The organism is Yersinia mollaretii ATCC 43969 (assembly GCF_013282725.1).
In the GTDB taxonomy this organism is placed as follows: domain Bacteria; phylum Pseudomonadota; class Gammaproteobacteria; order Enterobacterales; family Enterobacteriaceae; genus Yersinia; species Yersinia mollaretii.
In genome coordinates, this window is record NZ_CP054043.1 from 1,095,760 (window position 1) to 1,211,102 (window position 115,343).

The following is a 115,343-nucleotide window of genomic DNA, read 5'->3' on the forward strand; positions in this document are numbered from 1 at the left end:
ATCAAACAACCCATCACCCATTTTTACCCCAAATAATATGAAGAATATACGTTACCCAAAGTCATTGGCGTCACAGCTAGGCGGCAAGTAAGAAAGGAATTACGCAAACTAATTGGCGTCGCAGCAAGGCGGCAAATGAGTGCATCCCGATGAGCTGGCATCAGTCAGTGATTCGGGTAAGCGAGTACAGCCAACACAGCTGTAGCATCAAAAACGAAAGATATTACCCAAAGTCATTGGCGTCACAGCTAGGCGGCAAGCGAATGAGTCCCGATGAGCTGACTCAAGTCAGTGATTCGGGTGAGTGAGTGAAGCCAACAACGCTGTGGCGTCAAGGACGCAGGGTAATTAGCTATCGATGGGATCGACGTCCAACGTCCACTTAACTTTTCGTGCTTGCGGCAACGTATTGATCAGTGGCTGAGAGCTTTTAATCAGCCGTTGCAGTAATTGCCTTGAGGGATGCTGCAACAAGAGTTGCCAGCGGAAGCGCCCACTCCGCTTGGCCTGTAGTGCGGGCACTGGCCCCATGATCCAGAGGGCATCATCTTTAAGCGGGCTAGCTTCTAATAAATTGCGCAATTGTTGCAGGAAGAGGGCTGACTGCTGATTATCGTGGTCTTCACTGCGCACGATAATATGGCTGGTGTAAGGGGGTAAAAATACACTTTTGCGCTCTGCCAAGGCTTGTTTGGCGAAAGCATCGTAGCCCTGTTGCAGCAGGATTTGCAGCAGTGGATGCTCAGGGTGATGCGTTTGTAAAATGACTTCACCTTGCTTACCGGCGCGGCCCGCACGACCTGACACTTGCGTATAAAGCTGGGCAAAGCGCTCCGCTGAGCGGAAATCCGCTGAGAACAGCGCACCATCGACATCCAGCAGTGCCACCAGCGTGACATCGGGGAAGTGATGCCCTTTCGCCAGCATTTGCGTGCCAATCAAAATACGCGCGCCGCCCTGATGAACGTCCGCCAAATGCTGTTCCAGCGAGCCTTTGCGGCTGGTGGTATCGCGATCAATTCGGGTGATTGGTGTGTCGGGGAACAGCGGGGCCAGCTCATTCTCCAACTGTTCAGTACCGACACCCACCGAGACCAGATGCGTCGTCCCGCATTTCGGGCATTGCTGAGGCACTGGCCGCTGGCTATCACAATGGTGGCAACGCAACTGGCGGTGATTCTGATGCAGAGTGTAATAGTGGTCGCAGCGCTGACACTCGGCAATCCAGCCGCACTCATGGCACAGTAAAGCGGGCGCATATCCTCGGCGATTCAGAAATAAAATCACCTGATTATCCGCCGCCAAGTGGGCCTTCATCCGTTTTAGCAGTGGCTGAGAAAGCCCCACTTTTAGCGGCAGCCCTTTGAGGTCCAGCAAGTGCTGCGCAGCGGGTTTGGCATTACCGGCTCGCTTCGACAATGTGAGCTGGCGATATTTGCCCATTTGCACATTATGCAAGGTTTCCAGCGCGGGGGTGGCGGTGCCCATCACGATAGGAATGCCCTCTTCACGAGCGCGGAATACCGCTAAATCCCTCGCATGATAGCGCCAACCCTCCTGCTGCTTATAGGAGCTATCGTGCTCCTCATCAATAATGATGACCCCCAGACGGGAGAAGGGCGTAAACAGTGCGGAGCGCGTACCAATCACAATGGCGGCTTCGCCATTACGCGCCCTTAGCCAGACCGATAAACGCTCACTGTCGTTTAAGCCAGAGTGCAGCACCTCAACCGGCGCGTTAAACCGCTCGCGAAAACGGGCAATGGTCTGTGGGGTCAAGCCAATCTCAGGCACCATCACCAGCGCCTGACGCCCCTGCGCCAAAATATTCTCCAGCACACTCAGATAAACTTCCGTTTTACCTGAACCGGTCACCCCCGCCAGTAACCAAGCCGCAAACTGGGTATCTTCGCTGCGGATCGCACCCACGGCGGTGGCCTGTTCGGTATTGAGCCGTAGGCGCTCACCCAGTACGGCGAAACCCTGACGCCAATCGGTAACGGCCACTTCCTGTGCTCGCAGATCAATCAACCCCTTGCTGCGCAAGGCTTGCAACGCGCTTTCGGTTAATGCCATTTCATTGACTTGATGGCGATAGACCGGTTTTTGCAATAATGCAGCAAGCGCCTGTTGCTGCTTGGGGGCGCGTTTTAAGCTTTCCGGCGGTGTCGCACGGCCCTGCTCGGTAGCAAACCATTGCCACAAAGGAGCCGATTGCGCGGGTTTCCCTTGCCGTAACAGTATAGGCAGAGCATGAAACAGCACTTCGCCAATCGGATAGTGGTAGTACTCGGTTGCCCAGCAGAGAATGCGCCACAAGCTGGGCGGGAATAAGCTGCGATCATCCAAAATGGCATCAATGGCTTTCAGCTGCTCAAGAGGGAATGCGCTGGTATCACTGATCCCCACCACAATGCCGATGGCTTTACGTTTCCCAAACGGCACACTGACGCGAGCACCCACCACCGGGCAGGCCATGGCGCTGTCTAATCGGTAATCAAAGGTGCGGGCGAGTGGTACGGGTAAAGCCACTTGAACAACGGGCATGTGTTGCCATCCTGAATAAAATGGACTCGAATAAATAATGATTGAACAGTTTACACTGCATGCCTCACAATGTGCGGATTCGATTGCGCGGCTTTGGCAAATTCTGTATGATTCGCCGCCTTTGGTATAATTCGATATCAAATCCTGTTAACAACCGTTGGTTACTTTATCAGCGATTGTTAGTTATCAATCGTGTGGTGTCTGGCGGAACAGGGCTGGATAGCGACACGGCCTAAATATAGAGGTTTCCATGAAACAAGGTATCCACCCTAAATACGATTTAGTTACTGCTTCTTGCTCTTGCGGTAACGTTATCAAGATCAACTCTACTGTTGGTCATGACCTGAATCTGGACGTGTGCGGCGAATGCCACCCGTTCTACACTGGCAAGCAGCGTGATGTTGCGACCGGTGGCCGTGTTGACCGCTTCAACAAGCGTTTCAGCGTGCCAGGTGCAGCTAAGAAGTAATGTCTGCCCGTCAGACGAAAAAGGCGCCTTAGGCGCCTTTTTTCATTTCTACTCCCCGCCCATATTCATTGATGAGCAGGGGAGTAGCTGGAAATATCATCGTTAGGAATCAATATTCCCAAGTATCGGGATCAACACCCAATTCACGCATTAAAATCTTCGCGGCTTCCGGGATTTCATCACTGCGCTCTTTACGCAGATCTTCGTCATTCGGCAGCGGCTGTCCAGTAAATGCATGTAAAAAAGCCTCACACAACAATTCACTGTTGGTGGCGTGGCGCAGGTTATTCACCTGACGGCGGGTCCGCTCATCGGTGAGGATTTTTAACACCTTCAGCGGAATGGATACCGTGATCTTTTTGACCTGTTCGCTTTTCTTGCCGTGTTCAGCGTAAGGGCTGACATACTCGCCGTTCCACTCAGCCATGGGACACCTTAAATTTATCGGAAAAATACTAAATTCTGAAAACGGGCCAATTATGCCCGATCTTCGCTGTTCTCACTAAATAAATGTCGATTTAACTAGACTAATGTCACTCATTTAATCATTTCCGCCATTTATTAATAGCCGATACCTTTCTCTGCCATCTTTGCGGTGAAACAAAACCTCACCGAAACCTGACTGACATCATTAAGATATCTAAAACCTCTATAATTTTAGCGGTTATTATTCCATTGCTCAATCTATACGCAAAGAAGTTTAGATGTCCAGATGTATTGACGTCCGTAATTTGTGCGTCTACTCTGGCGTAACATTTTCTCGATCCCGGCTGGTGGAAATCCATATGACGCGTAAACAGGCAACAATAGCAGTCCGTAGCGGGTTGAATGACGACGAGCAATACGGCTGCGTTGTCCCCCCGATTCACCTCTCCAGTACTTACAATTTTATCGATTTCAATCAGCCACGCGCACATGACTATTCACGTCGCGGTAACCCGACGCGTGATGTGGTGCAGCGGGCCTTGGCTGAACTGGAGGGGGGTGCCGGTGCGGTGATGACCAGCAGCGGGATGTCGGCGATTCATTTGGTTTGCACCACCTTTTTGCAGCCGGGCGATTTGCTGGTCGCGCCGCATGACTGCTATGGCGGCAGCTACCGCCTATTTGATAGCCTGAGCAAACGCGGAGCTTACCGAGTGCTGTTTGTTGATCAGGGTGATGAAGTGGCCCTGAGTCGCGCATTGGCTGAAAAACCTAAGCTGGTATTGATTGAAACGCCCAGTAATCCACTACTGCGGGTGGTGGATATTGCCGCCATCTGCAAAGCGGCCCATGCCGTCGGCGCGCTGACGGTTTGCGACAACACCTTCCTCAGTCCCGCCTTGCAGCAGCCGCTCTCTTTAGGTGCGGATCTGGTGGTTCACTCCTGCACCAAATATCTGAATGGTCACTCCGATGTGGTAGCTGGCGCGGTGATTGCCAAAGATCCTGAGCTAGCGGTTGAACTGGCTTGGTGGGCGAATAATATCGGCGTCACTGGTGCGGCCTTTGATAGCTACCTGTTATTACGCGGTTTGCGGACATTGTCGCCGCGTATGGCTCAACAGCAACGTAATGCCGATGAGATTGTTCGTTATTTACAGCAGCAGCCTTTGGTCAAAAAGCTGTATCATCCCTCTCTGCCACAACATCCCGGCCACGAAATTGCTTGCCGTCAGCAGTCAGGTTTTGGTGCGATGCTCAGTTTTGAGCTTGATGGTGATGAACAGCTATTACGCCGCTTCCTCTCTGCTCTTGAGCTGTTTACCTTGGCGGAGTCTTTGGGCGGCGTGGAGAGCCTGATCTCCCATGCCGCGACCATGACCCATGCCGGTATGGCGCCAGAAGCGCGCATTGCCGCAGGGATTACTGACAGCTTGTTGCGGATTTCCGTGGGTATTGAAGACAGCGAAGATTTGATTGCCGATTTGGAAAATGCCTTCCAGTTGGCGGGAACGAGGTAAGCATGAATGCAACAGCGGTAGCAGCGGCGGTCACTGGCCGTCAGCTGCATAAATTTGGTGGTAGTAGCCTTGCGGACGTGAAGTGTTACCTGCGGGTGGCCAATATTATGGCCAACTACAGTCGCCCCGGCGATCTGATGGTGGTGTCTGCGGCAGGGAGTACCACAAACCAGCTGATTAGCTGGTTAAAACTCAGTCAAAGTGATCGTCTTTCTGCTCATCAGGTGCAGCAGAGTCTGCGCCGTTATCAGCACGATCTGATCAGCGGTTTATTGTCACCCGAAATGGCTGAGCCGCTGATTAGCGAGTTTATCCATGATTTAGAGCGCTTGGCCGGTCTGCTGGATAACAAAGTTGACGATGCCATTTATGCCGAAGTGGTTGGGCATGGTGAGATTTGGTCCGCCCGCCTGATGGCTGCGGTGCTGAACAAGCTGGATATGAAAGCAAGCTGGCTGGATGCGCGCAGTTTCCTGCGGGCTGAACGGGCAGCACAACCCCAGATAGACGAAGGCCGCTCTTATCCGCTGTTGCAACAATTAATCGCGCAACACCCACACCAGCGTTTGGTGGTGACTGGCTTTATCTCGCGCAATAACGCCGGTGAAACCGTACTGTTAGGGCGTAATGGCAGTGACTACTCAGCGACACAAGTGGGTGCGCTGGCGGGGGTCGAGCGCGTCACCATTTGGAGTGACGTTGCCGGGGTCTACAGTGCTGACCCGCGCAAAGTGAAAGACGCCTGTCTGCTGCCCCTGCTGCGGTTGGATGAAGCCAGTGAACTGGCCCGTTTGGCAGCTCCAGTGCTGCACACCCGCACATTACAGCCAGTTTCAGGCAGCGATATCGATTTGCAGCTACGCTGTAGCTACCAGCCGGAGCAAGGTTCCACCCGCATTGAGCGCGTATTGGCCTCTGGCTCGGGGGCCAAAATTGTTACCAGCCATGATGATGTCTGCCTGATCGAATTGCAGATTGCAGGCCATCATGACTTCTCAATGGCGCAGAAAGAGATCGATTTGCTGCTAAAACGTGCGCAAATCAAGCCGCTGGCGACGGGTATTCACCCCGATCGCAACCTGCTGCAACTTTGCTACACCTCCGAAGTGGTGAACAGTGCGCTCCGCGTGCTGGAAGATGCCACCCTGCCGGGGAGATTATCCCTGCGCGAAGGGCTGGCACTGGTGGCGCTAGTTGGCGCAGGGGTGAGTAAGAACCCTCTGCACAGCCACCGCTTCTACCAACAGTTGAAAGATCAACCGGTTGAGTTTATCTGGCAAGCGGAAGATGGCATCAGTCTGGTGGCTGTTCTGCGCCTTGGGCCGACCGAGCACCTGATTCAGGGGCTGCATCAGTCACTGTTCCGCGCGGAAAAACGTATCGGCTTAGTGCTGTTCGGCAAAGGCAATATCGGCGCTCGCTGGCTGGAGCTATTTGCGCGTGAGCAAAAAAATATTTCAGCCCGCAGTGGCTTTGAGTTCGTGCTGGCAGGTGTGGTGGATAGCCGTCGCAGCTTGCTGAGCTATGACGGATTAGACGCCAGCCGGACATTGGCATTTTACGATGACGAAGCCAAAGAGCAGGATGAAGAGTCGCTGTTCTTGTGGATGCGGGCACATCCTTTTGACGATCTGGTGGTGCTGGATGTCACCGCCAGTGAGTCGCTAGCAGAGCAATATTTGGATTTCGCTAGCTACGGTTTCCACGTGATCAGTGCGAACAAGCTCGCCGGCGCATCCAGCAGCAATAACTATCGCCAAATTCGCGATGCGTTTGCCAAAACAGGCCGTCATTGGCTGTATAACGCCACGGTCGGCGCGGGTTTACCGGTTAATCACACGGTACGTGACCTGCGTGACAGCGGTGACAGTATTCTGGCGATCAGCGGCATTTTCTCCGGGACGCTCTCTTGGCTATTCCTGCAATTTGACGGCACCGTGCCCTTTACCGAGCTGGTCGATCAAGCTTGGCAGCAAGGGCTGACCGAGCCGGACCCGCGTGTGGATCTCTCCGGTCAGGATGTGATGCGCAAGTTGGTGATTCTGGCCCGTGAAGCGGGCTACGACATCGAACCCAATCAGGTACGAGTAGAGTCGCTGGTGCCTGCCGGTGCCGATGTTGGCTCAGTCGATCAGTTCTTTGAAAATGGTGAGGCATTGAATCAGCAAATGGTTCAGCGCTTAGAAGCCGCGAATGAAATGGGTCTGGTGTTACGTTATGTGGCCCGCTTTGATGCCAATGGTAAAGCGCGGGTGGGGGTTGAAGCGGTACGGGCTGACCATCCACTGGCCTCCTTGCTGCCGTGCGATAACGTCTTCGCCATTGAGAGCCGATGGTATCGCGATAACCCGCTGGTGATCCGTGGCCCAGGGGCTGGACGGGATGTCACTGCGGGGGCGATTCAGTCTGATTTAAACCGCCTGTCGCAATTGCTGTAATGTGATCTACATCTGAAATAAACAGACGCCCGAGGTGATGAGTCGGGCGTCTGTTACAAAAGGCGACATGGGATACGGTTCTTACTTGCCCGCTCTTGCTGAGATCTATTGGGTATAATGCTTATTTGCCAGAAAGCAGTAACATATCGGATAAATAGATATCATTATTTAGTACGGCATACTTATCTGGGGCAGAAAATAATAAGCGTACCCTGTCTCTGTGTTGAAATTCGGTATTGTAGCGAATCCATTCGGAGACGCGATCTCTATTCACATAGCTCAATCTTTGAATTTTTCTGGTCGGGTCAGGCGATATAATCGCTTCTCTTAGTACCTTTGATTTAGTGGTTGCAGCGATGATTGTTAGCAAAAATGCATATTCATCAGCTGCTTTTAAGTATTTCGCTACATCTTTATTATTTGAAATTTTATAGTTTTTATCATAAATCCCACCCAACAATTTCTCAGTAATATAATTCATCGTACATATAGCTTGTTCACCATGGAGTTTGAACTTCAGATCTTGCTGATCGGTATCTTTTGATATTCTGTCATCAACATCAATAAAGTTAATCTGTTTACCATCATAAGCTGTGTTTTCTGGCTTAATATCTCTTAGGTAACCATGTCTTCGATGAAGTGTTTTTAAATCATTGGCTGCATTTTTAAATGCACTATCAGGAATAGCATCCCCGTCATTGATACAATCAAAAACATTTTTCCCGGCATTGCGCGCAATGATCAGTTTTGTGCTAACGGCCAGTCCAGTCTTCATGCTACGTATGTCTTTTATATCATTGAAATTATTATCTGACTCAAATCTGTCACTTATATCGACTGGCTCCAACGCAACAAAACGGTCGTCTTTTCTGGTGACTATTTTAAAACTGCCATTTTCTACGCCAGAAGGTATTTCGCTAGGTTTATAGACGATAGGATAGTCTTTATTCCTGCTGTGATAATACTCTCTACCATGAATAGATTTATTATTACCCAAATAGGTTGTTTTTATAAATCCTTTATCAGTATAAAGGCCTTCGCTCTTCATTTTTTCCAGCTTTTCTAAGTGTCCCCTGAAACAATGCTTAATTTTATTTGCTGCAATGACCTCTTTTCTGTTTATGTTATTCTCTTTACTGAAATAGTTTTTTGGCGCATTCAATTCAAAATTATTTCTTGCTGAAATTTTAGTTATTTTTTCAGATAAAAGTAACGATTTTTTATAGATATTTCCTTGTACTCTATTTTTTTGATCGATTGCTGGTGAGGATTTTGTAAAGTTATTATGGAACTGAATACGCTCTCTAACGTTCATGAGTACTCCCTTTAAATATATCCAATAATCCGCAATAGTATTCCAGCATTACATATAGGTAATATTCGTGAATATAATAAAACGAGTATTGAGTGAACAATTAGCAGCAATAAAAGAGAAACCCGACCTCAACAGAAGAGTGATGTTAATCATAACGAATTGATAAATAAGCAGCTATGTTAAAGTAACCTGTACATGAATTTTCCGCGTGATGCATGTAAAGATTAATCATCAGCTAAACTTATTTAAACGTTGACTCTTTAGCCAACTTCCGGCACCTTCTATTTGGCCATCTAAACGTATAGACGCTCACGAAAGGGCGACAACAGATAACATAAGTCGTTATAGCGACAATGGAGTGACAGGGTATGAGTTTTTTTCACGCAAACCAGCGGGAAGCGCTAAATCAGAGTCTGGCAGAGCTGCAAGGCCAAATTAATGTTTCTTTTGAGTTTTTCCCGCCACGTACTAGCGAGATGGAAGAGACCCTATGGAGCTCGATTGACCGCCTAAGCACACTGAAACCCAAATTTGTTTCAGTGACCTATGGCGCAAACTCCGGCGAGCGCGATCGTACCCATAGCATCATCAAAGGCATTAAAGAGCGCACGGGTCTGGAAGCCGCGCCACACCTGACCTGTGTTGATGCCTCTCCGACTCAGTTGCGTGATATTGCGGCTGATTACTGGAATAGCGGTATTCGCCATATCGTGGCCCTGCGCGGTGATTTACCGCCGGATAGCGGCAAGCCTGAGATGTACGCCTCTGATTTGGTGACCTTGCTGAAAGACGTCGGCGATTTTGATATTTCGGTGGCGGCTTACCCGGAAGTTCACCCCGAAGCAAAGAGCGCGCAAGCGGACCTGATTAACCTGAAGCGCAAGATTGATGCGGGCGCTAACCGTGCCATTACGCAGTTCTTTTTTGATGTCGAGAGCTACCTGCGCTTTCGTGACCGCTGCGTGGCCACCGGTATTGATGTCGAAATCGTGCCAGGGATCTTACCCGTGTCCAACTTTAAGCAGCTTCAGCGCTTCGCCACCATGACCAATGTGCGGGTGCCTAACTGGATGACCACCATTTTTGAAGGGCTGGATAACGACCCTGAGACGCGTAAAATGGTCGGTGCTTCGGTGGCGATGGACATGGTGAAAATCTTAAGCCGCGAAGGCGTGAAAGATTTCCATTTCTATACCCTGAATCGGGCGGAGTTGAGTTATGCAATTTGCCATACATTGGGGGTCAGACCTTAGGCGACACACGTATTTGGCTAACAAATAACCAGCAAGGAGGGTTTAGCACCTGCCCCCTCCTTCACCTCCCCCAACCCCACTCGACCCTATACTTTATCTGCCAGAAACTTTACTGGCACGGCGGGCGGGCCAAAACGGTTATCACCGTCACTCCCCAGAAACGCGCCGCAATCAATAAACATCATGACAATAATCAGCGTGGGAATGAAGCGCCCGACCCCCCATTGCCAAATAGGGGCCAGCATTTGCCAATTACCGGCCATCAACATCCAAGCCAGCACCACCAAAAATGCCCACCAACCCGCTTTATTGCGATCATGCAAGCGTTTGACCACCACCGCCGCCGTTGGCCACAGTAAAAAAACGACCGCAAACGCAGCGGTTTGAATCGGCAACCAATCCTGCCCAGCCAGTGTAAAAATCACCAGCATCGCCATAAGCCACAGGCCGATCCAGATCCAAAAATCCCGCCGCCCGATGCGGCCTTTAAATGAAAAACACCACTGCTGTATTGTCATCGATGAACTGATCCATTTACTTAAAAATAGTTTATTAGTGCATGTACCCAATAGATTTCAAGGTGCAGGAAGGTGGCAAGCGAGAAAATCCCGATGAGCTTACACAAGTAAGTGATTCGGGTGACAAATCTGCCGGGAGCAGATTTGAACGCTGCTTGCAGCGGCCTCACAGAGGCGAGGCCCATGGACGGGCCGAGTAACAAGTGCTGCCAACACGCCTGCAATTTGAAAGATGACGGGTGTGCGAAGTGTAACTCAACCACACAACTAGCCCACAAACTTTGCAGTGAATTTTGACAATCACCCCTGATTACCGTTTTAATCCCCTCACACACTTCTAACGACGGCGTAAGTCATGAGAAAAGAAATTGCCGCAACGCTAACAATATTGCTGCTAATCGCAGCGGTTAGCCGCGCTCATGCCGATCCCGCAGACGACAGTGGTCAGCCAACGGAAGAGGCACAACCGACTGCACCTTATCTGCTTTCCGGCGCGCCAACCTTTGATTTAACGCTAGTTAAATTCCGTGAAAGTTATAACCGCGCCAACCCGACACTGCCCATCAGTGAGTTTCACGCCATCATCGTCAAGGGCGATGCGCCGCCACTGACCCGAGCAGCCAGTAAAATCAATGAAAATCTCTATGCTTCAACCGCACTGGAGAAAGGCACCGGTAAGATTAAAACCTTACAAATCACCTATTTGCCGATAAAAGGGAGCGAGGAGAAAACAGCCCGACTGGTGGCCGTCAATTACATGGCAGCCCTGATGCGGCAGTTTGAACCGGCGCTCACGCTACAGCAGAGTATTGATAACGTGCAGCAGCTATTGACCAAAGGTAAAGGGTCAACTTTCTACACTCATCCTGTCGGCGCAATTCGCTATGTTGTGGCAGATAATGGCGAAAAAGGGCTTACCTTCGCTGTTGAACCGATTAAGCTGTCACTATCTGAAGCATAATCTCACCGCAATTAATGACGAAAAGCAAAGCCATTGTCACTAATCATCTCTATACTGTTGGACAGGTAAACTGCCTGTCGGGCAGTCATTATTATTGACCCTCGTGTCCCTTTGTTGGAGGAAGAAACATGCGTCATCCATTAGTTATGGGTAACTGGAAGCTGAACGGTAGCACCCACATGGTTAACGAACTTATCGCTGGCCTGCGTAAAGAATTGAGCACTGTTGACGGTTGTGGTGTTGCTATTGCCCCACCCGCTATCTATCTGAATCAGGCTAAACATGAGCTGTCAGGTAGCCGTATCACTCTGGGTGCACAGAATGTTGACGTGAATCTGTCAGGCGCATTTACTGGCGAAACCTCTGCTGAAATGCTGAAAGATGTCGGTGCCCAATACATCATCATCGGTCATTCTGAGCGCCGCACTTATCACAAAGAGAGTGATGAGCTGATCGCGAAGAAATTCGGCGTACTGAAAGAGATTGGCCTGATCCCAGTATTGTGCATCGGTGAATCCGAAGCAGAAAATGAAGCGGGTCAAACTGAAGCCGTTTGCGCTAAACAACTGGATGCCGTGCTGAACACCTTAGGTGTAAAAGCATTCGAAGGCGCGGTTATCGCCTATGAGCCAATTTGGGCAATCGGTACGGGCAAATCAGCCACTCCAGCACAGGCTCAAGCCGTTCACAAATTCATCCGCGACCATATTGCTAAGCAAGATGCCGCCGTAGCAGAACAAGTGATCATTCAGTACGGTGGTTCTGTTAACGACAAAAACGCAGCAGAACTGTTCACCCAGCCTGATATCGATGGCGCGCTGGTTGGCGGTGCTTCACTGAAAGCCGATGCCTTCGCGGTTATCGTGAAAGCAGCAGCAAAAGCTAAAAAAGCCTAATTCCGCTTTTACGCTATGGGTTAAGCCGGAGCACAAAACACTCAGTTGGTTTACCCAATTAGGTGGATAAATATAACAAAACGCCCGTAAGCATCCACTTACGGGCGTTTTGTTAACGACAACCATCAGCACACTATTTTAGCGTTTAGTGATCTCATCAAACACACCGCCAGTAGCGAAATGTGTCTGCTGCGTTTTGGTCCAGCCACCAAAGACGTCATCAATAGTAAACAACTTCAGTTTCGGGAACTCATTGGCAAACTTGGCCGCCACTGCCGGATCACGTGGGCGGTAGTAATTCTTGGCCGCAATGGTCTGGCCTTCCGGTGAGTACAGATATTTCAAGTAAGCATCGGCGACTTCTCGGGTGCCGCGCTTATCAACCACTTTATCCACCACCGACACCGTCGGCTCTGCCAGAATCGACACACTCGGCGTGATGATATCGAACTTATCTTTACCCACTTCATTCACCGCCAGCAGGGCTTCATTTTCCCAAGCAATCAACACATCGCCAATGCCACGTTCAACGAAGGTATTGGTGGCACCACGTGCGCCAGAGTCCAACACTTCCACATTCTTATACAGGTTTTTGACAAACTCTTGCGCCTTAGCCTGATCGTTATTGTTATGCTCTAACGCATAACCCCAAGCGGCCAGATAGTTCCAGCGCGCCCCACCGGAGGTTTTCGGGTTAGGGGTGATCACTGAGATGCCCGGTTTGACCAGATCTGACCAATCATGAATCTGCTTAGGATTCCCTTTACGGACTAAAAATACGATGGTCGAGGTGTAAGGTGCAGAGTTGTCTGGCAGGCGCTTGATCCAGTTTTTATCAATGCGACCACGCTCAGCAATAGCATCGACGTCATAAGCCAGTGCCAGTGTCACCACATCGGCTTCAATACCATTAATTACCGAGGTCGCCTGCTTTCCTGAACCGCCGTGGGATTGGCGTACTGTTACTTTGTCGCCAGTCTGCTGTTCCCAGTGTTTACTGAACGCCTGATTATATTCCTGATAAAACTCGCGCGTCGGATCATAAGACACATTCAGTAATTGAATATCTTTCGCCATAGCACCTGATGCCAACAGCAGTAACGACAAACCCACACCCCATTTACGCATTGACCCACTCCCCAGAATAATGGTTATTAACCTAAATAGTTTTAACTTAAGTGATTATTCAACCCAATAGGTTGGCTTGATAGAGAGCGTGCCAGAAACTATCCATCCAATTAAAGAATAAAAAACTTCTGATTATATCAATACGAAATATACGATCGCTAAAATGCAAAAAGCCCCCGCAAGCGGAGGCTCTGTTATCGCGCGATAGACTGTTTTAGAACAGTTTTTTCGCGGTGTCGTACCAATCTTCTTTAAATTTACTTTTCTTATTCTCTGGTGCGATACAAACGGAGATTAATTCATGCACCATTTTCTCATTCTGGATGCCGACGCAGAAGCCGCCTTGGGTGAAATCATGATCCTGCAACAGCAGGTCAACAGCATAAGAACCCATACGGGAAGCCAGAATGCGATCATAAGCCACCGGAGCACCACCGCGCTGGATATGGCCCAACACCGTGCCACGAGTTTCACGGCCAGTTTCTTTCTCAATGTATTTAGCCAGAGAATCAATATCATCCAGCTTTTCGGTAATCGCCACGATAGCGTGCTTCTTACCTTTCGCAATGCCCGCTTTGATTTCAGCAACCAAGTCTTCACGTTTAAATTCCACTTCTGGGATAGCGATAAACTCGCAACCCCCAGCAATGGCCGCAGCCAAGGTCAAATCGCCGCAATAACGACCCATCACTTCCACGATAGAGATGCGCTGATGTGAAGAAGAGGTATCACGCAGGCGGTCAATCGCTTCGACCACAGTTTCCAGAGCGGTGAAGAAGCCGATGGTGTAGTCAGTCCCTGCCACATCGTTATCGATGGTGCCCGGTAAACCGACACAGTGAATGCCACCCTCTTTTGTCAGCAAATCAGCACCGGCATAAGAACCGTCGCCGCCGATAACCACCAAACCATCAATACCACGGTCAGCCATGTTCTTAAGGGCAACTTTACGCACTTCTGGGTCACGGAACTCAGGGAAACGGGCAGAACCGAGGAAAGTACCGCCACGGTTAATCATATCTGACACACTATAGCGGTCCAGTTTCCTCATGCGATTTTCATGCAAGCCAAGGTAGCCATCTTCAATACCGTAAACTTCCAATCCTGCTGACAAAGCAGCACGAACGACCCCACGGATGGCTGCGTTCATACCTGGCGCGTCACCGCCGCTTGTTAGTACACCGATTTTCTTGACCATGACTACCTCTGAACTTGTAGATGCGATTTTTTAAAATTCGTTGTCTGCTGATTTATGTCTTGCACAGGTGAAGAGTACAGAAAATCAGCTTTATGAGCTTAATATCGGATATTATAGCAAAAACACCAAGCTGAATTGATTCAAGTCATGCCATTTGGCGGTATTTTCTTCATGACCGAACCATAATGTAACCACAGTTTACTTATCGTTAATGAATCAATTATTTATTACGTAATTATAGTTCCCAATGCGCATGGCGCTCTTTTGGCACCACGGAGCAGGGATCTTGGTGGATAAGCACATCAGCACCGGGGAAGCGGTGCAGCAGTGCACGTTCAACTTGTTCAGCTAAAATATGCGCCTGCATTAACGGCAGCATATCTTCCATCTCAAGGTGCAGTTGAATAAAGCGTGTCGGTCCCGACTGACGGGTACGCAAATCATGAGCGCCAACCACCCCCGGCCATGACATCACAATGTCGATAATTTCCTGCCGCTCGGCATCAGGCAATGCACGATCCAGCAAGGCTTGCACCGCTTCATAGCCCATACGCAGCGCGCTATAGAGAATATAAACGCCGATCCCCAACGCGAACAGCGCATCTGCACGATGAAAACCGTACCAACTGAGTGCCAACGCAATAAGAATAGCACCATTCATCATGACGTCAGATTGATAGTGCAACATATCGGCGCGAATGGCCTGACTGTGGGTTTTTCGTACCACCCAACGCTGAAAAGTGACTAATATCAGGGTACTGAAGAGTGCGATTAACGTCACCCAGATACCGACACCCAGATCTTGCAATGGCTCCGGTGACGCTAAATGTTGGAAGCCGGTCAGGAACAGGAATAACGCCGAACCTGAAATGAACATACTTTGCGCCAACGCCGCCAGTGATTCAGCTTTGCCATGACCAAAAGTATGTTCTTCATCAGCGGGTTGTAGTGAATAGCGCACCACAAAAAGGTTTGTCAGCGAGGCCGCAAGATCCACCAGCGAGTCAACTAACGCGGCCAATAAACTCACTGATCCGGTATGCCACCAAGCAAAAATTTTAATAATCAGTAAGATTGAGGCCAACACCGTCGCACTGAGCGCAGCAGCTTTAACCAGTCGCGCATATTGCGGATCCATAACTCATTCCGAATAATATTCAGGGCTTATTAGTATATACCTTAAATAAATTGAGTTGGAGCGAGAGAGCAATTGGGGGGCGTGACAAAAAAAAAAGCCCCGCCATCATGGCGGGGAAAGACAGGGATGGTGTCTATGGCAAGGAAAACAGGGTATTACTTGGTACTACTTACTTCTGGGCAGAAGAGGGTTGTGCTGCTGGCGCCTGCTGCATTTTCTCAATGCGCTGCTGGTGCTTTTGATTCAGGGCAGCTTTTTGCTCTGGGGTGAGCAAGTTGTACATTTGGTTACGAACTTTGGCCATTTCGACCTGGCGTTCAATCTGGTCTTTGGACATCTTCTCGGCTTGCGCTCTTACCGCAGCTTCGTCGAACTTATCGGCGGTAACCAGCTTATGCATGGCTTCACGGTCAGCAACATCAAGGCGAGGTTGGCCTTGGCGCGACTGGCGCATCAGGTCACGCATTTGCTGACGCTGCTGCTCAGTCAGATTCACACCGTCAAACATGTTATGGTGACCACGACCGTCTTTCTTGTTCATCATCGCACCGTCACCGTTACCGTGGCACCAGCCATCTGCAGCTTCGGTCTTATCGGCGGCGAAGGCGGCTGAAGAGCCGAGAACTAACATTGACGCCATGATTAACGTTGTTAATTTAGTTACTTTACGCATCATTTAACTCCTGGTTTCTATCTGCTAAGCGATTTGCTGCTATGCGATTCATTGAGAAGCAGTCTATCGGCCCAGCTGCAAACATGCGTCAGCGGATGTAAAACTGGAGTCAGGGCATGTAAAGCTAAGTAAAGTCATGGAATACCGGCAATTGATAACGTATTTTGCGTCAAGAGGAGAAATAAACATGCATAAAATCCTATTAGTTGATGATGACCGTGAATTGACGTCGCTGTTGAAAGAGTTGCTAGAAATGGAAGGCTTTAATGTTGTTGTTGCCTATGATGGCGAACAGGCATTGAATCTGTTGGACAGTTCTATCGACTTGTTATTGCTTGATATTATGATGCCGCGTAAGAACGGTATCGAAACGCTGAAAGAACTGCGTCAACATCACCAGACACCGGTGATTATGCTGACTGCCCGTGGTAGTGAATTGGATCGGGTGCTTGGCCTTGAGTTAGGCGCGGATGATTATCTGGCAAAACCTTTTAATGACCGCGAGCTGGTGGCCCGTATCCGCGCCATTTTGCGCCGCTCTAACTGGAGCGAACAGCAGCAAAATGTCGATCAGGGTGCGCCAACACTGGAAGTTGATTGCCTGCAATTGAATCCGGGCCGTCAGGAGGCCAGCTTTGAAGGCCAGTCGCTGGAATTAACCGGTACCGAATTTACCTTACTCTACCTACTGGCACAGCATCTCGGTCAGGTCGTCTCACGCGAGCATCTGAGTCAAGAAGTGCTGGGTAAACGGTTGACGCCTTTTGACCGCGCCATTGATATGCACATTTCAAATCTGCGCCGTAAGTTGCCGGATCGTAAAGATGGTCTGCCGTGGTTTAAAACCCTGCGGGGACGTGGGTATCTGATGGTATCCGAAACATGATTAACAGTTTAACGACGCGAATTTTTGCTATTTTCTGGTTTACCTTAGCACTGGTATTGATGCTTGTGCTGATGGTGCCCAAGCTGGATTCGCGTCAAATGACCACCTTGCTCGAAAGTGAGGAGCGTCAAGGAACAATGCTGGAGCAGCATATTGAAGCTGAACTGGCCAGCGATCCGGCGAATGATCTCATGTGGTGGCGCAGGCTTTATCGCGCCATTGAGAAGTGGGCACCGCCAGGTCAGCATTTGGTGCTGGTAACCACCGAGGGGCGTGTCATTGGTGCCCAGCGCCACGAAATGCAAATGGTCCGTAATTTTATCGGCCAGTCAGATAACTCAGATCAGCCGAAAAAGAAAAAATATGGCCGCGTCGAGATGGTCGGCCCCTTCTCTATTCGTGATGGGGAAGATAACTATCAGCTCTACTTGCTGCGCCCTGCCAACAGCCCACAATCTGATTTTATTAATTTGATGTTTGACCGCCCGCTGCTGCTCTTGATTGCTACCATGTTGATCAGCTCGCCGTTGCTCTTGTGGCTGGCGTGGAGTTTGGCAAAGCCCGCGCGTAAGCTGAAAAATGCCGCCGATGATGTCGCACGGGGCAACCTGAAACAGCACCCTGAATTGGAATCCGGCCCGCAAGAATTCTTAGCAACTGGAGCCAGTTTCAATCAGATGATCAGTGCGCTCGATCGGATGGTCGTCGCCCAACAGCGGCTGATTTCGGATATCTCCCATGAATTACGCACTCCGCTGACCCGTTTGCAACTGGCGACTGCGCTGATGCGCCGCCGACATGGTGAAGGGAAAGAGTTGGAGCGCATCGAAATGGAAGCACAGCGGCTAGATAGCATGATCAATGATTTGCTGGTGCTATCTCGCAGTCAGCACAAAAATGAGCTGCATCGTGAACCGATTAAAGCGAATGATTTATGGTCTGAAGTGCTGGAAGATGCTCAATTCGAAGCGGACCAAATGGGTAAAACGCTGGAGGTAACATCACCTCCGGGGCCATGGACCCTATTTGGCAACCCTGCGGCTCTTGACAGTGCGCTGGAGAATATCGTGCGTAATGCGCTGCGTTATTCCCATCACCACATTGCGGTGGCATTCAGCTCGGATAATCATGGTGTCACTATCATTGTTGATGATGATGGCCCAGGCGTCAGCCCGGATGACCGTGAACAGATATTCCGGCCGTTTTATCGCACTGATGAGGCACGTGATCGCCAATCAGGCGGAACCGGTTTGGGGCTGGCGATTGTTGAAACTGCCGTTAATCAGCATCGCGGTTGGGTACGAGCAGAGGACAGCCCATTAGGTGGCCTGCGCTTGATACTTTGGCTGCCGCTACATCCTCTGAAAGCCTAATCAGTCCGTTGCACTTGAAATAACCTCTCTGCCCGATCATTTTGGATTGGGCAGAGAGTTGTCTGTCACCACCACACCCTCTTTTTCCAGTAGCCGCTTCTTACGGTCAATACCCCAACGATAGCCGGATAGTGAACCATCCTGCCGAATGACCCTATGGCAAGGAATAGCCACAGCCAACATATTGGCCGCACAAGCGCCCGCAACCGCGCGCATAGATTTGGGTGAACCGATCTTGGCGGCAATATCAGCGTAACTGGCAGTTTCACCTGTCGGGATCTCCCGAAGCGCCTGCCATACCCGCTGCTGAAAAGCGGTACCCTGAATATCCAGCGGCAGATCAAGGCCGAATTGGGGTGCCTCAACCAACCCCACCACCTGCGCGAACCACTGTTCGAACTCGACATCACCACCGATTAACTCCGCCTGCGGAAATTTATCCTGCAACTGCTGCACCAGTGGGCCGGGTGAGTCACCCAACAAAATAGCGCAGATGCCCAGCTCACTTTTCGCCATCAAAATCGCGCCAAGGGCGCTTTCACCGACGGCGAATCGCAGCGTGACATCGCGTCCGCCATTACGATAACGGGTCGGCGTCATTCCCAATAGCTGATTTGATTGAGCATAAAACCGCCCATTGGCGTTGTAACCAGCATCAAAAATAGCGTCAGTCACTGAGCCGCCCTCAGCCAGTTGAGTGCGAACTCGTGCACTTCGCATCGCATTGGCATACGCCTTCGGAGTCAGCCCAGTCATCGCTTTAAACAGCCGATGAAAATGAAAAGCGCTGAGATTCAATTCAGCCGCCAGTTCATCGAGCTTAAGTGGTGTTTCCGCCTGCTCAATTAAACGACATGCCCGACTGATTTTTTCTGCGTGCTGCTGCGCCAGTGGCAACTGAGTGGGCTGGCAACGTTTGCACGGCCGATAGCCCGCAAGCTCGGCAGCGTGATTATCGGCAAAGAATTCAATGTGTTCAGCTTTGGCTTGGCGGGATGGGCAAGAAGGTCGGCAATAGATACCGGTAGTTTTCACCGCATAAACGAACTGACCATCGGCGGCTTTATCGCGAGTCAGAACAGCGGCCCATCTTGGGTCCTGCGCACTGCCGCTCACTACTTTGGCTGATATCATGATGAATCCCCCATGAATACTGATTGTGGCGACCAGCATATAAAATAACCGCAGCTCGCACTCTCCGGTCCTTGCTTTTAAATTTTTGTTTTACAGCACCCGCATCGGCAACCGCTGCACTGAGAGGGGGATTCTGATATCCTGCGCCCCTCATTATTGGGGGACATATGCTTAATATCGTTTTATTTGAACCCGAAATCCCGCCCAATACCGGCAATATCATCCGGTTATGTGCGAATACCGGCTGCCAGCTCCATCTGATTAAACCTTTGGGTTTCACTTGGGATGACAAACGCTTACGCCGTGCGGGTCTTGATTATCATGAGTTTGCCAGCATCAAACATCACCATGATTACCAAGCCTTTTTGGACAGTGAAAAACTCGATGGTGCGCAATCCGCCGGAGCAACACCTGCCCGCTTATTTGCGTTGACGACCAAAGGGACACCCGCCCACAGCGCCGTCAGTTATCAGGCTAATGATTATTTGCTGTTTGGCCCTGAAACCCGTGGTTTACCCGCCACTGTTCTGGATGCGCTACCCGCTCAGCAGAAAATCAGGATTCCAATGCAAGCAGATAGCCGTAGCATGAATCTGTCAAATGCCGTATCAGTGGTGGTGTATGAAGCTTGGCGGCAGTTGGGTTATCCCGGCGCGCTACTGAAAGAGTAGTTGTGTTTGCCCAAATGTAGTTGTGTTTGCCCAAATGTAGCTGTGTTTGCCCAAATATAGCTGTGTTTGCCCAAATATAGCTGTGACCAGCTAATAACCCAATATAGAAAGGTGTACATCCAAAGTCTTGGAGTGGTAGCAAAGCCGCAAACAAACTCATCCCGATGAACTTACAGAAGTAAGCGACTCGGGTGACAAATCTGCCGGGAGCAGATTTGAACGCTGCTTGCAGCGGCCTCGTAGAGGTGAGGCCCATGGATGGGCCGAGTAACGAGTGCAGCTAACACAGCTACAGCTTTAAGTCCGAAGGATATGATCAGATGCCGTCGCCATACTCAAAACCATGACCCACCCCATTGAAATGCTGATCCATGTCCAGCGAGGGTTTGTCGCTTTCTGGTTTACCCACGATGCGAGCAGGTACGCCAGCGGCGGTGGTATGGGCGGGGACGGATTGTAACACCACAGATCCAGCACCAATTTTGGCACCACGCCCGACCTCAATATTCCCCAGAATTTTCGCACCAGCACCAATCATCACCCCTTCGCGAATCTTCGGATGGCGATCGCCGCTGGTTTTACCGGTACCGCCGAGGGTAACGGATTGCAGGATGGAAACATCATTCTCAACCACCGCGGTTTCACCAATAACAATACCGGTGGCGTGGTCTAGCATGATGCCACAACCAATGGTCGCGGCAGGGTGGATATCGACACCAAAAGCGACAGACACTTGATTTTGCAGATAAATTGCCAGCGCTTTACGATCCTGCGCCCACAACCAATGCCCAATACGGTATGCCTGTAACGCGTGGAAACCTTTGAGATACAGCAGCGGCGTGGAGTATTTATCAACGGCGGGGTCGCGCAAGCGGACAGCCAAAATATCGCGGGCGGCGGAGACAATCATCTGTTCATCCGCACGATAGGCATCCTCTACCACCTCACGAATGGCAATCGCAGGCATGATTGGATTAGCCAGTTTATTCGCCAGAATATAGCTCAGCGCACTGCCTAAATTCTCATGCTTCAATAATGTCGCGTGAAAAAAACTTGCCAGCATCGGTTCACACTCAGCCAGTGCTCTGGCTTCTGATTTAATGCTACTCCAGACCAGCTCTAACTCTTCTGACGACATTGCATACTCCTGCCCATAAACAGGTCACTTCGGGGAACGGCCGAAGCAACTGATATCCTAACTCACTGAGGCAACAGCCCCAGTGACGTTGGATATACCCGTCATCTTTCAAGTTACAGGGTTGTTGGCTGCCATCACTCACCCAAGTCATTGAGTTATCTCAATTCCCTGGGTTCATTCAGTTGCCGCCTACCTGCAACTTGAAATCTATTGGGTATATATTGTTATTATTTTATTTCAGCCCCGATTTTATTGCAGGCAAATAGCCTCATTAGCTAAATGCCGCTTTTTTCATCTTTTTTGGTCCGACCCAACAGAGTCAATGCCGCTTCTCGGGCATTTTTGTGGCAATACAACACCTGATAAATCTGTTCAGTTATTGGCATCTCGACACCATGACGCTGTGCCAGTGCCAGTGCCAGAACTTCCTTGGTGTTGCGGTAGCCTTCAACCACTTGACCAATTTTGTCCTGCGCTTCTTGCACCCCTAACCCCTGACCCAGCATGATGCCAAACCGACGATTACGGGATTGGTTATCAGTGCAGGTTAGCACCAAATCACCCAATCCTGCCATGCCCATAAAGGTGGAGGGATCAGCGCCCAATGCAGAACCCAGACGCGTCATCTCGGCCAAGCCCCGGGTGATCAGCGCAGTACGTGCATTGGCTCCAAAGCCAATACCATCGGACATCCCCGCGCCAATCGCAATCACGTTTTTAACCGCGCCACCCAGCTGCACCCCGATAAAATCAGGATTGCTGTAAACCCGGAAACTTTTGCCGCAATGCAGCAACTGTTGCAGGTCTTCGCTGAACTTCGCATCCGTTGAGGCCAGTGCGATAGCGGTCGGTAAACCGGCCGCCAGCTCTTTGGCAAAGGTGGGGCCAGAAACAACAGCCAGCGGGATGCTCTCACCCAACACTTCCCGCGCGACATCTTGTAGCAAGCGGCCTGTTTCGGCCTCAAGCCCTTTGGTTGCCCAGACAATACGTGCATCTTGGCGTAAATGGGGTTTCAACTGATGCAATACTGCCCCAAAAACATGGCTCGGCACGACGACCAACACATCACGGCTGGCCGCCAGCGCTCGTGCCAGATCGGTTTCCAGCAGCAAAGTGTCTGGGAAAGGGACATCGGGCAGGAAAGCTTGGTTACAACGATCTTGTTGCAGAAGTTGAATATGCTTAGGGTCATGACCCCATAACACAACTTGATGACCATTACGCGCTAGCGTAATGGCTAATGCGGTGCCGTAAGATCCGGCACCGATGACAGTCATTGAAGCATGGGTGGTGTTCATCAGGCATCCTGACGTTGTTCAGCACCTTCGCCTTCAGCCTGCTGTTGCAGATAGTTCATGAACAGGGCATCAAAGTTAACCGGTGCCAGATTCAGCTGTGGGAAAGTACCGCGAGAAACCAGACTGGTGATGCATTCGCGAGCATACGGGAACAGAATGTTCGGGCAGTATGCACCTAAGCAATGCGCCAGTTGGGTGCCGTCGATACCTGCGATGGAGAAGATGCCGCCTTGCTGAACTTCGCACAGGAATGCAGTTTCTTCGCCTAAAGAGGCAGTGACCGTAACACGCAGTACCACTTCATACACATCTTCAGCCAGCTGACTGGAAGCAGTATCAAGATCAAGTTTAACTTCTGGCTGCCAATCCTGCTGGAAAACCTGCGGAGCATTAGGTGCTTCGAAGGAGATATCCTTGGTGTAGATACGCTGGATCTGGAAAGCCATCTCGGTGTTGTTTTGTTCTGACATGTGTATAGATACCCTAAAGTTAGACGTCCTTATTAAACAGCACTTCCGCCGTGGGCTCTTTCAGTGAAAAACAGTGGCCCACTGACGAGTTAAAGCAGCGGATCTAGCCCACTGCGCGCATCCAGGGCGTGTAAATCATCACAGCCACCGATATGCTGCCCATCAATAAATACCTGAGGCACAGTCGTCCGCCCGCTACGAGCAATCATCTCTTCACGTTTGGCCGGATCACTATCAATCGCGATTTCATGGAACGCGGCACCTTTACTGTTCAGCAGTGCCTTGGCACGGTGGCAGAACGGGCAGGTTGCTTTGGTATAAATCTCAATCTTCGCCATGGATACACCCCAGTTAAATTTTCAATCTATTGATATAGCAAATTTAGTCATTACTTGCCGCGCGCCAGTGGCAGGTTCTCGCCACTCCAGCCGGAGATACCCTCTTTCAAGGTGTACACCCGCTCAAAACCGGCTTTATTTAGCAGCTCAGCAGAAGCACGGGAGGTCGTGCCTGTGGCACAAACTACAATAATAGGCTGTGCTTTGTGCTTTTCCAACTCAGCCAGATTGCCGTTTTTGATGTCAGTTGGCAGCAAATTAAGGGAACTGGCAATATGGCCTTTGCGATAGTCATCACGTGTGCGGATATCAACCACAACCGCATCTTCTTTGTTAATCAGACGCGTCGCTTCACCACGAGTGATCTCTTTCACTTTTGAGAGAGAACTTTTGAAGGTGGTGAAAATCACGGCGACGAGTAACGCCACCCAGGCCAGACTCAAAACTGGATGCTGGCTAATGAATTGCATAATCTCTTGCAACATGGGGGTAAAAACTCCCGTAAGTTAGGGGATAATATTCAAGGCCACAGAGTATACCTGCGCGATGCGGCAAATACAGCCAATATGCAAGCGCTATTGCAGAAACTGCGAGCAGTCTCGGGAACTTTTGTCGCCTAAATAGTAATATTTACGCACAACCCCGCACCAATGTTGATCTCTTTGGGCTATTTTTAACCGGTTTTATAGTAAATTACCGCCTTTCTACATATATCCCCAACTACATATATACCCAATAGAACAAGAAAGAGGTTATGCAATGTCGAGCACTAAAAAACCACTGGTTCTGACTATTCTGGATGGCTACGGTCACCGCGAAGAACAGCAGGATAATGCCATTCTGAATGCCAAGACGCCGGTTATGGATCGTTTATGGCAGCAACAACCTCACACCTTGATCGCCGCCTCAGGTCTGGATGTCGGCCTGCCCGATGGTCAGATGGGTAACTCTGAAGTCGGTCACGTCAATCTGGGTGCGGGCCGTATTGTTTATCAGGATTTGACCCGCCTCGACAAAGAGATCAAAGAGGGTGATTTTTTCACCAACCAGACCCTGACCGCCGCCATTGATAAAGCGGTTACAGCAGGTAAAGCGGTTCATATCATGGGTCTGCTCTCTGCCGGTGGCGTTCATAGCCACGAAGACCACATTCTCGCCATGATTGAGTTAGCCGCCCAACGCGGGGCAACTGCTATTTATCTGCACGCTTTCCTCGATGGCCGTGACACTCCGCCGCGCAGTGCTGAGCCGTCACTGAAACGATTCACTGAGAAGTTTGCAGAGTTGGGCAAAGGCCGCATCGCGTCGATTATTGGCCGTTACTACGCCATGGACCGCGATAACCGCTGGGATCGTGTGCAACTGGCCTACGATTTGATGACACAAGCCAAAGGCGAGTTCACCGCAGATAACGCCGTTGCTGGCCTGCAAGCGGCTTATGCCCGCAATGAAAATGATGAATTCGTTAAGCCGACCGTGATTCAAGCCGCAGGCGAAGCGGATGCCGCCATGAACGATGGCGATGCATTAATCTTCATGAATTTCCGTGCTGACCGCGCCCGTCAAATTACCCGCGCCTTTGTTAATGCCGATTTCGACGGTTTCAAACGCGATAAAGTGGTTAACTTCGGCGATTTCATCATGCTAACGGAGTATGCGGCGGATATCAAAGTCGCCTGCGCTTACCCACCGGCATCACTGGAGAATACCTTCGGTGAGTGGCTGATGAAGCATGACAAAACTCAGTTGCGCATTTCTGAAACTGAAAAATATGCTCACGTTACTTTCTTCTATAACGGCGGCGTTGAAGAGCCATTTAAAGGTGAAGACCGCATTTTGATTAATTCGCCGAAAGTGGCGACTTATGACCTGCAACCGGAAATGAGTTCAGCAGAACTGACTGAAAAGCTGGTCGCGGCTATCGCCAGCGGTAAATATGATGTGATCATTTGTAACTATCCTAATGGCGATATGGTCGGCCATACCGGCGATTATGATGCCGCAGTGAAAGCAGTAGAAACACTGGATAATTGCATTGAGCAAGTGGTTGCCGCAGTCAAAGCCGCTGATGGCCAATTGCTGATCACCGCTGACCACGGCAACGCAGAGCAGATGCGCGATCCGGCAACCGGTCAGGCGCACACCGCCCATACCAGCCTGCCTGTGCCACTGATTTACGTCGGCAATAAAGAGGTTAAAGCGGTTGAAGGCGGCAAACTTTCTGATATCGCGCCAACCATGCTGTCACTGATGGAAATGGAAATCCCGCAAGAGATGACTGGTAAGCCGCTGTTCATCGTGGAATAATCCTTCGTTATGAAGGAAAAAGCGACATTCACGATATCAATGGCTACGGCCGACATCACGACTGGCAGCAAAGAGTTTATCTCTCTGTTGCCAAATAAGGTTGTGCGTCATCCGTGGTTAGCACTCTACGCCAGCGTTTTTTGCGCTGGCGTATTGCTATTGCCATTATCCGTCAACGCCGCCGATACTCCTGCGACCACGAAAACAGCAGAGAACAAAAACCAGCTAAAAACACTTCAGCAGGATATCGCCGAAAAAGAGAAAAGTGTTCAGCAACAAAAACAGCAGCGCAGTTCATTGTTGGATCAGCTGAAACAGCAAGAGAATACCATTGCTCAGGCCAGTCGTAGCCTGCGAGAAACCCAAGGTACTCTGACCACGCTAGACAAGGAAATTTCAAGTCTTACCTCGTCCATTGCCAAACTGCAAAGCCAGCAATCTCAGCAGCAAAATATTCTGTCTAAACAACTTGATGCCGCCTTTAAGCAGGGCCAGCACAGTGGTTTACAGCTTATTTTAAGCGGAGAGGAGAGCCAGCGCAGTGAGCGTATTTTGGCCTATTTCAGTTATCTTAATGACGCCCGACAGCAATCCATTGAGGAGCTGAAACAGACCCGTACGAGCCTCTCTGCTGAGAAAAAAACGCTAGAACAGAAGCAAAATCAGCAAAAAGCGCTGTTAGATGGGCAGAAAAACCAGCAACAGAAGCTGGAGCAAGCGCGGACTGCGCGCAAGAAAACCCTGACATCGCTAGAAGCCTCGCTGGAAAAAGATCAGCAGGGTCTGGCGGAGTTAAAATTGAACGAATCACGTTTGCGCGACCAGATCGCCAAAGCAGAACGGGAAGCCAAAGCCCGTGCCGAGCGGGAAGCGAAAGAGGCAGCCCGTGTCCGTGAACAGGTGAAAGCCAAAGAGCAACAAGCCAAGAAAACCGGCTCCAGCTATAAGCCGAGTGAAAGTGAGCGCTCATTAATGGCGCGAACTGGTGGCCTCGGTCGCCCAGACGGTCAAGCGGTCTGGCCGGTACGCGGTAATGTGTCCCATCGCTTCGGTGAATCCTTGCAAGGAGAACTTCGCTGGAAAGGGATGGTTATCTCCGCACCAGAAGGCAGTGAAGTCAAAGCGATAGCGGATGGTCGCGTGTTACTGGCAGACTGGCTACAGGGCTATGGTCTGGTCGTGGTGATCGAACACGGTAAAGGGGACATGAGTTTATATGGCTACAACCAGAGTGCGCTGGTCAATGTCGGTGCTCAAGTAAAAGCCGGCCAGCCAATCGCGCTTGTTGGTACCAGCGGCGGTCAGGGTGAGCCATCACTCTATTTCGAAATCCGCCGTCAAGGACAAGCGGTTAACCCACAACCCTGGTTAGGAAGATAGGGAACAACGTAAGGGAACACGTATTGCGCTATTTCAACACACGCCGATTTATCATCGTAAGCACCCTACTGATCGCCAACGCCGCACAGGCGGGCAAACTTTCCATCGTTATTGATGACTTTGGTTATCGCCCTCAGAATGAAAACAAGGTGTTACAGATGCCGCTACCTATTTCGGTCGCCATTCTGCCTAATGCCCCTTATGCCCGAGAGATGGCGGTCAAAGCCCATAATCAGGGCCGTGAAATCCTGATTCATCTGCCAATGGCCCCCCTAAGCAAGCAGCCGTTGGAGCGCGATACATTGCAGCCGTCAATGAGTAGCGAAGAGATTCAGCGCATTATTCGCCAGGCGGTCAGTAACGTCCCTTATGCAAAAGGCATGAATAACCATATGGGTAGCGCGATGACCTCCAGTTTGCCGGGTATGCAGAAAGTGATGCAGGCGCTGGAGCACTATCAGCTCTATTTCCTCGACAGCGTGACCATCGGCAATAGCCAAGCGAGCAGAGCGGCTGAAGGGACTGGCGTCAAAGTGATTAAGCGTAAAGTCTTTTTGGATGACTCACAAAATGAAGCCGCGATCCGCCAGCAGTTTAACCGCGCAGTCGAACTGGCGCGTCGAAATGGCTCTGCCATTGCTATCGGGCACCCGCATCCGGCCACCATTAAAGTGCTGCAACAGATGCTGCCTCAGTTGCCGTCTGACATCGTATTAGTCCGGCCGAGTGCGCTGCTCAATGAGCCACAGCAAAATAACAGTGGCGCAGTCTCGCCGGGTAAATCAAAGCCACGTGAACCGGTTCGCCTGAAAGCCATCAAGCAATGTCATGCAAAAGCCAGTTATACACCAGAGAAAATCTATGCTGGCAGGATGTTTAGCGTTATTGGCGAGAGTCTGATGGAAAGCCCGGCGATGAACTTTATTCAGCGCTATTTTACGCCGTCAGCACCTGTAGAGCCGATTGATAAACTGAATATTGGTGAGCCGATTATTGATAAATCGACTATTGATAAACCGAAAATCGATGAACTGAAAATAGAGGCTCCAACAGCGGAAAAATCAAAAGTGGATAATCCATAATTGGCTTAAAAATAAGCGGGGCAACCCTTATCTGGCTGCCCCGCCTTCAATCCTGCCACATCAAGTCCGACGGGAGTTAGTCCCAGCTTAATATCACTTTGCCCGACTTCCCTGAGCGCATCGCATCAAAGCCTTCCTGAAACTCATCAATGGAGAAACGGTGAGTGATGATCGGGGTTAAATCCAAACCGGATTGAATCAGCGCCGCCATTTTGTACCACGTTTCGAACATCTCACGGCCATAAATCCCTTTGATAAACAGCCCCTTGAAGATCACCTGATTCCAATCGATGGACATATCAGAGGGTGGTATCCCCAGCATCGCAATACGCCCGCCGTGATTCATTGAGTTAAGCAATGAACGGAACGCAGGCGGTGCGCCTGACATTTCCAAGCCCACATCAAAACCTTCTGTCATGCCCAGCTCAGCCATCACGTCATTCAGGTTCTCTTTGCTGACGTTAACCGCCCGCGTGACACCCATCTTCCGTGCCAGATCCAAGCGGTACTCATTCACGTCGGTGATAACAACATGGCGAGCGCCGACGTGCTTACAGACAGCGGCAGCCATGATACCAATCGGGCCAGCGCCGGAAACTAAGACATCTTCCCCCACTAAATCAAAGGATAACGCGGTATGCACGGCATTGCCGAAGGGGTCAAAAATAGCGGCTAACTCATCGGAAATGTTGTCTGGGATCTTGAACGCATTAAAGGCAGGAATCACCAGAAACTCGGCAAAAGAGCCGGGGCGATTCACACCAACACCCACGGTATTGCGGCAAAGATGGGTACGCCCTCCACGGCAATTACGGCAATGTCCACAGGTGATATGGCCTTCCCCAGACACCCGGTCACCAATATTAAAGCCTTTCACTTCCTGACCAATGGCGACCACTTCACCCACATACTCATGGCCGACCACCATAGGGACGGGGATCGTTTTTTGCGACCACTCATCCCAGTTATAGATATGCACATCAGTACCACAGATAGCGGTTTTGCGAATTTTAATCATGATGTCGTTGTGGCCCAGCTCTGGCTGCGGCACATCGGTCATCCAAATACCTTCTTCTGCTTTCAGTTTGGACAGTGCTTTCATGACATTCCTTACGCAATAACGTTAAGTTGCTTACCAATACGTACAAAGGCTTCGATAGCCCGTTCGACCTGCTCTGTGGTGTGGTCTGCCGACATCTGAGTACGAATACGCGCCTGACCTTTTGGCACCACCGGATAGAAGAAGCCAGTGACGTAAATCCCCTCTTTCAGCAATGCATTGGCAAACTCTTGCGCCAATGTCGCATCACCCAACATGACAGGAATAATGGCATGGTCAGCACCGGCCAAGGTGAAACCAGCAGCACTCATTTTCTCACGGAATAAGCGAGCATTCGCCCATAGACGATCGCGCAGTTCAGCGCCATCTTCCAAGAGCGATAGCACTTCAATTGAAGCCGCAACGATTGCTGGGGCTAATGAGTTTGAGAACAGATAGGGCCGTGAGCGCTGACGCAGCCACTCGACCACCTCTTTGCGGCCAGCCGTATAACCCCCTGATGCTCCACCCAGCGCCTTACCCAAGGTGCCGGTGATAATATCAACACGATCCATTACTTCGCAGTATTCATGCGTACCCCGACCATTGGCCCCGACAAAGCCCACCGCATGAGAATCATCGACCATCACCAGTGCCTGATATTCATCGGCTAAATCACAGACGCCTTTCAGATTGGCGATAACACCGTCCATGGAGAACACGCCGTCGGTGGCGATCATAATATGGCGCGCGCCCTCGGCTTTAGCTTGTTTTAGCTGTGCCTCCAACTCGCTCATGTCATTGTTGGCATAGCGGTAGCGCTTGGCTTTACATAACCGCACGCCATCAATGATGGAGGCATGATTCAGCGCATCAGAAATAATGGCATCTTCTGGCCCAAGCAAGGTTTCGAACAAGCCGCCGTTGGCATCGAAGCAAGAGGAGTAAAGAATGGCATCTTCCATGCCGAGGAAACTGGCAAGTTTCTGCTCAAGCTCTTTATGTGTGTCTTGCGTGCCGCAGATAAAACGCACCGAGGCCATGCCAAAGCCATGGGTATCCATGCCCTTTTTAGCCGCCGCGATCAGTCGTGGGTGGTTGGCTAACCCCAAATAGTTATTGGCGCAGAAATTAATTACGCGGTTCCCATCAGCGACAGAAATATCGGCTTGTTGGGCAGAGGTGATGATCCGTTCGTTTTTATACAACCCTTCAGCACGGGTAGTTTTGAGTTGTTGTTCTAGTTGCTGATAAAACGGGTTTCTCTCAGAAGGCAGGGACATGCGGTTATCTCCAGAATGGGCTGTTTCGCCTTACATTTTACTGCCTGATAGGGGAACTGACGAGCAACCTTGTCTTATATTGCAAAAAATGCAGCACATATCACGGTGAACAATCCTAAAGCAGCATAGAAAACGAGAGATTAGCCCCCTTCCGGCTGTGCGCTATCCGATGAAATGTTATGATAATGCCAAATAGCGTGTCGGGTATTGTGCCCGACCAAGAAGATTAACAAGGGTGATCCTGATGATTATCGTCACTGGCGGCGCCGGCTTCATTGGCAGCAACATTGTTAAAGCACTGAATAATATAGGTTATAAAGATATTCTGGTCGTGGATAACCTGAAAGACGGCACTAAATTCGTCAATCTGGTGGATCTGGATATTGCGGATTACATGGATAAAGAAGATTTTGTTGCCAGTATCGTTGCCGGTGACGATATGGGTGATATTGACGCGATCTTCCACGAAGGTGCCTGCTCCTCCACCACCGAGTGGGATGGCAAGTACGTCATGGATAACAACTATCAGTACTCAAAAGATATCCTGCACTTCTGTCTGGATCGCGGTATTCCTTTCTTGTACGCCTCCTCTGCGGCCACTTATGGCGGACGCACTGATAACTTCATCGAAGATCGTCAGTACGAAAAACCACTTAACGTATATGGTTACTCCAAGTTTTTATTCGATCAGTATGTGCGTGAGATCCTGCCGCAAGCTGATTCGCAAATTTGTGGATTCCGCTACTTCAATGTTTATGGCCCACGCGAAGGCCACAAAGGCAGCATGGCGAGTGTGGCTTTCCACCTGAATAATCAGATTAATGCAGGTGAAAATCCTAAGCTGTTCTCCGGCAGTGAAAACTTCAAACGCGACTTCATCTATGTGGGTGATGTCGCTGACGTTAATTTGTGGTTCTGGCAAAACGGCGTCTCCGGTATTTTCAACTGCGGCACAGGTCGCGCGGAATCCTTCCAGGCTGTCGCCGATGCGGTGGTCGATTTCCACCAAAGCGGGCCAGTGGAATACATTGAATTCCCAGAAAAACTGAAAGGCCGTTATCAGGCATACACGCAAGCCGACCTCACTAATTTGCGTGCCGCTGGTTATGACAAGCCGTTCAAAACCGTCGCCGAAGGCGTCAAAGAGTATCTGGCGTGGCTCAATCGCCCGATCTAAATTACTTGCTGCAAGGAATTGATAAACGGTATGAAAATACTGGTCATCGGCCCTTCTTGGGTTGGCGATATGATGATGTCGCAAAGTCTTTACCGCACCCTGAAGGCCGAATATCCGGCAGCAGACATTGATGTGATGGCACCCGCGTGGTGCCGTCCGCTTTTGGCCAGAATGCCGGAAGTGCGCCACGCAATCCCAATGCCATTAGGGCATGGGGCTTTTGCTTTTGAGGAGCGTCGCCGTTTGGGTCTTGCCTTACGAGAAACAGGCTATGATCGTGCTTATGTTCTGCCAAACTCATTTAAATCAGCTCTGATACCTTATTTTTCAGGGATTAAGCAACGCATTGGCTGGCGTGGCGAGATGCGCTACTTCTTGCTCAATGATATGCGCATTCTGGATAAAGAAGCCTTCCCCATGATGGTCCAGCGCTATGTTGCTCTGGCCTATGATAAAGAACAAATTCATTCAGCAGCGGATTTACCGCAGCCATTACTCTGGCCGCAATTGCAGGTTCGCGACGAAGAGATCGCAGAGATCACGGCGTCATACAATCTGACGGATAACCGGCCCATTATTGGGTTCTGCCCCGGTGCCGAGTTTGGCCCAGCAAAACGCTGGCCACACTATCACTATGCCGTGCTGGCGCAGAAACTGATTGATGCTGGCTATCAGGTCGTCTTATTAGGTTCAGCAAAAGACAATGAAGCGGGCGAGGAGATTCGTCAGGCGCTGGGCGAAGAGTCGCGCGAATATTGCCTCAATCTGGCGGGTCAGACCTCGCTGGATCAAGCTGTTGTGCTGATTGCCGCCTGTCGTGCGGTGGTCAGTAATGACTCTGGTTTAATGCATGTTGCCGCCGCATTAAATAAGCCATTGGTCGCATTATACGGCCCAAGCAGCCCAGATTTCACCCCACCACTGTCTGACAAATCCACGGTTATTCGCCTGATTACCGGCTATCAAAAAGTGCGCAAAGGCGGTAGCGCACAGGGTTATCATCAGAGTTTGATTGATATCCAGCCAGAGCAAGTGATGGATGCGCTTGAGAAGCAGCTCGCCACACAAAAATGCTCAGCCAAAGAGGGTGATTAATGCACGTATTGATCGTTAAAACCTCTTCAATGGGCGACGTTTTACATACCTTGCCTGCGCTGACAGATGCCATGCACACCATTCCGGGCATTCGTTTTGATTGGGTGGTCGAAGAGGGCTTCAGTCAGATCCCCACATGGCATCCGGCAGTGGATAAAGTGATTCCGGTGGCTATCCGCCGTTGGCGCAAAAACTGGTTTGGCACCGACACTCGGCAAGAACGTTGTGATTTTAAACGTGTTGTGCAGCAGCGCAGTTATGATTTGGTGATCGATGCGCAGGGGCTAATTAAAAGTGCGGCGCTCATTACTCGCATCGCCAAGGGCGTCAAGCATGGCCCAGATTGCAAAAGCGCTCGCGAGCCATTTGCCAGTTGGTTCTATAATTGCCGCCACGAGATTGACCCCAAGCAACATGCGGTCGAGCGTATACGTCAGTTGTTTGCCAAAAGTCTGGGCTATGAAAAACCAGAAAGTTATGGTGATTACGCCATCGCGCCTCGCTTTTTAAGTCAGTTACCCGCTGATGCGGGTCAATATCTGGTTTTCCTGCACGCGACCACCCGCGACAGCAAGCACTGGCCTGAAAGCCACTGGCTGCAACTGATTGAACTGCTTGCCCCAACCGGGTTAAAAATCAAATTACCTTGGGGCGCAGAGCATGAGTATCAACGCGCTTTGCGGCTCGCGGAACAGGCTCCTCATGTTGAGGTATTACCTAAGCTCAGCCTCCAGCAGGTGGCAGAAGTTCTGGCCGGTGCAAAAGCGGTGGTGTCCGTCGATACGGGCCTAAGCCATCTCACCGCCGCGCTCAGTCGCCCCAACATTACGCTGTATGGCCCCACCGACCCGGGCTTAATTGGCGGCTACGGTGAAAATCAGATTGCCGTTATTTCCGAGCAAAAAAACATGGATACCATTTCCGCTGAAACCATTATGGCGCGACTGGAAACATTGATTTCATAAGTGATCATTTTTTATTTCCCGTAATGTGTTTTGCTGAAAATATCGCCAGTCACTATTTATCCTGTAATAACAATCGACTCTGCTAATTATCAGAGTCGATTGTTATCTGTTTTATGATTGTTAAACATGACTAATTGATTGTTGGGATAATTGAGTGAATCAAATAACTCAGGTATTACGAATAATCTCGCCTAGATTTTTCTGTTTAGGTAATTAATGCCGAAATATAATCCCAATAAAACGTCAATCTCATCAACCAACGATAACCCACTGAGTTACAGGCCAATAACAGCCAAAAAAACCACTAAAAAATTAACTGACAGCATCTACCGCCAAATCATTAATTACCCGCAGACACTAATGAAACCCATTCTCATTTTTGAACCTATTAAATCCAGTTTGTGGCCTTCGTTTACTGAAATTGTTAAAAATTTATATTCTTTTTTAGGAATAGCCTGATCCTATTCTGGCTATCAGCCAGACCCAGCCGAAAAGAGCCTTTCTTGCACAAATATGGTATTATTCTTAGCAATCCATATAAATGAAATTGATAGAATGTTGCTGCGTTTATATCAGGTACTACTCTACCTTATTCAACCTTTGATTTGGCTACGGTTGCTGTTGCGTAGTCGTAAAGCCCCCGCTTATCGCAAGCGCTGGGCAGAACGTTATGGTTTTTGTGCTGGTAAAGTTGTCGCTGGCGGCATCATGCTGCATTCAGTTTCAGTCGGTGAGACACTGGCCGCGATTCCGTTAGTTAGGGCATTGCGTCACCGCTACCCGTCACTGCCGATTACCGTGACCACTATGACCCCCACGGGTTCCGAGCGAGTCCAGTCCGCTTTTGGTAAAGACGTTCATCACGTCTATCTCCCCTATGATCTCCCCGGCTCTGTGAACCGCTTCTTGGATCAGGTCAATCCTAAGCTGGTCATTATCATGGAAACAGAGCTATGGCCAAACCTGATTAATGCACTGCATCGCCGCAAAATACCGCTGGTGATTGCCAATGCACGCCTCTCTGCCCGCTCGGCTGCGGGCTACAAAAAGATCGGCAGTTTTATCCGTAATATGCTGCAACGCATCACGCTGATCGCGGCACAAAATCAAGAAGATGGCGATCGTTTCATTGAGCTGGGTCTTCGGCGCTCACAACTGACGGTCACGGGTAGCCTGAAATTTGATATTTCTGTCACCCCTGAATTAGCCGCCAGAGCGGTGACTTTACGCCGCCAGTGGGCAGCACATCGTCCGGTGTGGATTGCGACCAGCACCCATGATGGCGAAGAGGCCATTTTGCTGGAGGCTCATCGCCAATTATTGCAGCGCTTCCCAACATTGCTGCTGATTTTGGTACCGCGTCACCCCGAGCGCTTCCCGAAAGCAGTCGAACTGACACAGAAAGCTGGGTTGAGTTACACATTACGCAGCAAAGGTGAAATTCCTTCAGCCAGTACACAAGTCGTGATTGGCGATACTATGGGCGAGTTGATGCTGCTGTACGGCATTGCTGATTTGGCCTTTGTGGGCGGCAGTCTGGTTGAGCGCGGTGGTCATAACCCGCTGGAGGCCGCTGCCCATGCCATCCCTGTGCTGATGGGACCACATACATTTAACTTTAAAGATATCTGTGCCAAGCTGGAACAGGCTGAAGGGCTGATTACCGTCACCGACACCTTATCGCTGGTGAAAGAGATTACCCTGCTGCTGACGGATGAAGATTGCCGCCTCTATTATGGCCGCCACGCCGTTGATGTGCTGCATGAAAATCAGGGCGCACTTCAACGGCTATTACACTTGCTGGAGCCTTATCTGCCGCAACGGAGCCACTAATGGGTGCTAAAAAACGTCTGTCAGTGGTGATGATCACCAAGAATGAAGCCTCACTGCTGGCAGATTGTCTGGCATCCGTTAGCTGGGCAGACGAAATAGTCATACTCGATTCTGGCAGTGAAGATGATACCGTCGCACTAGCCCTGCAATATGGCGCGAAAGTGCATAGCAATTCGGAATGGCCCGGTTATGGCAAGCAGCGGCAATTAGCCCAGCAATATGCCAGTGGCGATTATATTCTGATGCTGGATGCTGATGAGCGTGTTACCCCAGAGCTAAAAACCGCCATCGAAACCGTGCTATTGGCCCCAGAAGAGGGCGCAGTTTATAGCTGCGCACGGCGGAATCTGTTTTTAGGCCGCTTTATGCGCCATAGCGGTTGGTATCCCGATAGAGTCACGCGGCTATATCCGCACCACCAATTCCACTATAACGATGATTTAGTTCATGAATCACTCGCCAGTGGTTCTGCCAAAGTGATTCCGTTGGCAGGTGACTTGCTACATCTGACTTGTCGTGATTTCTTCGCTTTTCAGCGTAAACAGCTCAATTACGCTGAAGCTTGGGCGACTCAACGCCATCAACAAGGTAAAAGTTGCCGCTATTTTTCAATTCTTAGCCATACTCTCGGGGCATTCTGTAAGACATGGTTGCTCCGTGCCGGTTTCCTCGATGGTAAACAAGGGTTCTTGCTGGCGGTGGTCAATGCGCAATATACTTTTAACAAATATGCGGCTCTGTGGGCATTGAGCCATCAACATCAGAAAAGCGAGAACTCATGACCACCAAAGCCATCTATCCGGGGACATTTGACCCAATGACGAATGGGCATTTGGACTTAGTGACACGAGCCTCCGCGATGTTTAGTCATGTGATACTGGCTATCGCCGACAGCTCCAGCAAAAAACCGATGTTTACCCTCGACGAACGGGTCGCATTGGCAAAACAAGTAACGGCACCACTCAAGAATGTTGAAGTGCTGGGATTCAGTGAACTGATGGCGGAGTTTGCCAAAAAGAATAATGCGAATATTTTGGTGCGGGGTTTGCGTTCGGTTTCAGATTTCGAGTATGAATGGCAACTGGCAAATATGAACCGCCACTTGATGCCAAAGCTGGAGAGTGTGTTCCTGATGCCATCAGAAAAGTGGTCGTTTATCTCTTCCTCACTGGTGAAGGAAGTGGCGCGCCATGGTGGTGACATCACCCCCTTCCTTCCAGCTCCGGTGACTAAAGCACTATTGGCTAAGCTGGCTTAACGGGTCTCTAATGCAAAGCTATTAATGTTGGCAGTGGCGGCAAAAGAAGGTACTCCGCTGCCCATGCTTTGCAATTTCAATACGTTGTCCACAACGGCGACAAAGTTCACCCGCCCGGCCATACACCTGCAATTCTTGCGCAAAGTAACCCGGTTTACCGTCCGACTGCAAAAAGTCGCGTAATGTGGTGCCACCCTGCTCGATAGAGTGCAGCAATACCGCTTTTATCGTTGTGACCAACAGGGAGATTTCAGCTTGCGTCAATGAACCCGCAGCGCGTTCTGGCAAAATACCGGCAGCAAACAGAGATTCACTGGCGTAGATATTGCCCACCCCAACCACCACTTTGTTATCCATCAACCAAGGCTTAATCAACGTGCGTTTATGCCGTGATTTATCAAACAAGTATTGGGGGCTAAATTCGTCACTGAGCGGCTCTGGGCCTAAATGCGCCAGAACACTGCTGGTCTCAAGGTCTTTCGCCCATAACCAGGCACCAAAGCGGCGCGGGTCGGTATAACGCAATATTTTGCCGTTACTGATCACCAAATCAACATGATCATGCTTTTCTGCTGCGGTTTCTTCCGGCAGAACACGCAAACTACCCGACATCCCCAAATGTACGATAATCCAGCCAGTCGGTAGCTCTAGCAGTAAATACTTAGCCCGACGCTGAACACTCAGTACGGGTTGGTCACTAAGCGCCAAAATTTCATCGGACACCGGCCAGCGCAAACGAGCATTTCTGACCACGGCATATAAAATCGTCTGGCCGACAAGATAAGGTTCGATCCCACGTCGGCTGGTTTCAACTTCTGGTAATTCAGGCATCTCCCCTCCCTTCAAGGTATCTCACTGTACTTTATATAATAAAAAACCCGGCCGAGGCCGGGTTTTTCTTAATCCACTAAAATTATTTAATTTTAGCTTCTTTGTAGATCACGTGTTGACGGACAACTGGATCGAATTTCTTCAGTTCCAATTTTTCCGGCTTAGTACGCTTGTTCTTCGTAGTGGTATAGAAGTGACCAGTACCAGCAGAAGAAACCAGCTTGATCTTCTCGCGAACACCTTTAGCCATGATTCAGTTCCTTAATACTTCTCACCGCGGGTACGAAGTTCGGCCAAGACCGTTTCAATACCCTTCTTATCAATAACACGCATACCTTTAGCAGATACACGCAGAGTTACAAAGCGCTTCTCGCCCTCAACCCAAAAACGGTGAGAGTGAAGGTTCGGCAGAAAACGGCGTTTGGTCGCGTTCATTGCGTGGGAACGGTTGTTACCGCTCACCGGGCGCTTGCCAGTAACTTGGCAGACTCGGGACATGTCTATTCTCCAAAAATCAAATCAGCTCGAGCTTCGTATAGGATTTGGCCGCCTCGTCAGGCTTTAGAGCCCATCTCAGCAAACTCACTGAGAAGACTCACTGTCATCAGGTCAGAAACCCCTGTCACCAGGTTATAAACCTGCTGAGATAGGCTCTTCACGCCAAACCCAAGATTCTCAAAGGTGGCGTAGTATACGCTCTGAAGCGTAAGTGCTCAAGTCCCGAACAGCTAAAGATCCTAAAAGGATCAATTATTATTTCACTAAAGCCATCCGCGTTCAGCAAATGAGACACATTCACCCCGACCGACTACCAAATGATCGAGCACCCGAATATCTAATATTGAGCAGGCTTTTATCACCTGCGTCGTCATCAAACGGTCGGCTTGGCTCGGTTCAGCCTTACCCGAAGGGTGATTATGCGCCAGAATCAACGCGGCGGCATTCGCCTTCAGCGCTTCACGCACAATTTCTCTCGGATGAACCTCAACACTGCTGATGGTACCAGTAAACATCTCCTCATGGCGAATCACACGATGCTGATTATCCAAAAACATGACTAAAAAAATCTCACGCTCACGATGAGAAAGAATATTTTGCAGAAATTGTTGTGTGACCTTGGGATTGAGCAGGACACTCTCTTGCATCAGATGCGATGAAAAGCAGCGACTGGCCAGTTCTGCGATAGCCTGAATCTGACTGTATTTCGATGCACCAATCCCCTTTTGGGCACATAACGTCTGATAATCCGCAGACATCAGCCCATGTAACGAACCGAAGGTTTCAATCAAACACTCAGCCATCTTCATGACATGCATCCCCGGAATACCGGTGCGCAGAAAAAGCGCGAGTAACTCGGCATCTGACAGCACAGCAGCGCCATATTTTAGTAATTTTTCTCTTGGGGCGCTCTGCCCATACCACTCATCCATCCTTTGACTCCTGTAATCCCTGAACAGCGCGGAAAGCATGGCAGAAGGTTTTATGCCCCGCGAGCTGATGATTAACAGCATGCGTAACGCCTCGCAAATTTGACGATTGATGGCATCAGGAGATGGCCTGATAGCTAATCTGCTCAGCTGTTATGCTAAAATATCGGCTCTTACAGCTTTCATTCGGACAATCATGATGACGGGACTTTCCGGCAAACATATCGTGCTCGGGATTAGTGGGGGGATCGCCGCCTATAAATCACCTGAGCTGGTCCGCCGCTTGCGCGACAGAGGCGCGGATGTGCGCGTGGTGATGACCGACGCCGCCAAAGCGTTCATTACACCACTCACGTTGCAGGCAGTCTCGGGCTATCCCGTCTCTGATGATTTACTCGATCCTGCGGCAGAAGCGGCGATGGGCCATATTGAGCTAGGTAAATGGGCTGACTTAGTAATTATGGCCCCCGCCACCGCCGATTTGCTGGCCAGAGTCGCGGCAGGCATGGCTAATGACCTGCTGACCACGGTTTGTCTGGCAACTGCAGCACCTGTCGCAGCAGTGCCCGCCATGAATCAACAGATGTATCGTGCCGCTGCGACCCAAGCGAACTTACAGACACTCGCCAATCGCGGAGTATTATTGTGGGGGCCAGATAGCGGCAGTCAGGCTTGCGGTGATGTCGGGCCGGGTAGAATGCTAGACCCGCTGGAAATCGTCGCACTGGCGCATGATTATTTTTCTGCAAAACAAGACCTGCAACATTTGAGTGTCATGATTACCGCCGGGCCAACCCGTGAAGCACTTGATCCCGTACGCTTTATCAGCAACCAAAGTTCGGGCAAGATGGGGTTCGCTATCGCGCAAGCTGTCGCTGAAAGAGGGGCGAAGGTGACATTGGTCGCCGGGCCAGTGAATCTCCCGACACCTGCTGGTGTTGATCGTATTGATGTTGTCAGTGCGCTTGAGATGCAGCAAGCCGTTCAGAATTTAGCCGCTCAGCAGAATATTTTTATTTCTTGTGCTGCGGTAGCGGATTACCGCGCAGAGCAAATTTCGGACGAGAAAATTAAAAAACAGGGCGATGAAATTACCCTTAAGTTAGTGAAAAACCCAGACATTGTGGCTGGAGTGGCTTCAATGGCTAAAAATCGTCCATTTGTTGTTGGATTTGCTGCCGAAACCCAGAATGTGGAAGAATACGCGCGACAAAAACTAGCGCGAAAGAATCTGGACCTTATTTGCGCTAATGATGTTTCGCTCGCAGAGCATGGTTTTAACAGTGACACTAATGCCTTGCACCTTTTTTGGCCGACGGGAGAGAAACGTTTACCGCTCAGCGATAAGCACCTCCTTAGTCAGCATTTAATAGACGAGATTGTCAGCCGTTATGATGAAAAAAATCGACATTAAAATTCTGGACCCACGTGTTGGCAATGAATTCCCGCTACCAACCTACGCGACAGAAGGTTCTGCTGGGCTGGATTTACGCGCCTGTCTGGATAAGGCAGTGGATTTGCTGCCGGGTCAAACTACATTGTTACCGACAGGTTTAGCCATACATATTGGCGATAACGCACTGGCTGCCGTCATTTTGCCTCGCTCTGGGTTAGGGCATAAACACGGCGTAGTATTGGGCAATCTGGTTGGCCTGATTGACTCCGACTATCAAGGGCAGTTGATGGTGTCAGTCTGGAACCGTGGTCAACAGCCTTTCACTATCGAACCCGGCGAGCGTATCGCACAGATGGTGTTTGTTCCTGTGGTACAAGCAGAATTCAATCTGGTTGAAGATTTTGACCTGACTGAACGTGGTACCGGTGGTTTTGGTCATTCTGGACGCCAATAACCTACCCTAGACCTTGATACCGTAAAAAAGCTATCACATAAGCCGCCGGGGCTTGGTACCCAGTGCGGCCGGTATTTGGGTTTTTGTTATTAAGTCATTTTTAGCAAGGGTCTACTCGGACATGGCAGAAAAAGAGAATATTAAAAGGAACAGGCGCGAGGAAATTTTGCAGGCTTTAGCGCAAATGCTGGAATCCAGCGATGGCAGCCAACGCATTACTACCGCCAAACTCGCCGCCAATGTGGGGGTGTCTGAAGCCGCGCTTTATCGGCATTTTCCCAGTAAAACGAGGATGTTTGACAGCCTGATCGAGTTTATCGAAGATAGTTTGATGTCCCGCATCAATTTGATTCTGCAAGATGAAAAAGAGACGTTCAATCGCCTCCGTTTGATCCTGCTGCTGGTATTAGGATTTGCGGAGCGCAATCCTGGGCTAACCCGGATTATGACGGGGCATGCACTGATGTTTGAACAAGATCGTTTGCAAGGCCGGATTAACCAGCTATTTGAACGTATTGAAGTTCAGCTACGTCAGGTGCTGCGCGAGAAGAAACTGCGCGACGGGCAAGGCTTTATCCATGATGAGGCTCTGTTGGCAACCCAGTTGCTGGCGTTTTGTGAAGGGATGCTGTCGCGCTTTGTGCGTTCTGAGTTCCGCTATCGGCCGACACAAGAGTTTGATGCCCGTTGGCCCCTAATTGTGGCTCAGTTACAGTAATTCGGTTGTAGTGGGTGTGATTCAAGATGGGGGCTAGCGACAGCCCCCGAGGGGAAAAGCACCGAGCAGATAGACCCTGGGAAGCCATTGCTCGGCACTTTTATCAACAGCGACCCCAGCACGGGCCGCTGTCGGAACTATTTACGACCGTTCGGTTGCAGCTTCTCACCCACATTGAGTAAGAACAGTTCATTATCGCGGGTTGAAATCCGCGCAGAACCATCGTCCATTCGGTAAGCTCCCTCGGTAAAACCAGCGCCATTCAGGAAGGGTGCAACGGCTTGTGGCTTATTGCGCAGTGAAGCTTCCAGCGCCAGTAATGCATAAGGTTCGATAGCATCAACATCGGCATATTGGCGATCCGGCGAGGCCATAAAGAAGCCGTCGATATAGCGAGTTTTGATGATGTTATCGCCGATCTTCTCTGCTAATTGCCGATAATCAGCCACCTGACTAGCATTGTAGAGGTCCAGCAATGCAAACAGAGCATAGGGGTCACTGTTGGTGGTATCCAGTTTGACCTTCATCTCTTTACCCGGTGCGGTGCCGATATCACCCAGCCCCTGATCGTTTGCAATACCGCGAGCCACTTTCCACAGCAGCGGATCGTTATCAATGGCATAAGCGCGGGCATAGGAGATCAGGAATTCGTTGCCCGCTTTATACGGTTTAAGCACCGTCCCTTTTTTGCCGTAATAACCATCACGTGGCAGCGCGTAATTCGATAAGTCCTGCCCGTTGGCAATCATCGGGCGGAAAGTATTGTCCTGATCGTTATAAGCATATTTGGCGAACGCTTTCAGGCCATCCACAGTCCATTTCTGTAAATCCTGCCCTTGAGCCCCCAAATCCTTACCCAGTTGCAACTGCATCAGCGCATTTTCAGAGTAAAGCGTACTGGTGCGCCCTTTGAGCATCATATTGCCCTCCAGCGCGGCTGGGCCAAACTCTGGACCAAACTGGCGCTGTGCACGATCACCAAACTTGGAGTGCGTATCAGCATCATCCGTTGGCTCTTCGCGTTTCAACGCTTGGGTAAACTGATAGACGCCAAGGCCGGTTTTAGCATCGCGCGGCAATACATATTGATCGGCCAAACGCTTAGCCCACACTAATGCCCCTTGATCCTGCTGGTGCTTGTAGAGCAGCGAAGCTGAATAGATCAGGTCATTACCCGCATTGAGGAAACTCAGCCCTTTGGTGGCAAAGAAAGGCGGTTGTTGCTCAAATTTGCTCTCCCACAATGCGCCCATCTGCTTGCCATATTCACCGTGGCGGCTGGTTTCGAGGATACGCCAGTCATAAACATGGGCGTTCCAGAAGCCACGAATAAAGCGGGCAGTGGCATCGCTGTCGACACTGAACATCAGGTCATAGTAGGGATAGGCATTTTTCAGCTCATGCACTTTCTCTTTTTCGCTCGGTCCTTCGGGTTGCAGTGTTTTCAGGTCAACAAAACGGTGACCGCCCCAGTAGAGCAAGCCGCTTGGGTCCTGATAATTCTGGAAGTGGTAGCGGACGATATCTTCAGCGCGTTTTTGATAGCGATTATCGCCACTCAACTGGCTCAGGCCACTCATGACACGCATCAGGTTTTGTTGTGCAGAGAAGTTTGATAACACGGCCCGACGGCCATCGGGGAATATCCATTCCAGTTGCTGCCCGGTACGGGGGTCAACACCATCTGCCAGCAGCGGACTGGGCTTATCACCGTGATAAGTGTCCGATGCTTTGCTCAACACATTATCGACATACTGCTTCACCACCGTCAGGCGGTCGGCATCCGCTGCTTGTCCAGCGGGTATATACAGCGTTGCCAGCGCAGCCATACTCAAAAATAATGCTCTTTTTTTCATTACTTTTACCTGTCAAAAATCGTTATGGTGAGGTGTGACCCCAGAGGTCAGAATCTGATCATTTTAGTGATAAATCAGAAGCTGTATTTGACCCCTACACGATAACGGGTTTGGCGTTCATCCGTGGTTTTACTGCCGGAGACATTACCGACGGCCATATATGGCGACCAGTTTTTATCCCACTTATACGTTAATTTAAAATCGTGGGTCCAATCGTAATTTTCGTTATCTGACAGCACAACGCCGGCCTTATTGGCTTGTTTGTAATCCAACTCATAGTCTAATTGGAAATCTTTGTTAATTTTGTAGCTCAGGACACTCGTCAGATTATAACCATTTTCAGACGTGTCTTTTTTCGTATTAATATTGGCGCTGGTGCGTTTGTAATAAGGACGATAACGTAATGAAATAGAGAGATCGTCAACGATATTTGCCTTACCACGCAGATAAGGGCGATAGCTGTTAGCCGTCGAACTGGAATCTAATGAGAAGCCGGGTTCGATAGAGAATGTTTTATCAATTTTATAGACATAACTGGCAACCACTTCGGTGCCATTACTGACTGTTTCGTTAAATGCTTTATCTTTATCTTGAGCACCTTTCCACTTGCCCTCCAGAGATAACCCGAAGCCATTAGCAAAGCGGTGAGACATTAATAATCGGTCTTTATGAGTGTTGCCACTTTGGTCTTGCATTTCATGACGATAGTCAATAGTTACGGCCATTGCGCTGGTGCTGAGAAGTGATGCCACTGCCAGAGATAATAATTTAATATTCATTACAGTTACCTTATTTTAATAAAAACATACTTATCCCAAAAAATACAAAAAACAGTTATGGAACAGCATTCTATTTATTTTGATATAAAGTTCCGAGATCCATGGCTAATAGTTTGAAATTAATGACGCCAATGTCCATTTATGTGACAAAGTTCAAAGTAAATAGTTTTCACTAATGTCTAGCTACTGTCGTTTTTCTGTTATATCGCAGGTATGACAAGGGATTGACACTATTTCTGGCGGGATTATTGGTAAGGTAAATAGCCTTGACGTGACGGGTAATAATATTGTAGGTCCGCTCAAATTAGGACAAATAGATTCCAGTCCAATATTTTCTTATCGGTATTATTATCAGTTTTAAGTACTTTTATATAATGGCTATTATTTTCCTTATTTCGGAAGAAAATGGATGAGCTAATATATATCTCAACCCCCGCGCGAACAGCTATTTTCACTTAAATATAAATATTATTTAATATAGGAAAGGATAATATTTTGATATAAATCCATTAGACGAAAACACTGATAATTTACTTTATTGCAGTGATTTACAAAAAGATAACTCACAACAAGAAGAATTACCCCAAAGGCGCAGCAAGGGCGAAGGTTAAGTAGGATAGACGATACTCATCAAAACAACGCTGTAACGTCAAGGATGAAGAGGATACTCAAAGGCATTGGCGTTACAGCTAGGCAGCAAACGAGCGCATCCCGATGAGCTGACTCAAGTCAGTGATTCGGGTAAGCGAGTGCAGCTAACAACGCTGTGGCGTCAAGGACGAAGAGTATACCGAGACTCAAACACCTCGCGTGCTAACGGCTCCGAAAATAGGTAACCCTGCCCACACTGAATACCATGCTTCAGCAACCATTGGCGCTGCTCATCGGTCTCGACCCCTTCGGCCATCACTCGCAGCTTCAGCACCTCGGAAATGGCACTCACAATACGCGCCATGGCATCATCTTCTGGCAAGTGCTTCACAAAGCTCTTATCCAGCTTAATCATGTTTATTGGCAGCCCTTTCAGGTGGTTGAGATAGTGTAGGCTTGAATATCCCATACCAAAATCATCCAAAGCGATAGACAAACCCAGCCCTTGTAACTCGCGCAGTAAGGTCAGTGCTTCATCAAGATCCTGAATGCGGGCAGTCTCGGTAATCTCCAGCAACAGCTTGCGCGGGTCGATCTGATACTGATTAATGAGGCTTTGCAGATGTGGCAGAAATTGGTCACTTTGTACCTGCAAGCCGGAAATGTTAACCGCCAGTGACAAGGTAATCCCTTGGGTCTTCCAGTCGGCCAGAATGCGGCACGACTCCTCCAGCACCCAGTTACCCAGCGGCATCATCATTCCTCCCTCTTCCGCTCCCGGAACAAACTCAGAAGGCGATCGATAGCTGCCGTCGGGTTGACGCCAACGTAATAGGGCTTCAGCACCAATCACCCGCTTTTCTTGCATGTTCCATTGTGGCTGCAAAAAGAGCGTAAAATCGCGGTTCTCAATCGCCTGTAAAATATCGTTTTCGTGTGTCAGCCGCTTTTGGGTTTTCTCAGTCAAGTGCGGTTCAAACACGAAAATCTGGTTTCGCCCCTGATGATGGGCGGCCATCATTGCCGTGCTGGCATTTCGCATCAGGGATTCGGCGGTTTCACCTTGAGATTGGTAATCGGCAATCCCGATACTGGCACTGGGTCGCAGTTGGATATTGCCGAAAAGCAGTGGCTGGGTCATTTGCAGCATCATTTGCCGCGCCAGTTGCATGGCGGGGAAGGGGCGGCTGATGCCTCTGGCCAGTACCGCAAATTCGGTTTTACTCAGTTGCGCCAACAAGCTGTTTTCATCAATGCACTGCTCGAGGCGCTGCGCCATCGTCAACAGCAGTTGACGGTGTTGTTCTTCGCTCATCACGCCAGAAACCTCTTGCAAGGTTTCGATGCCAATCACCAGCAGGTGAAATTTTTCATTCCGCATCCCCCCGCTGATTTCCTGCTCAAGCAGATGCATAAACAGCGAGCGGTTAGGCAATTCTGTGACCGGGAAGCGAGTACTGATACGGCTCATGTCCGTGTAGGCTTCGGCCAATAGCTGTTGGTTACGATTATAATTGCGCACCAAAACCCCCAGCTCATCATCCTGATGGTGGGCGGGTAAGGTGAGTTGGTGATGCAGCACCCCCTGCTGACCAATGTTTTCCAGCTCTTTCGCCATCGCCCGTAGTGGGTGAATAATCAGCCGATTAATACACCAAGCGATTGAAACCGAAAGTACCAATGCAAGCAACAAATAGGTCGAGAGCATGGCTGATAGTGCGCTGAGAATAAATTGGTACATCCGATAGGAGTCTGCCCGCAACACTAAATGCGCCAGCGGTTGCGGATTGGCGGAGACTCGCTCCAGCGCATACAGCGGCAGGGTTATCTCGACAGGCAGGGAAAAAATGCGCTTGGCCCAGCGGGGCACAGGCCGCTCGGTAGGGAAGTTGGCGTGTAATACCTGAATTTGGTTCGGCAAAATCACTTCAGCGCGGCTGAGAATGCCAATCGGCAACAGATTATTGAGGATTTTTTTAGCTTGCGGGACATCAACACTTAATATGGCTTCGGACAAGGGTTGGCGAACGGAATAAGCGATACTCTCCAATTGCTTGGCGTAGTCATCCTTGCGCTGTTGCACAAAGTGGAATAACTGAAGGACGATAAAAATGCAGATGGTCACCAGTGCAACCACTGCGACTGCCGCCATTTGTTTAATCGTTAATGAACGCCTTACCCGCAAACTCGCTCTCCGCCAATGCCGACTGAATAAAAAAAGTGGTTGCCACATCATGGGGCTACCCGTCGATTCTGTCTGAGTATACTCGATCGCTTTCAGATTTTATCTTGTGATACTAAACCGGAGGGGAAGAATACCGTGGGTTTCGGTGTTTTCCTATCAGGATAACAACGCCAGAGTGCTATTTCTCACTCTGGCGTTGTTTTTTCATGTCAATCAATACCACGAATGATTTAAAGACCGCGTTAGGCATTCATTGATAAAAAAACGCCGGATAACCAGCGTTTTTATTATTAATATCACCTTACGATATTGCAGGATTAACTGGCTTTCTCCGCCTCATCCTGATCAACCGCAAAACAGGCCACCATTTGGTCACCATATTGCTTTAATTGCGGTTGCAACTGAGTGCAAGTGCCAAAAGCACGACGGCAGCGCGCATTGAATGCACAGCCCGGTGGTGGGTTCATTGGGCTAGGCAACTCACCCGTCAGCTTGATGCGCTCGCGGCGCATATCGGGATTCAGGCGCGGTGTCGCCGAAAGCAATGCCTGCGTATAGGGGTGGCGTGGATTGTTAAAAATGGCCTCTTTGCTACCCTTCTCAACACACCGACCCAGATACATCACCATCACTTCATCGGCGATATGCTCAACCACAGACAGGTCATGGGAGATAAAGACATAGGACAGCCCCAGCTCCTGCTGTAAATCCATCATCAGGTTCAATACCTGCGCCCGCACGGAGACATCCAGCGCCGAAACAGGTTCATCAGCAATCACCACATCCGGATTCAGCATCAAGCCGCGCGCAATGGCGATACGCTGGCGCTGACCACCGGAGAACATGTGAGGGTAGCGGTCGTAGTGCTCGGTTTTCAGGCCGACCTTCGCCATCATCGCCAAGGTTTTCTCGCGCCGCTCTTTGCTGTTGAGCTGGGTATTGATTTGCAGCGGCTCTTCCAGTATCTGCCCCACTTTCTTCCGTGGATTCAGGGAACCATAAGGGTTCTGGAACACTATCTGGATCTTCTGACGGCGCAGCTTTTCCGCACTCTCATCCGGCTTGAGTAAATCCTGCCCTTGGTAGTAAAGCTCCCCGCCAGTGGGGATCTCGATCATGGTTAGCAGACGGCCCAGTGTAGATTTCCCACAGCCAGACTCCCCTACCACCGCCAAGGTTTTGCCGCGCTCCAAGGTGAAGGAGACACCATCGAGTGCTTTAACCAAGCGCTCTGGAGCAAAGAACCCTTTTTTGACCGGATAGTATTTTTTCAGATCAATGGCCTGCAACAATGGCTTGTCGACTTGCGATTCTGGTTTCATGTCAGTGTTATTCTGGCTCATAGGGTCGGCCTCCCCGCATCATCGAGCGGTGTATGGCATTTAACCTGACGCCCCGCTGGCCCCAGCAGTTCAGGCTCTTCACGGCGGCAACGATCATTGGCATACGGGCAGCGCGGGTTAAGTAGGCAGCCCTCTGGGCGGTCATACTTGCCCGGCACGACACCCGGTAGTGATGCCAACCGCGCTTTATCCTGCGCAAACTCAGGTAAGGCTCGCAGCAGTGCCTGTGTGTAGGGATGGCGCGGTGCGCGGAAAATTTCCGACGATTTACCGGTTTCCACCACCTGACCGGCATACATCACAATAATATGATGGGCGGCCTCGGCCACCAGTGCCAAGTCATGGGTAATCAGCAACAGCGCCATATTTTCCCGCTGCTGTAACTCCAGCAGCAGCTCAATAATTTGCGCCTGAATAGTGACGTCCAGTGCGGTGGTCGGCTCATCAGCAATCAGCAGTTTGGGCCGACAGGCAATCGCCATGGCAATCATCACCCGCTGGCTCATGCCACCAGAGAGCTGGTGCGGGTAAACATCCAACCGCGAAGCGGGATCAGGAATCCCCACCAGTGTCAGCAGATCCACCGCCCGCTGATGGCGGGTTTTGCGGTTGCCGCCCTGATGCACCTTCAGCGCTTCCATAATCTGGAAACCGACGGTGTAGCAGGGGTTGAGGCTGGTCATTGGGTCTTGGAAGATCATCGCGACTTCCGAGCCCACCAACTGACGCCGCTCTTTTTCCGAAATCTTGGTCAGGTCGCGGCCATTAAATTCCAGCTTATCGGCCATCACTTTGCCGGGGTAATCAATCAGCCCCATGATAGCCAGCGAGCTGACTGATTTGCCGGAGCCGGACTCGCCGACAATCCCGACCACCTGCCCTTGCTCAATGCTGTAACTGATACGGTCTACGGCCTTGAACGGCGCGCCTTCGTCTCCGAAGTGCACCGACAATTTATCTACATTTAAAAGTGCCATCTCTCTCTACCTCTGTTACTGCTTGAGTTTGGGGTCGAGAGCATCACGCAGGCCGTCCCCCATCAGGTTAAACGCCAGAACCGTTAGCAGGATCGCCACACCGGGGAAGGTCACGACCCACCACGCGCTTTGGGCGAACTGCAACACGTCAGAGAGCATGGTGCCCCATTCCGGTGTTGGCGGTTGCGCACCCATGCCGAGGAAGCCGAGAGCCGCCATGTCCAGAATGGCGTTAGAGAAGCCGAGAGAGGCCTGCACGATTAAGGGCGCGAGGCAGTTTGGCAAGATATTGATAAACATTTGGCGTATCGGACCCGCCCCCGCCACTCTTGAAGCCGTGACGTAGTCGCGGTTGACCTCAACCAGCACTGCGGCGCGCGTTAAGCGCACATAGTGTGGCAAGGCCACAAAGGTGAGTGCCAACGAGGCATTGACAATGGATGGCCCGAAGACCGCCACCAACACCAGCGCCAGTAACAAGCTCGGCAGGGCCAGCATGATATCGACAATGCGCATGATGATGGCATCAACAATACCGCCAAAGTAACCGGCCAGTAAGCCGAAAACAACGCCCATCACCAGTGACAACACCACCACCAGACAGCCGACTAACAACGAGAGTCGTGCACCATACATCAGGCGGGATAAGACATCGCGGCCCACATCATCAGTACCCAGCAGGAATTTCCAGCTGCCGCCCTCTTCCCAGACCGGAGGTTTCAATAGTGCGTCGCGAAATTGCTCTGCTGGCCCGTGCGGGGCCAGCCAAGTGGCTCCGGCGGCAATCACCAACATGATAATGATGTAAAACAGGCCAATCACGGCCCCTTTGTTGCGCTTGAAATAGTGCCAAAACTCCTGCAAGGGAGTCATCGGCTTCGGCGCACTTTTTACTGTTGACTCAGTAAGTTGAGACATTCTGCGCCCCTTATTTCTTGTGACGAATACGCGGGTTAACTACGCCATAGAGCACATCTACCAGCAAGTTAACTAAAATAATCATGATCGCGACCAGCAACACGCCACCCTGTACCACCGGGTAGTCACGCCGTTGCAGTGCATCCATCAACCAGCGGCCTAACCCCGGCCAGGAGAAGATGGTTTCCGTCAAGATCGCCCCCGCCAGCATAGTGCCGACCTGCAAGCCGATCACCGTCACCACGGGCAGCAAGGCATTGCGCAAGGCATGAACCACAATCACGCGCATCCGGCTCAGACCCTTGGCCCGCGCAGTGCGGATATAATCCTCGCCCAACACTTCTAGCATGGAGGAGCGGGTCATGCGCACGATGACCGCCAGCGGGATGGTGCCCAAGACGATGGCCGGTAGAATCATATGCATCACGGCATCTTTAAAATCACCCGGTTCGCCCCAGATAAAGGTGTCAATCAGCATAAAACCGGTGAGCGGCAGGCTGTCATCTAAGAACACCGTATCACTGACCCGCCCGGAGACCGGGGTGAGGTTCCATTGCACCGAAACCAGCATGATCAGCATGATGCCCCACCAGAAGATAGGCATCGAGTAGCCGGTGAGGGAGATCCCCACGGCGGTATGATCGAATATTGAACCGCGTTTGACTGCCGCCAGCACCCCGACCGGTATCCCTACGGCGATAGCAAACAGCATCGCGCAGATCCCCAGTTCCAGCGTAGCTTTAAAGCGTGGGACAAACTCTTCCCAGACGGCAATACGGCTTTTCAGCGAGATGCCGAGGTCGCCATGTAATACGCCATTCACATAATGGAAGTATTGTTGATAGAGAGGCTTGTCCAGCCCCATTTCTGCCATGATTTGAGCATGACGCTCGGCGGAGATACCGCGTTCCCCGGCCATGATGGTCACCGGGTCGCCCGGGATCATATGTACAAAAGCGAAGGTCAGCAAAGTAATGCCGATAAACGTTGGGATAACTAACCCCAAACGTCGGAGTATGAACTGCAACATATCCCGAACTCTCTGTGTAGAATGCCGGGCTGCTCGTGGGCAACCCCGCTTATATGGCTCACATCTGTATCTGTCTTAACCTAAATAAGAAACCGGTGAACATGCAGTTTGCACCTTCACCGGCCATCTAACAGGTTAAAATTAATCCAGGGACACGTTCTCGAAATGGTGTTTACCCAACGGATCGACAACATAACCTTTCACTTCTTTACGCACTGGCTCGTACACGGTTGAGTGAGCAATAATCAGCGCTGGCGCTTGATCGTGCATCACAACCTGAGCTTGTTTGTAAAGGGCGACGCGTTTGTCATGGTCAGACTCAGCACGGGCTGGTTGGATCACGTCTTCGAACGGCTTATAGCACCACTTGGAGTAGTTGGAACCTTGTTTGGCTGCATCACAGCTGAACAGGGTGGCGAAGAAGTTGTCTGGGTCCCCATTGTCCCCGGTCCAACCCATCATCACAGTCTCATGCTCGCCATCTTTAGCCCGCTTGAGGTATTCGCCCCACTCGTAGGTCACAATTTTGGCTTTCACGCCCACTTTCGCCCAGTCGGACTGAATCATCTCAGCCATACGACGAGCATTTGGGTTATAAGGGCGCTGAACTGGCATGGCCCACAGGTCGATGGCGAAACCATCAGGTAAGCCCGCTTCTTTCAACAGCTCTTTCGCTTTAGCTGGGTCGTAAGCGTAATCTTTCACCTCATCGTTGTAGCCCCACATAGTCGGTGGGATCAGGTTCTTAGCCGCTTGGCCTGCACCCTGATAAACCGCCTCGATAATCGCTTCTTTGTTAACCGCCATGGTCAATGCTTGGCGAACCTTCACGTTATCCAGTGGTTTTTTCTCAATATTGAAGGAGAGGTAACCGACGTTCAGGCCCGGTTGCTCCATCAAGCTGATGGTTTTGTCTTCTTTCATGCGAGCAATGTCAGCCGGGTTAGGGTATGGCATAACCTGACACTCATTTTTCTGCAATTTTGCATAGCGCACTGATGCATCTGGAGTAATAGAGAAGACCAGACGATCAATTTTCGGTTTAGTCCCCCAGTAGCCGTCAAAAGCTTTGTACAGGATACGGGAGTCTTTTTGATACTGCTGCAACTGGAACGGACCAGTACCGATTGGATTCAAATCGACTTTTTCTGGCGTACCCGCTTTCAGCATATTGTTGGCATATTCAGCAGACAGAATAGAAGCAAAGTCCATCGCCAAGTCAGCCAAGAATGGCGATTCTGGGCGGGCCAGTTCGAAGCGAACGGTGTTGTCGTCAACTTTCACGATATTGGTGATCAAATCACCCATGCCCATACCTTGGAAGTACTCATAGCTGCCGCCAGAGACTTTATGGTACGGATGTTTATCATCTTTCTGACGCATGAAGGAGTAGATCACATCATCAGCGTTGAAATCGCGAGTCGGCTTGAACTCTTTATTATCTTGCCACTTCACACCTTTACGCAGGTGGAAAGTGTAGGTCTTACCATCTTCACTCACTTCCCACTTCTCAGCCAGACCGGGTTCAATTTCGGTGGTGCCGAGTTTGAATTCAACCAGACGGTTGTAGATAGGAACGGAGCTGGCGTCATAGGTCGTGCCCGAAGTAAAGAGCTGCGGGTTGAAACCTTCCGGAGAACCCTCAGAACAATAAACTAATGTTTTCGCTTGTACACTGGCCGCCACGGTCAGTGCAATCAGCCCAATACCGAATTTCAGTATCCCTGTTTTTCCCAAGGAAATCGTCATCGCTTGTGCTCCATTATGGTGATGTGTGTTGTGTGTACGGCCAGACCCTATAATTTTTTAGCCCGTGGTCTGTACCGTTTTGCCCAATAGTCGCAGGGATGCGGGATTGAGGTATCGGATAAAACTTATCGCGATAGCAATTTTGGACGCGTGAAATCACCCAAACTGCACTCGATTACTCCCCCTGAACTTACCAATTTGGCAACAGTTGGTGGCAACGTCAATACGGTCTGAAAGGATTTATCAAGACAATGAGAAACAGCATGCAAACATAAAAAAAACTTCTTGTTAACATTCATAGCATGAAAATTTATGCTATTAGTGATAAGCCAGCGTGATTAACTAGGTAATTTCAATAAAGCAGTGGTAACACCCAAAGACAAACAGAAAAACTTTGTTGCTAAATGATGCTTATCCGTTCAGATTTTTTTGTGATTTCGACAGAAAACAGGAGGAAATGCTGTTGTGACAGCCGATAAGTGACGTGAACGTTGTCACACTCAGCCATAATCTGATACATCTTGCGTGCCGTTAAAAAAGCCAAATCAAGTTGCCGTGCTCGCCATCACCCAACAGGCAACCCAGCACTCAAGGGAGCGCGCCCTAATGACGCCCCAAAATGGGGCAGGCTAGCTTAAGGTATTAAAAATTCGTCCATCCACGATGAGAGGTGGTGAGTAAGGGTTTAATGGTTCGATTAACCTCAAGGCCACCATGTATCACCCCACTCGTATCCGTAACTTTTTTATACGACAAATCGACTTGCCCGAAGATGCTGACGATCTTTCCTTGGTTATTCTTTAAGTGGCCAGTATTAATGGCGATATTGCTAGAGGTAATAATTTTACCCATAAAATTATTAACGGCTTTTGACTTAATACTGATATTCGCCGGTCCAGAAGTTGAGTTTGATTTAATAACACCTTGTACATTCCCCACAGTATCAGCAGATTGCATAGAGATGTTGCCACTGTTAGAATAAATACCCCCCTCTTTATTGAAGATGTTACGCCCAACCAGTCTAATCGCAAATTTCTCTTTTGCATTGACATGAGAAGGTAGATCTTGCCGTTGAGATTTTATTTGCCCCCGCCGATTATCAATAAGACCCAGACCTTTTAATCTCACTCTATGACTCGATATTATCCCATCATTATTTCTAATGGCGAAACTGGATAAAATATTCACCACCACATCGGCATCAATAATGCCTTTATTTACCACGCTTCCCCCACTGGTTTTAATAAAAATTCTATCAGAGTACATTCTGCCAAATTGACCCACATCAACATTGACCGCTTTTCTATAATCGCTCGAAAAACCACCTATAGATCGAATAGCCACAGTTTCATCACTTTTAGCAAAGCCGACTGCATGCTTACCAATAATAGCGATAATATCGCGACTTCTAATTTCACCATTCACTTTTAATGAACTAGCAAAGAGATCTAAAAAGGTATAGGGATCATCATTATGCTTCAGTCCATTTTTTTCAATATGGATCACACCGCGATTCACATCATAGCCCAGTAACGTACCGGCGTGGACCACGGGCACTCCTGTGGTTAAGGTCACATGGCCTGTATTGCTGAAACGACAGCCATCACAAGTGATTCCCGATGGATTGACAATAATCACATGTGCCGTTCTCCCAGCAACACTCAGCAAGCCATATAACTGACTCGGCTGATTAGAGGTGACCTCATTTAAAATGACCCTTGCGGGTTTATCCGTTAAGTGAGGATTGCCTGTTGCTTCGGGATTATCAGCCAGCGTATTATTTAATATAAGCTCGTTGTGCCCTTTACCTATGGCATTATTAAATCGCTTATACTTATTATGTGACACTCCATTTTCATCCGGTGCAACAATATTGACAGTCGTAAATGTTCCCCCCTGACAATGCGCATTTTGCACGCTACACATTTTCTTTTTCTCAAGATGTGCTGTGACTTTGGGCTGTTGATTCAGGGGAGCCGTATCATCAACAATGATATCGGCATGTGAACAGGATATGCTGGCAAAGTAAATACAGCCCATAAGACTATAAAATAGTATTGTGGTAATATATCTGCCATGACATTTTACATTTACATTTGAATTAGCCATTCGCACTCTCTATTAAATAGAAATTGAATTTTAAATAATTATGCTTTTAAGCAGCCAAGACTAATATTGCCAAGAAACGGCAAAGCCAAAGACGAATGGATTAACCGATGATTGGGTCGGTTTGACAACAGGAGTACCAATATTAAGATCATAACTGAACGAGCTATAATTGCCACGCAGCCCCACGACAGCACCGGCCAAACGTTCACCTAACAGCAACGAAGGGCCTTTCTCTCTCACTTCACCATAATCCATACCAAAATAGAGTTGCTGGCCAATTATCGGGCTATTCCAGGAAACATCATTTTTAAAATACCACCCTCGCGGCCCCACCACCGCGCAGCTCTCATTAAAACCCCGCACCGAATTGCGGCCACCAATCGAAAATCTATCCAGCACGGTAATATCTGAATAGGTATATTGCTGACTGAGAGCAGACTGATGCTGGAAACGCTGCGCCCCCAGAGTAAAAGGGATATCCAGTGAGGCGGTGGTTGCCAGCAGCCTCGCCGGTGCCCTATCCATTTTACCGGGAATGGGTTGAGCACCAAGCCATGACGCCCCCTGCTGATAGCGCACACTCCCTTTGAAAGTGGCCCACGGCATATAATACACATGCTCAAATCCCAGTTGCCAATCTGTCGTCTTGAGGCGTTGGACGCCCAGCTCATTGTCAGCAAGAAAACTGACCGATTTGCGGATCAATGCCCCAACATAACCCGTTGTTTTATAATTATCGCCCCGCGAGAGTAGCCGCTGAAGCTGCACATCCAACATATTCCAACGGGAGCGATATTGAAATGAGCTATCTGCAAGTAATAGCGCTTGATATCGGTGCCCTTGACTTCCCGTCATACTCAATAACCAATTGCCATAGGGGACGGAGTAATGAAGCGCATAGTTACTATAGCCTTTGTCATATTGGTTATCGGCATCACGGTTAACCGAGAAATAGAGCAAATCACTGAGTGATAGCGGATTATCAAGAGAGAGCATGAGACCGGTACGATAGCGGCCAATATCATCTGATCCAGCATCATCAAAATAGGTATTCGCACGCCAAAAACGTGATTGTTGGCGGTTGACCATAATCAGGCTACTTAAATCCTCCTTATTTAGCTCAATATCCATAGAGGCACTGACCGAAGGCAAGCGTTGCAGATTCTCTAACCCTTGCTCAATATCACGCAAATTAACCAACTCGCCGGGCTGACTGGGAAAAAGGGTATTGAGATAAACATGACCGGCACTCTCTTTATCGTGCTTGATACCTTCAATCCGACCAGGGATGAGCTTCAGATAGAGTGTGCCGTCGTTATAATACTCATCGGCGAGAGCCACCCGTGAGGTAATGTAACCGTCCTCCACTAATTGCGACTGCAATTTAGCCAGCAGTGATAACAGGCCTTGCTCCCCCAAACAAAGCCCATACACATCCGACGCCAACTCTTTTAAATTGGCCGCATTAGGAAAAGCATACAGATGGCTTAACTCGATATTATTAATTGTTACGCAGACAGGTTGATCATCGGAAGAGGTGTTAGTTGGTGGTACTATTTCAGCAAAAACTTTAAACGGGGACATCACAATAGCCATCAAATAAAAGAGCAAACACCCCAGATTAAGATGGCGGCTTTCAATTTTCCTCAGTCTCTTCACTCTTTTTATTATGTTAGATATCATGGTAGCTGGCCCTATTCAAATTAGAATAAACATGCGATGACTGACCACAACAAAGCGGCAATAGGGTCAACCTCATCTATTTATTTCCATGAGTGATATTCACTTTATTTTATCCCTCAAATAATATGATGGATGTTTATTAAAGCGGTTCATTTTCTGCGAATAATAGATATCAATTAGCAGCTCTTCATCACAGAAAGTCAACAAGACGAGGGGAATATAAAATATTAGAAGAATACTTTATATTTATGGACAAGAATTAATAAGAACAAACAAGAGTAGCCATAAGATGAAAATACTACTTATTAATTAATAATAAATAAAAATAGACTCTTATTGCATAAATTTTCATGGGGTATAAATCCAATCGTCTCAGTGAAAACAAGCACGAAAAAAAACCCTGACATTGCTGTCAGGGTTCTTAAATTTGGTCGGCGAGAGAGGATTCGAACCTCCGACCCACTGGTCCCAAACCAGTTGCGCTACCAAGCTGCGCTACTCGCCGAATTGGGGCGCATCTTACTGCTACGGTTATAGAGCGTCAATCAATTTTTAAGAACCCGCTGGCAACTGTTGTTAATATCACCACCAGCGGTCAAAACAGCATCAATTTATGCTTAAATCAGGCTTCCGCTGGCTTGAGCTGTGGCGATTGCGCCCGCAGGAATGGCAGCAAGAAGAAAGCAGATAAGCAGGCGGCAACAGAAATCACCACAAAGAAACCATTCCAGTGCCAAATCTCCATCACGCGAGCAATAGGGTAGCCAGATAAAGCTGCACCTAAGTATGCGAATAACCCAACAAAGCCGGTGGCGGCACCGGCGGCATCTTTATGTGAGCACTCAGCCGCCGCCATACCAATCAACATCTGCGGGCCAAAAATAAAGAAGCCAATAGCGAAGAAGCAGCCCGCCTGCAAGACATAACTGACTCCTGGCATAATCCACAATGACGCCACAGAGAGGAAAATACCAATGGCGAAAATCAAGTTCATCGGCCCACGGTTACCACGGAACCACTTATCCGAACCCCAACCTGCCACCAACGAGCCAATAAACCCACCCACTTCAAATAATGAAATCGCGGAGTTGGCGGTCATCAAAGAGTAGCCTTTCTCTTGCGTTAAATAGAGATTGCCCCAGTCATTGATGGCAGTACGAACGATATAAACCAGCACATAGGAAACCGCCAGCAACCAGATATATTTATTGGTTAACACATAGCGTTTCACTATCTCTTTATTCGACAGCCCTTGCCCTTCTGACTCCTGCACCAGCTCCATGGCATCATTGCGCCACTTACCCACACTGGGCAGCCCCATGGTGCTTGGCTTATCGCGCAAGCGCCAACACATCAGTAAGCCAATCACCACACCGATAATACCGGGGATAATCATGCCGTAGCGCCAGCTAAAGTGCAGGGAGATAAAACCGACTAACAGTGGGATTAATGCCCCGCCAAAATTATGGGAGGTATTCCAAACCGCCCACCAACCTCCGCGCTCTGAGCGCGAATACCAACTGGTAAGAATCTTGGAACATGGCGGCCAACCCCAACCTTGGAAAAACGCATTTAAGATCCACAGCGAACCAAATACCAACAGTGACGAACTCATGCCAAACAGGATATTGATGATCCCGGTCATCACCAGCCCAATCCCCATAAAATAGCGCGGGTTTGAGCGGTCGCTGATCATCCCAGAGATAAATTTAGAGCAGCCGTAGGTGATATAAAACAGCGTGCCTAAGATCCCCACATCCGACATCGTGAGGCCCAGATCGCTGAGCATGGCAGGCATGATGAAGGTGAAGCTCTTACGGGTAAAATAAAATGCAGCGTAGCCGATATACATCGTCCACATTAATTGAATGCGCCAATATTTATACGAGGAATCAATTTGCGCTTGATTCGTGACTGGCGGTACGTTATCGCGGCTTTTGAGGAAAGACCACATGTTGAACCTCAGGATATTGTGACAAGTACCATCATCATGATGCGCGCACGCACGAAACCCATTAGCGAAATTCCCGCTGCATCCGAGAATATTTCCTAGTTTTCATTCGCTGGCAAAGAAACTGTGGGAAGGATCACATTTAAGCAGGTGCCCTGATCGACACTCAGACTAAAACTGCCCCCCAACGCGCTCACTCTAGACTGCATACCACGTAGCCCATAACCGGGTGTTAATGTGGCTAAATCGATGCCTTTTCCGTTATCGCGAATCGTCAGATATATTTTCTGGCTATCCTGTCGCGCATCAATCTCAATCCGGCTGGCGGCCCCATGACGATAGGCGTTGGTCACGCCCTCCTGACAGATGCGATATAGCGTGATTTTCAGCGTCTCATCTATCGGGTGATCATCCAGTTGCCAATTCAGTACCCCCACCACGGATTGGTCTTGCGGAATCAGCTCGCGCATCAGTGCTGCGACCGCCGCGGATAATGGCAAGTTATTCAACGCCGCAGGCCATAATTTGGCTAACACATCATGGACGCCATCATAGACCCGCAGTGCCAGCGTCTCTATCATCTCGGCACTGGTCAGCACTGGCGGTTCCGCCGTTAAGCGTTTGATAATACTGGCTTGGGTACGAATCACGGTCACGGTCTGCCCCACTTCATCGTGCAGCTCTCGCGCCACATCACGGCGGGCATGTTCTTCAGCCACCACTAATGCTTTAGCCAACTCACGATTTTCATTTAAGCGGAGTTGCAGTTGTTGGTTTAGCTCCCGCTGGCGCTGAATACCCGCTCCTAGCAATAAGCCGGTCAAACTCTGCGCCAGCAATGACAGTAGCAGGTCGCGATGGGAGTCCAATTGCGCTGGCGTATTGATCAGTAACACCACGCCATTGAGCAGTGTCGCCACCGCCCCCCCTTGCCAGCCATAGCGATAAGACATAAAGACAATCGGAATCGCCAGACAGAATGGCGCAAACAGATGTAGGTCCGTTTCGGTGACCTCATACTGCAACCAGATGCTCAGCGCGAAGAGCAGCAGATACCACATAATATGCTGCAAACGCAGATTAATCGGTTTATGAATCAGCCCCGGCTCTAGGGGCAACCAAATCTGTCGTGCAAAATAGTGCCATAATAACAAGCAGGTAGGTGCAATGGTAAAGCCTCCAACCAGCCCCAACAACAACGCCATGGCTCCCTGTTGACTGGCCATTTGCCACCCCAATGCCTGTATCAAGGCAGCAGCAAGAATCACCGCGCCTTGCATCAACGGCCATTGCCATTCACTGCTATTTTTCTGATGGCGCAACAGCCAAGGGGAAGCAAAAACGGCCAATAAGGTGGTCGCCAGCAAAAGGGGAATCGCGTACCACAACAGATCGACGTAGCCAAACTGATCCGTTAGCAGCCACCACAATAGTGCGTCACCCAGCAGAATACCCGGCCAATACTGACGTGGGCTTTGCAATAAAAGGCCCATACGCAGGCCAAAGGGGAATAACAGCAGGGCTTGTAAGGGCCGATCAACCAGTTGAGTCCCAATTGACCATAAACAGAAAGCCGCAGTGGTATAGATAAACAGCAGCGCGACTGACATGATCAAGCGCTGCATCATAGGTTCAGAACCTGCTTCGCCAGCTCCACATTATTGCTGACACCCAACTTGGAAAAGAGGTTAGCTCGATGGACATGGACGGTTTTGGGTGACAGGCCGAGTGACTCTGCAATCTCGCGCACTTCCATCCCCTGCGCCAGTAACACGGCAACTTCACGCTCACGGCGGGTCAAGGGATCGACAGCAATACGGGCCAATTGTTGGGCAATTTCGGGCATCAGATAGACGCCACCACTGCCGACGGTGCGGACGGCTGAAACCAGATCTTCCGGTTTACAACGTTTGGAGAGAAACCCCCGTGCGCCGCGCTCCAAAGCCATCTCGACCAGCGCTGGGCTGTCATGCATCGACAACATAATGACGGCCAGCCCTGACGGCAGAGACTGCAATAGATCTAGGCCGCTTTCATCCGGCATCGAGATATCACAAATACAGATGTTAGCCTGTAAACTGGGTAATCCGGCACGAGCCTGCTTTGCTGAGTTGAACTCCCCCACCACCTGAATATCCTCTTCCAGAGAGAGTAACTGGGCAAACCCTGAGCGCACAATGTCGTGATCATCAATAAAGACAACACGGTAAGTCATGGAGGCCTCCAGCCGATGAGAGATCGAGGCTGGAGTATACCGCAAGCTGAATCTATCGATGGAGATTGTCGTCAAAAATCAGGCCATAAGTAAATTATATCAATGCTAACGACTTAGATTATTGGCTGAGAAGGCTTCGCAGGAGCCTGACACCAGTTATTTTGCTCATTAATCCCCCCATCGGGTGAGGTGTAACCTAAGCAGCCCAAAATGGAATCAAACAGTTCAACATGGCGGTGAGTTTTGCCCACACGCTGCTCTTTTTGCAGTTGCTCAAAAGCAGCAAGATGCTCAGGTTGTGACAAAAATTTGTCTGAAGCCCACACCATCAATGGCACGCGGAATTGTTCCGGCGGTGCCATTTCGCGCGGGGTGCCATGGAAGTGAGAGTTGTCGTCAATGGACTCACCATGGTCAGAGGCATAGAACACCAGCGCTTTCTTATCGCGCATTTGGTCAATCACATTGGCGATAAATGAATCGGTGTACAACACACTGTTATCAAAAGAATTTATCAACTGTTGCTTGCTGCAAAAATCATCCACGCCCATACATTCTGGTTGATAGCGGGCATAGCTGCGGGGGTAGCGCTGGGAGTAAAGATAGTGCGAACCTTTGGTGTGCAGAATCACCAGATGTTTACCCTCGGGATAGCGCCCAAGTGACTCTTTCAACTCCTCGACCAGCAGCATGTCATCGACCGGCTTATCATCATTCCGTTTCTCCGAGGCGATCAACTCTCGGAACGAATAATTATCGGTATTCGCATTGTTGTAGAACCACATTTCGCTCTGCATGGCGAACAGTTCTGAGGTAAACCCCAATGATTTCATCACGGCGAACACATTTTGCTCTTTCAGTGTGCGCTGCGGATTATCTTCCGCGCCACCTTCGCGCACAAACATACAGCGCAGCGAGAGTTTGGTGGAGGTATCGCAGGAAGTGCCACGGAAAGCGACCAGATTCTTCTCTTTACTTAAACGCGGGGTGGTATCACGTGAATACCCCAGCAGCCCCATATGATCCCAACGGGTGGTTTCGCCAATGATAAACACCACATAGGTCTCATCAATACCGGCGGGCGCGACATAAGTATGATGCTCAGCCGGGTTGTAGAGTGTCACCGCATCATATTTTTCATTGTATTGCGTATATGCGTATAAACCCAATGCCGCCAACCAGTTAGAGGGCAGATAGGAGTGGGCAACCACCCCACCATAGCTCGGCAAATCCACGGTTCTCAACTGCTCATTGGTCGTTTGCACATTATCCAGATAACGAAGCGGCAACCAAACCAGCGCGACCGCCGCCATCATCAATAAAATAGGTTTAATGCGCTGACCGGGGGTTTTAAATTGCTCAAGCAGGGTTAGTCGTAGGGAGTTTTTCCAGATAAGGATCAGCGGCAAAGCACTGACCAGCACCATCCAGATCACAAAATGTAGCCCGATAACTTCTTTCGACAGATCGGTATCCGTGGTTAATACTGAAATCACGATGCCATAACCAATCACTACATTGAAAAAAGTCATGTAATAGCTGGCAGCAACAGAAATAAGCACTAATAAGCTCGCGACCACACGATAAAACCATCGGCCACCGAGTGATATCACCCGCATAACAAAGAAGGTAAAGAGAATAATAGCCATCACTTCGATGATAGCGGTCAATACTTTTATGCCTTGGATACCTTGGCTGAAGGAGTCAAAACGACGATAAAAGACAGAAATATTCAGGAAAATTCCAATATAAACAGCCAACAACAAAGAAATACTTTGCTGTGATAAAGATTTCACTCTGTCCATAAAACGCCAGGTCTCCAAAGACACTATTTGCAGCTTGAATCAATCAGACAGTGAACCCCCTTTCAGGTTCAGTGTGATATCAATAAGCGGACTATTGATTTTTGAACTGAGAATTATCTTAGCGGCTATTAATGAACCAGTCCGCGAGCTAACGCAAACTCTTAGTCGCCTATCTAGGCGTAACTGTGCATAAATAGTACAAAAAATGCGCTGGAGGGAGTTAAATGGCACAGCCCACCGAGATTTCCCGTGGGCTTTGGAGGCAGGTATTGGCTTATTTGATATTCAACGTGACATCAATATTGCCACGAGTGGCATTGGAGTAAGGGCAGACAACATGCGCTTTTTTCACTAAATCTTCAGCAACACTGCGCTCAATCCCCGGCAAACTAATATCCAGTTGCACTTCAATGCCAAAGCCAGTAGGAATGGCACCAATACCGACAGTGCCCTCGATGCTGGCATCGTCAGGGATCTTGACCTTCTCTTTTGATGCCACGAATTTCAGTGCGCCGAGGAAGCAAGCAGAGTAACCCGCAGCAAACAATTGCTCAGGGTTAGTCACCGCGCCACCCGCGCCGCCCATCTCTTTTGGCACACCTAATTTCACATCCAAAACACCATCAGAGGATGTTGCTCGTCCGTCACGACCACCAGTGGCTTTAGCTTTGGCACGGTATACGACTTTTTCGATCGACATAGTGTTTTCCTTTCAGGGTCAATAAATATGAAGAATGAGTTCGGCTTGAAAGTATGGCACTCATTATGAAAAAGCCCCCAATTTTGGGGGCTTCAACAGCAATCTTACTGAGCGGGTGTCTCTATTTTGTCGTCTATCCGCTGCAACATATACGGATAGAAGGGGTTGGATGAAATACGCATCAATGAATCCAATCCGACCACCAGCACAGCACGTTCACCACGCGCGGCAAATGTCCCCAAGCTGATACCATATTGGTCACGCGGATCAGGGTAGCGACCATACAGCGAGTCACTCATTGGGAATGGCAATGCGACGTGAGACAACGAGAAGATATCCGGCGGATATTCCAAGCCCGTTGGCACTGAAGTCTCGTTGGTTTGGCCTGCCAGTGTAGTTATCGCCACTGTTTCATTACTTTGCGGAGAAACGTTGGTAATCACCGTCGCACTGTAATTACGCGGCGGTGGCGGCAATAAACGAGCCAGTGCGGTATAAGAAGATGTTCTCAGTAACGGGCCGAAGCTGGCTGCGCGGTTCAAATCAAACAGCACCACTTCGCTGCCATTTTTCGGCAAGTGATTGTAGAGTGCCGTAACAACTGCACGGGTACTGACCGTGGAGTCCATTAATGACTGGAAAGTCAGAATAGGCGGTAGCTCATCCATCTTATTGTTTCTGGCATCACGTGCAATTTGCTGCTGCAACACAGAAGTGAGCAAATAGGACTGACGCGCAGCATTGACCGGGAACGAGTTGTATTTGAAAGGATTAAACTCAGGCACGATCCCTAACCAGGCTGCTTTAGCAAAAGCTGGGAAGATAGCAGGCCAACCGGCAACACCCGCAAAACGCGCAAAGCTAGTCACACCAATCATTGGGGAGATCAATATCACCCGCGCAGGTTTCGCCAGTGCCGGATCATCCATCGAGTCCAGCGTGTATTTCATTGCCAGCGCACCGCCATTGGAGAAGCCAACAACATGCAATGGCAAATCTGGGCCGCTAAGCGCTTTCGCTTCACGGACTGCCAGACGCGTTGCGGCTAACCAGTCCTGCCATTCAACATCGGTCAGAGCAGCAGGGACAGATCCGTGGGCGGGCAAACGGATACCAATAGCAACATAGCCACGCTGACGATAATTTTCAGCGATATGGCGCAAGCTGTAAGGGGTATCGGTCAAACCATGCAGTAATACGACAGCCCCTTTAGGTTTCCCATCAGGTTGCAGAATATAAGAACGATTCCAGTCGTTTTTAAAATGTGGCGGGTAGATCGAACTGCCAGAATAATAGCGATTAAGTGGAACCTCAGTTCTTGGTTCCAATTTTTCGGTCACATTTATCCTAACTTCATCGAAAATATTATTTTCCGCTTTTATGTAATCCGCCCAACTGGCTTTATCAATCTCAGCCGCGCGCATTTCATGGGGAACAAAAGTGTGCCAAAGCTCTAGCTTCGGACCCCGTTGTGTATCGTAAATTCGTATTGCCAGTATGGTAACGGACATTACCACCAAGACCAGCACGATCCGTTTAATCCACCGCTTAATGGCTATGCTAAGCATGGGCCGCTACTCCGTAGGTCTATCATTTTTCACAATTGAGGTCAGTTTATCACCATCTGGCCACGCCGCTACTTTAAACGCAAAATATTCTCTTGGTATAGAGTGCGATATAAATAAATCAGCTTGCCGTTATTGCTGTCAAATGAATCTCGATAAACAGCTTAATTATCCGATATCTCTTGAATTCCACGGTGGCATTAAATATGCCCGTGGAATTAAAAATATCTGGTTTAATCTTATGCTGGTGCAATATCGAGTTAATCCTGCTGCCCCATCAATTAATGATCTAGGTTGCCATTAGGTTTTTTGATATTAGGCCCACGGTGGGGGTTAATATGTGCAAGGCTCGCGGCTCATTTTTAACAGTATAAATTTGGCCGCTGAATGACTTGCCAGCGGCCCAGCATTACCCACTGCGATGCCTAGCGGCTTTCTACCTGCGCTTGGGGGGAAGGCGCTGGCGACTTACGCAACCAAACCCACCAAGCAAGAGTCATCAAAGCAACCCACGCTAAACCAACATACATGGCAATGCGGGTATCAGGGAAATACCCCAGAACCGCAATAATGAAAGCCATAAAAATAATGGTCAGAATAGGTGCCAGCGGCCAAAACGGCACAGGGAAGGCCAGCTTGGCGACATTTTCCTTGCTCATCGAACGGCGCATCGCCACTTGTGATATCAAAATCATCAACCACACCCAAACCGTGGCGAAGGTCGCAATAGAGGCAATAATCAGGAACACATTTTTTGGAATCAGATAGTTCAACACCACGCCACAAAGCAGCGCAATGGCCATCACCAAAATGGTCATCCAAGGCACACCATTGCGAGTCAGGCGGCTAAAGCACTTAGGTGCCAACCCCTCTTGCGCCATGCCATACATCATGCGGCCAGCACCATAAATATCACTGTTAATCGCCGAAATAGCGGCGGTGATCACCACCAGATTGAGGATATTCGCGGCAGAGCTGATGCCTAGGCTACTGAAAATCTCGACAAAAGGACTGCCATTTTGCCCAATGCTGTTCCACGGATAGATCGCCATCAGAACAAACAGTGTCAATACATAGAACAGCAGAATGCGCACCGGCACGGTATTAATGGCGCGGGGTAATACTTTTTCCGGGTTTTTCGCCTCACTGGCCGTCACTCCAATAATTTCGATACCACCAAAAGCAAACATCACTACGGCAAATGAGGCAATCACCCCCGTGATACCATTCGGCATAAACCCTTGGTGAGACCATAAGTTACTGACGCCAGTGCTCTCATGTCCCGCGCCAAGACCAAACATCATAATACCCAAACCCGCAGCAATCATGGCAATAATCGCCGTCACTTTGAGCAGGGATAACCAAAACTCCATCTCACCAAAAACTTTGACTGAGCAGAGATTTAGCGCACCAATAAAGAAAATAATACTCAGCACCCAAACCCACTGCGGGGCATCGGGGAACCACAGCCCCATATAGATACCGAATGCGGTGACATCAGCCAGCGCCACAATAATCATCTCAAAGGTGTAGGTCCATCCGGTCAGAAAACCCGCCAGTGGCCCCAGATAACGGCTGGCATAGTGCCCAAACGAACCGGCAACCGGATCATGCACCGCCATTTCACCCAGTGCGCGCATCACCATAAACACGGCAGCACCGCCAATAAGGTAAGCAAGCAAAACTGCTGGCCCCGCCAACCGAATAGCCTCGGCGGAACCATAAAATAAGCCCGTACCAATGGCGGAACCTAACGCCATAAACCGGATATGTCGCGCACTGAGGCCGCGTTTCAGCGTGGATGAATCATTCTTCATGGTACATTCTCGCAAGATTTATGCCCTTTCAGGCAGGGGTTCAGAGAGGGTGATCCCGCTAACCGGGATCACCTATAGACAAATTTATGACTGCTTTTTATTGATTAGAGGCTGGGTAGAAGATGCGGTGGCATCAGCTCATTCATATGACGCTGTGCAATGAGCTGGCTCGCGGCTTCAATATCGGGGGCAAAGAAACGATCTTTTTCGTAGTAGGCCACATGCTGGCGCAATAGCTGACGTGCAGGTTCAAGCGCCTCTGACGTCTTCAAACCTTTACGCAAATCTAGCCCCTGACACGAAGCCAGCCACTCGACGGCCAAAATACCGCGTACGTTTTCGGCCATTTCCCACAAGCGCTTACCTGCACGTGGAGCCATAGAGACATGATCTTCCTGATTCGCCGAGGTGGGAATACTGTCGACACTCGAAGGGAATGCCAGACCTTTATTCTCACTGGTGAGGGCCGCAGCCGTCACTTGCGCAATCATAAAGCCAGAGTTAACACCGCCGTTCTCCACCAAAAATGGCGGTAACTGCGACATATGTTTATCCATGAGTAACGAAATACGGCGCTCTGATAATGAACCGATTTCCGCCAGTGCCAGCGCCAAATTATCTGCCGCCATGGCGACCGGTTCAGCATGGAAGTTGCCGCCGGATAGCACATCGCCTTGATCAGCAAATACCAGTGGGTTGTCCGATACCGCATTAGATTCGATAGCTAACACTTCTGCGGCCTGACGCATCTGCGTCAGACAAGCGCCCATCACCTGCGGCTGACAACGCAGAGAGTACGGGTCTTGTACTTTGTCACAATTGCGGTGTGACTCTGACACTTCGCTACGATCACCTAACAAATGGCGGTAAGTGCTGGCAGCATCAATTTGCCCTCGCTGGCCGCGTACCGCATGGATACGCGCATCAAATGGGTTGCGAGAGCCTAATGCCGCTTCAACCGTTAAGCTGCCAAAAACAGAAGCCGCAGCATAGAGATCTTCCGCTTCGAATAAACCGCGTAGGGCATAAGCGGTAGAAACCTGAGTACCATTAAGGAGTGCCAGCCCCTCTTTGGCGGCCAGTGTCAGTGGTTGCAAACCCGCTTTGGTCAACGCGGTGCGCGCATCCAGCCACTCCCCTTGATAACGAGCCTTGCCTTCACCCAATAACAGCAAACTCATGTGAGCCAAAGGTGCCAGATCGCCAGAGGCACCGACAGAGCCTTTTAGCGGAATATGAGGGTAGACTTCTGCATTAACTAACGTGATCAGTGCCTGAATAACCTCCAGTCGAATACCCGAAAAACCACGGGCTAGACTGTTGATTTTCAGCACCATAATCAGGCGTACAATAGCGTCGTCATTGGGTTCGCCGACTCCCGCTGCATGGGAAAGGACAATCGAACGCTGTAGATTTTCCAGATCTTCCGTGGCAATACGGGTGGATGCCAACAGGCCGAACCCGGTATTGATACCATAAGCCGTGCGCTTCTCTGCCAATATCGCTTGCACACAATCCACACTTTGTTGAATGGAGGCATTAGCACTATCATCCAGCGTGATATGTACCGGATGCAGATAGATATGCCGCAAATCAGCCAACGTCATCTGGCCTGGGCGCAGTGTCATTGTTTCCATGGTTGTTTTGATGTTTGTTTTCATGACGGTTTCCCCTGAGTCGCGGCAACCATTGGCAGATTCAACCCCTGCTCTTGTGCACATTGAATGGCGATGTCATAACCCGCATCGGCATGACGCATCACGCCCGTCGCGGGATCATTATGTAATACTCGGGCGATACGTTCGGCGGCTTCGTCACTGCCATCACAAACCACCACCATGCCAGAATGCTGAGAGAAACCCATTCCCACACCACCACCATGATGCAACGACACCCAAGTCGCGCCGCTGGCGGTGTTCAGCAATGCATTGAGCAACGGCCAGTCAGAGACTGCATCAGAGCCATCTTGCATGGCTTCAGTTTCGCGGTTGGGGCTGGAGACTGATCCGGAGTCGAGATGGTCGCGGCCAATCACAATCGGAGCTGACAGTTCACCACTGCGCACCATTTCGTTAAAAGCTAAGCCTAATTTGGCGCGCTGACCCAGACCGACCCAGCAAATACGCGCCGGTAGCCCTTGGAAATTAATGCGCTCGCGAGCCATATCCAGCCAGTGGTGCAGGTGCTCATCATCAGGGATGAGTTCTTTAACCTTAGCATCGGTCTTATAAATATCTTCGGCGTTACCAGAGAGTGCAACCCAGCGGAACGGACCGATACCACGGCAGAATAGTGGCCGAATATAAGCAGGAACAAAGCCAGGGAAATCAAAAGCATGGGTAACACCCATATCTTGTGCCATCTGGCGAATATTATTGCCGTAATCAAAGGTTGGGATACCCATATTGTGGAAGGCCAGCATCGCTTCGACATGTTCTGCCATCGAAGCCTTAGCCGCATTCACTACCAGCACTGGCTCACTTTGGGCGCGTTGACGATACTCTTCCCAGCTCCAGCCTCTCGGCAGATAACCGTTTAACGGATCATGCGCACTGGTTTGGTCGGTCACCATATCCGGGCGAACACCACGGCGGACCAATTCAGGTAAAATTTCAGCCGCATTACCACACAAGGCGATTGAAACAGCCTCACCCGCAGCGGTGTATTTTTTGATTCGCGCTAACGCATCATCCAAATCTGTGGCTTGCTCATCCACATAACGAGTTTTTAGCCGAAAATCGATGCGGCTCTGTTGGCACTCAATATTCAGTGAACAGGCACCGGCTAAGGTTGCCGCCAGCGGTTGCGCACCGCCCATGCCACCTAGCCCCGCCGTTAATACCCAACGCCCTTTCAGGCTACCGCCAAAATGCTGCCGCCCCGCCTCGACGAAAGTTTCATAGGTGCCCTGCACAATGCCTTGGCTGCCAATATAGATCCAACTGCCCGCAGTCATCTGGCCGTACATGGCCAATCCTTTAGCGTCCAGTTCGTTAAAATGTTCCCAGTTAGCCCAATGAGGGACCAGATTTGAATTGGCAATCAGCACCCTCGGCGCATTGCTGTGGGTTTTGAATACACCCACCGGCTTACCAGACTGAATCAGTAAAGTCTCATCATCATTTAGATTCGTCAGGCTTTCTACAATTTGGTCGTAGCACTCCCAATTACGGGCTGCACGACCAATACCGCCGTAAACCACTAACTCTTTTGGATTCTCAGCCACTTCAGGATCAAGATTGTTCATTAACATGCGCAGTGGGGCTTCGGTCAGCCAACTTTTGGCGGTTAGTTTTGTACCACGTGCGGCTCGAATCTCATTATCACGGAATCTGTTTTGGGCAGTCACGGCAATTTCCTTCAACCAGTTTTTCAGGTATCGACGACATTACTTCTCTTGAGCATTTATTAACATATACTCGTATAGACAAGTACAATCAAGTTCAGGAAAAACTGCAATACGCCATCAAATCCACAAAAAAAAATCACAACAATAATCTTTAAAATTAATCATTTACCTTTAACCTCATTCTGTATTAACGCTGAGCAAAAGGATTTTTGACATGTTTTTCTCTATGAAATCAGCATAAAATTGGTGTGTTTTTGCGCACGGAGTCACATATAGTTCACACAAATTTTACATTGCGACACACTAAATGCGTGATACATCGCAGCGGATTTGAGTACCAGAATAAGCGAAAAGTGGAGCTTCAAGGGGCAGGGCTAATTTATTGATGGTAGATGTTATTCATACATCTAAAGCGGGTAATGGATAAAGAATTTATCTAAATGAAACAATTGTGGTGCCCAAAATAATAAAAGCCCCAACTGTGTTAGTCAGGGCTTTTAAGGTACTACAATTTTAAAATTAAACATTAATCAACTTAATAACGTGATACTTATCTTCGTACTGTTTATAACGATGTACATGTTTCTACAGGAATATTTTCGTTTATTACTAACTCCCCTCCAATATATTAACTGAATGGTAACAATTCCCGTTTATTTCATTTTAGCTATGTTCATGATTAAACAAGCTAAATTAGTACATCCCCTCGCGATATATACTCTTTGTTACGTGGCTTTACTTTCGTCGCGATATCCTCGATCTCATACCTATGTACACGAATCGCGAACATTACTATTAACAACAAAGCCTTAACTCATCGCGTTGTGGTCCACAAAATGCGATTGTACAGATTTACTGCGTGGCCTTAAAACATCATCACAACAGTTCATTATAAAAAAACCACTGTGAATCTCACATACAAAAATATTTCGTGACCTTTATCGCATTATTGACATCATGCTACATGGACACCGGCTAAATAAAAGGTTTGCTACTAATTGCACCGGTGTTGAATTCCAATCTACTTGTTCTATATGAGATGTCAATACTGTTTTTAAGCACATGGTTTTATTATCAGTACTACTAAAAACCATCGTTTCTTATTAGCTTGAATTATGTACTAAGTCATTATCTTAGCGTGATGACCTTCAATATCTCAGCCAGCAATGATTCCCACGTTGAACGTTTTTATCCTGACATAAAGGTAATGCGATTAACCCTAAGTGCTCCTACCACTTTTAAAATGAAATATGCCGATTACATACCACTTTCATATTTTAGAGATACTGACCCGCTAAAGTCTCACTTCTACCGACTCATTCACTTAAACAGGCCGCAGCCTTCTCTGTTTTATCAATTTTAGGAATTTGCTTAAACGAACATAACAATATAAAAATTAGAGTGTTTTTTAATTTCTTTCATGCTTAACTTTGGTTCTATGCCCCAATCTGATAGTAGAAAGAACATTTAATATGATTATCGCTACTATCTAATATCAGCTATCAAGAAATTACACATATACTTTATCAGTTGGATGGTCACGATAGCGTCCTGCTATAGAGGCTAGGGTAACTAAAAAACAAACAGATACTTTTTTGGGGGATCGCGCATGTTCGAAGACCAAGACACATCGATCCTCAATACCTATTTTGGTACCCATAGCCCTTTTTGGCGACTTGCTTTTGACAGCCAAGCCTTAGAGTTATCTGCAATTAAAGGGACGACCAATATTGCAATTGCCCTTAATTCAGTTCAAACAATGAAAATCCGCAGCTTAACCGGTATTACAACCAGTTTAGATGTCGAAATTGAAATTTATGGTCATCCACTTCATTTACATCTTGTTGGTCGCAAAATTAATGATAAAGAGTGGGGAGGAACTGCCTCCGCCTATGGGGATACCGAGTCTGTCGCTCGCGATCTCGTGGTGGGTCTTTCCTTTGCAGAGCAGGTTGTTTCTGAAGCGAACTCAGTTATCGTCATTCTCGATAAAGATGGCTACGTCCAACGTTTTAATCACCTCAGCGAAGAGTATACCGGCAAAAAAGAGCAAGATGTCATTGGAAAAAATGTCTATGACCTATTTATGACTGCCAAGGAGGGGGCGTCATCGCGTAAAAATATTGAAGGCTTCTTCCAGCGCGGGGCATCTTATGAAGTTGAACGTTGGATTAATACTGTAAAAGGGAAGCGCCTCTTCTTATTCCGCAATAAGTTTGTTCACAGTGGCAGTGGCAAAAATGAACGTTACCTTATCTGCTCGGGTACTGATATTACCAAAGAGAGGCGTGCTCAAGAGCGCCTTAGGATTTTAGCCAATACCGATATGATTACTGGCTTACCTAATCGTCATGCGATTCATGAGCGGATTAATAGCGCAATCCAAACTCGCGGTGAGACCTCGGTGGGTATTATTTACCTCGATCTCGATAACTTTAAAAAAGTGAATGACCATTACGGCCATATGTTTGGTGACCGATTACTTAAAGATGTTTCATTGGCGATTTTAAGTTGTTTAGAGGAAAACGAAATGCTTGCCCGGTTGGGTGGCGATGAATTTATTGTACTGGTTGAAAATGCCTCTCTGACTGAGCTAGAGGCCACCACACAGCGCATTCTCAACCGAATGAAATCGCCTTTTAGAGTGGGATTGATTGAGGTATACACTGGCTGCTCTATTGGCATTGCATTATGCCCTGAGCACGGCGACACACTGGAAAATATTATCCGCAGTGCGGATACAGCCATGTACACCGCGAAAGAAAATGGAAAGCGAACCTATTCAATCTTTTCACAAGAGATGAATAAAAAAGTCTCTGAATATGTGTGGCTAGATACAAATTTGCGTAAAGGTTTGGAACAGCATCAGCTACAAGTCTTTTACCAACCCAAAATATCGACACAAACCGGTAAAGTACACAGTGTCGAAGCATTAGTACGATGGCGATCGCCGGAGCGCGGCTTAATCGCGCCTCTAGAGTTTATCTCATATGCGGAAGAGTCTGGGCTAATCGGGCCGCTAGGTAAATGGGTTCTGCAAACGTCAATGCAGCAGGCGGTCGATTGGAAAAATCGAGGAATTAATTTGCGGGTCGCGGTCAATGTCTCTGCTCGGCAATTAATTGATGAGGCGATCGTCACCAGTTTTATTGAGTCACTTGAAGCCAGCAAGCTGGAGTCTAGTTTAGTTGATGTGGAACTCACCGAAAGTTGCTTAATAGATGACGAAGATGCTGCTATCAACATCATGAAACAGTTGCGCCACTTAGGGGCTCAGGTTCATTTAGATGATTTTGGTACCGGCTATTCTTCACTCTCCCAATTAGCACGTATCCCAATTGATGCCATTAAGCTGGACCAAAGCTTTGTGCGCGGAATTGATAATAATCCCATTTCACAATCTCTAGTTCGAGCCATTATCGTTGTCGCCGAGGCCCTTAAAATGCGGGTTATTGCCGAAGGGGTGGAGACGCCAGGAGAAGAGGAGTTCTTGGACTCTATTGGCATTGATGAAAAACAGGGATTCCTTTATGCCAAACCAATGCCCGCAGATGAACTGGAGCATTGGCTGGTAACACAGCACCCTCACTTTTTACTGGATTAGGTGCCAAAAACTAGATTACTTTTGGCATCGTCGAGGTATGGCGATCTTGCAACATAACCAAACGGTCAATATAGGCGATATCTTTTGGCTCAATAGAGAAAACAGAATCGACCCAATCTTCAGTAATATCCATTAATTCAGAACGTGTTAATTGCAAAACACGCTGCCGGACCCTAATCATGGCTCTCATTCCATTAAGTTTAGGTCTGATGGTATCGATAAAGGTGCGAGTTGCCAGATACGCATCGCCCGGCTGAAATAATTTATCCACTAGTCCACGGCTCTCATACCATTCAGCAGCATGGGATTCACCGGTCCAGATTAGCTGTTCAGCCACGCGCATTCCCGCTTTTCTCGCAACAAGTGAATACCCACCCATGCCAGGAAATAAATTAAAAGCAATCTCTGGAAAACCCATTCTGGCGGTTGTCTGTGCCAGAACAAAATGATGGGCTAATGCGGCTTCAAATCCTCCTCCAAGTGCGCTGCCCTCAATCATCGCGATAGATATTGCTCCCGTATCAAACCCACGAGCAGCAGCATGAACACAATCCACGCAAGCGCGCGCATAGGCCATCAATGTTTCACGCTTACGACTACGAATCATTTGTGCAAAAAAGCTTAAATCACCTCCCACATTAAACATATTGGGGACGACTGAGCCGGTCACCCAAAAATCAAACGGTAATTTTGACTCTTTAGCGGCCTGCACTAAGGTCATAATATTTTCAATTAATTCCAAGTTAAAGCAGGGGCGTGGATGAGCACGTAGTAACATCCACATGATATTGCGCTCCTCTTCATAATAAGCCGATATTTGAGATAAATGGCCGGCTTCAGTAAAAGGGCGGCAACTAGGCAAATTAATCATATTCATATTCCATCCAATGAGTTAGTTGAACATAGTGAGTCCCTTTTGAGCCTGATCTTCCTTGGGGAAGCACTTAAAATGCCGGAGTAGCGGCAATTCAAGCTGGCAGATAAATAGTGAATCACTCAATGAATAAATGATGGGGAAGTAGTAAAAATTTAAGCAGATGGAATGTTTGGGGTATCGTATATGTCATTCATAGAATATATATTTTCGAGAGCGCGAAATTTCAGATGAAAAAAATATGTTATTGCAGATAAAATGCTGACTGAATTTTTTTCTAACGGATTTCTTATGTTGCAGATTCTGCACTTTCTTCTGGCATTGATGACGATTGCAATACTGGCATTACTGGCTAGCCGTGATCGTAAAAACATCAGGCTACGATATATTTTTCAATTGCTGATGATAGAAATTGCGCTAGCTTATTTCTTTTTACACTCGGAAAGTGGGTTAGGTGCAATCACCTATTTTGCTGGATTATTCGAAGTATTGATGAAATTTGCCGCAGTCGGCACGAGTTTTGTTTTTGGCAACATGAATGAGCAAGGATTAGCCTTTATATTCTTGAATGTTCTTTGCCCCATTATTTTCGTTTCTGCACTGATTGGTATTTTACAGCATTTTCGCATATTGCCACTCATCATCCGGGTGGTAGGTACGTTGCTGTCTAAAGTTAATGGGATGGGCAAACTAGAGTCTTTTAATGCCGTGAGTACATTGATCCTAGGGCAATCAGAGAACTTTATTGCCTATAAAGGAATTATTGCTGATATATCGCCGCGCAGAATGTACACCTTGGCAGCAACCGCGATGTCGACAGTATCCATGTCAATAGTCAGTGCTTACATGACCATGCTCGAACCCAAGTTTGTGGTGACGGCGTTAATATTAAATATGTTTAGTACGTTTATTATACTTTCTATTATTAACCCTTACACCGCCACCGAAGAACCTGAATTAAAGCTAAACAAACTTCACGAAGACCAAAGTTTTTTTGAAATGTTGGGGGAATATATTCTGGCCGGATTTAAAATTGCAATGATTATAGCCGCAATGTTAATCGGGTTTATTGCCATCATTTCTGCTATTAATGCTTTATTTAGCAGCTTATTCCACATCAGTTTTCAGGGTGTGCTGGGGTATCTATTTTACCCACTGGCATTCCTGATTGGCATCCCGGCTCAAGATGCCTTGCAGGCAGGGAGTATTATGGCGACCAAACTGGTAGCCAATGAATTTGTTGCCATGATTGAGCTGAAAAAGGTTGCGGCTGAAATGACGCCACGCGGCTTAGGCATTCTCTCTGTGTTTTTAGTCTCTTTTGCTAACTTTGCTTCGATTGGAATAGTTGCAGGTGCCATTAAGGGGCTAAACGAAAAACAGGGTAACGTGGTTTCACGATTTGGGTTAAAGCTGGTATATGGTTCAACATTAGTCAGCTTACTTTCCGCCGCCATTGCTGGGCTGATTTTGTAGCCAAACATATTAGATGATGCTCTCGGCCTTTTACCTCTCGTCATTAGAGATAAAAGGCCAGACACTCGCGCTAGAAGTTCACTGCTAAAAATCGACGCATACAGGGGTATCAACACGCATCACAGACTCTTGCGCAAACTGTTGTTTATAGTGAGAGCGCAGAGATTCAATGTCAGCGTCTTTATCATTCTTATGGATTAGCACCAACGCCTTACTGCTCTCTTTGGCGACACGGCCATCATTTCCTAGCCATTGTCCTTTGGCATCAATGACAGTCAGACCCTCTTTAAAACGGCTGGTCACATGATTATCAACAAAAGTTTGCCATTCCACCGGAGAAATGGCCGAGCCATGAGGGCGGTTCAAGCCGAAATAGAGTGTCGTCTGTGCCATCGGTTCACCTTTAATACAGGCCGGAGGTGAAACTTTTGCTATTGCTGTGTCTGTATGGGCAGGGTGATCAACGCAGCCACTCAGTAATACTCCAACGGACATCATGCCGGTAAACAATACCGCGCGATAGTGGAACCGATTAACACACTTATCCATGAACAAATCTCACTGAAATAAAAGATAAAAACTACCATCGGATAAGAAACTCTGCAATCAGGCGGATAAATCATAAGATAGGTTCGGTTACCCCGTCCTGAACCTAAATCGTCATTTTTTGACCTAAAATTATTAATGACAAATAATGAGTGTCTTTAATTTTTAACTATAAATATTAGATTGATAGATAAAAAATTGATTAGATTAAATAATCATAAACAGATGACTTAGAAAATCTCAGGCGCAGCAATCGATCTGAATGATTACTCTGCGGCCATTGCAGCCCTTAAGAAATTTGACTCATTATGCTACTTAGCGTTCTTTATATTATTGGTATTACAGCCGAGGCCATGACAGGAGCGCTGGCTGCCGGTCGTCGTCAAATGGATATGTTTGGTGTCATTATCATTGCGTCTGCCACGGCAATCGGCGGTGGTTCGGTCAGAGATATGTTGCTGGGCCATTATCCACTCGGTTGGGTTAAGCATCCTGAATACATTGTGATTGTCGCTGTTGCTGCAATTGTGACAACTTGGATGGCACCTTTAATGAAACACTTGCGGCACTTGTTTCTCGTGCTTGATGCTATTGGGCTGATTGTTTTTTCCATTATTGGTGCACAAATTGCCCTCGATATGGGCCACAGTACGATTATTGCCGCTATTGCTGCGGTGATTACTGGTGTCTTTGGTGGTGTCCTACGCGATATGTTTTGTAACTGCATCCCATTGGTGTTTCAGAAAGAGATCTATGCTGGCATCTCATTTGCTGCAGCCTGGATCTACATCGCCCTGCAATACACGCCGTTGTCCCATAATTGGGTGATTATCATTACTCTGATCACTGGGCTAAGCGCACGATTGTTGGCATTAAGGTTCCGCTTAGGTTTGCCCGTCTTCAAATATGAGCACTCAGAGCACTGAACTGGTGCCCGCAGAAGCTTTACTCTTCGGGCAGGAACCCCGCAACGCGTTGTGTCGATAAGAAATCAGCTATCGCTTGCACTTCAGGGTGGTGTAAGAAATGAATAATCTGCTTCGCCCGCATCAGCCCAACCCCCGAAGCTAAACTCCACTCGGTGATGCTCTTTCGCTGTAAAGCGTGCCAGTGATCATCACTGGATACCACTCGCGGGAATCCCAACGCCTGTAGCCACTGAGAAAATGGCTTCTGCTTTGCGCGTTGAAACTGTTGATAAATATCCTCAGCCCGCTCAAGACTGACCCCAGGAATATCAGCGAGCTGGTCTGTTGTCAGTGATAACCACCCGACCAAATCTTTGACCAGCCCATGATGGATAAGCTCTCGCCACAACCCACCACCAATGCTACGCATATCCAGCCCTTTCGGACCACTGAGCCATATCAAACGAGATAAGAATTGTGGCTCACACTCGTGTGGCAAGTGACGAAAGCAACTTAATTGATGGAATTTATCTCTTTCAGGTGGCGTTAGCTCATGCCGCTGACTGACCCGCCAGACAACATTATCCAGCCGTGGAATCCCCTGCCCAGCCAGAGCGATTGTGACTTGATCTCCCAGAGTGATATCCCATTGTCGCCAACGAGCAATGGAACCAATATTCACCCGCCGAATCCACTTATCATCAATTTTTACCGGTGAAACCTGCAAAATCACGGTAATTTTACCGGTGCGACCAATCGTAAAATGTATATCTTTTATTTCCGTCATTTTCTGCTGTGGTGGATATTTCCACGCCACAGACCATGGCCCCGGAACGGCCTGCCAATAACGCCCAGCGGGTTCCTCCTCCTGCCGGATAACAACGCCATCAGTCACAAAAGGCAGGGGCGTTTGATACCAGCGCTCCCGCCATTGGGCAACATCTTTGGCAGAAGAAACAGGTTTGCTGTATTGCGCGGTCAAAGGGAAGCCCATCTTCTGCAATCGTCTGTTTTTTTCCATCATGCTTTTTGGCCCATCGGGCCACGCCCAAATAAAAATGCCGAGTTGAGCCAGTAAAGGTGACGACGATTTGCGCATCAGTGCTCCCGCGACAGAAGATCGTGCATTAACACCGCCAAACTGAGCTTGTTTATGCCCCTCCCTCTGTAGAAATAGCTCCCCTTGCAGAGTCAGCATAGGAGCAGCAGCGGCAATAGTTTGAGGAATGGCAGTAATAAAGGAGGCTTTGTCGCTCCAGTTCTGGCCTTTCAATCCATCTCCCCGACTGAGAAGCTGCGCCAGCTTTCCGTTCTGGTAAACCAGCGTCACTGCAATACCATCAACTTTGGGTTGTACCCAGATTTTTTCCCGCCGCTGCATCCAGTTAGCCAGCTCGGCTTCATCTTTCAATTTTTTTAATCCGGTATGGGCAACAGGATGAGAGAACTTCCCGTGACCGGGCACTCTTCTATTTTCTGTGTCATCAGGCTGACCACGGCAGACTTGCCATCCCTGCAATTTAGCCTGCAATTGATCGTAGAGATCATCAGTAAGAAGGCTAACCCCTTGTTGATGGTAAATTGCATCCCATTGATCTAACTGCTTCTGGAGGGAGTGGACCTCAAGAGAGACTCTTTCTGTAGACCACTCAGGGCAGCCCTGTGTGGCACTGACCCCCCAACTCATAAAACTCACTATCAGCAAGCTGACGATTTGTATATTCGACATATTCATTGGCACCTTTCCTTGGAGGCAGGCAGTAAACCCTGAAATGTCTTATCCGTCGAAGACCAAAAACGTTAAATGCGCAGATGGCCGAACAATACTTTTATAGTTGCTGCAACGAGCCGAAATTACGCAATCCTTCCCGCAAAATTAGAAAATCGGGCTGTTTATTGACAAAACATTCGGGTGAAATGCGTTGTAACGCTGCATGACGCGTAGCAGCCGTGTATACTGTGCGGAGATTCACACTTCTGCTTTCTATATACACCCAAAGTAATTGGAGTTGCAGGTAGACCGCGAGCGAACACCGCCGCAACTTCAAGAAAGAAGGGTATATCAACCTAATCAACTGAAACGTCATCATGGTCCAAGGCACGCTTTACATTGTTTCCGCGCCCAGTGGCGCAGGGAAATCGAGCCTGATTCAGGCTTTGTTAAAAACACAACCGTTGTACGACACGCAGGTTTCTATCTCCCATACCACGCGTGCTAAACGTCCGGGTGAGAATCACGGTGAGCACTACTTCTTCGTTTCTGAAGATGAGTTTTGCCAGATGATTGATGACGACGCTTTTCTTGAGCATGCCAAGGTTTTTGAAAACTACTATGGCACCTCACGTTTAGCGATTGAGCAGGTTCTTGCAACCGGGGTTGATGTATTTTTAGATATCGACTGGCAAGGCGCGCAGCAAATTCGCGCAAAAATGCCAACCGCGCGCAGCATTTTTATTTTGCCCCCTTCCAAAGAAGAGTTGGATCGCCGTTTACGTGGCCGTGGGCAAGATAGCGAAGAGGTTATCGCAAAGCGTATGGCGCAAGCTGTCGCCGAGATGGCCCATTACGCAGAGTATGATTATTTGATCGTAAATGATGATTTCAATCTGGCATTATCTGATCTGAAAACCATTATTCGCGCCGAACGACTGCGTTTAGGCCGCCAGAAACAGCGGCATGACGCTTTAATCAGCAAATTATTGGCAGACTGAAGAGAGTTTCAGTATCATGCCCCGTCATTTCGTCACCTGTGGAGTAGCAGAATTATGGCACGCGTAACTGTTCAAGACGCTGTAGAGAAAATTGGTAACCGTTTTGACCTGGTGTTGGTCGCTGCTCGTCGGGCACGTCAAATCTAGTCCGGCGGCAAAGACGCACTGGTTCCAGAAGAGAACGATAAAGTTACTGTGATTGCGCTGCGCGAAATCGAAGAAGGTCTGATTACTAATCAGATTCTCGATGTTCGTGAACGCCAAGAGCAGCAAGAGCAGGAAGCCGCAGAGATCCAAGCGGTTACCGCGATTGCTGAAGGTCGTCGTTAATTAGACTGCGAGTCTGCCTTGTACCTGTTTGAAAGCCTGAATCTGCTGATTCAACGTTACCTGCCAGAGGAGCAGATTAAGCGCCTCAAACAGGCATATCTTGTTGCACGTGATGCTCACGAGGGTCAGACACGCTCCAGCGGTGAGCCTTATATCACTCACCCGGTTGCTGTGGCCTGTATTCTCGCGGAGATGCGGCTCGATTACGAAACTTTAATGGCGGCACTGTTACATGACGTCATTGAAGACACCCCTGCTACATATCAAGATATGGAGCAGCTATTTGGGAAGAGCGTAGCCGAGTTGGTCGAGGGTGTCTCTAAACTCGACAAGCTGAACTTCCGTGATAAAAAAGAAGCTCAGGCGGAGAACTTCCGCAAAATGATCATGGCGATGGTGCAGGATATCCGCGTCATTTTGATCAAACTGGCTGACCGCACACATAACATGCGAACACTGGGTTCCTTACGTCCAGATAAGCGTCGCCGTATTGCCCGCGAAACCCTTGAAATATATAGTCCACTGGCCCATCGGCTAGGTATTCACCATTTAAAAACCGAGCTGGAAGAGCTGGGTTTTGAAGCACTCTACCCCAATCGCTATCGCGTCATAAAAGAAGTGGTAAAAGCCGCGCGCGGTAACCGCAAAGAGATGATTCAGAAAATCTTGGCGGAGATTGAAGGGCGTCTGACGGAAGCAGGGATTCCTTGTCGAGTCAGTGGTCGTGAAAAGCATCTCTATTCCATCTATTGCAAGATGAACCTGAAAGAGCAGCGTTTTCACTCCATCATGGATATCTATGCTTTCCGGGTTATCGTCAAAGAAGTCGATACTTGCTATCGTGTGTTGGGTCAGGCTCATAGCCTGTACAAACCCCGCCCCGGTCGAGTCAAAGACTATATCGCCATCCCTAAAGCTAACGGCTATCAATCACTGCATACCTCATTAATTGGCCCTCATGGGGTGCCGGTCGAGGTGCAAATCCGTACTGAAGATATGGATCAGATGGCCGAAATGGGGGTTGCGGCACACTGGGCTTATAAAGAGCAGGGTGAATCCGGCACCACCGCACAAATCCGCGCTCAGCGCTGGATGCAGAGTTTGCTGGAGTTACAGCAAAGTGCGGGCAGCTCATTTGAATTTATTGAAAGCGTGAAATCTGATCTTTTCCCTGATGAGATTTACGTTTTCACCCCGGAAGGTCGCATTGTTGAGCTACCTGCCGGTGCGACACCGGTCGATTTTGCCTATGCAGTGCATACCGATATCGGTCATGCCTGTGTGGGTGCGCGTGTTGACCGCCAACCCTACCCGCTTTCTCAGCCCCTGAGCAGTGGTCAGACAGTTGAGATCATTACTGCGCCGGGCGCACGGCCCAATGCCGCATGGCTGAATTTTGTTGTCAGTTCAAAAGCACGCGCCAAAATTCGTCAGTTACTGAAAAACCTGAAACGTGATGAATCGGTGAGCCTTGGCCGTCGGTTACTGAATCATGCATTAGGTAATGGCCGTAAACTGGCTGATATTTCTGAAGAAAATATCAAGCATGAGTTGGACCGCATGAAGCTGGCGACCTTGGATGATTTGCTGGCAGAAATTGGTCTGGGCAATGCAATGAGTGTCGTGGTGGCTAAAAACCTGTTGGGTGACCCCTCCACGCTAGCCACTTCCGGGACACGCAATCTGGCCATCAAAGGCGCTGATGGCGTATTGATTACCTTTGCCAAGTGCTGCCGCCCTATTCCGGGTGACCCCATTATTGCCCATATCAGTCCGGGTAAGGGGTTGGTCATCCATCACGAATCCTGTCGTAACATCCGTGGCTACCAGAAAGAGCCTGAGAAGTTTATGGCGGTTGAGTGGGATCAGGAGACCGAGCAAGAGTTTATCGCTGAAATTAAAGTCGATATGTTCAACCAACAAGGTGCGCTGGCAAATCTTACGGCGGCAATTAATGCAGCCGAATCTAATATTCAGAGTCTGAATACTGAAGAGAAAGATGGTCGGGTATATAGTGCCTTTATTCGCCTGACTACCCGTGACCGGGTCCATCTGGCCAACATTATGCGTAAAATTCGTATCATGCCGGATGTGGTTAAAGTCAGCCGTAATCGTAATTAACGCCTATGAATCCTCAACGCTATGCGCGGATTTGTGAAATGCTGGCAACCAGACAGCCGGATCTGACGGTCTGTCTGGAGCAAGTACATAAACCCCATAATGTATCCGCAATTATTCGCACAGCTGATGCCGTCGGTATCCATCAAGTCCATGCCATTTGGCCCAGTACCGAAATGTATACCCGGCTCTCTGCTGCTGCCGGTAGCAATAGCTGGGTACAGGTCAAAACTCACCCCCATATCACCGATGCCATTGCCCATCTGAAATCGCAGGGTATGCAGATACTGGCGACACATTTATCTGATAAGGCTGTGGATTTTCGCGAAATCGACTATACCCGCCCCACCTGTATTTTGATGGGGCAGGAGAAAACCGGTATCTCTGAAGAAGCCTTGGCGCTGGCGGATCAAGACATCATTATTCCGATGATCGGCATGGTGCAATCCCTGAATGTCTCCGTCGCTTCCGCGCTCATTTTGTATGAAGCCCAACGGCAGCGGCAAAATGCGGGCATGTATCAGCGGGCGCAGAGTGTCCTCCCCCTTGTTGAGCAACAGCGGCTTCTGTTTGAGGGCGGTTACCCCGTGTTGGCGCAGGTTGCCAAGCGAAAAGGACTTCCTCAGCCCCCTATTGATGAGCAGGGCCAGATTATTGCCGATCCGCAGTGGTGGTCTGCCATGCAATCCACGGAACGGAGTCTTAAATGAAAGGCCGCCTACTGGATGCCGTACCCCTAAGTACACTTTCCGGTGTTGGCGCAAGTCAGGCTGGGAAACTGGCTAAAATGGGTCTGGAGACCATTCAAGACCTGCTGCTTCATCTGCCGCTACGTTATGAAGATCGCACACAGCTATACCGCATTGGCGATTTATTGCCCGGTATTTCGGTGACCGTAGAGGGCGAGGTTCTCCGTTCCGATATCACTTTTGGCCGCCGCCGCATGATGACCTGCCAGATCAGCGACGGCAGCGGCGTTCTCACCCTGCGCTTTTTTAACTTCAATGCCGCCATGAAAAATAGCCTGTCACCGGGCAAACATGTGATTGCCTATGGCGAAGCTAAACGGGGCAATACGGGGCCGGAGATCATTCACCCTGAATATAGAGTGCATGGCGAGAATATTGGCGTTGAGTTGCAGGAGTCGCTAACCCCAGTTTATCCCACCACTGAAGGTATACGTCAGGCAACGCTACGCAAGCTTATCGATCAGGCGCTGGCGATGCTGGATACCACTGTTATTGCTGAGCTACTGCCCATCGAACTGAGCCGCTCACTGATCAGTCTGCCGGAAGCGATTCATACTCTGCATCGCCCACCCGCGAATATTCAGTTGGTCGATTTAGAGCAGGGGAAACACCCCGCACAGCGGCGGCTGATTATGGAAGAGCTATTAGCCCATAATCTCAGCATGTTAGCCGTCAGAGCGGGGGCGCAAAGCTATCGGGCGCTGCCTTTATTGGCGGAAGATCAGCTTAAGCCCCGTTTTCTGGCCGCCCTGCCCTTTACCCCGACCCGCGCACAACAGCGGGTGGTGGCGGAAATTGAGCAAGATATGACGCACAATTTCCCGATGATGCGGCTGATTCAAGGGGATGTTGGCTCGGGTAAAACATTGGTTGCGGCGCTGGCAGCACTGCGCGCCATTGCTCACGGTAAGCAAGTCGCGTTGATGGCCCCTACCGAATTACTGGCAGAGCAACATGCGAATACCTTCCGTCAATGGTTGGAGCCGTTGGGCTTGGAAGTGGGCTGGTTGGCTGGGAAGCAAAAAGGCAAAGCGCGATTGGCGCAGCAAGAAGCCGTCGCCAGTGGTCAGGTTTCGATGGTTGTCGGCACCCACGCCATGTTTCAGGAGCAGGTGAAATTCTCTGGATTGGCGCTGGTGATTATTGATGAACAGCATCGTTTCGGCGTTCATCAGCGGCTCGCATTATGGGAGAAAGGTGAGGAGCAGGGCTTCCATCCGCATCAGCTCATTATGACGGCGACCCCGATTCCACGCACCTTGGCGATGACCGCCTATGCGGATCTCGACACCTCGGTGATTGATGAGCTGCCGCCCGGCAGGACACCCGTCACCACTGTCGCCATCCCAGATACCCGCCGCAGTGATGTGATTCAGCGAGTTAAAAATGCCTGTCTGGAGGAGGGCCGTCAGGCTTACTGGGTTTGTACTCTGATTGAAGAGTCTGAGCTGCTGGAAGCACAAGCCGCCGAGGTGACCTGCGAAGAGCTGAAAATTGCCCTGCCAGAGATTAATGTCGGCTTGGTTCATGGCCGAATGAAAGGTCCAGAAAAACAGGCGGTGATGCTGGCATTTAAGCAGGGTGAGTTGCAGCTATTGGTCGCGACCACGGTCATTGAGGTCGGGGTGGATGTGCCTAACGCCAGCCTGATGATCATCGACAACCCAGAACGTTTGGGGTTGGCGCAACTTCACCAATTACGTGGCCGCGTGGGCCGTGGTGCCGTTGCGTCACACTGCGTGTTGCTCTACAAAACGCCGCTCAGCAAAACCGCCCAGATGCGTTTGCAAGTACTGCGCGACAGTAATGATGGCTTTGTGATTGCTCAGCGAGACTTAGAGATCCGTGGCCCCGGCGAGTTATTGGGGACACGGCAGACCGGGAGTGCTGAGTTTAAAGTGGCTGATTTACTGCGCGATCAGGCCATGATTCCCGAAGTGCAGCGGGTCGCTCGCCATCTGCATCAGCAATACCCCGAACATGCGCGGGCACTGATTGAGCGGTGGTTGCCAGAGAGAACACGCTACACCAATGCCTAATCCCCAATAGCATAAGTCCCAAATAGCCTAAGTCCCAAATAGCCTAAGTCCCATAATAGCCTAAGTCCCATAATAGCCTAAGTTAGGGGCGGATATCGCCGCCCCAAAAACAATTATCCCACGACCGCAGGGAAGATCGGCAGTAACAGATAGAGCTTAATCACGATCACATTTACGATATCAATAAAGAACGCACCCACCATTGGCACTACCAAGAAGGCTAAATGCGACGGGCCAAAGCGGTCAGTAATGGCCTGCATATTGGCAATCGCGGTCGGTGTCGCGCCTAAACCAAAACCACAATGCCCCGCCGCCAACACAGCCGCATCATAGTTTTTCCCCATCACCCGATAAGTGACAAAAATCGCGTACAGTGCCATCGCCACGGCTTGCGCCGACAGAATCACCAACATCGGCAGAGCCAATGAGGCCAATTCCCAAAGTTTTAAGCTCATCAACGCCATCGCCAAAAACAGTGACAAACTGACATTACCCAGCACTGAGACTGCACGATCAAAGACTTTGTAGAAGCCGATGGCCGACAGCGTGTTGCTGAGGATGACCCCGACAAAGAGCACGCAGACGAAAGTGGGCAGCTCAAACATCGTGCCCTGTAGCCAGCCAGAAATCAGGCCGCCCACCATCAGACAGATGGCAATCATGGCGATAGTTTCGACCAATACCAGCGAGGTAATCATTCGGCCAGCTGAAGGTTTTTCGAAGGCGGAAGGCACTTCGCTATCCTCGGGCGTGCCATCCGGCGTGGAGGAGTGCTTGACCAGATAACGCGCCACCGGCCCCCCAATCAGCCCACCGAGTACCAAACCAAAGGTTGCGCAAGCCATGGCAACTTCAGTCGCGTTTTCAAAACCATAGCGCTCAACGAAGACTTTACTCCATGCCGCACCCGTGCCGTGCCCGCCCGACAAGGTAATGGAACCGGCCAATAACCCCATCAATGGGTCTAGCCCCATTAATTTCGCGAGGGCCACACCAATGGCGTTCTGCACCAGTAGCAAACCCACCACCACAAAGACAAATATGCTCAGAGCCTTGCCGCCCGCGCGTAGGCTCGCCAAATTGGCGTTCAGACCGATAGTAGCGAAGAAGGCCAGCATCAGAGGATCTTTCAGCGACATATCAAAACTGATTTCCCAACCGAGGGTCTTTTGCATCAGCAGCATCATAAAAGCCACAAGCAAACCACCGGCAACCGGTTCAGGAATAGTGTATTTCTTCAGGAAGGGGACAGTTTGTACGAGTTTACGGCCTAGCAATAAAACCAAACAGGCCGCGACTAGCGTGCCATAGGTATCGAGATGAAACATCTTGGTACTCCATGCGATTAAAATATCGAATAAAAATATGACGTTAGACAGTTCCTTAATAAACGCCAAAACGGTTAAGGGGGGATTAGAAAAAAAAACGCGGCTAATTACAAGTTTAGTCGCTAATTAAAACGCGCTAACAACGGAGAGAAATATTTAAAAAAATGCAGCGCAACCGATTGCTTTTGTGAGGCGGATCATTAAAATGCCCTCTTTGCCGATCAGGGTATTTCACTCCATGTCTACGCAATCCGCCGAACTTGATACGCCACAGCCCGTCACCACTCGCCCTAGCGAACTGATTTATCGTTTAGAAGACCGCCCGCCACTGGCCCAAACACTGTTTGCCGCCTGTCAGCATTTATTGGCGATGTTTGTCGCGGTAATTACCCCCGGTCTGCTGATTTGTCAGGCACTCGGATTGCCGGCGGAAGATACCCAACGCATTATCAGTATGTCCCTGTTCGCATCAGGTCTAGCCTCACTGCTACAAATTAAGACTTGGGGGCCGGTAGGCTCTGGCCTGCTATCCATTCAGGGCACCAGTTTTAACTTTGTTTCTCCATTGATCATGGGTGGGTTGGCGCTGAAAAATGGGGGAGCGGATATCCCAACCATGATGGCAGCGCTGTTCGGCACCCTGATGGTGGCCTCCTGCACCGAGATTATCCTCTCCCGCTTCCTGCATCTGGCGCGCCGCATTATCACGCCGCTGGTCTCCGGTATTGTGGTGATGATTATCGGCCTGTCATTGATTCAAGTTGGGCTGACATCTATTGGTGGCGGTTATGGCGCGATGAGCGACCATACATTTGGCGCACCGAAAAATCTGCTGTTGGCGGGTGCGGTCTTGGTGGTGATTATTCTGCTGAATCGCCAACGTAACCCCTATCTGCGTGTCGCTTCGCTGGTGATCGCCATGGCGGTGGGTTACCTGCTGGCTTGGTCGCTGGGGATGCTGCCTGAAAGCCGCCCAGTGGTAGACACAGCGCTGATTACCATTCCCACGCCGTTGTACTATGGGTTGTCTTTTGACTGGAATCTGCTGGTGCCGCTGATGCTGATCTTTATGGTGACCTCATTGGAAACCATCGGCGATATTACCGCCACCTCCGATGTGTCAGAGCAGCCGGTTCATGGCCCGCTGTATATGAAACGCCTTAAGGGCGGTGTGCTGGCGAATGGGTTGAACTCCATGCTGTCGGCGGTGTTTAACACCTTCCCTAACTCCTGTTTCGGCCAGAATAATGGGGTGATTCAGTTGACCGGTGTTGCCAGCCGTTATGTCGGTTTTGTGGTGGCGCTGATGCTGATCGTGTTGGGCCTGTTCCCTGCCGTGGCTGGGTTTGTGCAGCATATTCCTGAGCCAGTGCTGGGCGGCGCAACTCTCGTGATGTTCGGCACTATTGCCGCCTCTGGCGTGCGGATCGTGTCGCGCGAAACCCTTAATCGCCGTGCAATTATGATTATGGCGCTCTCATTGGCGGTTGGTATGGGCGTGGCACAGCAACCTTTGATCCTGCAATTTGCCCCTGACTGGATCAAAACCCTGCTCTCTTCTGGGATTGCTGCCGGGGGTATTACTGCCATCGTCCTTAACCTACTCTTCCCACAAGAAAAATAATCTGGCGCTAACACGTCACTGAAATGGCCGGTCGTAAACGATACCGGCCATTTTTTTATGCATAGATAACGGATTGTCTATTGAGCTAAGGGAAGATTTGCGGCATAAACAGGGTTCCGTATACCGACAGGCGTGAATTTACCAGATGAAATTTCTCGGGAAAGTGCTGCTAACGTTGTTACTGCTCTTGGTGCTATCCGTAGTGCTCTGCTACGTACTGCTCCAAACCTCTTGGGCCGCCGGATGGTTGAGCCGTTGGGTCAGTGATAACAGCGAATATCGCCTCTCTCTGGGGAAAATAGATCACTCATGGTCCACACCTGGGCAGATCAGTCTTCAGGATGTCACGCTAGGGCGTGATAATCAGCCGCCCTTTCTGGTGACCCAGCAGGCACTTATTGGTCTAAGCTGGCAGCAACTGACCGAGCCTCGCCATCTGCTCAGCCTTAATATGCAAAATGGCAGTTTGACCCTCAACAACAGCACACCGCCATTACCTTTGCAGGCGGATACCTTGCAGTTAACCAATATGGCGCTGAATACTACAATTGAACCCAAAAATTCAGCGGATCAATGGAAAGTCACTGGCCAGCAAGTCACTGGAGGACTCGTCCCTTGGCAGCCTCTGCCGGGCAATAGTCTGGGCGAAAATGCCCAATTTCAGTTCAGTGCGGGCGCTTTGGCGATCAATGGCATCACCGCGCAGCAACTTTATGTGCAAGGCTCAATACAAAAAAATGCGCTGACACTGACCACTTTCGGTGCCGATATTGCACAAGGGGAGTTGACGGGCAGTGCCAGACAATCCGCTGACGGCAGTTGGATGGTTGATCGTCTGCGCCTGAGTAATATTCGCCTGCAAACCCCTGCCACTGTGGACGATGTTTGGAATACGTTTTTAAAACTGCCCCCGATAACACTCAAACGCTTTGATTTAATTGATGCGCGGGTTGAGGGGAATAGCTGGGCATTTAATGATTTAGATCTGACACTCAAAAATATCACCTTTAAGCAGGGTGACTGGCAAAGTGATGATGGCGAGCTGGCCTTCAATGCTGGGGATATCATTAAAGGTAATATTCATCTGATTGATCCGATTGCCACATTCGCGCTATCTCCTGCTGGCGTGGCCATTAATCAGTTCTCCACCCGCTGGCAGGATGGGCTGCTCAGAACTCAGGGGCAATGGGCGCGAGATACCCGCCGCTTGCAACTGAATGAGCTGACACTGGTCGCACTGGTCTATACCCTCCCCGCCGATTGGAAGCAGCAGTGGCAACAAACACTGCCGAATTGGCTCTCTGAGGTCTATGTTAGCAAGCTAAGCGGTAGCCGAAACTTATTGATTGATATCAGCCCTGACTTCCCGTTCCAGATCACCTCGCTGGATACTGCTGGCACTGACTTGCTGCTGGCTAAAAATCATCAGTGGGGGCTGTGGTCGGGGTCACTGATGCTGAATGCCGGTAACGCGACCTTCAATAAAAATGATGTTCGCCGCCCATCACTGGCGCTCAGTGCCAATGAACAACAAATCACCGTGAGTGAGTTAAGTGCCTTCACCAAAGAGGGTTTACTGGAGGCCACCGCCAGCCTTGATCAAACCCCGACCAGAGCTTTTTCACTGGCGCTGACTGGCCGCTCTGTTGACCTCGATATTTTGCAAAACTGGGGCTGGCCAGCATTACCGCTGCAAGGGCTGGGTAATCTGAAGTTACAGATAAAAGGCAGTTTGGCGGCAGAGACACCGCTGAAGCCGACCACCAGTGGCTCTCTACAGGCAACGGACAGTCAAGGGCAACAGGTTAACCAAACTATGCAACATGGCGAGGTGCATAGCGTAGCGGGTCAATAAGCGGGCTTGCGGGGCATAAGCCAGATACCCGTGGCTACTCGATATAGCCCGCTTGTGCTTTTATTGCCTCAATCGGTGTCAGGCAGATCCACGTACAGTAGTGATCAACACGGCGGCGATCGAGTGTGGTGGGGTCGATATCTGCATACTCGCCTGCGCGGTAGCGAAACTTGGAAAACAGCGTGTCACCGTGGGTCGCGTGAATGTGCAGCGTGAGTGTGTCAATGTTACCCTCAGTGCAGCTCGGCATATCCAGAATTCGCTCTCGGCCATCCTGAAGATAGTCGGGCCAGCGTTCGTTGGCAGCAATTTCGGCAGCGTACATGGTCAGAACACCACGATACCATCCCGGCCAGGCTCCCCAGTTGGCTCTATCTGGACCAAAATCTTCAGCCAACTTGCGACACCAGTGCATCTGGCGTTGTAAGAACGAAATCATCAACTCACTACTGAGCATCACCGAATGCCCGCAACCGAAATGCTGGCGATGTTCCACACCGTGTCGCAGGCAAAAATCGAGCATTTTTTCACGAAAATTAGCCGTAAAATGGTAATTCCCGCGTCCATGGACAGGATAAAGTGGCGTGAAATTCGCCAGATGATGAGTCAGAAAAACATCGGCATCGGTACGAAGTAACCATGAGTAGCGCTTCAGTACAGTGTCAATATGGGGTCCGCTGAGACAGGCTATCGAGTTGATAAAGTGATAATTTTGGAACTGAGGGTCATGCTGTGAAACAGGCTCCAGCGGTATCAGGACAATACCTGACTCTTGTGGTAGCTTATCGGCCAGAGCAGGATGATGAACCACAATCAGATCAGACGTCTGCCAGCAACCACTGTGAATCCAACTTTTATATAGCCAACTAAAATCTTCTAGCATCTTCTCCGAATTGTCGATGTAGGTCATGATGCCGATTTGTTTATCCTTAACGCTCACCCGATATATCCTTAGCTATCTGCAATAATTTCAGTGTGAATTCGGCAACACTGTCAGCCGTAGCGGTGCAGCATATAAAAGAACATTATGAGCGACAATCAACGCGACAAGATTTAGTCATAAATCAGAACTTTGCCCGATAGTCATATCAGCAGCGACCTTTTCTTTCATTACATTAATGGAAAAGAGCCTGAATATTCAAAGAAGCTCTGCGGCACGTAATTATTGATCTTATTTTCATAACAATACTCAATGACCTGCCGTTTGCTGGAAACACCGGCCTTCCGATAGATACTTTGGGTGATATTGCAGATGGTCCTTGGGGATAAATGGAGTTTTTTCCCGATCTCTGAACTTGAGAATGAATGTAAGATATAAAACAGCACCTCCCACTCTCTTTGGGTAAAAAATTCTGATGGTGGGGTGAATACCAATGATATGGGGATTTTTATTTTAGTTAAGCGGGTCAACATGGTGTCAGCCACGGGTCTGCCATGAAAAACTGTACCTTGAGAGACTCCCTTTTCATCAATTAACGGGTATTTATCACAATAATAAGGTTGAAAGTAGGAGCGTCCATCAAATAGGTGTATCTCAACTGTGCTAATACGATCTTTTACTAACTCCACCTGACGATCATGTGCCTGCCACTCATCTTGGAATTCTGAAACGGGTGAAGGAAGTTCGCCATCGAGTCGCCCTTCCATACTGTAATTAGCTGGTAGATTATATAATCTATGCAGTCTGGGGTTTGTATAAACAAATCTTGATTGATTATCTTTCACCCCCCATGGCTCTGAGCTGTGCTCCCAAAATCGGATTAACATTTCAAGTGAATCTACAAGAGACTTATCCATTATTTCCTCTCTTAACATTCTGACGTCTTTACATTAATGGAAATGAACCAGAGTATTCAAAGAAGCTCTGCGGCACGAAATTATTGATTTTGTTTTCATAACAATACTCGATGATCTGCCGCTTACTGGTGACACCCGCCTTCCGATAGATACTTTGGGTGATATTGCAGATGGTTCTTGGGGATAAATGGAGCTTTTTCCCGATCTCTGAGCTTGAGAATGTATGTAAGATATAAAACAGTACCTCCCACTCTCTTTGGGTAAAAAGTTCTGATGGTGGGGTGAATACCAACGAGGTGGGGATTTTTATTTTAGTTAAGCGGGTCAACATGGTGTCAGCCACGGGTCTGCCATGAAAAACTGTACCTTGAGAGACTCCCTTTTCATCAATTAACGGGTATTTATCGCAGAAATAGGGGGTGAAATAGGAAAGCCCATCAAGTAAGTGGATTTCAACTGATGTAATGCGATCCTGTGATAATTCTACCTGACGATCTTGCTGTTGAAATTCACCTTGAAACTCGGCAGTGGGTGCGGGAAGCTCACTATCGACTCTTCCTTCAATACTGTATTTATTGGGTAGGGCTAATAATTTATGATATCTGGGGTTTGCATAAATAAATCTTGATTGGTTATCCCTTATCCCCCAAGGCTCTGAACTGTGCTCCCAAAATCGAATTAACATCTCAAGTGATTGGGATAGCTTATTCTCCATTCGACTTCTCCTCTGACTACGCTAAATCATTCTTTTAGATTTGGTGGGAAAGGACCTGAATACTCGAAGAAACTTTTCGGGACAAAATTGCTGATTTTATTTTCATAGCAATATTCGACAAGTTGCTGCTTATTGGAGATACCGACCTTTTTATAAATCAGTTGGGTGATATGACAAACTTCTCGTGATGATAGACCGAGTTTTTTAGCGATCTCAACACTTGAGAATGTATGTATAAGATAAAACAAAACTTCCCACTCCCTTTTTGTGAACAAATCTAATGGTTGCATTAATACTAATGATACAGGCATTTTTATTTTATTTAATCGAGTCAATATTAAATTCGTTACTGATCTACCATGGCAAATAACCCCTTGAGATACGCCATTTTCATCAATTAGCGGGTACTTATCATAGAAATAAGCGGTGAAATAGGATAGCCCATCAAGTAAATGGACTTCAACTGACGTGATGCGATCCTGTAATAACTCTACTTGACGATCTTGTCGCTGATATTCAGCCGAAAATTGTGCGATGGGTGTTGGAAGTTCACTGTCGAATCGGCCTGTCACACAAAAATCATCAGGCAAACCAAACAATTTATTGAATTTTGAATTTGCATAAATATATCTTGATTTATTATCTTTTACGCTCCAGGGTTCTGCACTTCGCTCCCAAAATCGTATTAACACTTCAAGTGATTCGACTAATTCTCTATCCATTATATTCCTCCTATGATTGATACTTGATTTTCCTTTATCCTTCACATTAATAGGAAAGAACCTGAATGTTCAAAAAAGCTTTGCGAGACATAGTTATTAATCTTATTCGCATCATAATATTCAATATTGAAGTTGTGCTCACATTTTCTTTATCCTTCTAATAATTTTATGTCCTCTATAGTCGATGAATCTACTGGGCCATATCTCTTGAGGTGTGATACCAATAGCATTGGCGATAATCATCTCACCTTTTGGCCAAGGGCGTGTGAGAGCATTAGATAACGTACAAGGAGACAGCCCATTTTCTCTTGATAATTCAGCAAGAGAGCCTTTTTCTTTCCGGATTGCGGCTAAAATATCTTGTTTGTGCCAATCTTTGTTCATTTTAATGACTCCAAATAATGCTAATAGAATGTAATTAATTACACTTATTTAAGCTGTCATTTAATTATCTCATGACAATATTAATTAGCTTAATTGCAGTTGTATAATGGCAAGCAAATCAATAATAATTACAGTTTAAATTACTACCTAACTTGATTGATAATTAACAGCAGCTTCTAACTTATTAAATATCTATTATCACCTGACGTCCAGTGCATAACATACTCGATTTACGACAAAGATTACTATATTTTAATATTACATGATAAATATCCATAGTGTTAATGATATATACTCTATAGCAGCCCCATAGTTGAGATATTAATTATGACTATTTTAAGAAGTATAAGTTAAATTTTATGACGAAATAATGAGATAGGAAAAATCCTTAAGCTGCGGGTCAACCGATAAATAGCCGAGAGGGCGCTGTTTATCAGTTGACTATCTTACAATGCTTGTCTACTCAATGCTTGTTTACGCACTGAGGGTTAACCATAAACCGGCAAACTCATAATCACTGTGCTGCTGAAATAGCGATAACATTGGATTACCCCAATCATTATTACGAATTCCGGTGTTGGGGTCGTAATAAAGCCCGTCGGAACCACGGGCAAGCATATGAAGCTCTTGTGGGCCAGAGACCGCACAAATTAATTGGACTTGTCCGTCATATGGGTCGGTATAAACGGCATCAATATGCCTATTTTGCTCGCCGACGACGGCCTCACAAGCGCTCCATTCATGGGGATACAACTCACCTAAAGCAAATAAGCCCGCAGTGGTGATGTTCACCGATGCCTTGAGTGAGAAATCCATTGCCACTGCTGCGATTGCCGCCGGAGAGTTATACCCCCCTTCAGCCACATTGGCCCCGCCATCAGGGTTGAGTACCCCCGTCAGGCAATAGATTTTGTTCTTAGCATGAATAAAATCATCACTTTGGTGAATTACATTGGTGTTTTCCTGATAGGTGATAATGGTACTTTCCGGCCAGTCCGCAAACGCAGCCAAGGTGGCTGTGAGGGCATAAGCACCACACTCATTACTGAGCGGGGGTTGAGTCAATTCGCCAACAGGATTAGAGAGTCGGCCTAACAAGAGATTCAGTGGAAGACTGGTTGTCAGATTAGGCATAAAGCCTCCTCGTAAAAATCGCATCATTAATTGTGCGTTGTCACATAAGAGGCGGCGCAGTTGATCAGGCTGGCCGCAAAAGATGGCTGCGATTAAGCCCCAGTCACTGTCCAGATACCCTCTGGGTTATAAGTCACGTTAAATGAGGTCACGCCTTGAGTGGTATCACACATTGCGCAACCCACTGACGAAGTAGAAAAATTGATCACCGTCCCCGCCTGATAAGAACCCGTTTGAATATAGAAGCTCAGTACTGGTTGGCAGTCGATGTTTTTACTCGGTTCAGCATTGATAAAACTCGATAGCACCCTATTGCCATTGCAGTTTTGTACCGCCAACCCCGTGTTCAATACATCGGTGATGGGGTTGAAAGCAGGCGTGATAATGCGATAAGCACCGGGCTCAACGCCCTCATGATAGGACGCGGGAGCCAAACCTAGCGCAGGATCAACCGAAAGTTGTGTGGTGTTTGCCGTTTGCACCCCAGGTATCGCCGAGGTTAAATCAACAGGCTGACAGGAGGTGATGAACCCTGAGGCTTGTCCTACGGCCAAATTCGGCAGCTGTGTTTGAGCACCGGCATAGAGCTGCATTAAGCATTCAAAGGTCAGTACAGAACCTGAGTTTGCATAAGGTAATAGTACGCTTTGGTAAATGCTGTTGCAGTAGACTGTCGCGCCACCGGTATAAATCGCCGGTTTTTGGAAGAAGAAAAAATCCTGCGCCGTTGGGCTGTTATTGATCAGGTTAATTGTATACAAAGTGCTCATATTTTGTTCCTTATAAGTTCAGAGGAAAATATCTGTTTAGGCAGTCCATCTGATGCGCTACCCATATGACAAATTGCAACCAACATGCCAACTGATCAATTGATTGATTTTTAAAAGTTAATTTTAAAATATGGCAATTAACATCAACTCAATTGGACGATTCCGTCCAGAGAATAAGGGGGGGTGGTCGAAAATGACCACGGGCGCGGAGAACCACTCATGCCCGTTGCTCTAACTCAGAGAGCAGTTGTGTTGCCCGGCGGAGAGAGGGTGGCCCCCCACGAGGATCGACACTTTTCAGAACGCGGGAAAGTAGGGTAATGGCTTCAGGTTTTCGCTGTGTTTGCGCTAATAAGTTAGCCAGTTCGTGGGTTGCCACAATTTGTACGGGCACGATGCCCAAGGTTTGCGCGGTGGCGATGGCGCGACGAAAGCCGTGTTCCGCGCCGATAAGGTCATCCAGTGCCCATCTGGCGCGGGCTTTGATGACGATTAGCTCGCTGAGATAGGCACGCTCTTGATGCTTAAATGCGACATCCAGCGCCTGAGAAATGAGGGCATCACACTGTTGTGGCTCGCCTGATAACAACAATAGCTCGCCACGTTTCCATGCTTGAAAAGAGTGAAATAGCTTTCCTCCGTGACAAGATATGTGGGCATCATAGCCGTCAATTATAGACTGCTCTGCCTGAATATAATCCTGCTGCATCAGCAGATAGCCCCCTTTCAACACCTTCCCCAGCCCCTGATAAAACGTAAAGCCATAGTGCTGTGCTTGTGTTTCTAATGCGCGGGTAAGTGGGGCTAATCTGTCACTGTCCTCAAATAGGCAGGCCAGCCATGCTGCCCCTAGTAGAGAGATAACGCGATGAAAAGCCGTAATATTTCCATCCGTCGCACGTAACTCAAGTTGTCGTGCTCGCTCTTTGGCTCGCTTAAATTTACCCAGTTGAAAGAGTGCCAATCCCTCCAGCGTGAGCGCCATACCGACCAGATCGATACTCTGTTGATCCGCATATTCGCTGGGGGTACTCAGTAATTTGCTGCGCAATAAGCAGGCTAAGACCTCCTGATTATCCCCCAGCCAAAACTGCACACTGGCCAATGCAATGTGGGCTTCGCTCCATATCAGCACGGTTTTTTCACTCTGGCCTCGTTGCAGTAACTCCTGAGCCAGCGCACGGGCCTGAGGCAAATCAAGGACCATCAGTTTTGCCGACCAGCGCCAAAAAAACAGCCCTGCCAACTCCGACTCATCGCCTATTTTTTTACCCAATGAAATCGCATCATTATGATATTTAAGGGCATCATGGCTTAACCAACCCTGCAAGATTTGATAGCAGAGACTGAGCTGGCGATAGAAGCTGTAGTGAAGCTGCCGAACCTCTTCATCTAAGGTAATCCCCACCAGCAGGTGTAATCCTTTTTGTAAATCTGCAATGGCGGCAGGGTAAGCAGCACACTGCATTAACCGCATTCCTTCCTGCAAATGTTGTCGCGCTACGGGCCGTTTATCCCTTCGCCCTTGAATTCTCCGCTCAACTGATTTGCGGCTGATCCCCAATAACTGGGCGGCGGCCGTTTTATTACCGGTCGTCCGCTGCAATGCGCGCTCAATCAATAGCTGCTCCACCACCACTAATTTATCGCCCCCCGGCAGGGCCAACATGGCATCAGCAAGCAGATCCGATGAAAATTTCATCTCCAATTGCGCGGTGGGCATAAAGGTGTCCAGCACTTCGCGTGTGATTAAGTGGGTATCCGATAACGCCGCCAGTCTGTCGACTAAATTGCGCAACTCCCGCACATTACCCGGCCAGGGATACTGCTGTAAGTGGGACATCGCGTGAGCATTGAAAACTAACGGGTGAGTTTGCAGGGAAGCGAAATACTCAATTAAGGCGGGGATATCTTCTCTGCGCTGGCTGAGGGCGGGAATATCCAGCGTGATGACCCCTAAACGGTAGTAGAGATCCTCCCTGAAAATGCCGCTTTTGATTTGGGTCAGGAGGTTTCGGTGCGTCGCCGCCACCACTCGCCCTTTAAATTGGCGCACTTCACTGCTGCCAATCGGACGAAATGTGCGAGTTTCCAATGCACGAAGCAGCTTAGGTTGCACCGACAGTGGCATTTCACCAATTTCATCTAAAAATAGGGTACCCCTGCCGACCATGTCTAAATGGCCGCGCCGATCCCCTGATGCCCCCGTAAATGCGCCTTTAATATGGCCAAATAGCTCAGCTTCGACCAAATATTCCGGGATTGCACCACAGTTGAGATCAATAAAAGGTGCCGAGGGGTTTTTACTGCGCTGGTGTATCAATTGGGCAATAACTTCTTTTCCGCACCCTGTCGGGCCACAAATCAGTATGTTTTGTTGTGATGGTGCAACCCGATCGACTAAGCGTAAAAGTTGATTAAGCGCGGGGGACGAACCAATAACATTAATTGATGAATTATCATCGCATCCCGACATAACTCCCTCCCTGACACCAAGGATGGAGAAGTGAAATCGAACCATCTGGATGGTGATTTAAGCAAATATAACATGGGGAAAAATAGGTGTCTTTTGTGGGCCTTATTTAAAAATGTTCATCGTATATCAATAATTGTTACGTGAGATATCCGCTAAAGATGCGGATTTTTATTCCGCTTCAGAATATTAAAAAACAGGGAAATGCCTGTGTCGCGGCCACTTATTAGTTAAATTCCCCACCTGTTTTGGCAGAAAATGGGTAAGCGCGTGAAGAGGGTTGTAGGACAAACGACGGGTAAATAAGGGCGGTCTGGGGGAGATAAAAAGAGACCCGCTCATCTATTGTTTACTGAATAGATTATATTGTTTACTGAACAGATTACATTGTTTACTGAACAGATGAGCTGGCAGCCATTGAACGGGTCGCTTAGGGATGATGTTTAGTTGACGGCATCATCCCCGGTGGCGACCGGAAGTACCATGTAAGTGCCTGAAAATACAGCACCCGCATCTTCATCGCCGAATAACTTTACATCTAACTGCACTCTGGCGCGGCGACCACGGGCCAATCGGTCCAGATCGCCACTTAAAGAACTCAGTTCAGCCACGGCTCTCGGCCTGCCCGTCACCGGGGCGCTGTAACGAATATGGGCATCGGCGAGAATAATAGTGCCGCCCAAGTGGCGCTCGCGCAGTAATAACCAAATGAGTCCCCAGCCCGTCAGTGTCGCCAGCGAGAACAGACTGCCAGCGAATAAGGTGTGGTGAGGATTTTGATTGCCCGCCTCCGGCATGGTGGTGACAAAACGCTGGCCAGTATATTGGCTAATGCGGACGCCCATTTTTTCACTAAGCGGGATATGGTCGTACCAAGCTTGCTGCAACTGACCACACCAATCAGGACGATGCAAAATGTCATCCATGGTCGCGACTGGCTTGATCATCAAAAAGTGGCGTACCGGGGTAGTTTGCGGGGCAGTTATCTCCCCTTGGCTGACAAAGCCCAGTTTAGCAAAGAAATCGACCGCATCTTCACGGGCGCTACAGACCACCCGCTTCACCCCCTCCTGACGCGCCACCGACTCTAAGGTCATCGCCACCAGTGTTCCCAGCCCTTTATCACGGACGGAGGGGTCAACCGCCAGAAAACGAATCGCGGCCTCATTATCCGCATTGATATACAGCCGACCAATGGCGACGGGTTTCCCCTGCTCATCCACCACCATTTGGTGATGGGCCATTGCGTCATAGGCGTCTTTTTCTGACCCTACCGGTTGGTGCAATGGCTTGCGTAACATCTCCCAACGGAATTGATAATAATCTTTGAGTTCTTGTTCTGTTGTAGGTACACGCAAGTGGTACATAGGCACATTCTCTCTTTCATTATTATCAATAAACCTAGTTATCAATAAAATCTAGTTATCAATAAAATCCAATTATCAATAAAATCTATGACATAACCCTCAATCCATGTCGTCAGCCTAGCCGGTCTCCGCCCCCTAGACTTGTAACCAGAAAGTCACTGGACCATCATTGACCAGACTGACTTTCATATCAGCGGCAAATAATCCCGTTTCAGTTTTTACACCACGCTCGCGGCACTGAGCAACAAAATAGTGATATAGCCGTTCAGCTTCTGCGGGTTCGGCACCACGGGAAAAGCCCGGTCTCATGCCCTTTTGGGTATCCGCCACCAGGGTAAATTGCGAAACCACCAGCACGCTGCCGCCCGCTTGCTGGACATTGAGGTTCATTTTGCCGCTCTCGTCGCCAAAAATGCGATACCCCAGAACCCGATCGCATAAGCGCTGCGCTTTTTGCTCGGTGTCCTCTTGTTCGACGCCGAGTAAGATCAATAATCCGGGGCCAATATCCCCAACCACACGCCCATCTACCACGACATTGGCGCTGAGCGCCCGTTGAATCAACGCAATCATAATGCTTTACATCTCCTGACTCTGGCTCTCTTCCGTATTCGGTTTATGGCGCAGTGCGCGATACTCGCCCAAGGTGACGGTAATTTCTGCCCCCAGTAACACGATGCACCAGCTCCAATAAACCCAGAGGAAGAGTATGGGGATGACGGCCAGCACCCCGTAAATCAACTGGTAAGAGGGGAACAGCGTGATATACATCGTGAACCCTTTCTTGCCTAACTCGAAGAGCAGTGCCGCGACGAATGCGCCGATCAGCGCGTCTCGGGCGGGCACCCGCACGGTGGGCACCACACTGTACAATAACCAAAATGAGACCCAAGAGATCAACAGTGGGAATAGCCGCAATATCTCATCGATCATGCTGTCAACTTGGGCCGTTGCCAGCCATTGCAGCGACAGCAGATAGGAACTGATCACCATGCTGGCCCCCACCAGAATTGGCCCCAGCGTCAATACCATCCAGTAGACCGCAAATGAAAATACCAGTGAGCGCTGAGTCTTGCTGCGCCATATCTGGTTAAGCACACTGTCCACCGAGTAGATCAGCAGGAGTGCGGTCACAATCAAACCGCAGGTGCCGACGACCGTCATGCGGTTGGAGTTCGCGACAAACTGCTCCAGATAGTTTTGGATGATGTCGCCCGTCGCAGGCATAAAATTGGAGAAGATGAAGGCTTTCAATTTTATGCTGATATCGGCAAACATCGGGAAAGCCGCGAACAGAGCAAAAACCACCGTGATGAGTGGCACCAGCGAAAGCAATGATACATAGGCCAAATGCCCGGATAGCATAGTTAACCCGTCTTTATCGATTCGGGTATAAAGCATTCGCCCAAAGGTGACACAGGGTTTTAGGCAGGTAGCTAAGCGAAAATGCAGAAATTTTGCCATGTTCGTCTCTCGGTCAACACGATCTGGCCCAGTTTTGGGCCAGCGTGACCACTAAGGCTAACCCATTCATGATGGGAGCAAGAACTTATCAGGAAAAATAAGCAGGAATAACTTTTCGGTCGGTAACATGAATGGCGGTAATCCCTTCGATTCTGGCCGCGACGATATTCGCCTCAACATCATCAAAGAAGACAGCCTGTTCCGCCGGCGTATTTTCCGCGCTCAACACGTGTTGATAGATCCGGGCTTCCGGTTTACGCATCCCCAAATCTTGAGAGAGATACAGATAGTCAGCAGCAGCGGCGACTTCAGGATAGTGCTGTGGCCAGTGATTACAGTGCAGGCGGTTGGTATTGGATAGCACCACCACCCGATGTCCCTCTTCGCGCAATTTATGCATAATCGCGATCACTTCTGGGCGCAGCGCGACAAATACGGCCTGCCACCCTTCGGCAAACTGCTCGAAGCTGAGGGAGACGCCCATCTCATCACTGAGCTGACGAGCAAAGTCTTCATCACTGACTTCCCCACGTTCATGCTGCTGGAAAACCTCCCCCATCGTAAAGCGCTCGCTCAGTGTCGCCAGCGGAACACTGCTTAATTTGCTCCAGACACCCAACACGCGTTTAAAGTCGATATCAACAATCACATTCCCTAGATCAAAGATATACAGCATAGCGCTCTCCCAATTAGATGGTGAGTTTCACTGTAACGGGAAAAGGTAAAACTGAACAGAGAGAGGAAGAAAAAGGCAGGGGTCAGACAAGAAAAATAATATTTTTGTCAGCAACAGCAAAAAAAGTATCCCCAAAGGCATTGGAGTTGCAACAAGGCGGCAAGTGAACGAATCCCGATGAGCTTACACAGGTAAGTGATTCGGGTGAGTGAACGAAGCTAACACAGTTGCAGCTTCAAGGACGAAGGGGAGAACTCAGGGCGCGGAGCGCCCTAAGTATCAGCAGAACAAAGAAGAATTAACCTTCTTTAGGACCGCGACCTGCACGCTTACGATCGTTTTCCGTCAGATGACGCTTACGGATACGGATTGATTGCGGGGTCACTTCAACCAATTCATCGTCATCGATGAATTCCAGAGCCTGTTCCAGCGTTTTCTTCAGGAAAGGAACCAGTGTGGTTGCTTCGTCAGTACCGGATGCACGCATGTTGGTCAATTGCTTACCGGTCAGGCAGTTTACAGTCAGGTCGTTAGAACGTGAGTGAATACCGATGATCTGGCCTTCATACACTTCTGTACCGTGACCGATGAACAGCTTGCCGCGATCTTGCAGTTTGTACAATGCGAACGCCACCGCTTTACCCTGACCGTTAGAGATCAGCACGCCGTTTTGACGTTGGCCGATTTCGCCCGGACGCACATCATCATAATGACTGAATGTGGAGTACAGCAGGCCAGTACCTGAAGTCATGGTCATGAATTCTGTACGGAAGCCAATCAAGCCACGGCTTGGGATCATGTAATCCAGACGAATACGGCCTTTGCCGTCCGGGATCATGTCCTTAACGTCGCCTTTACGCTCGCCCATGGCTTGCATCACTGCGCCCTGGTGCTGCTCTTCGATATCCAAAGTGACGCTTTCAAATGGTTCTTGATGGCGACCGTCGATAATACGGTTGATTACTTTAGGACGAGATACAGCCAGCTCGAAACCTTCGCGGCGCATGTTTTCGATCAGAACCGACAGGTGAAGTTCACCACGGCCTGATACGCGGAATGCGTCAGCATCTTCAGTCTCTTCAACACGCAGTGCAACGTTATGGATCAACTCTTTGTTCAGGCGGTCAAGGATCTGACGTGAAGTCACGTACTTGCCTTCTTTACCACAGAACGGAGAGGTGTTAACGCAGAAATACATGGTTACGGTAGGTTCATCAACAGACAGCGGCGGCAATGCTTCAACAGCAGTCACGTCACAAATAGTGTCAGAGATGTTCAACTCGCCCAGACCGGTGATTGCAACGATGTCGCCCGCTTCAGCCAGTGTCGTTTCGATACGTTCCAGACCCATATGGCCCAGTACTTTACCGACTTTACCGTTGCGAGTTTTGCCTTCGCTATCGATAATAGTGACTTGCTGGTTAGGTTTAACAACACCACGTTTGATACGGCCGATGCCGATAACACCCACGTAGTTGTTGTAGTCCAACTGGGAGATTTGCATCTGCAATGGACCGGTGCTGTCTACGTCTGGCGCAGGCACATGGTCAACGATGGCTTGATACAGCGGAGTCATGTCCGGAGCCATATCATTGTGGTCTTCGCCCGCAATACCCATCAATGCAGATGCATAGATGATAGGGAAGTCCAGTTGTTCGTCGGTTGCATCCAGGTTAACGAACAGGTCAAACACCTGATCCACAACCCAGTCAGGACGCGCGCCAGGACGGTCAACTTTGTTGATTACCACGATTGGCTTCAGACCATGAGCAAACGCTTTTTTGGTCACGAAACGGGTCTGCGGCATCGGGCCATCCATTGCGTCGACGACCAGCAGCACAGAGTCAACCATAGACATTACACGCTCAACCTCACCGCCGAAATCGGCGTGTCCTGGGGTATCCACGATGTTGATGCGGTAGTCTTTCCAGTTAATGGCGGTATTTTTCGCGAGGATGGTTATCCCACGCTCTTTCTCCAAATCGTTGGAGTCCATTACACGTTCAGTTGCTTCAGTACGTTCACCGAAAGTACCAGATTGTTGTAGCAACTTATCGACCAGGGTAGTTTTCCCATGGTCAACGTGCGCAATAATGGCGATGTTACGCAGATTCTCGATCACAGCTTTTTTGCCTCAGGCATTTAGAAATAGCGCGCTATTGTACACGTAATAAGCGAGGGACTAAACAAGATCACAAACTTCTCTTATAAACAACCTAACGGCGGTGTGTTTGTGATCCCTTTCACGGTGCAAAAATAGCCTCTCGGCCCACTTTTGCACCAACATAGTGCTCAACGGCGCAAATGAAGCACCAGAATAGTGCAATATTGCTATCCTGGTGCATACTGAATATCAGCAGACCCCTATGATATGGCATAACTGGGGGGTTTGGAAAGTTGGCATAGATTTCGCAATGTATTTTAGCATGAATCGTTAGCTCGAATAACTGTACGAAATAAATAGTGACAAGTTTGCTGTTTTGAGTGGCACTTAAGCACTATCAAACTCAGTAATACTCGCAACCTCAGTAATACACGGTAATCGTTCCACGACGACGACTATGACAAATCCAGGAGATATAAGTATGTCCGCTGAACATGTTTTGACGATGCTGAATGAGCACGAAGTGAAATTTGTTGATTTGCGTTTCACCGATACCAAAGGTAAAGAACAGCACATCACCATTCCAGCTCATCAGGTCAACGCTGACTTTTTCGAAGAAGGCAAAATGTTTGATGGCTCCTCGATTGGTGGCTGGAAAGGCATTAACGAATCCGACATGGTACTGATGCCAGACGCCAGCACCGCTGTTATGGACCCGTTCTTCGAAGACGCGACACTGATTATCCGTTGTGACATCCTCGAGCCAGGTACCCTGCAAGGTTATGACCGCGACCCGCGTTCTATCTCCAAGCGTGCAGAAGAGTTCCTGAAATCATCCGGTATCGCCGACACCGTGCTGTTTGGGCCTGAGCCAGAATTCTTCCTGTTCGACGACGTTCGTTTTGGTAGCAGCATCCGGGGTTCCCACGTCGCTATCGATGATATCGAAGGCGCATGGAACTCCAGCACCAAATACGAAGGCGGCAACAAAGGCCACCGTCCAGCAGTGAAAGGCGGTTACTTCCCAGTTCCTCCGGTCGATTCTTCACAAGATCTGCGCTCCACCATGTGTTTGACCATGGAAGAGATGGGTCTGGTGGTTGAAGCGCATCACCACGAAGTGGCCACCGCCGGTCAAAACGAAGTGGCTACCCGCTTCAATACCATGACCAAGAAAGCGGATGAAATTCAGATCTACAAATACGTGGTGCACAATGTGGCACACGCATTTGGTAAAACCGCGACCTTTATGCCAAAACCGATGTTTGGCGATAATGGTTCAGGTATGCACTGCCATATGTCTTTATCCAAGAACGGGACTAACCTGTTCGCGGGCGACAAATACGCTGGCCTGTCTGAAATGGCGCTGTTCTACATCGGCGGCATCATCAAACATGCTAAAGCGATCAACGCCTTGGCTAACCCGACGACTAACTCCTACAAGCGTTTGGTCCCAGGCTACGAAGCTCCTGTTATGTTGGCCTACTCTGCCCGTAACCGCTCTGCTTCTATCCGTATCCCAGTCGTTGCTAGCCCGAAAGCGCGTCGTATTGAAGCTCGCTTCCCAGACCCAGCGGCTAACCCGTACCTGTGCTTCGCCGCACTGCTGATGGCTGGCCTTGATGGCATCATCAACAAAATTCACCCTGGTGATGCGATGGACAAAAACTTGTATGACTTGCCGCCGGAAGAAGAAGCAGAGATTCCAAAAGTGGCGGGTTCACTGGACGAAGCCATGATTGCACTGAACGAAGACCGCGAGTTCCTAACCCGTGGTGGCGTGTTCACTGACGACGCTATCGATGCTTATATCGAACTGCGTAAAGAAGAGATGGACCGCGTTCGCATGACGCCGCACCCAGTAGAGTTCGAACTGTATTACAGCGTTTAGTTCTAGTTTACCCAATAGATTTCAAGGTGTAGGAAGGCGGTGAGCGAGAGCAACCAACACACCTACAGCTTGAAAGATGAAGGGTTGTTGCCGTGGAAACTTTTGGCCCATCTCCGGATGGGCTTTTTTCTCCACTTTTCGATTAGCTAATAAATTATACCCAAAGTAATTGAATCCGCAGGTTAGCCGCGAATCTCGATAAAGCAGGGTATTGATGCACCCCAAATGTGCAGGAGTCTGCGTAATGGCAACAGGCACGCTGCCCGATGCTGGGCAGATCCTCAATTCTCTCATTAATAGCATTCTGCTGTTAGATGACTCTCTGGCGATTCATTATGCCAATCCCGCAGCACAGCAACTGCTGGCGCAAAGCTCTCGTAAACTTTTTGGTACACCGCTACCCGAATTATTAGGCTATTTCTCCCTGAATATCACTTTGATGCGGGAGAGTCTGGAAGCCGGGCAGGGTTTTACCGATAACGAAGTGACATTAGTGGTTGATGGCCGCGCGCATATTTTGTCACTGACGGCGCAATCACTGCCGGAAGGTTTTATCCTGCTGGAGATGGCCCCGATGGATAATCAACGTCGGCTAAGCCAAGAGCAATTGCAGCATGCTCAGCAAGTGGCCGCCCGTGATTTGGTTCGAGGACTGGCTCACGAGATCAAAAATCCGTTGGGCGGCTTACGGGGTGCGGCGCAATTATTGTCAAAAGCCCTGCCTGATCCCGCTTTGCTGGAATATACCAAAGTGATCATTGAGCAGGCTGACCGCTTGCGTAATTTGGTTGACCGTTTATTAGGCCCACAGCGGCCCGGCCAACATGTGACGCAAAGCATCCATCAGGTTGCTGAACGCGTCTGTCAGTTAGTCTCGCTGGAAAAGCCCGATAACGTGGCACTCATTCGTGACTATGATCCGAGTTTGCCTGAGCTGGCCCATGATCCAGACCAAATTGAACAAGTGCTGCTGAATATCACCCGCAATGCACTACAAGCATTGGGTGAAGCCGGTGGCACTATTACACTGCGCACCCGAACCGCATTTCAGGTCACGCTTCAGGGTATGCGCTACCGCTTAGCCGCGCGGATTGATATTGAAGATGACGGCCCGGGGATACCCACGCAATTACAAGATACCGTGTTTTATCCGATGGTCAGTGGTCGCGAAGGGGGGACTGGCCTTGGCTTATCCATTGCCCGAAATCTTATCGATCAGCATTCGGGTAAAATTGAATTTAACAGTTGGCCGGGACACACCGAATTCTCGGTTTACCTGCCTATTCGCCAGTGAGGTTTCTATGCAACGAGGGATAGTCTGGATCGTCGATGACGATAGCTCCATCCGCTGGGTGCTTGAACGCGCACTGACTGGAGCTGGGCTAAGCTGCGCATCATTCGATAGCGGTAATCAGGTGTTGGATGCATTGGCGACGCAAACCCCGGATGTGTTGTTATCAGATATCCGTATGCCCGGCATGGATGGATTAGCCCTGCTGAAACAGATTAAGCAGCGCCATCCCATGCTCCCGGTCATCATAATGACAGCGCATTCTGATTTAGATGCGGCGGTCAGTGCTTATCAGCAAGGGGCCTTTGATTATCTGCCCAAGCCCTTTGATATTGATGAAGCGGTCGCGCTGGTTGAGCGCGCGATCAGCCATTATCAGGAGCAGCAGCAACCACCACGTAGCCAGCCGGCCAGCGGCCCGACCGCCGATATCATCGGTGAAGCCCCGGCGATGCAGGATGTTTTCCGCATCATTGGTCGTTTGTCTCGCTCCTCAATCAGTGTGCTGATCAATGGGGAGTCGGGGACCGGTAAAGAGTTGGTGGCCCATGCATTGCACCGCCACAGCCCGCGCGCTAAAGCCCCTTTTATCGCCCTGAATATGGCGGCTATCCCGAAAGATTTGATTGAGTCTGAGCTGTTCGGCCACGAGAAAGGTGCATTTACTGGCGCTAATCAGGTGCGTCAAGGCCGCTTCGAACAAGCTGATGGCGGCACCCTGTTTTTAGATGAAATCGGTGATATGCCATTGGATGTGCAAACTCGCCTGCTGCGTGTGCTGGCGGATGGTCAGTTCTATCGGGTCGGAGGCTATGCCCCGGTCAAAGTGGATGTGCGCATCATTGCCGCCACCCATCAAAATCTGGAGCTGCGTGTTCAGGAGGGGAAATTCCGCGAGGATCTATTCCATCGACTGAATGTGATTCGGGTGCATTTACCGCCGCTGCGTGAACGCCGTGAGGATATTCCGCGTCTGGCTCGCTACTTCTTGCAAGTGGCGGCCAAAGAGCTGGGGGTTGAAGCCAAGAACCTGCATCCGGATACCGAAGTGGCACTGACTCGCCTGCCTTGGCAGGGTAATGTGCGCCAACTGGAAAACACCTGTCGCTGGCTCACCGTGATGGCGGCCGGGCAGGAAGTGCTGATTCAGGATCTCCCTTCTGAGCTGTTTGAAACCAGTACGCCAGATGCTTCCGGCCAGCGGACACCGGATAACTGGTCAACACTGCTGGCACAATGGGCTGATCGCGCACTGCGCTCTGGCCATCAGGATCTGTTATCTGAAGCACAGCCAGAGATGGAGCGGACACTGTTAACCACCGCACTGCGCCACACGCAAGGCCACAAGCAGGAAGCGGCACGGCTACTGGGCTGGGGTCGCAATACCTTAACGCGGAAGCTGAAAGAGTTGGGGATGGAGTAGTAAGTGTAAACCAGCGCTGACGCGAGTGTCACCCTCAGCACTGAGGGTGACATCATCAGATCACGCGGGAGAACTGCTGTCTGCGCGCCTGTTTACGCAAATAGATATCGAAGCACATACAGATATTACGAATGAGTAAGCGCCCACGTGGCGTCACACGAATGCCCTTTTCATTCCGCTCCACCAACCCATCTTGTTCGAAGGGGGCCAGCAACTCGAAATCTTCGGCAAAATAATCCGCGAAATGAATTCCATAATGCTGCTCAATCGGCTGATAACTGATTTGGAAATTGCAAATTAGCGTTTTAATCACATCGCGGCGGAGGCAATCATCCTCGGTCATCGTCAGACCGCGCCACAGCGCATTGCCCCGTTGTTCCACACAGGCGTAGTAGGTTTTCAGATCTTTTTCGTTCTGCGCGTAGCTGTCACCCAACATGCTGATCGCCGAAACCCCTAAGCCGAGCAGGTCACTCTCGCCTTGAGTGGTATAGCCTTGGAAATTGCGGTGTAATTTCCCTTCCCGCTGCGCTACCGCTAACTCATCATCTGGGCGGGCAAAGTGATCCATCCCAATAAACTGATAACCGGATTCGGTTAAGAAGCGGATGGTGTGCTGCAAGATATCCAGCCGCTGCTCGGCGCTGGGGAGATCCGCATCTTTGATTTTGCGTTGCGCGGCAAACAGGCTCGGCAAGTGGGCGTAATTAAAGACGCTCAGGCGGTCGGGATTGAGTTCAGCCACCCGTTTGAGGGTAAAAGCAAAACTTTCTGGTGTCTGCTTGGGCAAACCATAAATCAAATCAATATTGGTGGAGTTAAAACCGAGCGCTTTCGCCCGCGCAATCAGCGCAAAGATAAAATCTTCGTCTTGCTCACGGTTAACCAGCCGTTGGACCTCTTTATTGAAATCCTGCACCCCCATGCTCAGGCGGTTAAAGCCCTCCGCACGCAGGTGATCGAGCACATCCAGCTCAATTTCCCGTGGGTCCACTTCAATCGACTGCTCCGCACCGGGCAGGAAATCAAAGTGTTCACGCAGCAGATTCATCAGGTGGCTAATTTGCGTTTTATTCAGGTAGGTCGGCGTGCCACCGCCCCAGTGCATCTGGCTGACCTGACGCCCAGCGAACAGCGCCGCCCGCTGGCGGATCTCGTTTTCCAGCACCGCCAAGTATTCATCAGCTTTATGTTGCTGGCGCGTCACCAGCTTATTACAGCCGCAGAAGTAGCAAAGCTTATGGCAAAACGGAATGTGTACATACAGCGATAAAGGCCGCTGTGGGTAGCGCTTCACCGCCTGCTGAAAAGCAGATTCGTTATAATCTTCACTGAATTCAAGGGCGGTGGGGTACGAGGTGTAGCGTGGCCCTGAATAATTATATTTTTGAATCAGGGAGAGATCCCAAACTATGGCGTGCTCAGACATGTTCATTCCTTCCGAAATTTGCGTCTACCGGGCCGGTGAGAGGGCAGATGTTTTCGTTGTCTGGCCGCAGTAGCGCTGCGCAACCGTGATCGTCGTTGCGACAGCCGCCATAGTTTACCCAATAACCACAATAGATAACATGTCAGTAGTAGGGTTATTGTCGGGATCACCCACTGCATCACTTAAAATGCGTCTTTGGGATTACCGCCTTTCAGTAATTTCAGAATGTCTTCTGGCTTCTCTTCTTTCTCTTCGTCATCTTCATCATCGCCCAATTCAATACCCAACTGCTCCATCAGGGCATCAATACGGTCCAATGTCAGATCAACGTAAGCCTGATCTTCTTTGCTCAATACTTCGTCATTATCCAGACGATCCAGCAAGGCATCCAGACGCTCATCGTTTTCCAGCTTGGTCAGCTCTTCTTCCGGCGTCAGACGTGGCTTAGCTTCTGCTTTGACTACTGGTTTGGTGGTTGGCTTGGCTTTTACCTTGCTCTCGACCACCAGCGGCACAGGCACTTTACTGCCGAAGCGGGGATCTTTCTCTTGCGCTGGGGTCTGGCCCTTCTTATTGCTGCCCTCAACGTTGCTTCTCGCCCCTGAGCGATTGCCGCTGTGCTTTTTCTGGCGTTTACGTTCGCGAGCTTCAATATCCAGCTCAACACGGGTTTTTTTAATGCGCTTTGGCGTTGCGGTGCCTTTTGGGGCTGCACGTGGTGCTTTATTGGGTTGCTTCATAACCTGTGCTCTTAAATGAGTATGGGATCGGATTGAGTATATACCCGTCGTCGAGAAATTTATTGGGTATAGTTTTGGGCGGAATCTAGCAGAAAGCAGACAAAGAAAAAAGGCGGCAGATTAACCTGTCGCCTTTTTTCGCACCTTCTGCCGAAGGATATCCTTACAGCGCACTCCCTGCACTTACCTAACGTCCCGGTTTCTCCCTCCTGCAATTCGCCGTCCTTACTGTCCCTCCAGCCCTGAAGGCGACTCACCCGGCGCTCCGGCCTGTGTCCCTGAACATCCTTTTACATTAGCTCCGTTTATCATCCTTGGCTCACCGCAGATCCATTACGTTCCTTAAGCATAGGCCACTCATCCTAAGTGATTATGCTCCCTGCTAGCACATCCTGAGCTATTGAAATCACAAACAGCCATTTGTTTTTGTTCAAAAAAACAACTATAAAAACAAATTATCTGTTAATGATATTAGCTGAGTTTTATGAAGTTTTTCTTAACAGTTGCTCAATGATAGGCCATTAATTTTCTCGACAATGACCGCCAACTCACAAAAATGGTAATTTCACTGGGAAGTGGGAAAAAGATCCGTGGAAGATAAACCCCCTTTTTTCGTCCTGATGCAGTTATAATCGCCCGATGTAAGCTATCTCTCACGGAGACGACAAATTTTGACTATCAGAAACTATAACTACCACATGACTCATTTCGTCATCAGTGCTCCGGATATCCGCCATCTGCCACGCGATGAAGGTATTGAGGTGGCATTTGCTGGCCGTTCAAATGCCGGTAAATCAAGTGCACTCAATACATTAACCAACCAGAAAGGTCTGGCCCGAACCAGTAAAACCCCCGGCCGTACCCAATTGATTAACTTATTTGAAGTGGTTGATGGTGTGCGTCTAGTTGACTTACCGGGCTATGGTTATGCCGAAGTCCCAGAAGAGATGAAAATCAAGTGGCAGCGCGCGCTGGGGGAGTATTTGCAGAAACGTAACTGTCTGAAAGGATTGGTTGTGTTGATGGATATTCGCCATCCACTGAAAGATTTGGATCAGCAGATGATTACTTGGGCGGTGGCCGTCGGCACGCCCGTGCTGTTACTCCTGACCAAAGCAGATAAGTTGGCATCAGGCGCTCGCAAGGCACAACTGAATATGGTGCGGGAAGCGATTATCCCCTTTATGGGCGATATTCAGGTTGAAGCCTTCTCATCATTGAAAAAGATCGGTGTTGATAAGTTGCGGGAAAAACTGGATACCTGGTTTAGCGAGATCCCGCCAGAAGTGATGATTGATGAGCATGACGACCAAGGTGAGTAATTAATCCCGCCAATCCCGCCGCACATATTATGCGGCGGAGATCACCGCTATTCTGCCAGCAAAAGCCCAATAAAAAACGCCCCAGTCAACAAGTGACTGGGGCGGCTAATATATAGCCAAATCCGATTACGTGAAGTAAAAGGTCTGAAAGATAGAACATCTTACCTCTGTACCCTACATCTGTAACTCTACATCATTTTTTCGCAGGGCAAAAGAATTTTTTGTTGTATAGTTACACAAATTGTCACGATTCAGCGCACATCTTCCTCGCATAATCGGCACTAAATGTAGCTTAATTACATAAAGTGCTTTAATTATCACCACTTACCCGCACAACTAGTGAGCCTGATCCCAGTTGTCGCCAACCCCGACATCAACCTTCAGTGGCACCGCCAACTGCATACTCTGTTCCATCAACTCACGGATTTTCTGTTCAGCGCTTTCTAATACACTTTCATGCACCTCAAACACCAATTCATCGTGTACCTGCATGATGACCCGCACCAAAGGCTCAGGTTCTTGCTGTAACCAAGCATCCACGGCAATCATGGCTCGCTTAATGATATCAGCGGCAGTGCCTTGCATTGGGGCGTTGATTGCTTCACGTTCGGCAGCCTTACGGCGATTGGCATTGCGCGAGTGAATATCAGGCAGATAGAGGCGGCGGCCATCCAGTGTGGTGACGTAGCCTTGATCAGCGGCTTGTTTGCGGGTGCGCTCCATATATTCCAGCACGCCCGGATAGCGCTCAAAGTAGAGATCCATGTAGCGCTGCGCTTCACCACGCGGGATATTCAGTTGCCGTGCCAGACCAAAGGCGCTCATACCATAAATCAGGCCAAAGTTAATCGCTTTGGCGCTACGGCGCTGTTCGCTCGTGACTTTTTCCAGTGGCAAACCAAAGACTTCCGCTGCGGTCGCGCGGTGAATATCTTTCCCCGCAGCAAATGCCGTCAGTAGCCCTTCATCCTGCGACAGATGCGCCATGATACGCAATTCAATCTGTGAGTAGTCGGCCGCCATGATGCGGTAACCTTGCGGCGCAATAAAAGCCTGACGTATGCGACGCCCTTCTTCATTTCGCACCGGTATATTTTGCAGGTTAGGATCACGGGAGGAGAGACGCCCAGTGGCCGTCACAGCCTGATGATAAGAGGTATGGACCCGGCCCGACACCGGGTTAATCATCAGCGGTAGCTTGTCGGTATAGGTGCTTTTGAGCTTCGCCAAACCGCGATATTCGAGAATGACTTTCGGCAGAGGATAATCCAGTGCCAATTCGGCCAGCACTTCCTCGTTAGTCGACGCTGCGCCCCCCGGCGTTTTTTTCAAGATGGGCAGTTTTTGTTTTTCATACAAAATCACCTGTAGCTGTTTAGGTGACGCGAGGTTGAATGGCTCTTCCGCCAGTTCATGGGCCTGCTTTTCCAGCTCATCAAGGCGAATGGTCAGCTCTTTTGAGTGCGCGGCCAATATATTTTGGTCAATCAATACGCCGGTGCGCTCAATGCGGGATAAAATCGGCAGCAGCGGCATCTCAATTTCCTGAAATACGCGCTTCAGCCCTTCACTCTCCTGCAACTTCGGCCATAGCACCAAATGTAGCTGTAGGGTGACATCGGCATCCTCTGAGGCATAAGGTCCCGCTTGTTCCAACGCAATCTGGTTAAAAGTCAGCTGATTTTTGCCTTTACCGGCAATCTCTTCAAAGGTGATGGTTTTATGGTTGAGGTAACGCTCCGCCAAGCTATCCATATCATGGCGGCCCGCCACGCTGTTTAAAACGTAAGACTCCAGCATGGTATCGAATGCAATACCGCGCAGCTCAATGCCATAACGCGCCAACATGCTTTGATCAAACTTGAGGTTTTGCCCAACTTTAAGGGCTTTGTCATCTTCCAGCAGCGGTTTTAGTGTCGCGAGAACCCAGTCACGATCAAGCTGTGCGGGGGCGTCCAGATAATCATGCGCGAGTGGCAGATAGGCCGCTTCGCCCGGAGCGACCGCAAACGAGAGACCAATCAAGTTGTTGCTGAGGGTATCAAGGCCGTCGGTTTCAGTATCAAACGCAAACACGTCCGCTTTTTTAAGCCGCTCGATCCAGTCAGCTAAGGATTTTTCATCCAAAATAGTGTGGTAGTTCTCTTGCGACAACACCGCCGTGACTTCAGCCGCTGGGGCTGGCTCTGTCGCGACAAAGGTTTTATTGCTGGTTTGCCCGGTTGGCCGCTCTTTTTTGCCGTCTAGCCATTTTCCCTCTTCGACATCGGCCAGCCAGCGCTTGAATTCATAGCGGCTGAATAACTGATGCAACTGCTCATCATCCGGCGGTGAGACGGTCAACTCGTCGCAAGTGACATCCAGTTCGACATCCGTTTTAATGGTGGCGAGTTTATAAGAGAGGTAGGCGACATCTTTATTCTGCTCTAATTTGGCAGACATCGTTTTAGCGCCACGGAATGTTAGTGTGGGTATTTTATCCAAATTACTGAATAGCGAGTCCAATCCGCCCAGACCTTGCAATAAAGCCTGCGCGGTCTTTTCACCCACACCGGGTACGCCTGGAATATTGTCTGATGAATCTCCCATCAGGGCCAGAAAATCAATAATCAGTTCAGGGGGAACGCCATATTTTTCGCACACTTCCTGTGGCCCTAAAATAGCGTTGTTCATTGTATTAATGAGAGTGATATTCGGCGTAACTAATTGCGCCATATCTTTATCACCGGTACTAATTAATACGGAATGACCTGCTTTTTCTGCTTCTTGCGCCAGAGTGCCAATAACATCATCCGCCTCGACCCCAGAAACCACCAATAA

The 115,343-nt window shown here is 49.2% G+C and carries 93 protein-coding genes, 1 tRNA gene and 2 pseudogenes (1 of these 96 running past the window's edge); 35 read left to right on the top strand and 61 right to left on the bottom strand.

Annotated elements, in window-relative coordinates; translation table 11 throughout:
* Positions 1–348: 348 nt before the first annotated feature.
* Positions 349–2,547, bottom strand: a complete 2,199-nt coding sequence (gene priA / locus HRD69_RS04815) for a primosomal protein N' (protein ID WP_004876117.1) — start codon at positions 2,545–2,547, stop codon at positions 349–351.
* Between the two features lie 250 nt (positions 2,548–2,797).
* Between priA and rpmE the strand changes: the two genes are divergently transcribed.
* A complete protein-coding gene (rpmE, locus tag HRD69_RS04820) occupies positions 2,798–3,016 on the top strand; it encodes a 50S ribosomal protein L31 (RefSeq protein ID WP_004876115.1) in 219 nt (72 codons plus the stop codon).
* A 109-nt stretch (positions 3,017–3,125) separates the two neighbouring features.
* On the opposite strand, the gene metJ is transcribed toward rpmE, so the two are convergent.
* Positions 3,126–3,443 (bottom strand): met regulon transcriptional regulator MetJ, encoded by a 318-nt coding sequence (gene metJ / locus HRD69_RS04825; protein WP_004392248.1) that lies wholly within the window; start codon positions 3,441–3,443, stop codon positions 3,126–3,128.
* A gap of 358 nt (positions 3,444–3,801) precedes the next feature.
* On the opposite strand from metJ, the gene metB reads away from it, so the two are divergent.
* Both metB and HRD69_RS04835 read left to right on the top strand, forming a co-directional pair.
* Positions 3,802–4,962 carry a cystathionine gamma-synthase gene (gene metB / locus HRD69_RS04830; RefSeq protein ID WP_032815041.1) on the top strand — a complete coding sequence of 387 codons (1,161 nt, stop codon included), beginning with the start codon at positions 3,802–3,804 and terminating at the stop codon, positions 4,960–4,962.
* 2 nt (positions 4,963–4,964) lie between these two features.
* Positions 4,965–7,400: a bifunctional aspartate kinase/homoserine dehydrogenase II gene (locus tag HRD69_RS04835; RefSeq protein ID WP_004876113.1), complete on the top strand. Its 2,436-nt coding sequence runs from the start codon at positions 4,965–4,967 to the stop codon at positions 7,398–7,400.
* A 121-nt stretch (positions 7,401–7,521) separates the two neighbouring features.
* On the opposite strand, the gene HRD69_RS04840 is transcribed toward HRD69_RS04835, so the two are convergent.
* Positions 7,522–8,715, bottom strand: coding sequence for a hypothetical protein (locus HRD69_RS04840; protein ID WP_004876112.1), 1,194 nt, complete (start codon positions 8,713–8,715; stop codon positions 7,522–7,524).
* A 368-nt stretch (positions 8,716–9,083) separates the two neighbouring features.
* Between HRD69_RS04840 and metF the strand changes: the two genes are divergently transcribed.
* Positions 9,084–9,968, top strand: coding sequence for a methylenetetrahydrofolate reductase (gene metF, locus HRD69_RS04845; protein ID WP_049612705.1), 885 nt, complete (start codon positions 9,084–9,086; stop codon positions 9,966–9,968).
* 86 nt (positions 9,969–10,054) lie between these two features.
* Here the strand turns inward: metF and HRD69_RS04850 are convergent, their stop codons facing one another.
* Entirely contained in the window at positions 10,055–10,486 is a 432-nt protein-coding gene (locus HRD69_RS04850; protein ID WP_004876110.1) for a DUF805 domain-containing protein, read from the bottom strand.
* A 355-nt stretch (positions 10,487–10,841) separates the two neighbouring features.
* Between HRD69_RS04850 and HRD69_RS04855 the strand changes: the two genes are divergently transcribed.
* Together HRD69_RS04855 and tpiA are read left to right on the top strand one after the other, a co-directional pair.
* On the top strand, positions 10,842–11,447 hold the full coding sequence (locus HRD69_RS04855) for a DUF1454 family protein (RefSeq protein WP_004876109.1): 606 nt from the start codon (positions 10,842–10,844) through the stop codon (positions 11,445–11,447).
* Between the two features lie 128 nt (positions 11,448–11,575).
* Positions 11,576–12,343 carry a triose-phosphate isomerase gene (gene tpiA / locus HRD69_RS04860; RefSeq protein WP_004876108.1) on the top strand — a complete coding sequence of 256 codons (768 nt, stop codon included), beginning with the start codon at positions 11,576–11,578 and terminating at the stop codon, positions 12,341–12,343.
* A gap of 138 nt (positions 12,344–12,481) precedes the next feature.
* On the opposite strand, the gene HRD69_RS04865 is transcribed toward tpiA, so the two are convergent.
* The 4 genes from HRD69_RS04865 to cpxP form a co-directional block, all read right to left on the bottom strand.
* The gene (locus tag HRD69_RS04865) at positions 12,482–13,471 is read right to left on the bottom strand and encodes a sulfate ABC transporter substrate-binding protein (RefSeq protein WP_004876950.1); all 990 of its coding nucleotides are present in this window, start codon (positions 13,469–13,471) and stop codon (positions 12,482–12,484) included.
* A 214-nt stretch (positions 13,472–13,685) separates the two neighbouring features.
* Positions 13,686–14,669 carry a 6-phosphofructokinase gene (pfkA, locus tag HRD69_RS04870; RefSeq protein WP_032815307.1) on the bottom strand — a complete coding sequence of 328 codons (984 nt, stop codon included), beginning with the start codon at positions 14,667–14,669 and terminating at the stop codon, positions 13,686–13,688.
* A gap of 235 nt (positions 14,670–14,904) precedes the next feature.
* A complete protein-coding gene (gene fieF / locus HRD69_RS04875) occupies positions 14,905–15,807 on the bottom strand; it encodes a CDF family cation-efflux transporter FieF (protein ID WP_004876944.1) in 903 nt (300 codons plus the stop codon).
* 169 nt (positions 15,808–15,976) lie between these two features.
* Positions 15,977–16,480, bottom strand: coding sequence for a cell-envelope stress modulator CpxP (gene cpxP, locus HRD69_RS04880; RefSeq protein ID WP_032815306.1), 504 nt, complete (start codon positions 16,478–16,480; stop codon positions 15,977–15,979).
* A 187-nt stretch (positions 16,481–16,667) separates the two neighbouring features.
* Between cpxP and cpxR the strand changes: the two genes are divergently transcribed.
* A complete protein-coding gene (gene cpxR, locus HRD69_RS04885; RefSeq protein WP_004876941.1) occupies positions 16,668–17,366 on the top strand; it encodes an envelope stress response regulator transcription factor CpxR in 699 nt (232 codons plus the stop codon).
* Entirely contained in the window at positions 17,363–18,739 is a 1,377-nt protein-coding gene (cpxA, locus tag HRD69_RS04890; RefSeq protein WP_032815305.1) for an envelope stress sensor histidine kinase CpxA, read from the top strand. Before cpxR ends, cpxA begins: the two co-directional genes overlap by 4 nt.
* A 36-nt stretch (positions 18,740–18,775) precedes the next feature.
* On the opposite strand, the gene ada is transcribed toward cpxA, so the two are convergent.
* Positions 18,776–19,873: a bifunctional DNA-binding transcriptional regulator/O6-methylguanine-DNA methyltransferase Ada gene (gene ada / locus HRD69_RS04895; protein ID WP_080545078.1), complete on the bottom strand. Its 1,098-nt coding sequence runs from the start codon at positions 19,871–19,873 to the stop codon at positions 18,776–18,778.
* 167 nt (positions 19,874–20,040) lie between these two features.
* On the opposite strand from ada, the gene trmL reads away from it, so the two are divergent.
* The gene (trmL, locus tag HRD69_RS04900; protein WP_004876935.1) at positions 20,041–20,544 is read left to right on the top strand and encodes a tRNA (uridine(34)/cytosine(34)/5-carboxymethylaminomethyluridine(34)-2'-O)-methyltransferase TrmL; all 504 of its coding nucleotides are present in this window, start codon (positions 20,041–20,043) and stop codon (positions 20,542–20,544) included.
* 316 nt (positions 20,545–20,860) lie between these two features.
* Here the strand turns inward: trmL and cysE are convergent, their stop codons facing one another.
* From cysE to HRD69_RS04925, 5 genes are all read right to left on the bottom strand, one after another.
* Positions 20,861–21,682, bottom strand: coding sequence for a serine O-acetyltransferase (gene cysE, locus HRD69_RS04905; protein ID WP_004876934.1), 822 nt, complete (start codon positions 21,680–21,682; stop codon positions 20,861–20,863).
* Positions 21,683–21,957: 275 nt separating this feature from the next.
* Positions 21,958–22,983, bottom strand: coding sequence for an NAD(P)H-dependent glycerol-3-phosphate dehydrogenase (gene gpsA / locus HRD69_RS04910; protein ID WP_004876932.1), 1,026 nt, complete (start codon positions 22,981–22,983; stop codon positions 21,958–21,960).
* Positions 22,983–23,453, bottom strand: coding sequence for a protein-export chaperone SecB (gene secB, locus HRD69_RS04915; protein ID WP_005164715.1), 471 nt, complete (start codon positions 23,451–23,453; stop codon positions 22,983–22,985). The genes gpsA and secB overlap by 1 nt, the downstream gene beginning before the upstream one ends.
* A gap of 89 nt (positions 23,454–23,542) precedes the next feature.
* Positions 23,543–23,791 (bottom strand): glutaredoxin 3, encoded by a 249-nt coding sequence (grxC, locus tag HRD69_RS04920; RefSeq protein WP_004876931.1) that lies wholly within the window; start codon positions 23,789–23,791, stop codon positions 23,543–23,545.
* Between the two features lie 50 nt (positions 23,792–23,841).
* Positions 23,842–24,276, bottom strand: a complete 435-nt coding sequence (locus tag HRD69_RS04925) for a rhodanese-like domain-containing protein (protein WP_032815303.1) — start codon at positions 24,274–24,276, stop codon at positions 23,842–23,844.
* A gap of 274 nt (positions 24,277–24,550) precedes the next feature.
* On the opposite strand from HRD69_RS04925, the gene gpmM reads away from it, so the two are divergent.
* Genes gpmM through HRD69_RS04940 form a run of 3 tightly spaced genes read left to right on the top strand, consistent with a single transcriptional unit; the run spans position 24,551 to position 28,560 of the window.
* Entirely contained in the window at positions 24,551–26,098 is a 1,548-nt protein-coding gene (gpmM, locus tag HRD69_RS04930) for a 2,3-bisphosphoglycerate-independent phosphoglycerate mutase (RefSeq protein ID WP_004876926.1), read from the top strand.
* A gap of 9 nt (positions 26,099–26,107) precedes the next feature.
* Positions 26,108–27,478, top strand: a complete 1,371-nt coding sequence (gene envC / locus HRD69_RS04935) for a murein hydrolase activator EnvC (RefSeq protein WP_004876924.1) — start codon at positions 26,108–26,110, stop codon at positions 27,476–27,478.
* A 23-nt stretch (positions 27,479–27,501) separates the two neighbouring features.
* A complete protein-coding gene (locus HRD69_RS04940) occupies positions 27,502–28,560 on the top strand; it encodes a divergent polysaccharide deacetylase family protein (protein WP_004876922.1) in 1,059 nt (352 codons plus the stop codon).
* Positions 28,561–28,636: 76 nt separating this feature from the next.
* On the opposite strand, the gene tdh is transcribed toward HRD69_RS04940, so the two are convergent.
* Together tdh and kbl are read right to left on the bottom strand one after the other, a co-directional pair.
* Entirely contained in the window at positions 28,637–29,662 is a 1,026-nt protein-coding gene (gene tdh, locus HRD69_RS04945) for an L-threonine 3-dehydrogenase (protein ID WP_004876921.1), read from the bottom strand.
* Between the two features lie 8 nt (positions 29,663–29,670).
* A complete protein-coding gene (kbl, locus tag HRD69_RS04950; protein ID WP_004876919.1) occupies positions 29,671–30,882 on the bottom strand; it encodes a glycine C-acetyltransferase in 1,212 nt (403 codons plus the stop codon).
* 244 nt (positions 30,883–31,126) lie between these two features.
* On the opposite strand from kbl, the gene rfaD reads away from it, so the two are divergent.
* The 6 genes from rfaD (at position 31,127) to coaD (ending at position 37,210) form a co-directional block, all read left to right on the top strand.
* Positions 31,127–32,059, top strand: coding sequence for an ADP-glyceromanno-heptose 6-epimerase (gene rfaD, locus HRD69_RS04955; RefSeq protein ID WP_032815302.1), 933 nt, complete (start codon positions 31,127–31,129; stop codon positions 32,057–32,059).
* Between the two features lie 30 nt (positions 32,060–32,089).
* Positions 32,090–33,154 (top strand): ADP-heptose--LPS heptosyltransferase RfaF, encoded by a 1,065-nt coding sequence (gene rfaF, locus HRD69_RS04960; RefSeq protein WP_004876916.1) that lies wholly within the window; start codon positions 32,090–32,092, stop codon positions 33,152–33,154.
* Positions 33,154–34,119 (top strand): lipopolysaccharide heptosyltransferase RfaC, encoded by a 966-nt coding sequence (gene rfaC / locus HRD69_RS04965; RefSeq protein ID WP_032815301.1) that lies wholly within the window; start codon positions 33,154–33,156, stop codon positions 34,117–34,119. The genes rfaF and rfaC overlap by 1 nt, the downstream gene beginning before the upstream one ends.
* 555 nt (positions 34,120–34,674) lie before the next feature.
* Positions 34,675–35,952 carry a lipid IV(A) 3-deoxy-D-manno-octulosonic acid transferase gene (waaA, locus tag HRD69_RS04970; RefSeq protein WP_004876914.1) on the top strand — a complete coding sequence of 426 codons (1,278 nt, stop codon included), beginning with the start codon at positions 34,675–34,677 and terminating at the stop codon, positions 35,950–35,952.
* Complete coding sequence (locus tag HRD69_RS04975) at positions 35,952–36,734, top strand: glycosyltransferase family 2 protein (protein ID WP_032815300.1); 783 nt, start codon at positions 35,952–35,954, stop codon at positions 36,732–36,734. The genes waaA and HRD69_RS04975 overlap by 1 nt, the downstream gene beginning before the upstream one ends.
* Positions 36,731–37,210, top strand: coding sequence for a pantetheine-phosphate adenylyltransferase (coaD, locus tag HRD69_RS04980; RefSeq protein ID WP_032815299.1), 480 nt, complete (start codon positions 36,731–36,733; stop codon positions 37,208–37,210). Before HRD69_RS04975 ends, coaD begins: the two co-directional genes overlap by 4 nt.
* A gap of 21 nt (positions 37,211–37,231) precedes the next feature.
* On the opposite strand, the gene mutM is transcribed toward coaD, so the two are convergent.
* The 4 genes from mutM to radC all read right to left on the bottom strand — a co-directional run bounded on the left by mutM (position 37,232) and on the right by radC (position 39,471).
* Positions 37,232–38,041, bottom strand: a complete 810-nt coding sequence (mutM, locus tag HRD69_RS04985; RefSeq protein ID WP_004876912.1) for a bifunctional DNA-formamidopyrimidine glycosylase/DNA-(apurinic or apyrimidinic site) lyase — start codon at positions 38,039–38,041, stop codon at positions 37,232–37,234.
* A gap of 82 nt (positions 38,042–38,123) precedes the next feature.
* Entirely contained in the window at positions 38,124–38,291 is a 168-nt protein-coding gene (gene rpmG, locus HRD69_RS04990; protein ID WP_004392084.1) for a 50S ribosomal protein L33, read from the bottom strand.
* A gap of 11 nt (positions 38,292–38,302) precedes the next feature.
* On the bottom strand, positions 38,303–38,539 hold the full coding sequence (gene rpmB, locus HRD69_RS04995; RefSeq protein ID WP_019213058.1) for a 50S ribosomal protein L28: 237 nt from the start codon (positions 38,537–38,539) through the stop codon (positions 38,303–38,305).
* A 263-nt stretch (positions 38,540–38,802) separates the two neighbouring features.
* Positions 38,803–39,471: a RadC family protein gene (radC, locus tag HRD69_RS05000; protein ID WP_004876911.1), complete on the bottom strand. Its 669-nt coding sequence runs from the start codon at positions 39,469–39,471 to the stop codon at positions 38,803–38,805.
* A 193-nt stretch (positions 39,472–39,664) separates the two neighbouring features.
* Between radC and coaBC the strand changes: the two genes are divergently transcribed.
* From coaBC to slmA, 3 genes are all read left to right on the top strand, one after another.
* Positions 39,665–40,882, top strand: coding sequence for a bifunctional phosphopantothenoylcysteine decarboxylase/phosphopantothenate--cysteine ligase CoaBC (coaBC, locus tag HRD69_RS05005; protein ID WP_004876910.1), 1,218 nt, complete (start codon positions 39,665–39,667; stop codon positions 40,880–40,882).
* Positions 40,860–41,318 carry a dUTP diphosphatase gene (gene dut, locus HRD69_RS05010; RefSeq protein ID WP_032815296.1) on the top strand — a complete coding sequence of 153 codons (459 nt, stop codon included), beginning with the start codon at positions 40,860–40,862 and terminating at the stop codon, positions 41,316–41,318. Before coaBC ends, dut begins: the two co-directional genes overlap by 23 nt.
* 121 nt (positions 41,319–41,439) lie before the next feature.
* On the top strand, positions 41,440–42,036 hold the full coding sequence (gene slmA / locus HRD69_RS05015; protein ID WP_004876908.1) for a nucleoid occlusion factor SlmA: 597 nt from the start codon (positions 41,440–41,442) through the stop codon (positions 42,034–42,036).
* Positions 42,037–42,173: 137 nt separating this feature from the next.
* On the opposite strand, the gene HRD69_RS05020 is transcribed toward slmA, so the two are convergent.
* From HRD69_RS05020 to hutU, 20 genes are all read right to left on the bottom strand, one after another.
* Positions 42,174–43,892 carry a pectate lyase gene (locus HRD69_RS05020; protein ID WP_032815293.1) on the bottom strand — a complete coding sequence of 573 codons (1,719 nt, stop codon included), beginning with the start codon at positions 43,890–43,892 and terminating at the stop codon, positions 42,174–42,176.
* A gap of 74 nt (positions 43,893–43,966) precedes the next feature.
* A complete protein-coding gene (locus HRD69_RS05025) occupies positions 43,967–44,671 on the bottom strand; it encodes an oligogalacturonate-specific porin KdgM family protein (RefSeq protein ID WP_004876906.1) in 705 nt (234 codons plus the stop codon).
* 772 nt (positions 44,672–45,443) lie between these two features.
* Positions 45,444–47,447, bottom strand: a complete 2,004-nt coding sequence (gene hmsP / locus HRD69_RS05030; protein ID WP_204365654.1) for a biofilm formation regulator HmsP — start codon at positions 47,445–47,447, stop codon at positions 45,444–45,446.
* 317 nt (positions 47,448–47,764) lie between these two features.
* Positions 47,765–48,769, bottom strand: a complete 1,005-nt coding sequence (dppF, locus tag HRD69_RS05035) for a dipeptide ABC transporter ATP-binding subunit DppF (RefSeq protein WP_004875528.1) — start codon at positions 48,767–48,769, stop codon at positions 47,765–47,767.
* A 17-nt stretch (positions 48,770–48,786) separates the two neighbouring features.
* Positions 48,787–49,767 carry a dipeptide ABC transporter ATP-binding protein gene (dppD, locus tag HRD69_RS05040; RefSeq protein WP_004875527.1) on the bottom strand — a complete coding sequence of 327 codons (981 nt, stop codon included), beginning with the start codon at positions 49,765–49,767 and terminating at the stop codon, positions 48,787–48,789.
* Positions 49,768–49,782: 15 nt separating this feature from the next.
* Positions 49,783–50,685: a dipeptide ABC transporter permease DppC gene (dppC, locus tag HRD69_RS05045; RefSeq protein WP_032814688.1), complete on the bottom strand. Its 903-nt coding sequence runs from the start codon at positions 50,683–50,685 to the stop codon at positions 49,783–49,785.
* Between the two features lie 10 nt (positions 50,686–50,695).
* Positions 50,696–51,715, bottom strand: coding sequence for a dipeptide ABC transporter permease DppB (gene dppB, locus HRD69_RS05050; RefSeq protein WP_032814686.1), 1,020 nt, complete (start codon positions 51,713–51,715; stop codon positions 50,696–50,698).
* 141 nt (positions 51,716–51,856) lie between these two features.
* Positions 51,857–53,464: a dipeptide ABC transporter periplasmic-binding protein DppA gene (dppA, locus tag HRD69_RS05055; protein WP_004875524.1), complete on the bottom strand. Its 1,608-nt coding sequence runs from the start codon at positions 53,462–53,464 to the stop codon at positions 51,857–51,859.
* A gap of 642 nt (positions 53,465–54,106) precedes the next feature.
* Positions 54,107–55,573: a two-partner secretion domain-containing protein gene (locus HRD69_RS05060; protein WP_152412096.1), complete on the bottom strand. Its 1,467-nt coding sequence runs from the start codon at positions 55,571–55,573 to the stop codon at positions 54,107–54,109.
* Positions 55,574–55,633: 60 nt separating this feature from the next.
* The gene (locus HRD69_RS05065; RefSeq protein ID WP_244262996.1) at positions 55,634–57,157 is read right to left on the bottom strand and encodes a ShlB/FhaC/HecB family hemolysin secretion/activation protein; all 1,524 of its coding nucleotides are present in this window, start codon (positions 57,155–57,157) and stop codon (positions 55,634–55,636) included.
* Positions 57,158–57,684: 527 nt separating this feature from the next.
* Positions 57,685–57,761: transfer RNA gene (locus tag HRD69_RS05070), tRNA-Pro, on the bottom strand.
* 117 nt (positions 57,762–57,878) lie between these two features.
* Positions 57,879–59,210, bottom strand: a complete 1,332-nt coding sequence (uhpC, locus tag HRD69_RS05075) for an MFS transporter (protein ID WP_004875520.1) — start codon at positions 59,208–59,210, stop codon at positions 57,879–57,881.
* A 95-nt stretch (positions 59,211–59,305) separates the two neighbouring features.
* Positions 59,306–60,835: a signal transduction histidine-protein kinase/phosphatase UhpB gene (uhpB, locus tag HRD69_RS05080; RefSeq protein ID WP_032814684.1), complete on the bottom strand. Its 1,530-nt coding sequence runs from the start codon at positions 60,833–60,835 to the stop codon at positions 59,306–59,308.
* A complete protein-coding gene (gene uhpA / locus HRD69_RS05085; protein ID WP_032814683.1) occupies positions 60,832–61,422 on the bottom strand; it encodes a response regulator transcription factor UhpA in 591 nt (196 codons plus the stop codon). Before uhpA ends, uhpB begins: the two co-directional genes overlap by 4 nt.
* A gap of 113 nt (positions 61,423–61,535) precedes the next feature.
* On the bottom strand, positions 61,536–63,227 hold the full coding sequence (gene eptB / locus HRD69_RS05090; protein ID WP_032814682.1) for a kdo(2)-lipid A phosphoethanolamine 7''-transferase: 1,692 nt from the start codon (positions 63,225–63,227) through the stop codon (positions 61,536–61,538).
* A 274-nt stretch (positions 63,228–63,501) separates the two neighbouring features.
* On the bottom strand, positions 63,502–63,927 hold the full coding sequence (locus tag HRD69_RS05095) for an organic hydroperoxide resistance protein (RefSeq protein WP_004875517.1): 426 nt from the start codon (positions 63,925–63,927) through the stop codon (positions 63,502–63,504).
* 104 nt (positions 63,928–64,031) lie between these two features.
* Positions 64,032–65,495, bottom strand: a complete 1,464-nt coding sequence (locus HRD69_RS05100) for an alpha/beta hydrolase (protein ID WP_032814681.1) — start codon at positions 65,493–65,495, stop codon at positions 64,032–64,034.
* Positions 65,496–65,917: 422 nt separating this feature from the next.
* Positions 65,918–67,309, bottom strand: a complete 1,392-nt coding sequence (locus tag HRD69_RS05105; protein ID WP_004875514.1) for an amino acid permease — start codon at positions 67,307–67,309, stop codon at positions 65,918–65,920.
* A gap of 104 nt (positions 67,310–67,413) precedes the next feature.
* Positions 67,414–68,946: a histidine ammonia-lyase gene (gene hutH / locus HRD69_RS05110; RefSeq protein ID WP_004875513.1), complete on the bottom strand. Its 1,533-nt coding sequence runs from the start codon at positions 68,944–68,946 to the stop codon at positions 67,414–67,416.
* Positions 68,947–68,966: 20 nt separating this feature from the next.
* Entirely contained in the window at positions 68,967–70,658 is a 1,692-nt protein-coding gene (gene hutU / locus HRD69_RS05115) for a urocanate hydratase (protein ID WP_032814679.1), read from the bottom strand.
* 1,609 nt (positions 70,659–72,267) lie between these two features.
* Between hutU and pdeR the strand changes: the two genes are divergently transcribed.
* The gene (gene pdeR, locus HRD69_RS05120) at positions 72,268–74,262 is read left to right on the top strand and encodes a cyclic di-GMP phosphodiesterase (RefSeq protein ID WP_004875511.1); all 1,995 of its coding nucleotides are present in this window, start codon (positions 72,268–72,270) and stop codon (positions 74,260–74,262) included.
* 10 nt (positions 74,263–74,272) lie between these two features.
* Here pdeR and HRD69_RS05125 read toward each other — a convergent pair whose 3' ends face one another.
* The gene (locus tag HRD69_RS05125; protein ID WP_004875510.1) at positions 74,273–75,139 is read right to left on the bottom strand and encodes a crotonase/enoyl-CoA hydratase family protein; all 867 of its coding nucleotides are present in this window, start codon (positions 75,137–75,139) and stop codon (positions 74,273–74,275) included.
* 288 nt (positions 75,140–75,427) lie between these two features.
* On the opposite strand from HRD69_RS05125, the gene HRD69_RS05130 reads away from it, so the two are divergent.
* Positions 75,428–76,612 carry a NupC/NupG family nucleoside CNT transporter gene (locus tag HRD69_RS05130; RefSeq protein WP_032814677.1) on the top strand — a complete coding sequence of 395 codons (1,185 nt, stop codon included), beginning with the start codon at positions 75,428–75,430 and terminating at the stop codon, positions 76,610–76,612.
* Between the two features lie 84 nt (positions 76,613–76,696).
* On the opposite strand, the gene HRD69_RS05135 is transcribed toward HRD69_RS05130, so the two are convergent.
* Positions 76,697–77,161 carry a DUF3574 domain-containing protein gene (locus HRD69_RS05135; RefSeq protein WP_004875508.1) on the bottom strand — a complete coding sequence of 155 codons (465 nt, stop codon included), beginning with the start codon at positions 77,159–77,161 and terminating at the stop codon, positions 76,697–76,699.
* A 305-nt stretch (positions 77,162–77,466) separates the two neighbouring features.
* Between HRD69_RS05135 and HRD69_RS05140 the strand changes: the two genes are divergently transcribed.
* A complete protein-coding gene (locus HRD69_RS05140) occupies positions 77,467–78,084 on the top strand; it encodes a trimeric intracellular cation channel family protein (protein WP_004875507.1) in 618 nt (205 codons plus the stop codon).
* Between the two features lie 19 nt (positions 78,085–78,103).
* On the opposite strand, the gene ligB is transcribed toward HRD69_RS05140, so the two are convergent.
* Positions 78,104–79,801 (bottom strand): NAD-dependent DNA ligase LigB, encoded by a 1,698-nt coding sequence (gene ligB / locus HRD69_RS05145; protein WP_004875506.1) that lies wholly within the window; start codon positions 79,799–79,801, stop codon positions 78,104–78,106.
* A 353-nt stretch (positions 79,802–80,154) separates the two neighbouring features.
* Between ligB and gmk the strand changes: the two genes are divergently transcribed.
* From gmk to recG, 5 genes and pseudogenes are all read left to right on the top strand, one after another.
* Positions 80,155–80,778 carry a guanylate kinase gene (gene gmk, locus HRD69_RS05150; protein WP_004875505.1) on the top strand — a complete coding sequence of 208 codons (624 nt, stop codon included), beginning with the start codon at positions 80,155–80,157 and terminating at the stop codon, positions 80,776–80,778.
* 54 nt (positions 80,779–80,832) lie between these two features.
* Positions 80,833–81,108, top strand: a pseudogene (gene rpoZ, locus HRD69_RS05155) (DNA-directed RNA polymerase subunit omega).
* 18 nt (positions 81,109–81,126) lie between these two features.
* Positions 81,127–83,229, top strand: coding sequence for a bifunctional GTP diphosphokinase/guanosine-3',5'-bis pyrophosphate 3'-pyrophosphohydrolase (gene spoT / locus HRD69_RS05160; RefSeq protein ID WP_004875503.1), 2,103 nt, complete (start codon positions 81,127–81,129; stop codon positions 83,227–83,229).
* A 5-nt stretch (positions 83,230–83,234) separates the two neighbouring features.
* Positions 83,235–83,936: a tRNA (guanosine(18)-2'-O)-methyltransferase TrmH gene (gene trmH / locus HRD69_RS05165; RefSeq protein ID WP_004875502.1), complete on the top strand. Its 702-nt coding sequence runs from the start codon at positions 83,235–83,237 to the stop codon at positions 83,934–83,936.
* Positions 83,933–86,014, top strand: a complete 2,082-nt coding sequence (gene recG / locus HRD69_RS05170) for an ATP-dependent DNA helicase RecG (protein WP_032814675.1) — start codon at positions 83,933–83,935, stop codon at positions 86,012–86,014. The genes trmH and recG overlap by 4 nt, the downstream gene beginning before the upstream one ends.
* Before the next feature lie 113 nt (positions 86,015–86,127).
* Here recG and gltS read toward each other — a convergent pair whose 3' ends face one another.
* Positions 86,128–87,342 carry a sodium/glutamate symporter gene (gltS, locus tag HRD69_RS05175; protein ID WP_004875500.1) on the bottom strand — a complete coding sequence of 405 codons (1,215 nt, stop codon included), beginning with the start codon at positions 87,340–87,342 and terminating at the stop codon, positions 86,128–86,130.
* A 238-nt stretch (positions 87,343–87,580) separates the two neighbouring features.
* Here gltS and HRD69_RS05180 point away from each other — a divergent pair, with 238 nt between their 5' ends.
* Positions 87,581–88,966: a uracil-xanthine permease family protein gene (locus tag HRD69_RS05180; RefSeq protein ID WP_032814674.1), complete on the top strand. Its 1,386-nt coding sequence runs from the start codon at positions 87,581–87,583 to the stop codon at positions 88,964–88,966.
* Between the two features lie 145 nt (positions 88,967–89,111).
* Complete coding sequence (locus tag HRD69_RS05185) at positions 89,112–90,821, top strand: AsmA family protein (protein WP_004875498.1); 1,710 nt, start codon at positions 89,112–89,114, stop codon at positions 90,819–90,821.
* 34 nt (positions 90,822–90,855) lie between these two features.
* On the opposite strand, the gene HRD69_RS05190 is transcribed toward HRD69_RS05185, so the two are convergent.
* The 13 genes from HRD69_RS05190 to typA all read right to left on the bottom strand — a co-directional run bounded on the left by HRD69_RS05190 (position 90,856) and on the right by typA (position 104,445).
* Positions 90,856–91,761: a DUF7164 domain-containing protein gene (locus HRD69_RS05190; RefSeq protein WP_004875497.1), complete on the bottom strand. Its 906-nt coding sequence runs from the start codon at positions 91,759–91,761 to the stop codon at positions 90,856–90,858.
* A 170-nt stretch (positions 91,762–91,931) separates the two neighbouring features.
* Entirely contained in the window at positions 91,932–92,618 is a 687-nt protein-coding gene (locus HRD69_RS05195; RefSeq protein WP_032814690.1) for a helix-turn-helix transcriptional regulator, read from the bottom strand.
* Between the two features lie 28 nt (positions 92,619–92,646).
* Positions 92,647–93,333, bottom strand: coding sequence for a helix-turn-helix transcriptional regulator (locus HRD69_RS05200; RefSeq protein ID WP_004875495.1), 687 nt, complete (start codon positions 93,331–93,333; stop codon positions 92,647–92,649).
* A 26-nt stretch (positions 93,334–93,359) separates the two neighbouring features.
* Positions 93,360–94,055, bottom strand: coding sequence for a helix-turn-helix transcriptional regulator (locus tag HRD69_RS05205; protein WP_032814673.1), 696 nt, complete (start codon positions 94,053–94,055; stop codon positions 93,360–93,362).
* Positions 94,056–94,193: 138 nt separating this feature from the next.
* Positions 94,194–94,439: a helix-turn-helix domain-containing protein gene (locus tag HRD69_RS05210; protein WP_032814671.1), complete on the bottom strand. Its 246-nt coding sequence runs from the start codon at positions 94,437–94,439 to the stop codon at positions 94,194–94,196.
* Positions 94,440–94,913: 474 nt separating this feature from the next.
* Complete coding sequence (locus HRD69_RS05215; protein ID WP_004875493.1) at positions 94,914–95,573, bottom strand: T3SS effector IpaJ family cysteine protease; 660 nt, start codon at positions 95,571–95,573, stop codon at positions 94,914–94,916.
* Positions 95,574–95,665: 92 nt separating this feature from the next.
* On the bottom strand, positions 95,666–96,343 hold the full coding sequence (locus tag HRD69_RS05220) for a hypothetical protein (protein WP_004875492.1): 678 nt from the start codon (positions 96,341–96,343) through the stop codon (positions 95,666–95,668).
* Positions 96,344–96,560: 217 nt separating this feature from the next.
* The gene (locus HRD69_RS05225) at positions 96,561–98,819 is read right to left on the bottom strand and encodes a sigma-54-dependent transcriptional regulator (protein WP_004875491.1); all 2,259 of its coding nucleotides are present in this window, start codon (positions 98,817–98,819) and stop codon (positions 96,561–96,563) included.
* Between the two features lie 440 nt (positions 98,820–99,259).
* Positions 99,260–100,183 carry a fatty acid biosynthesis protein FabY gene (gene fabY, locus HRD69_RS05230; RefSeq protein ID WP_004875490.1) on the bottom strand — a complete coding sequence of 308 codons (924 nt, stop codon included), beginning with the start codon at positions 100,181–100,183 and terminating at the stop codon, positions 99,260–99,262.
* 135 nt (positions 100,184–100,318) lie between these two features.
* On the bottom strand, positions 100,319–100,756 hold the full coding sequence (dtd, locus tag HRD69_RS05235; RefSeq protein ID WP_004875489.1) for a D-aminoacyl-tRNA deacylase: 438 nt from the start codon (positions 100,754–100,756) through the stop codon (positions 100,319–100,321).
* 6 nt (positions 100,757–100,762) lie between these two features.
* Positions 100,763–101,647 carry a virulence factor BrkB family protein gene (locus HRD69_RS05240; protein WP_032814669.1) on the bottom strand — a complete coding sequence of 295 codons (885 nt, stop codon included), beginning with the start codon at positions 101,645–101,647 and terminating at the stop codon, positions 100,763–100,765.
* A gap of 88 nt (positions 101,648–101,735) precedes the next feature.
* On the bottom strand, positions 101,736–102,323 hold the full coding sequence (gene yihX / locus HRD69_RS05245; RefSeq protein ID WP_004875487.1) for a glucose-1-phosphatase: 588 nt from the start codon (positions 102,321–102,323) through the stop codon (positions 101,736–101,738).
* A 298-nt stretch (positions 102,324–102,621) separates the two neighbouring features.
* Positions 102,622–104,445, bottom strand: coding sequence for a ribosome-dependent GTPase TypA (gene typA, locus HRD69_RS05250; RefSeq protein ID WP_004875485.1), 1,824 nt, complete (start codon positions 104,443–104,445; stop codon positions 102,622–102,624).
* 463 nt (positions 104,446–104,908) lie between these two features.
* On the opposite strand from typA, the gene glnA reads away from it, so the two are divergent.
* From glnA to glnG, 3 genes are all read left to right on the top strand, one after another.
* Positions 104,909–106,318 (top strand): glutamate--ammonia ligase, encoded by a 1,410-nt coding sequence (gene glnA / locus HRD69_RS05255; RefSeq protein ID WP_004875484.1) that lies wholly within the window; start codon positions 104,909–104,911, stop codon positions 106,316–106,318.
* 244 nt (positions 106,319–106,562) lie between these two features.
* Positions 106,563–107,612 (top strand): nitrogen regulation protein NR(II), encoded by a 1,050-nt coding sequence (glnL, locus tag HRD69_RS05260; RefSeq protein WP_004875483.1) that lies wholly within the window; start codon positions 106,563–106,565, stop codon positions 107,610–107,612.
* A 7-nt stretch (positions 107,613–107,619) separates the two neighbouring features.
* The gene (gene glnG, locus HRD69_RS05265) at positions 107,620–109,032 is read left to right on the top strand and encodes a nitrogen regulation protein NR(I) (RefSeq protein ID WP_004875482.1); all 1,413 of its coding nucleotides are present in this window, start codon (positions 107,620–107,622) and stop codon (positions 109,030–109,032) included.
* A gap of 55 nt (positions 109,033–109,087) precedes the next feature.
* Here the strand turns inward: glnG and hemN are convergent, their stop codons facing one another.
* A complete protein-coding gene (gene hemN / locus HRD69_RS05270) occupies positions 109,088–110,461 on the bottom strand; it encodes an oxygen-independent coproporphyrinogen III oxidase (RefSeq protein WP_032814668.1) in 1,374 nt (457 codons plus the stop codon).
* 182 nt (positions 110,462–110,643) lie between these two features.
* Positions 110,644–111,201, bottom strand: a complete 558-nt coding sequence (gene yihI, locus HRD69_RS05275) for a Der GTPase-activating protein YihI (protein WP_004875480.1) — start codon at positions 111,199–111,201, stop codon at positions 110,644–110,646.
* Positions 111,202–111,872: 671 nt separating this feature from the next.
* Here yihI and yihA point away from each other — a divergent pair.
* Positions 111,873–112,523 (top strand): ribosome biogenesis GTP-binding protein YihA/YsxC, encoded by a 651-nt coding sequence (gene yihA, locus HRD69_RS05280; RefSeq protein WP_032814667.1) that lies wholly within the window; start codon positions 111,873–111,875, stop codon positions 112,521–112,523.
* A gap of 115 nt (positions 112,524–112,638) precedes the next feature.
* Here yihA and spfP read toward each other — a convergent pair.
* A pseudogene (gene spfP, locus HRD69_RS20865) lies at positions 112,639–112,683 on the bottom strand (small protein SpfP); the annotation flags it as partial.
* Positions 112,684–112,859: 176 nt separating this feature from the next.
* Positions 112,860–115,343 carry the 3' portion of a DNA polymerase I gene (polA, locus tag HRD69_RS05285; RefSeq protein ID WP_004875478.1) on the bottom strand. Its footprint extends 315 nt past the window's final position, so only the last 2,484 of its 2,799 coding nucleotides appear in the window; its start codon lies beyond the right edge, outside the window — the gene reads right to left on this strand; it ends in the stop codon at positions 112,860–112,862.

Coding starts and splice junctions, on each gene's coding strand:
- rpmG (WP_004392084.1), bottom strand. CDS start 38,291: ATGGCTAAAGGTGTTCGCGAGAAGATCAAGCTGGTTTCTTCTGCTGGT.
- gmk (WP_004875505.1), top strand. CDS start 80,155: ATGGTCCAAGGCACGCTTTACATTGTTTCCGCGCCCAGTGGCGCAGGG.
- HRD69_RS05065 (WP_244262996.1), bottom strand. CDS start 57,157: ATGTCCCCGTTTAAAGTTTTTGCTGAAATAGTACCACCAACTAACACC.
- gpsA (WP_004876932.1), bottom strand. CDS start 22,983: ATGAACACCACCCATGCTTCAATGACTGTCATCGGTGCCGGATCTTAC.
- uhpC (WP_004875520.1), bottom strand. CDS start 59,210: ATGTGGTCTTTCCTCAAAAGCCGCGATAACGTACCGCCAGTCACGAAT.
- gltS (WP_004875500.1), bottom strand. CDS start 87,342: ATGTTTCATCTCGATACCTATGGCACGCTAGTCGCGGCCTGTTTGGTT.
- ada (WP_080545078.1), bottom strand. CDS start 19,873: ATGATATCAGCCAAAGTAGTGAGCGGCAGTGCGCAGGACCCAAGATGG.
- cpxR (WP_004876941.1), top strand. CDS start 16,668: ATGCATAAAATCCTATTAGTTGATGATGACCGTGAATTGACGTCGCTG.
- grxC (WP_004876931.1), bottom strand. CDS start 23,791: ATGGCGAAGATTGAGATTTATACCAAAGCAACCTGCCCGTTCTGCCAC.
- HRD69_RS04925 (WP_032815303.1), bottom strand. CDS start 24,276: ATGTTGCAAGAGATTATGCAATTCATTAGCCAGCATCCAGTTTTGAGT.
- yihX (WP_004875487.1), bottom strand. CDS start 102,323: ATGCTGTATATCTTTGATCTAGGGAATGTGATTGTTGATATCGACTTT.
- fieF (WP_004876944.1), bottom strand. CDS start 15,807: ATGGATCCGCAATATGCGCGACTGGTTAAAGCTGCTGCGCTCAGTGCG.
- rpmE (WP_004876115.1), top strand. CDS start 2,798: ATGAAACAAGGTATCCACCCTAAATACGATTTAGTTACTGCTTCTTGC.
- pfkA (WP_032815307.1), bottom strand. CDS start 14,669: ATGGTCAAGAAAATCGGTGTACTAACAAGCGGCGGTGACGCGCCAGGT.
- yihI (WP_004875480.1), bottom strand. CDS start 111,201: ATGAAGCAACCCAATAAAGCACCACGTGCAGCCCCAAAAGGCACCGCA.
- HRD69_RS05225 (WP_004875491.1), bottom strand. CDS start 98,819: ATGTCGGGATGCGATGATAATTCATCAATTAATGTTATTGGTTCGTCC.
- metF (WP_049612705.1), top strand. CDS start 9,084: ATGAGTTTTTTTCACGCAAACCAGCGGGAAGCGCTAAATCAGAGTCTG.
- radC (WP_004876911.1), bottom strand. CDS start 39,471: ATGGATGAGTGGTATGGGCAGAGCGCCCCAAGAGAAAAATTACTAAAA.
- glnG (WP_004875482.1), top strand. CDS start 107,620: ATGCAACGAGGGATAGTCTGGATCGTCGATGACGATAGCTCCATCCGC.
- recG (WP_032814675.1), top strand. CDS start 83,933: ATGAAAGGCCGCCTACTGGATGCCGTACCCCTAAGTACACTTTCCGGT.
- HRD69_RS05195 (WP_032814690.1), bottom strand. CDS start 92,618: ATGGATAAGTCTCTTGTAGATTCACTTGAAATGTTAATCCGATTTTGG.
- rfaD (WP_032815302.1), top strand. CDS start 31,127: ATGATTATCGTCACTGGCGGCGCCGGCTTCATTGGCAGCAACATTGTT.
- HRD69_RS04975 (WP_032815300.1), top strand. CDS start 35,952: ATGGGTGCTAAAAAACGTCTGTCAGTGGTGATGATCACCAAGAATGAA.
- gpmM (WP_004876926.1), top strand. CDS start 24,551: ATGTCGAGCACTAAAAAACCACTGGTTCTGACTATTCTGGATGGCTAC.
- HRD69_RS05200 (WP_004875495.1), bottom strand. CDS start 93,333: ATGGAGAATAAGCTATCCCAATCACTTGAGATGTTAATTCGATTTTGG.
- metJ (WP_004392248.1), bottom strand. CDS start 3,443: ATGGCTGAGTGGAACGGCGAGTATGTCAGCCCTTACGCTGAACACGGC.
- secB (WP_005164715.1), bottom strand. CDS start 23,453: ATGTCAGAACAAAACAACACCGAGATGGCTTTCCAGATCCAGCGTATC.
- HRD69_RS05205 (WP_032814673.1), bottom strand. CDS start 94,055: ATGGATAGAGAATTAGTCGAATCACTTGAAGTGTTAATACGATTTTGG.
- uhpB (WP_032814684.1), bottom strand. CDS start 60,835: ATGATGCAGCGCTTGATCATGTCAGTCGCGCTGCTGTTTATCTATACC.
- fabY (WP_004875490.1), bottom strand. CDS start 100,183: ATGTACCACTTGCGTGTACCTACAACAGAACAAGAACTCAAAGATTAT.
- HRD69_RS05140 (WP_004875507.1), top strand. CDS start 77,467: ATGCTACTTAGCGTTCTTTATATTATTGGTATTACAGCCGAGGCCATG.
- HRD69_RS05020 (WP_032815293.1), bottom strand. CDS start 43,892: ATGAAAAAAAGAGCATTATTTTTGAGTATGGCTGCGCTGGCAACGCTG.
- cpxA (WP_032815305.1), top strand. CDS start 17,363: ATGATTAACAGTTTAACGACGCGAATTTTTGCTATTTTCTGGTTTACC.
- dppA (WP_004875524.1), bottom strand. CDS start 53,464: ATGACGATTTCCTTGGGAAAAACAGGGATACTGAAATTCGGTATTGGG.
- dppB (WP_032814686.1), bottom strand. CDS start 51,715: ATGTTGCAGTTCATACTCCGACGTTTGGGGTTAGTTATCCCAACGTTT.
- HRD69_RS05105 (WP_004875514.1), bottom strand. CDS start 67,309: ATGAAGAATGATTCATCCACGCTGAAACGCGGCCTCAGTGCGCGACAT.
- envC (WP_004876924.1), top strand. CDS start 26,108: ATGAAGGAAAAAGCGACATTCACGATATCAATGGCTACGGCCGACATC.
- dtd (WP_004875489.1), bottom strand. CDS start 100,756: ATGATTGCGTTGATTCAACGGGCGCTCAGCGCCAATGTCGTGGTAGAT.
- HRD69_RS05060 (WP_152412096.1), bottom strand. CDS start 55,573: ATGGCTAATTCAAATGTAAATGTAAAATGTCATGGCAGATATATTACC.
- dut (WP_032815296.1), top strand. CDS start 40,860: ATGATGAAAAAAATCGACATTAAAATTCTGGACCCACGTGTTGGCAAT.
- priA (WP_004876117.1), bottom strand. CDS start 2,547: ATGCCCGTTGTTCAAGTGGCTTTACCCGTACCACTCGCCCGCACCTTT.
- waaA (WP_004876914.1), top strand. CDS start 34,675: ATGTTGCTGCGTTTATATCAGGTACTACTCTACCTTATTCAACCTTTG.
- slmA (WP_004876908.1), top strand. CDS start 41,440: ATGGCAGAAAAAGAGAATATTAAAAGGAACAGGCGCGAGGAAATTTTG.
- kbl (WP_004876919.1), bottom strand. CDS start 30,882: ATGTCCCTGCCTTCTGAGAGAAACCCGTTTTATCAGCAACTAGAACAA.
- rpmB (WP_019213058.1), bottom strand. CDS start 38,539: ATGTCCCGAGTCTGCCAAGTTACTGGCAAGCGCCCGGTGAGCGGTAAC.
- hutH (WP_004875513.1), bottom strand. CDS start 68,946: ATGGAAACAATGACACTGCGCCCAGGCCAGATGACGTTGGCTGATTTG.
- tdh (WP_004876921.1), bottom strand. CDS start 29,662: ATGAAAGCACTGTCCAAACTGAAAGCAGAAGAAGGTATTTGGATGACC.
- HRD69_RS05095 (WP_004875517.1), bottom strand. CDS start 63,927: ATGTCGATCGAAAAAGTCGTATACCGTGCCAAAGCTAAAGCCACTGGT.
- glnA (WP_004875484.1), top strand. CDS start 104,909: ATGTCCGCTGAACATGTTTTGACGATGCTGAATGAGCACGAAGTGAAA.
- HRD69_RS05220 (WP_004875492.1), bottom strand. CDS start 96,343: ATGAGCACTTTGTATACAATTAACCTGATCAATAACAGCCCAACGGCG.
- HRD69_RS05185 (WP_004875498.1), top strand. CDS start 89,112: ATGAAATTTCTCGGGAAAGTGCTGCTAACGTTGTTACTGCTCTTGGTG.
- HRD69_RS04840 (WP_004876112.1), bottom strand. CDS start 8,715: ATGAACGTTAGAGAGCGTATTCAGTTCCATAATAACTTTACAAAATCC.
- glnL (WP_004875483.1), top strand. CDS start 106,563: ATGGCAACAGGCACGCTGCCCGATGCTGGGCAGATCCTCAATTCTCTC.
- trmL (WP_004876935.1), top strand. CDS start 20,041: ATGCTTAATATCGTTTTATTTGAACCCGAAATCCCGCCCAATACCGGC.
- pdeR (WP_004875511.1), top strand. CDS start 72,268: ATGTTCGAAGACCAAGACACATCGATCCTCAATACCTATTTTGGTACC.
- HRD69_RS05210 (WP_032814671.1), bottom strand. CDS start 94,439: ATGAACAAAGATTGGCACAAACAAGATATTTTAGCCGCAATCCGGAAA.
- HRD69_RS04865 (WP_004876950.1), bottom strand. CDS start 13,471: ATGCGTAAATGGGGTGTGGGTTTGTCGTTACTGCTGTTGGCATCAGGT.
- trmH (WP_004875502.1), top strand. CDS start 83,235: ATGAATCCTCAACGCTATGCGCGGATTTGTGAAATGCTGGCAACCAGA.
- HRD69_RS05180 (WP_032814674.1), top strand. CDS start 87,581: ATGTCTACGCAATCCGCCGAACTTGATACGCCACAGCCCGTCACCACT.
- HRD69_RS04850 (WP_004876110.1), bottom strand. CDS start 10,486: ATGACAATACAGCAGTGGTGTTTTTCATTTAAAGGCCGCATCGGGCGG.
- HRD69_RS05135 (WP_004875508.1), bottom strand. CDS start 77,161: ATGGATAAGTGTGTTAATCGGTTCCACTATCGCGCGGTATTGTTTACC.
- dppD (WP_004875527.1), bottom strand. CDS start 49,767: ATGGCACTTTTAAATGTAGATAAATTGTCGGTGCACTTCGGAGACGAA.
- dppC (WP_032814688.1), bottom strand. CDS start 50,685: ATGTCTCAACTTACTGAGTCAACAGTAAAAAGTGCGCCGAAGCCGATG.
- rfaC (WP_032815301.1), top strand. CDS start 33,154: ATGCACGTATTGATCGTTAAAACCTCTTCAATGGGCGACGTTTTACAT.
- uhpA (WP_032814683.1), bottom strand. CDS start 61,422: ATGACTTACCGTGTTGTCTTTATTGATGATCACGACATTGTGCGCTCA.
- HRD69_RS04835 (WP_004876113.1), top strand. CDS start 4,965: ATGAATGCAACAGCGGTAGCAGCGGCGGTCACTGGCCGTCAGCTGCAT.
- ligB (WP_004875506.1), bottom strand. CDS start 79,801: ATGAATATGTCGAATATACAAATCGTCAGCTTGCTGATAGTGAGTTTT.
- cysE (WP_004876934.1), bottom strand. CDS start 21,682: ATGTCGTCAGAAGAGTTAGAGCTGGTCTGGAGTAGCATTAAATCAGAA.
- HRD69_RS05215 (WP_004875493.1), bottom strand. CDS start 95,573: ATGCCTAATCTGACAACCAGTCTTCCACTGAATCTCTTGTTAGGCCGA.
- HRD69_RS05130 (WP_032814677.1), top strand. CDS start 75,428: ATGTTGCAGATTCTGCACTTTCTTCTGGCATTGATGACGATTGCAATA.
- rfaF (WP_004876916.1), top strand. CDS start 32,090: ATGAAAATACTGGTCATCGGCCCTTCTTGGGTTGGCGATATGATGATG.
- HRD69_RS05100 (WP_032814681.1), bottom strand. CDS start 65,495: ATGCTTAGCATAGCCATTAAGCGGTGGATTAAACGGATCGTGCTGGTC.
- mutM (WP_004876912.1), bottom strand. CDS start 38,041: ATGCCTGAATTACCAGAAGTTGAAACCAGCCGACGTGGGATCGAACCT.
- dppF (WP_004875528.1), bottom strand. CDS start 48,769: ATGAAACCAGAATCGCAAGTCGACAAGCCATTGTTGCAGGCCATTGAT.
- coaD (WP_032815299.1), top strand. CDS start 36,731: ATGACCACCAAAGCCATCTATCCGGGGACATTTGACCCAATGACGAAT.
- hemN (WP_032814668.1), bottom strand. CDS start 110,461: ATGTCTGAGCACGCCATAGTTTGGGATCTCTCCCTGATTCAAAAATAT.
- HRD69_RS05125 (WP_004875510.1), bottom strand. CDS start 75,139: ATGAATATGATTAATTTGCCTAGTTGCCGCCCTTTTACTGAAGCCGGC.
- HRD69_RS05025 (WP_004876906.1), bottom strand. CDS start 44,671: ATGAATATTAAATTATTATCTCTGGCAGTGGCATCACTTCTCAGCACC.
- tpiA (WP_004876108.1), top strand. CDS start 11,576: ATGCGTCATCCATTAGTTATGGGTAACTGGAAGCTGAACGGTAGCACC.
- metB (WP_032815041.1), top strand. CDS start 3,802: ATGACGCGTAAACAGGCAACAATAGCAGTCCGTAGCGGGTTGAATGAC.
- coaBC (WP_004876910.1), top strand. CDS start 39,665: ATGATGACGGGACTTTCCGGCAAACATATCGTGCTCGGGATTAGTGGG.
- HRD69_RS05240 (WP_032814669.1), bottom strand. CDS start 101,647: ATGGCAAAATTTCTGCATTTTCGCTTAGCTACCTGCCTAAAACCCTGT.
- eptB (WP_032814682.1), bottom strand. CDS start 63,227: ATGGACAGAGTGAAATCTTTATCACAGCAAAGTATTTCTTTGTTGTTG.
- HRD69_RS04855 (WP_004876109.1), top strand. CDS start 10,842: ATGAGAAAAGAAATTGCCGCAACGCTAACAATATTGCTGCTAATCGCA.
- cpxP (WP_032815306.1), bottom strand. CDS start 16,480: ATGCGTAAAGTAACTAAATTAACAACGTTAATCATGGCGTCAATGTTA.